Here is a 110,533-nt window from a genome sequence, read left to right as displayed (position 1 = left end):
GGGTGAGGGAGGGGGCGGGGGAGGCGGGCGGGCTGCTGACGGTCGCGGCCGTCCGCTGCCACGCGAGCTCCCGGGCCGCGTACGCGTCGAGGTCGGGGGACAGCACCTGGCGCACGCCCACCGCGATCTTGGTCATGGCGTTCCGGTCGAGCGGCGGGGCCTCGCCGGTCGGCCCGGTGGCGGACAGGACCAGCCGGATGCCGCGGCGGTCCAGCAGGTCCGCCTGGTAGACGGTCCGGCCGTGCTCGTCGGAGCGGGTCAGGCTCACGCCGCTGGCGTCCCCGCCGTCGATGGGGGCGCAGGCCAGGACGGCCGGGTCGTCGGCGCAGTCGTGGCTCCAGGCCAGGTCCTGCGCGGACGCGTCGGCCTGCTGCACGCGCACCTCGATCGTCCCGGCGTCCCCGCCGGAGACCCGGTGGAACCGGGCCAGGACGGAGAGGCCGGTCGAGCCGTCCGCGGCCGTGCCGGTGTCCTCCCAGCCGTCGAGGACCAGTTCGCGCGGGACGAACGGCAGCAGCCGGTCGAGCAGCACGGGCCGGTCCCGGACGGACTGCGAGGCGGTGGAGGCGGCGACGACGGCGGACGGGCCGGTGCCCGGGGCGGCGGCCGACACCGCGGGCGGGGCCGCGGCGGGGCGCAGCAGCAGCCCGCCGCCCACGGCCAGCGCGACGACGGCGGCGACCGCCCCGGTGAACGCGAGCCGCCGCCGCAGCCGGATGCTCCGCCCCTCGGCGGTGGCCCCGGCGACCAGCAGGCCGAGGTCGGGCACGCTGTCACCGACCGCCCGCACGAAGACGTCGTTCAGCTCCTGCTCGGGCATCGGGGGGTTTCTCGCTTTCTGGCGGTCGTCACGGTCGTCAGGGGCGTTGCGGGCACCACCGCGGCCACGGGCAGCGCGTCACGGCACCAGGCTGTCCAGGTGCGGGGCGAGCTGGCGGCGCAGCCTGGTCAGGGCCCGCAGGGCGCGGACCCGGACGGTGCCGGGGGAGAGCTGGAGCTCGGCGGCGGTCTCGTCGACGCTCCGGTCCTCCCAGTAGCGCAGCACGAGCACGGCCCGGTCCTTGGGCGGCAGTTCGGCGAGCGCGGCGAGCAGGGCGACCCGCAGCGCGGGGTCGTGGTCGGGGGCGGCCTGCTCGGAGAGGCCGTCGAGCACCGGCAGTTCGGTGCTGCGGCGCAGTCTGCGGTGCGAGAGGTAGCAGCGGACCAGCACGGTGCGGGCGTACGCGGTGGGGCTCTCGGCCTGCTTGACCCGGTGCCAGGAGGCGTAGATCCGGGCGAGGGCGGTCTGGGTGAGGTCCTCGGCGAGGTGCCAGTCGCCGCACAGCAGCAGGGCGGTGCGGAACAGCGCGGCGCCCCGGGTGTGCGCGAACTCCTCGAACTCGCGCCGCTCCTCGGCGGCCCTGCGTCGTCCCACCACCATCCGCGCGCCCCTGCCCTCGCCGGCCGTCCCGTACACGGGGACGGACGCCCCCGTACACAGGGACAGACGCGCGGGGCGGCCGGTTGCGTTACGCCCCGGTCGTGCTCCGGGGGCGGGGAGGTGCACCCTGGTGGGGAACCGCGGTGGGGCGAGCCGGTGGAGTGCGGGCGGACCCCATGCACTATGGTTTATCTCGACATCGAGATACATTCCGCGCTACGCTTTATCTTGACGTCAAGATACTTGCCGAGAGGCGCAGGCCTCCATCATCGGCTCGGTAAGCGACAGCAGGCAGGTTAGCTAAGGCTTACCTTATCACCGGGTGGACCAAGAAGGAGTCAGTCGTGTCCGCGAACAGCTTCGACGCCCGCAGCTCGCTGCAGGTGGGCGACGAGTCGTACGAGATCTTCAAGCTCTCCGCCGTCGAGGGTGCCGAGCGGCTGCCGTACAGCCTCAAGGTCCTGCTGGAGAACCTGCTCCGCACCGAGGACGGCGCCAACATCACCGCCGACCACATCCGCGCCCTCGGCGGCTGGGACCCGACGGCCGAGCCGTCCGAGGAGATCCAGTTCACCCCGGCGCGCGTGATCATGCAGGACTTCACCGGCGTGCCCTGCGTGGTCGACCTGGCCACCATGCGCGAGGCCGTGAAGGAGCTGGGCGGCGACCCGTCCAAGATCAACCCGCTGGCGCCGGCCGAGCTGGTCATCGACCACTCCGTCATCGCCGACAAGTTCGGCACCCCGGACGCCTTCGTCCAGAACGTCGAGATCGAGTACGGCCGCAACAAGGAGCGCTACCAGTTCCTGCGCTGGGGCCAGACCGCGTTCGACGAGTTCAAGGTCGTCCCGCCCGGCACCGGCATCGTCCACCAGGTCAACATCGAGCACCTGGCCCGCACCGTCATGGTCCGCAACGGCCAGGCGTACCCCGACACCTGCGTCGGCACCGACTCGCACACCACCATGGTCAACGGCCTGGGCGTGCTGGGCTGGGGCGTCGGCGGCATCGAGGCCGAGGCCGCGATGCTCGGCCAGCCGGTCTCGATGCTCATCCCGCGCGTGGTCGGCTTCAAGCTGAACGGCCAGCTCCCGGCCGGCACCACCGCCACCGACCTGGTGCTCACCATCACCGAGATGCTGCGCAAGCACGGCGTGGTCGGCAAGTTCGTCGAGTTCTACGGCGAGGGCGTCACCGCGATCCCGCTGGCGAACCGCGCCACCATCGGCAACATGTCGCCGGAGTTCGGCTCGACCTGCGCGATCTTCCCGATCGACGCCGAGACCATCAACTACCTCAAGCTCACCGGCCGCAGCGAGCAGCAGCTCGCCCTGGTCGAGGCGTACGCCAAGGAGCAGGGCCTCTGGCACGACCCGTCGGTCGAGCCGGTCTACTCCGAGTACCTGGAGCTGGACGTCTCCACCGTCGTCCCGTCGATCTCCGGCCCGAAGCGCCCGCAGGACCGCGTGGTCCTGGCCGAGGCCGCGCAGAAGTTCGCCGAGGCGCTGCCGACCTACTCGGCCGAGGCCTCGAAGCCGACCGCGGTGACCGCCCCCGACGGCTCGACCTACGAGATCGACAACGGCGCGGTCGTGATCGCCTCGATCACCTCCTGCACCAACACCTCCAACCCCTCCGTCATGCTGGGCGCCGCCCTGCTGGCGAAGAAGGCCGTGGAGAAGGGCCTGCGCGTCAAGCCCTGGGTCAAGACCACCCTGGCGCCCGGTTCCAAGGTCGTCATGGACTACTACGAGAAGGCCGGCCTGCTCCCGTACATGGAGAAGCTGGGCTTCAACCTGGTCGGCTACGGCTGCGTCACCTGCATCGGCAACTCGGGCCCGCTGCCCGAGGAGGTCTCCGCCGCGGTGAACGAGTCGGACCTCGCGGTCGTCTCGGTGCTCTCCGGCAACCGCAACTTCGAGGGCCGGATCAACCCGGACGTCAAGATGAACTACCTGGCCTCGCCGCCGCTGGTGGTCGCCTACGCCCTGGCCGGCAACATGAACGTCGACATCACCCGCGACGCCCTGGGCCAGGACGCGGACGGCAACGACGTCTTCCTCGCCGACATCTGGCCGTCGGAGCAGGAGGTGGCCGACACGGTCGCCGGCTCCATCGACGAGGCCATGTTCGACAAGGGCTACCAGGACGTCTTCGCCGGTGACCACCGCTGGCAGTCGCTCCCGGTCCCGACCGGCAACACCTTCGAGTGGGACGCGGAGTCGACCTACGTCCGCAAGCCCCCGTACTTCGAGGGCATGGCCACCACCCCGAGCCCGGTGACCGACATCTCCGGCGCCCGCGTGCTGGCCAAGCTGGGCGACTCGGTCACCACCGACCACATCTCCCCGGCCGGCAACATCAAGCCGGGCACCCCGGCGGCGCAGTACCTCACCGAGCACGGCGTGGAGAAGCGCGACTTCAACTCCTACGGCTCGCGCCGCGGCAACCACGAGGTCATGATCCGCGGCACCTTCGCCAACATCCGCCTGCGCAACCAGATCGCGCCGGGCACCGAGGGCGGCTACACCCGCGACTTCACCCGGTCCGCCGAGGGCGCCCCGGTGTCGTTCATCTACGACGCCTCGCAGAACTACCAGGCCGCGGGCACCCCGCTCGTCGTCCTGGCGGGCAAGGAGTACGGCTCCGGCTCGTCCCGCGACTGGGCGGCCAAGGGCACCGCGCTGCTCGGCGTCAAGGCCGTCATCGCCGAGTCCTACGAGCGCATCCACCGCTCCAACCTGATCGGCATGGGCGTCCTGCCGCTGCAGTTCCCGGCCGGCCAGAACGCCGACTCGCTGGGCCTGACCGGCGAGGAGACCTTCGAGTTCACCGGTGTCACCGAGCTGAACGAGGGCCGCACCCCGAAGACCGTCAAGGTCAAGGCCGTTGCCGCGGCGGGCGACACCGTCGAGTTCGACGCGGTGGTGCGCATCGACACCCCCGGCGAGGCGGACTACTACCGCAACGGCGGCATTCTGCAGTACGTGCTGCGCAGCCTGATCGGCTGAGCCCGGGAGCGCTGAGAAGGCCGCACCGCCCCGCGAGGGGCGGTGCGGCCTTTGCCGTTCCTTGGCACGGATCCTGCCGTTCCCCTTGTGCGGTCCCCGCCGAGTGGACTAAACCTCTCCACAGCACATGGTCCATACCAATTGACGCTGAATCGGAGAGATTCACGGAATGACCAGACGCAGCTCCGCCGCGCTCCTCGCCGCGGCCACGCTCGGCGCCCTGCTCGTCTCCCCGGCGGCCGCCCAGGCCCACGGGGACGACGACCGCGGGAGGAACCACCGGCTGGAGGGCCAGCGGGTCGGCTACTTCACCCAGTGGGGCATCTACAGCGGCTTCTCCGCCAAGAACGTCCAGACCAGTGGTCAGGCGGGCAAGCTGACCGTGATCAACTACGCCTTCGGCAACGTCTCCGCCGACGGCACCTGCTTCGAGGCCAACGCGGCCGGGGTGGGCGACGCCTGGGCCGACTATCAGCGCCCGGTCGGCGCCGAGGAGTCGGTGGACGGCGTGGCCGACACCGCCGACCAGGCGCTCAAGGGCAACTTCAACCAGATCCGCAAGCTCAAGGCGGAGAACCCGCAACTGCGCGCGGTGATCTCGCTGGGCGGCTGGAGCTGGTCCAAGTACTTCTCGGACGCGGCGCTCACCGACGCGTCGCGGAAGAAGTTCGTCTCCTCCTGCATCGACCTGTACCTCAAGGGCAACCTGCCGCAGCTGGGCTCCGCCGAGGGCGGCGCGGGCGCGGGCGCCGGGGTGTTCGACGGCATCGACGTCGACTGGGAGTACCCGGGCGGCGGCGGTGACGGCGGCAACGTGGTGCGGCCCGAGGACGGCAGGAACTACACCCTGCTGATGCAGGAGTTCCGCCGCCAGCTGGACGCGCTGTCCGGCAAGAGGGGCCCGCACTACCTGCTCACCGCGGCCGTCCCGGCGGGCGAGTCGAAGATCGACCAGATCGAGGTCAAGAAGGTCGCCAAGTCGGTGGACTGGCTGAACCTGATGACCTACGACCTGCACGGCCCGTGGGAGGCCCAGGGCCCGACCAACCACGACGCCAACCTGTACACCGACGGGGCGGACGCCTCCGGCCTGAAGCTCAGCGTCGACCGGGTGGTGCGGACCTACCTGGACCGCGGCCTGCCCGCGAAGAAGGCCGTGGTGGGCGTCCCGTTCTACGGCTACGGCTGGACGGGCGTGCCGGCCGGTCCGAAGGAGAACGGCCTGTACCAGTCCGCCACCGGCCTGGCCCGGGGCGGCAACCTGCCCTACAACCAGATCAAGGACCTGCCGGGCACGGTCTTCACCGACCGCGCGCACGGGGCGACCTGGAAGTACGACGGCACCGAGTTCTGGACGTACGACACCCCGGACCTGCTGACCCGCAAGGCCCGGTACGTCGAGGACAACCGCCTGGGCGGCGTGATGGCCTGGGCGCTCGACAACGACGACGCCCGGGGCACCCTGGTCGCGGCCCTGGACAAGGGCCTCCAGGGCCGCTGACCCCGCGTCAGGGGCGGCCCCGCGCGCGGCTTCGCGCACCGTGGTTCGACGACCGCGGTGCGCGAAGCTGCGCATTTTCATGCCCCGGTGAGCACGAACGCGCGAAATCGCCGCGCGAGCCCGGGCCGGAGGGGCAATTCGCAGGGTCCCTGCACATTGCACATGCTGCATCGCGGACAACGGTTCGACTGTCAGGTTTGTTATCAGACCCGCTGACTATTGCCGCTGGGTGAACAGTGGACTATACCTTTGCAGCATCATCACACCGCCTCTGACCGGCACCTTCGCCGCTGGGCACCTTTCGGGCTACGGGAGTTGACGCGTCGTCAGCTCCGGTCCACTTCTTCTGGAACTGAGGGGTTAGGGCACTCATGGGCTCTGCAACTGGGTACAACCGTCGCGACCTGTTCAAGCGCGCGGCCGCGATCACCGTCCTCGCGGCGGGCGGCACCTCGCTGCTCGCGGCCTGCGCCGGCGGTTCCGGCAGCAGCGACAACAAGTCGGGCGCCTCCCCGACGCTCGGCGGCGACAGCAAGAACCCGTTCGGCGTGAAGGCCAGCGACGCGCTGGACGTCGTGATCTTCAAGGGCGGCTACGGCGACGACTACGCCAAGGTCTTCGAGGACGCCTACAAGAAGGCGTACGCCGGTGCGAACGTCTCGCACCTCGGCACCCAGGAGATCAGCGGCAAGCTGCAGCCGCGCTTCAACGCCGGCAGCCCGCCGGACGTCTTCGACAACTCCGGCGCCCAGGCCATGAAGGCGGACGTCCTGGTCAGCGCCGACCAGCTGACCGACCTGACGGTGCTGCTGGACGCCCCGTACCTGGACGACCCGTCCAAGAAGATCCGCGACGTCCTGCTGCCCGGCACCATCGAGCAGGGCACCATCAACGGCAAGATGTACTCGCTGAACTACGTCTACACCGTGTTCGGCCTGTGGTACTCCGCCAAGCTCTTCAAGGACAAGGGCTGGGCCGTCCCGAAGACCTGGGACGAGTTCATCACCCTCTGCGGCACCATCAAGGCCGCGGGCATCGCCCCGTTCGCGCACCAGGGCAAGTACCCCTACTACGCGAACTACATCATCTTCAGCCTGATCGCCAAGCAGGGCGGCCAGGAGCTGGTCAAGAAGATCAACGCCTGTGACGCGTCGGCCTGGGACGACCCGGCGGTGCTGGCCGGCGTCACCGCGTTCAACAAGATCATGGAGGGCGACTTCCTCCTCCCCGGCACCAACGGCATGACCCACACCGAGTCGCAGACCGCCTGGTGCCAGGGCAAGGCCGCCTTCATCCCGTCCGGCTCCTGGCTGGAGAACGAGATGCTGGACTCCACCCCGGCCGACTTCGACATGGCCTTCCTGCCGGTCCCGTCGCTGCCCGGCGACAAGCTGGCCGCCACCGCCCTGTGGGCCGGCGCCGGCGAGCCCTTCATGGTGCCGAGCAAGGCCAAGAACAAGGCCGGCGGCCTCGAGTTCCTGCGCATGATGCTGACCAAGGACGGCTCCTCCAAGTTCGTGGCCACCGCGAACTCGCTGACCGTCCTGAAGGACGGCGTCAACGCCGACGTCCAGCTCAAGCCGGGCACCAAGTCCTCGGCCGTGGCGGTCAAGGCGGCCGGCGACGTCACCTTCAGCTTCAGCTTCCAGGACCTGCAGACCGCGTTCGACGCCGAGGTCGAGAACGCCACCAACGAGCTGGTCAACAAGCGGATCAGCCCGGCGGAGTGGGTCGCCCGCGGCAAGGCCGCGACCGCCAAGAAGGTCTGACCCCCCGGTAGGCCGACGGCCTGACACCGCAAGGCCGGGGTCCGCGCGCGGACCCCGGCCGTTCCACGCGACACCGCAGTTCCAGGCCTGTCTGACCACAGGCTGTCGGCGGACAGGAGCAGCTCCCATGCGACACCGTAAAACACCGTTCATCTTCGGGTTCCTCGTGGTGCCCGTCGCGCTGTACATCCTTCTGGTCATCTGGCCCTACCTGCAGACCTTCGGTTACTCGCTGACCGACTGGTCCGGTGCCTCGTCCGAGATGAACTTCATCGGACTGGACAACTACACCAAGCTGTTCCAGGACAGCGCCTTCCTCGGCGCGCTGCAGCACAACCTGCTGCTGCTGATCGTGCTGCCGCTGGCCACCATCCTGCTGGCGCTGTTCTTCGCCTTCATGCTCAACGTGGGCGGCAAGAGCGGCACCGGCGGCGTGCAGGGCGTGCGCGGCTCGGCCTTCTACAAGGTCGTCTTCTTCTTCCCGCAGGTGCTCTCGGTGGCGATCCTGTCGGTGCTCTTCCAGGGCGTGTACCGGACCGACAAGGGCGGCCTGCTCAACGGCGTCCTGATCGCGCTCGGCATCGTCGACGAGCAGCACCCCTGGGACTTCGCGTCCAACCCGACCTTCGGCCTGTGGTGCATCATGGGCGTGATCGTCTGGTCCGGCGTCGGCTTCTACCTGGTGCTGTTCTCGGCCGCCATGCAGAGCATCCCGAAGGACATCTACGAGGCCGCCATGCTGGACGGCGCCAAGCGCGGCACCACCTTCTTCAAGATCACGCTGCCGCTGCTCTGGGAGAGCATCCAGACCGCCTGGGTCTACCTCGCGATCGCCGCGATGGACGCCTTCGCCCTGGTCTCCACGATGACCCCCGGCGCGTACTACGGCGGTGGCCCGGACCACCACAGCGAGATCATGGCGACCTTGCTGATGCGCAACTTCATCACCTTCGGCAAGGCCGGTTACGCCTGCGCCATGGGTGTGGTGATCTTCTTCATCACCCTGGTCCTGTCCGTCGTCTCGCTCCGGGTCACCCGGCGCGAGAAGATCGAGTTCTGAGGTTCCCGGCATGAGCACCAACACCGACGCGACCACCGGCATCCCGGCCCAGCGCAACGGCGGGAACGACGAGCCGCGCAAGCCCGTCAAGGAGCAGCGCTTCGCCGACGGCGGGGGAGTCCTCAACGTCTTCTCGCACGGCTTCCTGGCCCTGTGGGCGGTCCTGATCATCGGCCCGCTGATCTGGATCATCCTCGGCTCGTTCAAGAACAACGCCGAGATCGGCGACAGCGCCTGGAGCTGGCCCTCGCACTGGGGCTTCGACGCCTTCACCCGCGCCTGGAACAAGGGCATCGGCGACTTCTTCGTCAGCACCGTGATCGTGCTGGCGGGTTCGCTCACGCTGACCATGCTGCTCGGCTCGATGGCCGCCTACGTGCTGGCCCGGTACGAGTTCCGCGGCAACCGGGTCATCTACTACTTCTTCGTGGCCGGCGCGATGTTCCCGGTCTACCTGGCGCTCGTCCCGCTGTTCTTCATGATGAAGAACCTCGGCACCGTCATCCCCTGGCTCGGGCTGAACCAGTACGCCGGCCTGATCCTGGTCTACACGGCCTACTCGCTGCCGTTCACCGTGTTCTTCCTGCACTCGTTCTTCCGGTCGCTGCCCAGCGCCGTCCACGAGGCCGCGATGATCGACGGCTGCTCGCACACCCGGGCGTTCTTCCAGGTCATGGTGCCGATGGCGAAGTCCGGCCTGATCAGCGTGTTCATCTTCAACGTGCTCGGCCAGTGGAACCAGTACCTGCTGCCGCTGACCCTGATGCAGCAGCAGAGCAGCAGCGACCCGGACCGCTCGATGCTGGCCCAGGGCCTGATGAACCTGGCCCAGCAGTCCGGCTACGCCAGCGACTTCCCCGGCCTGTTCGCCGGCATGACGATCGCGATGCTGCCGGTGCTGGTGGTGTACCTGTCCTTCCAGCGCCAGGTGCAGGCGGGTCTGACCTCGGCCACCCTGAAGTAGCCGCAGTACCCTCGTACGTGGGGCAACTCCCTCTCCAGAGGAGGGAGTTGCCCCACAGCGCGTTACCGGGCGTCGCACTCCTGGGCCCGCAGCGCCCGGGCCAGGTCGTCCCGGCACTCCAGCACCAGCCGGCGCAGCGCCGGGGCGGCGTCCGGGTGGGCGGCCAGCCAGGCGTCGGTGGCGGCCAGGGTGTCCGGGGTGGTCCGGTACCGCGGGAAGAAGCCGCCGACGATCCGCATCGCGATCTCGATCGAGCGCTCCGCCCAGACCGACTCCAGCACCTCGAAGTACGGCGCGGCGTAGGCGGCGGTCAGCTCCCGCTGGCCGGGCTGGTTGAAGCCCGCGATCTGGGCCTCCACCAGGGCGTTGGGCAGTTCGTCGGAGTCGACCACCGCGGTCCAGGCGGCGGCCTTGGCGCCCGGGGTGGGCAGCGCGGCCAGGCACTGGGTCTGCTGGCGGCGGCCGCTGGCGGTGTTGTCGCGGGCCAGTTCGGCGGCCAGCTCCTCGGCGGTGGCCGCCCCGTGCGCGGCGAGCGCCAGCCAGAACGTCCAGCGCAGCTCCTGGTCGACGTCCAGGCCGTCGATCCGGCCGGTGCCGTCGAGCAGTCCGCGCAGCAGCTGCAGGTGGTCGGCGCGCTCGGCGGTGTCGGCCAGGAACCGGGCCCAGGCGAGCTGGTGGTCGCTGCCGGGGGCGGCCAGCGACAGCTCGCGCAGCGCGCACTCGGCGAGCGCGGTGCCGTACCCGTCGCGGTGCGCCGGGTCGGCGTACACCGCCAGCGCGGTGGCGGCCTGCTGGTGCAGCGACTGCAGCACGCCGATGTCGGACTCCCGGCCGGCGAAGCGCAGCACCAGGTCGAGGTAGTCGCGGGTCGGCATCAGGCCGTCCCGGGTGAGGTTCCACACCGCGGACCAGGCCAGCGCCCGGGCCAGGCTCGGGGCGGCGGTGGCGGTGGCGGCGGTGGTGGCGGTGGTGCCGTCCGCGGCCGGGGCGTCGGTGAGGTCGCCGAGGCCGGTGCGCAGGGTCTCCAGCGAGTGCTCGTCGAAGCGGACCTTGCAGTACGTCAGGTCGTCGTCGTTGAGCAGCACCAGCGCGGGCAGCGGCCGCCCGACCGCGGCGGCGACCGCGGTGCGCTCCCCGGCGACGTCCAGCTCGTAGCGGTCGGTGCGCCGCAGCGCGCCGTCCGCGTCCCGGTCGTACAGGCCGACCGCGATCCGGTGCGGGCGCAGCGGCGCGCCGTCCTGGCGGACCGCCAGTTCGGTGATCCGGCCCTCGGCGTCGCAGGTCACCTCGGGGGTCAGGGTGTTGACGCCGGAGGTCTGCAGCCAGGCGGCGGACCAGGCGCGCAGGTCGCGGCCGCCGGTCTCCTCCAGGGCGTCCAGCAGGTCGTCCAGGACGGTGTTCCCGAAGGCGTGCTTCTTGAAGTAGGCGCGGGCGCCCCGGAAGAAGGCCTCCGGGCCGACGTAGGCGACCAGCTGCTTGAGGACGGAGGCGCCCTTGGCGTAGGTGATGCCGTCGAAGTTGAGCTTGGCGTCCTCCAGGTCGCGGATGTCCGCGGTGATCGGGTGGGTGGTGGGGAACTGGTCCTGCCGGTACGCCCAGGCCTTGCGGCGGTTGGCGAAGGTGATCCAGGCGGAGCGGTACCTCGTGCCCGCGCCGATCTGCGCGTAGGAGCCCATGAAGTCGGCGAAGGACTCCTTCAGCCACAGGTCGTCCCACCACTTCATGGTGACCAGGTCGCCGAACCACATGTGGGCCATCTCGTGCAGGATCACGTTGGCCCGGGACTCGTACGCGGCCTCGGTGACCTTCGAGCGGAAGACGAACTCCTCGCGGAAGGTCACGCAGCCCGGGTTCTCCATCGCGCCGATGTTGTACTCGGGGACGAAGCACTGGTCGTACTTGCCGAACGGGTACGGGTAGTCGAACTCCTGGTGGAAGTAGTCCAGGCCCTGCTTGGTGACGGTGAGGATCTCGTCGGCGTCGAAGTGCGCGGCCAGCGAGCGGCGGCAGGTGGCGGCCAGCGGGATCTCCAGCACCGTGCCGTCGGGCAGTTCGCGCGCGTAGTGGTCGCGCACCACGTGGTACGGGCCGGCCACCACGGCGGTCAGGTAGGTGGAGATCGGCCGGGTCGGGGCGAACTCCCAGGTCCGGGACGCCCCTTCGTCGGTGATCCGCTCGTGCACCGCGTTGGCGTACACGTCCCAGGCGGCGGGGGCGGTCACGGTGAAGGTGAACGGGGCCTTCAGGTCGGGCTGTTCGAAGTTGGCGAAGACCCGGCGGGCGTCGGCCGGCTCGTAGTGGGTGTACAGGTAGGTCTCGCCGTCGGCCGGGTCGACGAAGCGGTGCAGGCCCTCGCCGGTGCGGCTGTACGCGCACTCGGCGACCACGGTCAGCTCGTTGTGCGCGGCCAGCACCGGCAGCGTCACCCGGGTGCCGTCGAACACCTCGGCCACGTCCAGCGCGAGGCCGTTCAGCTCGACCGAGACCACCTCGGGGGCCAGCAGGTCGGCGAAGCCGGTCGCGCCCGGCTCGGCGCAGTCGAAGGAGATCCGGGTGGTGGAACGGAAGGTGGGCCGGCCGGGGTCGGCCGCCGCACTGACGTCCAGGTGCACGCGGTAGCTCTCCACCCGGATGGTCGCGGCCCGGTCGCGGGCCTCCTCACGGCTCAGGTTCTTGCCCGGCACGTCGGTACTCCTCTGTACGGAACACACGGTTTCGGAGTGTTCATGGCACTCCGTCGGGGGCATCCTTTCACGCCCGCCCACCTGTGCCATTGCACTGGCGGAGGAATCATCGCGGCCGGGCCGGAGTTGCACCCTCCCGGGGGGAACCCCGCCCGCAACCGACCCGCCGACCCGAAGGGCGCCGTCAGTGACGACCGCAGACTCCCGCAAGATCGCCGACTTCTGGTTCGACCCGATCTGCCCCTGGGCCTGGATGACCTCCCGGTGGATGCTGGAGGTCGAGAAGCTCCGCCCGGTGGACACCCGCTGGCACGTGATGAGCCTGTCCGTCCTCAACGAGAACCGGGACGACCTGCCCGAGCGCTACCGCGAACTGCTGGCCGCCGGCTGGGGCCCGGTCCGGGTCCTGATCGCCGCCGCCCAGGCCCACGGCGACAAGGTGCTCGGCCCGCTCTACACCGAGCTCGGCACCCGCTTCCACAACCAGGGCCTGCCCAACACCCGGGAGACGGTCGTCGCCGCGCTGCGCGCCGCCGGCCTGCCCGAGGAACTGGCCGACGCCGCCGACACCGACGCGTACGACGACGCGCTGCGCGCCTCGCACGCCGAGGGCATCGGCCTGGTCGGCGAGGACGTCGGCACCCCGGTGATCGCCGTCGACGGCCCGGACGGCGACCGCGTCGCCTTCTTCGGCCCGGTCGTCACGCCCACCCCGCGCGGCGAGGCCGCCGCCCGCCTCTGGGACGGCACCGTCCTGGTCGCCTCCACCCCCGGCTTCTACGAGATCAAGCGCACCCGCACCGCGGGCCCGTCCTTCGAGTAGCCGGGCCGGCCGGAGCCCCGCACCCCCACCGGGGGCGCGGGGCTCCGCCGCGTCAGGCGTCAGGCGCCGGGCTCCGCCGCGTCAGGCGTCAGGCGCCGGGCGCCAGGCGTCAGGCGTCAGGGGCGGCCGCCCGGCGGCCGCGCAGTGCGCCCACCGCGGCCAGCGCCAGGGTCAGCCCCGCCGTGAAGTAGAGCTGCACGCGGTTGGCGGAGTCCAGCGTCATCAGCACCAGCACCGCCAGGATCGCGGCCAGCGCCAGGTAGGTCAGGTACGGGAACGCCCACATCCGGACGGGCAGTCGGGCCGTCGACAGGTGCCGCCGCATCCGCAGCTGGGCGACGCAGATGAACCCCCAGACCACCAGCACCGCCGCGCCCACCATGTTCAGCAGCCAGGAGAACACCGTCTCCGGCCACCAGTAGGACAGCAGCACCGCCAGGAACCCGAACCCGCAGGAGGCCAGCACCGCGCGCCGCGGCACCCCGCCGGAGATCCGGGACAGCCCGCCCGGGCCGTGGCCGCGGGCGACCAGCGAGTGCGCCATCCGCGAGGCGCCGTAGATGTTGGCGTTCATCGCGGACAGCAGCGCGATCAGCACCACCACGTTCATCAGATCCGCGGCGCCCGGGATGCCCAGCGCGTCCAGCACGGCGACGTACGGGCCGGGCTTGACCACCTCCGGGTCGTCCCACGGGACGAGGGTGACGATCACCGCCATCGAGCCGACGTAGAACAGCGCGATCCGCCACATCGCGGTGCGCACCGCGACCGCCACGCTGCGCCGCGGGTCCTCGGACTCGGCGGCGGCGATGGTGACGGTCTCCAGGCCGCCGTACGCGAAGACCGAGGCGAGCAGGCCGGTGATCAGGCCGCTCGCCCCGTTCGGGAGGAAGCCGCCGTGGCCGGTCAGGTTGCTCAGCCCCGGGGCGGGGGTGCCGGGCAGCAGCCCGCAGACCGCCAGCACGCCGATCACCAGGAAGGCGCTGATGGCCAGCACCTTGACCGCGGCGAACCAGAACTCGAACTCGCCGAAGTTGCGGACGGCGGCCAGGTTGGTCAGGCAGAAGAAGGCCATGAAGAGCGCGACCCAGGCCCAGGACGGCACGGCGGGCAGCCAGCCGGAGACGATCCCGGCGGCACCGATCGCCTCCACCGCGACGCCCACGCACAGCAGCACCCAGAACAGCCAGCCGACGGTGAACCCGGCCCACCGGCCGACCTCCCGGTCCGCGTGCACCGAGAAGGAGCCGGAGGCGGGGCGGGCCGCGGACATCTCGCCGAGCATCCGCATCACCAGCATCACCAGCAGCCCGGAGGCGGCGAAGGCCAGCACCACGGCCGGCCCGGCCGCGGCGATCCCGGCGCCCGAGCCGACGAACAGCCCGGCGCCGATCACGCCGCCGAGCGCGATCATCGACAGGTGGCGCTGCTTGAGCCCGTGGGACAGGCCCGCGTCCTCGGCAGCCGACTCCCGGGCGGGTGCGGTCTCGGGGGTGGGGGTGCGGGGCATGCGGCGGTTCCAGACTGTTCGACTGATTGGTCAGGTTCAAGGGGGTCTGTCCACTATTCGACAAGGGATGTGGACCTCCCAAGCGGTACCGCCATCCGGACGGGACGGTGACGCACCGTGTCCGTGCGGCTGCCCGTCGTGCGGATGAGGGCCCGGTCACAGGCCGGACCCGACAAGCCGGGACGGTCGGCTTTTGTCACGGCCGACGCGGCGCGAAGCACCTGACAGCGCATAGGTTCACAGGTGATCACCCGCACCGAGCCCAGGGAGCAGCCATGGCCATCGCCGCGCCGACACCGTCCACCGCCGTCCTCGCCGACCTGCTGCCGCAGGCCTCCACCCGGTTCGGTGCCCGCGCCCGCGACCTGGCCCTGGTGGTCGGCGGTGCCGCGCTGACCGGCCTGGCCGCCCAGCTCTCGGTGCCCGTCCCCGGCTCCCCGGTGCCGGTGACCGGGCAGACCTTCGCCGCGCTGCTGGTCGGCACCGCGCTCGGCGCCCGCCGCGGCGCCGCCGCCCTCGGCCTCTACCTGGCGGCCGGGACGGCGGGCCTGCCCTGGTTCGCCCAGGGCACCTCGGGCGCGGGCCTGGCCACCCTCGGCTACGTGATCGGCTTCGTGGTCGCCGCCGCGCTGACCGGCGCCCTGGCCCGCCGCGGCGCCGACCGCAGCCCGCTGGCGACCGCCGGGGCGATGGCGCTCGGCAGCCTGGCCATCTACGCCGTCGGCGTCCCCTACCTGGCCTTCGCCCTGGACGTCCCGCTCGCGAAGGCCGCCGACCTCGGCCTGTACCCGTACCTGGTCGGCGACGCGCTCAAGATGGCGCTCGCGATGGGCGCCCTGCCGCTCACCTGGAAGCTGCTCGGCCGCCGCTGACGCAGCGTCACCGCCGCCGGGCCCGCGCCCCTGTCGGGGAGCGGGCCCGGCGGCATGTCACACTCGTGGTCATGCGCGTCTACCTGGGCTCCGACCACGCCGGATACGAACTGAAGAACCACCTCGTCGAGTGGCTGAAGGGGGCCGGGCACGAGCCGGTCGACTGCGGCCCGCACATCTACGACGCCGAGGACGACTACCCGCCGTTCTGCCTCCGGGCGGCCGAGCGCACCGCCGCCGACCCCGAGGCGCTGGGCGTGGTGATCGGCGGCTCCGGCAACGGCGAGGCGATCGCCGCCAACAAGGTCAAGGGCGTCCGGGCGGCCCTCGCCTGGAGCGAGCAGACCGCGGCCCTCGGCCGCGAGCACAACAACGCCAACGTGATCTCGATCGGCGGCCGGATGCACACCGTCGAGGAGTCCACCAAGTTCGTCGAGATCTTCCTCAACACCCCCTACAGCGGCGAGCCGCGGCACACCCGCCGGATCGAGATGCTGTCCGAGTACGAGACCACCGGCGAGCTCCCGCCGATCCCGGCCCACCACCCCCAGGGCTGAGCCGCCGCGGGGGGACGCCCGCCCGGGCGTCCCCTCCGCAGCCGCCCGCGGAACCCGTGCGGCAGCCGGGGCTCCAGCCCCGAGCGGAACGCCGCCGAGGCCGGCTCCAGCGCCCCCGGCCGCAGCTCCTGCACCAGGCCCGCCGCGGCCGGCGCCGCCAGCGCCGCCAGTGAACCGCCGCCCAGGTACACCGAGTCCAACTCGCGGACGTCCAGCGCCAGTTCGGCCGCCTCCCCGGTCCGCACGCAGGAGGCCGGGCCGCCCGGCGCCGCCGTCAGCCGCCACCGCCCGGCGTTCCACGGGCAGAACGCGTCGGTCACCTCCCGCACCGCGTCCACCGCCGCCGCGCACCCGCGCGCCGCCAGCGCCGCCGGCAGGTCCACCCGAAGCGGCCGTAGACCACCGGCCCGGAGGCGGTCGGCACCGCCAGCGGCTCCCCGGCCGCCCGTACGTCGTCCAACTGGCGGCGCACCAGCGCGGTCAGCGCGCCCCGCCGCCGGTCGGTCGGCAGCACGCCCGCCCCGACCACCCCCGCCGCGGGCAGCACCGCACCGCCCGGCCCCGCCGCGGGCAGCGCCGCACCGCCCGGCCCCGCCGGCCGGAAGTCGAACGACCCGCCCCCGCCCACCATCCGGCCGCCCGACCAGACCGCCGGCGAACGCTCCACGCCGATCAGCCGCCGCCACAACTCCCGTTCCGCGGAGGGATCCTGGTCGCCGCCGAAGGCCACCTCCAGGTTCCGGTGCCAGGTCTCCCGCTCCTCGGCGCGCAGCGGTCGGACGGTCAGCTCCGGGTGTCGAACCGTCATGCCGCCCGCCCACCACCGGCCCCCGCGCCGGGCGAACCGACCACCGCCCCCGCCCTGACGCGTCCCGGGCGGCCGAAACCCGGCATCCGCTGCACCCGGTGCCACCCGGCCCGTCGACGCGGGCACCGGTGGTGGATAAGGTCGGTCCCCATGGCCGGCAGCGCGCGTCCCAGTGCGACGGGCCGGGACGGCCGACCGTCCCGCGAACCCGTGACGGCCCGGCTGCGCGCGGCGCTGTACCGGGCCCGGCGCAGGCTGCGCCGCACCGGCGTCGACTACTTCCGCGGCGACGGCGCCGACTGGTGGGCGTTCGCCGCGCTCGCCCTGGCCGTCCCGCTGCTGGTGCTGCTCAACGTCCTCGTCCCCGACTGGGCCCCGCCCACCGCCCTGGTCCTGCCGGTCCTGGCGGGCGCCATGCTGCTGCGCCCCGGCACCCTGGTGCTGCTGTACGCCGTCGCGGCGGCCGGCCTGGTCACCGAGTCCGTGGTGCACACGGGGGAGCGGGTGGCCAGCGAGCGCCCCGAGGCCTACACCCACGGCGTCACCCCCGGCGCCGCCCTGGTGGTCGGCGCGGTCGGCGTCGCCGGGCTGCTGGTCGCCCAGTTCCGCCGCCGGATCGGGGTGCCCTGGCGCGGCGGCTCCACCATGCTGTTCGACCTGCGCGAGCGGATCCGGGTGCAGGGCCGCGTCCCGCGGCTGCCCGACGGCTGGCACACCGACACCGCGCTGCGCCCGGCCGGCGGCCAGTCCTTCTCCGGCGACTTCATGGTCGCCGCCCGCACCGGCCCGGGCGGCCGGGTGCTGGAGGTCGTCCTCGCCGACGTCTCCGGCAAGGGCATGGACGCGGGCAGCCGCGCCCTGCTGCTCTCCGGCGCCTTCGGCGGGCTGCTCGGCTCGCTGCCCGCCCACGACTTCCTCCCCGCCGCCAACGGCTACCTGCTGCGCCAGGACTGGGCCGAGGGCTTCGCCACCGCCGTCCACCTGGTCCTCGACCTGGACAGCGGCGAGTACGAACTCCTCTCCGCCGGGCACCTCCCCGGCATGCACCGGCTCGCCGGGGCCGGGCACTGGGAGGTCAAGGAGGCCGAGGGCCCGCTGCTCGGCGTCTACGACGGCGCCAAGTTCGAAGGCGTGCGCGGTACTTTGGGCCCCGGCGACGTCCTGATGCTGTGCACCGACGGCATGGTGGAGATCCCCGGCCGGGACTTGGGCGAGGGCATGGACCGGCTGATGGGCGAGGCCGACCGGCTGGTCGCCACCACCCCGGTGGCCGGGCGCTCCGGGGCCGCGGTCCGGCTGATCGACAGCGTGGCCAAGCACGTCAACGACGACCGCGCCGTGCTGCTGGTCTGGCGCCGCTGAGCGCCGCTGAGCACGGCTGCGCGCGGCTGACCGCCGCCGGCCGCGCCGTCCGGTGCGGAGGAACGGTGGGCACGAGGTGCCCGCGGAGTGTCAAACCCGGACGTTGATCTTCGGCCAATTCCACTGGCATACCCGGCCGGTGGGCGGATGCCCGGCCTGCCTGCCGCTTTGCCGCCGCGACCGCGGCCGACCGCCTCCCGCCGACGGCCCGTCAGAACCCGTCGGCTATCGTCACGGTCGGCGAAAATCAGCCCTGCCGCACGGGTTGGGGCCCCGGGGGACGGGGCAAGTCCTTTACGCACTCCGCACGAGCGACCACACTGAGTCCGGATGGAGTGGTGGGGACACGGGGGGCACGGGCCGGTTTCCGCCTGGAACCGTCGCCGGTTCCGACCCGAATCCCCGCCACGAATCGAGGAAGTGAGTCCCGGTGGCCTTCTCCGTCTCCGCCCTGGTCCTGTTCGGCATCATCGTCGCCATCTTCATCCGCAACAAGCAGTTGAAGCCCGGCCACGCCGTCATGGCCGCCCTGTTCGGCTTCATGCTCAACCAGTCGAACATGGCCGCCCCGATCAGCCAGTTCCTCGAGTCCGTCTCCAAGGCCATCTCCGGCATCGCGGGCTGACCGACCGACCCCGAGGAACACCCTCCGGCGGACGGAAGCCACGCCCCCGCCGTCCAGAAGTCCCGACCACGGGTGACCAGGGTCACCCGATCCGTCACGCCAGGTCAGCGCCCGGGCGCGCACGGTCGCCGAAGTCGCCGACCGTACGCCGTTCGTGGGCGCACTGTCATGATCCCGTACGCACAGCGCAGCCCGGCGGCGGCGCAGCGTGACCTGGCGGACCGTCAGCCCCCTCCCGAGCTCGGGGACGGGGCCTACCGGCGCTTGCCAGCTCCGCGAGCCGTGGGTTTTGCTTCCTCCGCAGCCCGGACATCGGCCGGGTGGGCCACCGAGCGGAACGCCTAGTCCTGCCGCCGTCCGGTGCCGACCAGAACACCACGCCACGGCAGGAGCGGGGGAACCACAGGTAGTACGCCGGACCCGGCACGCACGGGACCGGCTCGGGGTGAAGCCGCGGAGAACGCGGCCGGGCAACTCTCGCCCGAACCCGACAGCTCACCTCGCAGGCGTCGGAGAGGAACAGCTTCATGTCCGCTCAGGGCAAGCACCGCAAGCCGCGCCTGGCCACCGTCGCCCGCATCGCCGTCGCCGCCGGAGTCGTCGGCGCCGCCGTCGGTCTCCCGGTCAGCGCCGCCTCCGCGCACGGCACCACCGACCACCAGGACGGCGGCCGCCAGTGGGCCCACGTCTCGGTCGACGCCACCCCGGTCGCCGACACCACCACCGACACCGCCGAGCAGGCCGCCGCGCAGACCTACAAGGTCGCGTCCGGCGACACCCTCTCCAAGATCGCCACCGCGAAGAACGTGGACGGCGGCTGGGAGAAGCTCTACCAGGACAACCGCTCGGTCATCGGCGGCAACCCGAACCTGATCTACCCGGGCCAGCAGCTGACCGTCAACGGCCGGGCCGCCGCGACGACCCCGTCCTCCTCGGACGCCGCGGCCACCACCGCGGCCCCGAAGGCCTCGACCGGGACGAGCAGCACCGGCACCGCGAAGACCCAGGCCCAGAAGACCCAGACGCAGAAGTCGACCACCTCGTCGTCCTCCTCGTCCTCGTCCGCCGCGAAGTCGTCGACCGCGAAGTCGTCGACCGCGACCACCTCCACCTCGGGCAGCAGCTCCTCCTCGGCGAGCTCCTCCTCCGGCTACGTCGCCCCCGCGCCGGGCAGCGTCACCACCGGTTACAAGGTGGCGGGCTCCAACTGGTCCAGCGGCTACCACACCGGCATCGACTTCCCGGTCGCCACCGGCACCAGCCTGAAGGCCGTCGCCAACGGCACCGTGGTCTCGGCCGGCAACGGCGGCGCCTACGGCAACCAGGTCGTCATCAAGCTCGCCGACGGCAAGTACGCCCAGTACGCGCACCTGTCCTCGATCTCCGTCTCGGCCGGCCAGTCCGTGACCGCGGGCCAGCAGATCGGCCTCTCCGGTGCCACCGGCAACGTGACCGGCCCGCACCTGCACTTCGAGATCCGCACCACCCCGGACTACGGCTCCGACATCGACCCGGTCGCCTACCTGGCGGCCCACGGCGTCAACGTCTGACCCCCGGCACCACCCCGAAGGCCCCGCGATCCGCTGCGCGGGGCCTTCGGGCTTCTTCCGGGGGCGGGGCCTCCGGGGGGCCTCCGGGTCCTCCGGGAACGACGAGGGCCCCGACCGCACCGCGGTCGGGGCCCTCTCGTGGAGCGGGTGACGAGAATCGAACTCGCGTGACCAGTTTGGAAGACTGGGGCTCTACCATTGAGCTACACCCGCAACGCAACGTCCGCCGCCACCCAGTGGGTGGTGCGGACTGGGCCAGCGTACCTGGTCGGGTCGGTGGATTGCACACTCCTTCGCCGTTGTCGGCTCGCCGATATCGCCCCGGCCGGGGGCGGGTCGACGTGTACTCTTCTGCTCGGCACCACGGGGTGTGGCGCAGGTTGGTAGCGCGTCCGCTTTGGGAGCGGAAGGCCGTCGGTTCGAATCCGGTCACCCCGACCGTGTGCGGCAGGGTCTCGTCAGCGGGCGGGGCCCTGTTGTCGTTGCCCGCTCCACCGCGCTCCACCGCGCCCCCCGGGGCCCCGGCCGCCGCCTCCCGCCCGCACCCCGGTGCCGGGCACAGTCGCTTTCGTGGTACCGGTAGGATGGACCGCTGGCGGTAGTACGGACAGCAATGCAGCCCCAACCGCCTATCGCCCTGACCGCAAGCCCCCTAGGAGACCCAACCGTGAAGAGCGCCGTCGAGACTCTGAACCCCACTCGGGTTCGACTCACCGTCGAGGTGCCCTTCGAGGAGCTCAAGCCCAGCCTCGACGCGGCGTACAAGAAGATCAACCAGCAGGTCACCGTTCCGGGCTTCCGCAAGGGCAAGATCCCGAACAAGGTGATCGACCAGCGCTTCGGTCGTGGCGCGGTGCTGGAGGAGGCCGTCAACGACGCGCTTCCGCGCTTCTACACGCAGGCCGTCGACGAGGGCCAGATCGACGTGCTGGGCCAGCCCGACATCACCGAGATCGAGGGTGTCGAGAACCTGGCCGACGGCGGGGACCTCAAGTTCACCGCCGAGGTCGACGTGCGCCCCGAGGTCACCCTGCCCGACTTCACCGAGATCGCGGTCGTGGTCGACCCGATCGAGGTCAACGACGAGGACGTCGAGAAGTCCCTGGAGCAGCTGCGCGAGCGCTTCGCCTCCGTCAAGGACGTCGAGCGCGCCGCCACCGAGAGCGACATCGTCGTGATCGACCTGGAGGCCAAGGTCGACGGTGAGGTCCCGGAGGACGGCACCGCCACCGGCGTGAGCTACGAGATCGGCTCCGGCCGCCTGCTGGACGGCATCGACGAGGCCGTGGTCGGCCTGTCGGCCGGCGAGTCCAAGACCTTCACCACCACCCTCAAGGGTGGCACCCAGGTCGGCAAGGACTCCGAGGTCACCGTCACGGTGACCACCGTCCAGGAGAAGGAACTCCCCGAGCTGGACGACGAGTTCGCGCAGCTGGCGAGCGAGTTCGACACCCTGGAGGAGCTCCGCGCCGACTCCGTCAAGCGCCTGGAGCGCATGAAGGAGTTCGACCAGGCCACCCAGGCCCAGGAGAAGGTCCTCGACGAGCTGCTCGCGCGCGTCGAGATGGAGTACCCGGAGAAGCTGCTCGCGGACGAGATCGGCACCCGCAAGCACAACCTGGAGCACCACCAGCTGGAGCCGATGGGCCTGACCCTCGACACCTACCTCGCCTCCCAGGACAAGTCCCGCGAGGACTACGAGAAGGAGACCGAGGAGCAGGCGAAGAAGGGCATCAAGACCCAGTTCGTGCTGGACCAGATCGTCAAGAACGAGGAGCTGGGCGTCAACCAGGAGGAGCTGACCGAGCACCTCATCCGCCGCGCCGCCGGCTCCGGCCTGACCCCGGACCAGTTCGCCCAGCAGGTCGTCCAGGGCGGCCAGGTGCAGCTGCTGGTCGGCGAGGTCGCCCGCGGCAAGGCGCTGGCCCTGGTGGTCGAGGCCGCCAAGGTGACCGACACCAACGGCGAGACCGTCTCCTTCGAGGACGAGGAGGAGGAGACCACCGAGGCCGCCGAGGCTGCCGCGGAGGAGACCTCCGAGGAGTCCGCCGAGGCCTGAGCCTCGTGACCCGCCGGTCCACCGGCGGGTATCGGAACCGGGAACGGGCCCGGACACCGCACGGTGTCCGGGCCCGTTCGCCTGTCCGGCACCGGTGGTGCGCGCCCGTGCCGCCCACCCTGCGCTCACAGCGAACAGTTCTGCGTGGGGGATTCAGCGGCGGGGCCTGCGCGTTAGGGTCGGTGAACAGCGACACACACAGATCGACTGAGCAGGTGGCTAAGTGACGTTCCCGCAGATGCAGATGCCTGGCCCGATGGCACCGCACGCCGCCGGCGGCGACGTGGGCGGCGGCCTGGGCGACCAGGTCTACAACCGGCTGCTCAACGAGCGGATCATCTTCCTCGGCCAGCAGGTCGACGACGACATCGCCAACCGGATCACCGCCCAGCTGCTGCTGCTCGCGGCCGACCCGGAGAAGGACATCTTCCTCTACATCAATTCCCCGGGCGGGTCCATCTCGGCGGGCATGGCGATCTACGACACCATGCAGTACATCAAGAACGACGTGGTGACCATCGCGATGGGCATGGCGGCGTCGATGGGCCAGTTCCTGCTGACCGCGGGCGCCAAGGGCAAGCGCTTCTCGCTGCCGAACGCCAACATCCTGATGCACCAGCCCTCCGCGGGCCTCGGCGGCTCCGCCACCGACATCCGGATCCAGGCCGAGCAGCTGCTGCGCACCAAGAAGCGGATGTCGGACCTCATCGCCTTCCACAGCGGCCAGTCCTTCGACCAGATCACCGCGGACTCCGACCGCGACCGCTGGTTCACGCCGGAGGAGGCCAAGGCGTACGGCCTGATCGACGAGATCATGCACAGCGCCGCGGACGTACCGGGCGGCGGCGGCACCGGTGCCGCGCTGGCCGGCTGAACGGCATCGGAACCCAGACCGCACGCTTCGGAGGACCAGAAACCATGAACATCCCCAGCCTGTCCGGTGCCAAGGCCCGCCTGGAGGACATGCGCGCCGAGGGCCGCTACATCGTCCCGCGGTTCGTCGAGCGCACCTCGCAGGGCATCCGCGAGTACGACCCGTACGCCAAGCTGTTCGAGGAGCGCATCATCTTCCTCGGCTCGCAGGTGGACGACGTCTCGGCGAACGACATCATGGCGCAGCTGATCTGCCTGGAGTCGATGGACCCGGACCGGGACATCTCGCTCTACATCAACTCGCCCGGCGGCTCGTTCACCGCGCTGACCGCGATCTACGACACCATGCAGTTCGTGAAGCCGGACATCCAGACGGTCTGCATGGGCCAGGCCGCCTCGGCCGCCGCGGTGATCCTGGCCGCGGGCACCCCCGGCAAGCGCCTCGCGCTGCCGAACGCCCGGGTGCTGATCCACCAGCCGTACACCGAGACCGGCCGCGGCCAGGTGTCGGACCTGGAGATCCAGGCCAGGGAGATCTTCCGGATGCGCGAGCAGCTGGAGACCATGCTGGCCAAGCACTCCAGCCAGGACGTCGAGAAGGTCCGCGAGGACATCGAGCGCGACAAGATCCTCACCGCCGAGGAGTCGCTGGCGTACGGGCTGATCGACCAGATCGTCTCGACCCGGAAGAACTCGTACACCGACTGACCCGCCGCCCCGGGGTGGTGCGTACGTGACGTACGCACCACCCCGGGGCGTTCCGGTCCGGGCGTCCGTCCCGCACAATGGGCAGTCGGGTCCATGCGCCCGCGACGGCATCTGTTCGGTATCAATTCGCCCAGGGCGTAGGGCAGAGCGGTCGAAGTCGGCGGAAACAGCGGCTCGGCAGAGTACCGTCGGATACCAGACCGACCGCCGACGGCGAAGCCGGTCTCACAGCACCAGGCCCCGACCCCCGCGGGGCCCCTGGCGAAGGGGAAGCACCTCGTGGCACGCATCGGAGACGGTGGCGACCTGCTCAAGTGCTCGTTCTGCGGCAAGTCGCAGAAGCAGGTGAAGAAGCTGATCGCCGGGCCAGGCGTGTACATCTGCGACGAGTGCATCGACCTGTGCAACGAGATCATCGAGGAGGAGCTCGCCGAGAGCTCCGAGGTGCGCTTCGAGGAGCTCCCGAAGCCCCGCGAGATCTACGAGTTCCTGGACCAGTACGTGGTCGGCCAGGACCTCGCCAAGAAGGCGCTGTCGGTCGCGGTCTACAACCACTACAAGCGCGTCCAGGCCGGTGAGGCCGGGCGCAGCGGCAGCGGTCGGGACGACGCGATCGAGCTGGCCAAGTCCAACATCCTGCTGCTGGGCCCGACCGGCTCCGGCAAGACGCTGCTGGCGCAGACCCTGGCCCGGATGCTGAACGTGCCGTTCGCGATCGCGGACGCCACGGCGCTGACCGAGGCCGGCTACGTCGGCGAGGACGTCGAGAACATCCTGCTGAAGCTGATCCAGGCGGCCGACTACGACGTCAAGAAGGCCGAGACCGGGATCATCTACATCGACGAGATCGACAAGGTCGCCCGCAAGAGCGAGAACCCGTCGATCACCCGGGACGTCTCCGGCGAGGGCGTGCAGCAGGCGCTGCTGAAGATCCTGGAGGGCACCACCGCCTCGGTGCCGCCGCAGGGGGGCCGCAAGCACCCGCACCAGGAGTTCATCCAGATCGACACCACCAACGTGCTGTTCATCGTCGGCGGCGCGTTCGCGGGCCTGGAGCGGATCATCGAGGGCCGGGCCGGCGCCAAGGGCATCGGCTTCGGCGCGACCATCCGCTCCAAGCGCGAGGTCGACTCGGCGGACCACTTCCGCCAGGTGATGCCGGAGGACCTGGTGAAGTTCGGGATGATCCCGGAGTTCATCGGCCGCCTCCCCGTCATCACCAGCGTGCACAACCTGGACCGCGAGGCGCTGCTGCAGATCCTCACCGAGCCGAAGAACGCGCTGGTGAAGCAGTACCGCAAGCTGTTCGAACTCGACGGCGTGGAGCTGGAGTTCACCCGGGACGCGCTGGAGGCGATCGCCGACCAGGCGATCCTGCGCGGCACCGGCGCGCGCGGCCTGCGGGCCATCATGGAGGAGGTGCTGATGTCCGTGATGTACGAGGTCCCGTCCCGGCAGGACGTCGCCCGCGTGGTGGTCACCGGGGACGTCGTCTCCAAGCACGCCATCCCGACCCTCGTCCCGCGCGACATGATCAAGCGCGAGCGCCGGGACAAGAGCGCCTGAGGCCGCCGCCGCCCGGCGCCCGACGCAGCAGGGCCCCGCACCGTCCGACGGTGCGGGGCCCTGCGCGTTGCGTGGTGCGGTCTTCGCCCGAACTGCCTCGCGGCGAGCGTTACTTGACGACCTCGGCGAGCTGGCGCAGCTCGCGCGCGTCGGCGGCGACCTTCTCCAGGGTGACGCCGTCCGTGGAACCCTCCAGCACGAGCATCACGGTGGAGTTGTCGGCCCAGAGGCAGAAGGCGGTCTGCTCCTCGCCGGAGCCCTCGCCGTCGGTGGCGCAGTCCATCTTGCCGCCGAGCGGGCCCGGGTCCATCGACTTGCGCGGGCCGGTGCTGCCCATGTCCTTGAACTCGGCGTCCAACTGGGCCTGCGGGTCGGCGATCTTGGCGTAGTAGCCGCCGGTCTGGACGTACCGGTCGTCCGAGCTGTAGATGGCGGCGACCACGCCGTCCGGCTTCTTGCCGCCGCTGGTGGCGGCGTTCCGCCGGATCGAGTCGGCCATCTTCTGGGCGTCGTCCGTGTTGTCCCCGCTCTCCAGGCCCTGGAAGGTGGCGGGCATGACCAGCTTGTACTTGCCGGTCTTCGAGATGGTGTCGTAGGCGAAGTAGCCGATCACGCCGACGCCGGCCAGGATCACCGCGACCACGATCGACAGCGTGACCCACAGGCCCTTGCGGGACTTCCGCGGCGGAGCCGGGTAGCCGGGGAAGCCGCCGGCCGGGTAGCCCTGCTGCGGCGGCACCGCGCCGCCGCCCCAGGCCTGCTGGGGAGGCTGCGGCGGCTGCTGCTGCGGGTAGCCGTATCCGGGCTGCGGGGCAGCGGCGCCCTGCGGGGGTATGGGGGCACCGGGGGCCGGCGGCGGCCCGAAACCGGGCTGCGGCGGGCCGAACTGGTTGTCGGACACGGCTGGGGCTCCGTTCGCGCGTGAAGGTCGTGCGTGCTGGGGTCTACTTGGCGACGGTGGAGGCGTCGCGCAGCTGGCGGGTCAGCGCGGCCACCTCGCTGACCGAGAGCTGCTTGCCCTCGGGGTCGAGGTTGGTGCTGCTGACCGTGCCGATCGTGGAGTGGGTCGCGAAGATGCACACCGGAACGGTCTGCTCGGAGCCCGGCTGGTCGGAGCCGAGGAGGCCGCAGCTCAGCTTGCTGCCCGCGTCCTTCGGGTCCTTGGCGTCGACGGCGGACAGCTTCTGCTTCCAGACCGCCTTGCCGTCCTCGCTGTCGTCCTCGGAGCCGTTCATCGCCTCGTCGAGCTTGCCGGCCACGATGTCGATCGCCTTGCCGGGGTCCTGGACGGTGCCCCAACTGCCGCCGAAGCTGGCCAGGTTGGTGGTGCTCTTCTGGTAGGTGACGCTCAGCGAGCCCTCGAAGGTGCCCACGGCCTCCAGGCCGTTCAGCTGGCCCTTCTCGTTGGACGACTTCTTGGTGTAGCCCGCCACGCTCTCCTGCGCCGCGAGCTTGTACTTGCCCACGGTGTCGGAGCCGGAGTCGCCGCCCTTCAGGCCCCACCAGAGGCCGCCGCCGATCGCGGCCAGCGCCACGACCACGACCAGGGCGATGACCCCGCCCTTGCCCTTGGACGGCGCGGGCGGCGGGTAGCCGCCGTAGCCGGGCTGCTGGGGCGCGCCGCCCCACTGCTGCTGCGGGGGCATCGGGGGCTGGCCGTAGCCGGGCTGCGGGACCGGGGGCTGCTGGGGGTAGCCGTACCCGGGCTGCGGCTGTGGCTGCGGGGCACCGTAGGCGGGCGGCTGCGGGGCGCCGTACGCGGGCGGCTGGCCGTACCCGGGCTGCGGCGGGGGCGCCCCGTAAGGCTGCTGCGGCTGCCCCTGCGGATACTGCTGCGGTCCCTGCCCCTGGCCGTACATCAGTCGTCAGTCTCCCCCGCCGCTTACGAGTTCCGCGGCCATCTGGTCGGTCGAGTGGTCGAGTACGCGGCACGCTATCGTACGGCCCCCCCACCACGCCCGAGTGGTCCGGACACAATCGGTTCGTAACCGCGGTCCGGCCTTCCGTAAACTGTTCGTCGTGACCGACACGACGAACCAGCGCCCCGCGAACTCTCACCCCGGGGACGACGCAGCCACCCTCCCGACGACCTACGCCCCGGCCGAGGTAGAGGGCGAGCTGTACGAGCGCTGGGTGGAGCGCGGTTACTTCACGGCCGACGCGAAGAGCGAGAAGCCGGCGTACACCATCGTCATTCCGCCGCCGAACGTCACGGGCGCCCTGCACCTGGGCCACGCCTTCCAGCACACGCTGATGGACGCGCTGACCCGCCGCAAGCGGATGCTCGGCTTCGAGGCGCTCTGGCTCCCGGGCATGGACCACGCGGGCATCGCCACCCAGAACAAGGTGGAGCAGCAGCTCGCCGAGTCCGGCCTGTCCCGGCACGACCTGGGCCGGGAGGCCTTCGTCGACAAGGTCTGGGAGTGGAAGGAGAACTACGGCGGCCGGATCCTGGGCCAGATGCGCCGCCTCGGCGACGGCGTCGACTGGTCCCGCGAGCGCTTCACCATGGACGAGGGCCTCTCCCAGGCCGTCCAGACCATCTTCAAGAAGCTCTTCGACGACGGCCTGATCTACCGCGCCGAGCGCATCATCAACTGGTGCCCGCGCTGCCTGACCGCGCTGTCCGACATCGAGGTCGAGCACGAGGACGTCCCCGGCGAGCTGGTCTCGATCCGCTACGGCGACATCGAGGACGGGGAGCGAAGCGATTCGAGCGAGGGTGGTGGTGGGCGACGGGCGGGCGACTCGATCGTGGTGGCCACCACCCGCGCCGAGACCCTGCTGGGCGACACCGCGATCGCCGTCCACCCGTCCGACGAGCGCTACGCGCACCTGGTCGGCCGCACGGTCAAGCTGCCGCTGACCGACCGCGAGATCCCGGTCGTCGCGGACGAGCACGTCGACCCGGAGTTCGGCACCGGCGCCGTCAAGGTGACGCCCGCGCACGACCCGAACGACTTCGCCATCGGCCAGCGCCACGACCTGCCGAGCCTGACGGTGATGGACGAGCGCGGCGTGATCACCGTGCATGGCCCGTTCCTCGGCCTGGACCGGCACGACGCCCGTGCCGCGGTGGTCGGCGCCCTGCGCGAGCAGGGGCGGATCGTCGCGGAGAAGCGCCCCTACGACCACGCGGTCGGCCACTGCTCGCGCTGCCACACCGTGGTCGAGCCGCGGCTGTCGCTGCAGTGGTGGGTCAAGGTCGCCCCGCTGGCGCAGGCCGCGGGCGACGCGGTCCGCGACGGCCGGGTCGAGATCCACCCGAAGGAGCTGGAGCGCCGCTACTTCGACTGGGTCGACAACATGTACGACTGGTGCATCTCGCGCCAGCTCTGGTGGGGCCACCGCATCCCGGTCTGGTACGGCCCGGACGGCGAGGTCGTCTGCGTCGGCCCGGACGAGCAGCCCCCCACCGGCGAGGGCTGGGTCCAGGACCCGGACGTGCTGGACACCTGGTTCTCCTCCGGCCTGTGGCCGTTCTCCACCCTCGGCTGGCCGGAGAAGACCCCGGACCTGGAGAAGTTCTACCCGACCGACGTGCTGCTGACCGGCCACGACATCATCTTCTTCTGGGTCGCCCGGATGATGATGTTCGGCCTGTACGCGATGGACGGCGAGATCCCGTTCAAGACCATCGCGCTGACCGGCCTGGTCCGCGACCAGTTCGGCAAGAAGATGTCGAAGTCCTCCGGCACCGCCGTCGACCCGCTGGACTGGATGGACGCCTACGGCGCCGACGCCGTCCGCTTCACCCTGGCCCGCGGCGCCAACCCCGGCGCCGACGTGCCGATCGGCGAGGACTGGGTCAAGGGCGCGCGGAACTTCTGCAACAAGATCTGGAACGCCACCCGCTTCGCCCTGATGAACGGCGCCACCGTCCAGGGCCCGCTGCCCGCGCCGGAGGAGCTCACCGCCGCGGACCGCTGGATCCTGTCCCGGCTGAACACCACCGTCGCCGAAGTCGACGCGCTGTACGAGGACTTCGAGTTCGCCAAGGTCTCCGACGCGCTGTTCCACTTCGCCTGGGACGAGGTCTTCGACTGGTACGTCGAGCTCTCCAAGACCACGCTGGGCAAGGGCGGCGCGCAGGCCGACCACGCCCGCCGCGTCCTCGGCGAGGTGCTGGACGTGACGCTGCGCCTGCTGCACCCGATCGTCCCGTTCGTCACCGACGCGCTGTGGACGACGCTCACCGGCGCCGAGTCGGTGGTCGTCGCCGAGTGGCCGAAGGACTCCGGCTACCGGGACGCCGACGCCGAGGCGGAGATCGCCCAGCTGCAGCAACTGGTCACCGAGATCCGCCGGTTCCGCAACGACCAGAACCTGCGCGACACCCAGAAGGTCCCGGCCCGGCTGGCGCTGGCCGGCCACCGGCTGGAGGTGCACGAGGCGGCGATCCGCTCGCTGCTGCGCCTGACGCAGCCGGAGGAGGGCTTCCACGCCACCGCCTCGCTCCCGGTGGCCGGTACGACGGTCGAGCTCGACCTGTCCGGCACCATCGACGTCCCGGCCGAACGCAAGCGCCTGCAGAAGGACTTGGCGGCGGCCGAGAAGGAGAAGGCGCAGGCCACCGGCAAGCTCGGCAACGAGGCCTTCCTGGCCAAGGCGCCGGACGAGGTGGTCGCCAAGATCCGCACCCGGCTGACGGCCGCCGAGGCCGACATCGAGCGGATCACCGCCCAGCTCGCGGCGCTGCCGCAGGGCTGACCGCACGTCAGGAAGGGCCGTCGCTCCCCCGGGGCGGCGGCCCTCCGCCTTTTCCCGGGTTGTTCCCGGCGGTCTGTCAATTCCCTTGCCCGCGCGTCGCGGTGAGGCCGGAACACCCCCTATTCGGCGTCATTCCCGGGCAATTGGCGTTCCGCGTCAATTGGAATGCATTGCGCCGACCATCCCCGCGCGTTCAGCGACCTTTGCACTTCCGGTGTGTACGGTGGGCGACGTTCCCATTCGGGCGGGGCACGAACGGAGGGTGCGCGCATGATGGCGACCGGGGAGTTGGTCGACGAACTTCCGGACGAACTTCCGAGGGAAGAAGTGGAGGCGGCCAAGGCCAGGGCGGCGACGCTGCTGCTGGCATTCCGGCACGGAAACCAGGTCGCCTTCGACACCGAGCTGGACCGGCTGCTGGCCGAGCACGCCGAGCGCGAAGTGGCCACCCTGCTGGTGTGGATCGCCGCCGAGGCGGTCCGCAAGGCCTACGCCCCCGAGGTCGCCGACCGGGTGCTGCGCGGCCTGGCCCGGCGCGCCCCGCACGACACCGCCCAGGTGCCGGTGGACGAGGAGGCGGCCGGTGCCGCCCTGCTGCTGGAGGCCGTCGCGGTGGGCGACGTGGACCGGGTGCGCACCCTGGTGGCGGGGACGCCCGACACCACCTACCTGCTGGGCGGCCTGGTGCAGGCGGTGGCGATGATGCTGCCGCTGCTGCCCGAGGGCGAGGCCGAGGAGGTCGCCGCCGAACTGCGCCGCCGGCACGCCGGCCGGCTGCCGACGCCCCGCGGCACGTACTGACGGATCGTCACTGCGCGCCCCGGGGCGGGGGAGCCCCCGCCCCGGGGCGCGCAGCGCCGGGTCACGGCATCGCGTGCAGGTGCGCGCCGATGGTGTTGGCGATCTGGTTGCCCGCAGTGGCGTCCCAGTTGGTGGACCAGGTCATCGCGCCGCCGATGGCCGGCCAGGTCTGGCCCGGCTTGAAGGAGCCGCAGTTGGTGCCGTAGGCCAGGCAGTCCAGCGCGTTGTTCACGACCGACGGGCTGACGTACCCGCCGCCCGCCGCGCTGGTGGAGGCCGGGACGCCCAGGCCCACCTGGTCGGCGCGCAGGCCGCCCTGGAGCTGGATGCAGGCCAGGCCGGTGAGGAAGTTCTCGGTGCCCTGCGAGTACACGCCGCCGTCGCAGCCGAGCATCGCCCCGCTGTTGTAGTACTGCATGTTGACGATGGTCAGGATGTCCTTGGTGGCCAGCGCCAGCTTGAAGTACTCGCCGCCGGTGGACTGCATCCCGATGGTCTCCGGCGCCATGGTCAGCACGAAGCCCGCCCCGACCTTGGCCTGCAGGGCGTGCAGCGCCTGCGACATGTAGGTCGCGTTGACGCCGTTCTCCAGGTCGATGTCGATGCCGTCGAAGCCGTACTGCTGGATCAGGGCGTACGCCGAGTTGGCGAAGTTGGTCGCGGCGGTGGAGTTGGACACCGAGACGGTGCCGTTCTGCCCGCCGACCGAGATGACGACCTTCTTGCCGGCCGCCCGCTTGGCCGCGATGTCGGCCTTGAACTGGGCCTCGGTGTAGCCGCCGAGCTTGGCGGAGAGCGTCGGGTCCAGGGTGAAGCTGATCCCGCCCTGGGTGCTGGTGGCGTCCGCGAAGGCCACCGCGATGATGTCGTACGCGGCCGGGACGTCACTGATCCGCTGCGGGGTGGCGCCGTTGTAGAAGTCCTGCCAGTAGCCGGTCAGCAGGTGCTTGCGGGGCGGCGGCGCGGTCGGGCTGACCGAGGTCGACGGGGACGGCGACGGGCTGCTCGACGCCGTCTGGCTCGGCGTCGGGTCGACGATGACCGTCCCGGACGGCGTGGGGCTGGTGCCGCTGCCCGGGCCGACCAGCGAGACCTTGTCCACGGTGAACGGGGTCTGCCCGTACCAGCCGTGGAACCACACCGACACCGAGGTGGTGGACGCGCCGGTGGTGAAGGTGGAGGTCAGGTTGTTCCAGCCGGAGTTCGAGCTCCAGACGGACGGGTCGGTGCCGCCGGTCCCGGTGACGCCCGCGAACACGTAGCTGCCCTGCACGGTGGCGGTCAGGGTGTACGTCGAGTTCGGCAGCACGGTGACGGTCTGGCTGCAGTTGGCGTAGTCCGTGCCGGCCGGGGAGCCCTGCAGGTCCCAGCCGGTGGCGGCGTTGTTCACCGCGGTGACGGTGGGGCCGCAGGTCCACGGGCTGATGTGGTTGCCGGCCGAGAAGTCGCCGTTGGCGACCACGTTCACGGTGGGGGCGACGTCGGCGGTGGCCGTGCCGGAGCCGGCCAGGACCATGCCTGCCAGGCCGGTGCCGGCCGCCAGCAGGCCGGCGAGCAGGGCCCGTCCGGTGCGCGGGCGGTGGTGCGGTCGTGGCTGTGGTGCACGCATGCCATCTCCATGTGGGGGAGTGTCGATGGGGGTGCGGTGCGGGGAGCTTCGCGCGGGGAGCGGGTGGGAGCGACTACACGGTGGAGTAGACCAATTCCGGTGTCAAGAGGGCCTGCGCACCGGGGCGCCCGTCCGGGCCGGGCGCACGGAGTCCTTAGACTGGCGGGGTGAGCGACAAGGCCGAGCCCAACCCCTACACCGTCCGTCCCGCCGACGCCGGTGGCACCGACCCCGAACTGCGCGCCGTCGAGGCCGAGCTGGCCACCCGCTGGCCGGAGAACAAGCTGGAGCCCTCGCTGGTGCGGATCGAGGCGCTGATGGACATCCTCGGCCAGCCGCAGCGCTCCTACCCCTCCATCCACATCACCGGCACCAACGGCAAGACCTCCACCGCCCGGATGGTCGAGCAGCTGCTCGGCGCCTTCGAACTGCGCACCGGCCGCTACACCTCCCCGCACGTGGAGTCCGTCACCGAGCGGATCAGCCTGGACGGCGCGCCGATCACCCCCGAGAAGTTCGTCGAGACCTACCGGGACGTCGAGCCCTACGTGCGGATGGTGGACGCCGCCCAGCCGATCGCGATGTCCTTCTTCGAGGTGCTCACCGGCATGGCCTACGCCGCCTTCGCCGACGCCCCGGTGGACGTCGCGGTGGTCGAGGTCGGCATGGGCGGCACCTGGGACGCCACCAACGTGATCGACGCCCAGGTCGCCGTGATCACCCCGATCGGGCTGGACCACACCGACAAGCTGGGGGAGACCACCGGCGAGATCGCGGTCGAGAAGTCCGGCATCGTCAAGCCCGGCGCCCTCGCCGTCGTCGCCCAGCAGAAGCTGGACGCCGCCGAGCAGATCCTGCGCCGCGCCGTCGAGGTGGACGCCACGGTGGCCCGCGAGGGCATGGAGTTCGGCGTGCTGCGCCGCGAGGTCGCGGTCGGCGGCCAGCTGGTCACCCTGCGCGGCCTCGGCGGCCACGAGTACCAGGACCTCTTCCTCCCGCTGCACGGCGACCACCAGGCGCAGAACGCCGCGCTGGCGCTGGCCGCCGTCGAGGCCTTCTTCGGCATCGGCCAGGGCGGCGGCGAGCACCTGGACGAGGAGAAGGTCCGGCAGGCGCTGTTCGGCGTCTCCTCCCCGGGCCGGCTGGAGGTCGTCCGGCGCAGCCCCACCGTCATCCTGGACGCCGCGCACAACCCGCACGGCGCGCAGGCCGCCGTCGCCGCGATCGGCGAGGCCTTCGGCTTCACCAAGCTGGTCGGCGTGATCGCCACCAGCGGCGACAAGGACGTCACCGGCCTGCTGGAGGTGTTCGAGCCGATCCTCGCCGAGGTCGTGATCACCCAGAACTCCACCCACCGCGCGATGCCGGCCGACCGGCTCGCCGCCCTCGCCGTCGAGGTCTTCGGCGAGGACCGGGTGCAGGTCGAGCCGCGCCTGGACGACGCGATCGACGCCGCCGTCACCCTGGCCGAGGAGGAGGACCTCGGCGGCGCCGGCGTCCTGGTCACCGGCTCCGTCATCACGGTGGGCGAGGCGCGCCTGCTGTTCGGAAGGAAGTAACCGCCGATGCGCACCCTGTGCTCCTCCACGCTGATCGGCGAGGCCATGCTGATCATGTTCGCCGGCCTGGTCGCGATGAAGCTCACCGACGTCGGCACCGGCACCATCTGGGCGGTCAGCGCGGCGGCGATCGCCCTGTGCGTGCTGCTCTGCGGCGTGATCACCCGCCCCGGGGCGGTGCAGGTCGGCTGGGCGCTGCAGGCGGCGGTGCTGGCCAGCGGCCTGGTGCTGCCGACCATGTACGCCTTCGGCGTCGTCTTCGGCGGCCTGTGGTGGTGCTCGGTCCACTACGGCCGCAAGATCGACGTGCTCAAGGCCCAGCGGGCGGCCGCCGAGGCCGAGGCCGCGCCGGTCGCCGCCTGACCGGCCCGGTGGGCGGTCTCCGGCAGCCTCCGGTGGCCCCCGGGTGGCCTGGTCAACGGCCCGGCCACCCGTCCGGGGTAGTGTCAGGGGCACAGTCAGGCCCGACCGACACCACCCGAGGAGCCGCCCCGTGTCCCAGCGCACTCTCGTCCTGCTCAAGCCCGACGCCGTCAAGCGCGGCCTGGCCGGCGAGATCATCAGCCGGATCGAGCGCAAGGCCGGCTGGCGGTTCGCTGCGATGGAGCTCCGCACCTTCGACCGCGCCACCCTGGAGCAGCACTACGCCGAGCACGTCGGCCGCGACTTCTACGAGCCGCTGCTGGGCTTCATGACCTCCGGCCCGTCGATCGCGCTGATCGTCGAGGGCGAGAACGTCGTCCCCGGCATCCGCGCGCTGGCCGGTGCGACCGACCCGCTGGCAGCCGGCGCGGGCACCATCCGCGGCGACTACGCGACCATCACCCGGGAGAACCTGATCCACGCCTCGGACTCCCCGGAGTCGGCCGAGCGCGAGATCAAGATCTTCTTCCCGGCCCACGCGTGAGGATCCTGTAGGGATCCGGTGCCCCGCGTCCGCACCGGGCGCGGGGTGCCCCCGTGCGGGGAACGTCCAGCTCAGGGGCCGGATGGCGGGTCGGGTTGCTCCCTCTGGGCGTTAATCGTCAAATCACGGAACCCTACCCTCCGACACGGCGTCCCAATGCCAGGAGAAGCCGATTCGCCCCCGGAGAATGGGCGGCACGCCGTACCCGCCGCCCGCGCTGACCGGCGTGACTACGATGGACCCAACTCACGGGCACGGAGCGGCTGCTCAGCCGCCGTCAGCCCTGCCGCGGGCCCGTACGGCCGGCCCGCTCCCCGCCCTTGATCCGAACTCGGGAAGGCTCACGACATCCCATGGCGAACAACCTGTCGTTTCTCGGCCGGGACCTGGCGATCGACCTAGGCACCGCGAACACGCTGGTGTACGTCCGGGGCAAGGGCATCGTGCTGAACGAGCCGTCGGTGGTGGCCGTCAACACCAACACCGGCGGGATCCTCGCGGTCGGCGCCGAGGCGAAGAAGATGATCGGCCGCACCCCCGGCAACATCGTCGCGATCCGCCCGCTCAAGGACGGCGTGATCGCCGACTTCGAGATCACCGAGCGGATGCTGCGGTACTTCATCATGAAGATCCACCGCCGCCGCTACCTGGTCCGCCCGCGGGTCGTGGTCTGCGTCCCCTCCGGCATCACCGGCGTCGAGCGCCGCGCCGTGGTCGAGGCCAGCATGCAGGCCGGCGCCCGCCAGGTGCACATCATCGAGGAGCCGATGGCCGCGGCGATCGGCTCCGGCCTGCCGGTGCACGAGCCCACCGGCAACATGGTCGTCGACATCGGCGGCGGCACCACCGAGGTGGCGGTGATCTCGCTCGGCGGGATCGTCACCGCCCAGTCGCTGCGGGTGGCGGGCGACGAGCTGGACAGCGCGATCGTCCAGCACATCAAGAAGGAGTACAGCCTGCTGCTGGGCGAGCGCTCCGCCGAGCAGATCAAGATGTCGATCGGCTCCGCGTTCGGCCTGGAGGGCGAGAAGGACGAGCACGCCGAGATCCGCGGCCGCGACCTGGTCTCCGGCCTGCCGAAGACCGTGGTGATCTCGGCCGCCGAGGTCCGCGAGGCCATCGACGAGCCGGTGAACTCGATCATCGACTCGGTGAAGACCACCCTGGACCAGTGCCCGCCCGAGCTCGCGGGCGACGTGATGGACCGCGGCATCGTGCTGACCGGCGGCGGCGCCCTGCTGCGCGGCCTGGACGAGCGGCTGCGCCGGGAGACCGGCATGCCGGTGCACATCGCGGAGAACCCGCTGGACTCGGTGGCGCTGGGGGCGGGCAAGTGCGTCGAGGAGTTCGAGGCACTCCAGCAGGTACTGGACGCCCAGCCGCGTCGTTGAGCAAGGCAATTCGAACTACACACCGAGCCGGGCTGAAGAGCACCCGGCACGAAGGGGCGGCGGCGGCACCGTGAGGGACACCCGACAGAGTCGACTAATGCTGGTCCTGCTGGTCCTGGTGGCCTTCGCACTGATCACCGTGGACATCAAGGGCGGCGACGACTCACCGCTCGGCGGTGCCCGCCGGGCCGCCGCCTCCGCGCTCGGCCCGGTGGAGGACGCCGCGGCCGGCGCGGTCGACCCGGTGGCCGGCTACATCCGGGCGATCCGCGACGCGGGCACCCACCAGGAGCGGCTCGACCAGATCACCCGCGAGAACACCGAGCTGCGCCAGAAGCTCGCCTCCTCCGACGCCGCGTCCGGGCGCACCAAGCAGCTCGACGACATGCTGCGCACGGCCGGCTCCGGCGGCTACACCGTCAAGGCCGCCCAGGTCATCGCGATCGGCGCGGCCCAGGGCTTCTCCTGGACGATCACCATCGACGCGGGCAGCGACGACGGCCTGACCCGGGACATGACGGTCATCGACGGCCAGGGCCTGGTCGGCCGGATCACCACCGTCGCGCCCACCACCGCCACCGTGCTGCTCGCCTCCGACCCCGGCTTCACCGCCGGGGTCCGGCTGGAGGGCAGCGGCGAGATCGGCTTCGCGGCCGGCCAGGGCGCCTCGCCGATGCGGATCGAGCTGCTGAACGGCCGGGCCCAGGTGAAGGCAGGCGACCGGCTGGTCACCTTCGGCTCGCAGAGCGGCCGCCCGTTCGTGCCCGGCGTGCCGGTCGGCACCGTCAAGGAGGTGCAGGCCACCCCCGGCCAGCTCACCAAGACCATCCTGGTCGAGCCGTACGTGCAGTTCACCCGGCTCGACCTGGTCGGCGTGGTGGTCGTCCCGCCGCGCACCGACCCGCGCGACGCGGTGCTGCCGCCGGTGCCCGCCGCGTCCGCCGGTGCCGCGGGCAACCCGCAGGCGCCGATCGCCGCCGTACCGCCGACCACCGGGGGGAACTGATGCCGCGCGTGAACCGGATCCTGCTGTCCGCCGTCCTGCTGGTGCTGGCCCTGGTGATCCAGGTCAGCATCCTCGGCCGGCTCCAACTGCCCGGCGCCACCCCGGACCTGCTGATGCTGGTGGTGGTCGGCCTGGCCCTGGTGTACGGCCCGATGGGCGGCTGCACCGTCGGCTTCTGCGCCGGCCTGCTGGCCGACGTCGCCCCGCCGTCCGACCACGCGATCGGCCGGTACGCGCTGGTGCTGTGCATCGTCGGCTACGGCGCCGGGCTGCTCAAGCCGGAGGGCGGCCGGCAGCGCTCGGCGCTGTCCGCGCTGGGCGTGGTGGCGGTCGCCGCGGTGGTCTCCACCCTGCTGTACGCGATGGTCGGCGCCCTGGTCGGCGACACCGCGGCCCGGCACGTCGGCCTGACCGGCCTGGTGTTCAGCGCCCTGCTGTACGACGTGCTGCTGGCCCCGTTCACGGTGCCGCTGGTGATGCTGCTGGCCCGCCGCTTCGACGGCGACCGGGCGGTCAACGAGACGGTGCGCGGCGCGGACGGCGGCTCCGGCCTCGGCGCGCTGGCCCGCTACCGCACCACCCGCGAGCCCTCCGCCACCCCCTACAAGAAGAAGCGCGCGCTCGGCCTCGCCAAGCGCCCCTGAACCGGGACGGAGTCCGCGCACGTGAGCAACATCCCCGAGACCGGCCGGACCCGCCGGGTGACGATCCGGCTGGTCGTCCTCCAGGTGCTGGTCCTGTCGCTGCTGGCCACCCTCGGCGGGCGGCTGTGGTACCTGCAGATCCGCAACGGCAAGGAGTTCAGCGAGAAGGCCCAGGGCAACCACGTCCGCGAGGTGGTGGAGCCCGCCGTCCGCGGCGAGATCCTGGACGCCTCCGGCCGGATCCTGGCCGGCAACGAGACCAAGCTGGTGGTGTCGGTCTCCCGCACCGCGCTGCTGCAGCAGAAGGACAAGGGCAAGGCGGTGCTGACCCGGCTCGCCGACGTCCTGGGCGTCCCGGCCGACGAGGTCAGGAACAAGGTCCGGCTGTGCGACGCCAAGACGCCGCAGCCGTGCTGGAACGGCTCCCCGTACCAGCCGATCCCGGTCACCCAGCAGGCCACCACCCAGCAGGCGATGCAGATAATGGAGCGCCGCGAGGACTTCCCCGGCGTCACCGCCCAGCCCACCGCGCTGCGCCGCTACACCAACGCGGAGGGCGCCAGCGCCGCCCAGATCCTCGGCTACCTCTCGCCGGTCACCGACGAGGAGGTCACCAAGACCGCCGACAAGGCCGGCCGCGAGCGCCGCCTGCCCTCCGACCAGATCGGCCGGGCCGGCCTGGAGTCGGTCTACGACGACGACCTGCGCGGCACCACCGGCGTCGACCGGCTGGAGGTCGACAACCTCGGCCGGGTGATCGGCAGCGCGGGCAACACCCCCGCGCAGTCCGGCAACAACCTGGTCACCTCGATCGACGCCCGGGTGCAGAAGGTGGTCGAGGACCAGCTGGCCCAGGCCATGGCCGACGCCCGCAAGGTCTACGACAAGGAGACCAGCCGCAACTACATCGCCGACTCCGGCGCGGCCGTCGTGATGGACGTGCACACCGGCCGGATCGTCGCGATGGCCAGCGCCCCCACCTACGACCCCAACCTGTGGGTCGGCGGCATCTCCGCCAAGGACTACGAGTCGCTGAACAGCAAGGACTCCAACTACCCGCTGATCAACCGGGCCATACAGGGTCAGTCCGCCCCCGGCTCCACCTTCAAGGTGATCTCCACCACCGCCGCCGTGCAGGCCGGCTACGACCTCAACGGGCGCTACCCGTGCCCGAAGTCGCTGGTCATCGGCGGCCGCGAGTTCAAGAACTTCGAGAGCGAGCAGTTCGGCGACATCACCCTGGAGAAGGCCCTGGAGGTGTCCTGCGACACCGTGTTCTACGGCCTCGCCTACGACCAGTGGATGAAGGACGGCGGCCTCAAGCCCAAGAAGGACGCCCCCGACTGGTTCTTCCGGACCGCCCACGAGTTCGGCCTCGGCGCCAAGACCGGCGTCGACCTGCCCGGCGAGGTGGCCGGCCGGGTCCCCGACCGGCAGTGGAAGCAGGCGTACTACGACGCCATGAAGGACTCCTGGTGCGCCCAGGCCGCCAAGGGCGGCCACGAGTACGACGACGAGATCGCCCGCGAGAACTGCGCCGACGGCAACCAGATGCGCGCCGGTGACATGGTCAACTTCGCGATCGGCCAGGGCGACACCCTGGTCACCCCGCTGCAGATGGCCCGGATCTACTCGGCGCTCGCCAACGGCGGCACGCTCTACCGGCCGACCATCGGCAAGGCGGTCGTCAGCCCCGACGGCACCCTGGTGCGCGACATCGCCCCGCACGAGGACGGCAAGATCCCCGCCCAGGGCAAGCTGCTGGAGTACATCGACCAGGCCACCGCGGGCGTCATCACCTCCGGCACCGCCGCCTGGAAGTTCACCGGCGCGGGCTGGCCGCAGGGCAAGATCGAGCTGCACGCCAAGACCGGCACCGCCGAGGTCATGGGCAAGCAGACCACCTCCTGGCTGACCACCTACAGCAACGACTACGCGGTGGTCATGACCATCAGCCAGGGCGGCACCGGCTCCGGCGGCTCCGGCGACTCGGTGCGCCGGATCTACCAGGCGCTGTACGGCGTCGACGACAAGGGCACCATCGACAACGGCAAGGCGCTGCTGCCCAAGCCGCAGGCCGAACTGCCCAAGTTCAACCCGGACGGCACCGCGATCGTCCCCACCACCTTCAGCTACGAGCCCGGCGCGACCTTCCTGGACCCGGCCCGCCCGTTCCAGGCCGACCAGCCCGCGGGCGTCCTGCTGGCCGCCGTCGAACCCACCCGCGGCGGCGGGTACGGAAGGAGCCGGGCATGACCTCGTACGACTCCTACCGCTCCGTCCGGCTCGCCCCCCGGCGCTCCTCGCTGGCCCGGGCGCTGGCCAAGGACTCCCCGCTGCGGCGGCTCGACTGGATCATGATCCTGGCGGCGCTGGCGCTGTCCCTGATCGGCTCGCTGCTGGTCTGGTCCGCCACCCGCGGCCGGGACTCGCTGACCCACGGCGACCCGCAGTACTTCCTGTACCGGCACCTGACCAACCTGGTGATCGGCATCGGCCTGTGCATCGCGGTGATCCTGCTCGGCACCCGGCGGCTGCGCACCGCGGTGCCGTTCGTCTACGCGGCCGTGATCCTGCTGCTGTTCGCGGTGCTCAGCCCGCTCGGCTCGACCATCAACGGCGCGCACTCCTGGATCCAGTTCGGCGGCGGCTTCTCCCTCCAGCCCGCCGAGTTCGCCAAGCTGGCGATCGTGCTGGGCATGGCCGTGGTGCTCTCCTCCCGGGTCGACACCGGCGAGCGGGAGTTCCCGCCGACCCGCAGCGTGCTGCAGTCGCTCGCGGTGGCGGGCTTCCCGATGGCCGTGGTCATGCTGATGCCCGACCTCGGCTCGGTGATGGTCATGGTGGTCACCATGCTCGGCGTGCTGACGGCCTCCGGCGCCGCCAACCGCTGGGTGGTCGGCCTGCTGGCGGGCGGCACCGCCGGGGCGCTGGCGATCTGGAAGCTCGGCGTCCTCAGCCAGTACCAGATCGACCGCTTCGCGGCCTTCGCCAACCCGGCCCTCGACCCGGCCGGCGTCGGCTACAACACCGCCCAGGCCCGGATCGCGATCGGCTCCGGCGGCCTGACCGGCATGGGCCTGTTCCACGGCACCCAGACCACCGGCCAGTTCGTCCCCGAGCAGCAGACCGACTTCGTGTTCAGCGTCGCGGGCGAGGAACTCGGCTTCGCGGGCGCCCTGCTGATGATCGGCCTGCTCGGCGTCATCCTGTGGCGCGCCTGCCGGATAGCGCGCCAGGCCACCGACCTGTACGGGACGATCCTGGCGGCCGGCGCGGTCACCTGGTTCGCCTTCCAGGCCTTCGAGAACATCGGCATGAACCTCGGCATCATGCCGGTCGCGGGCATCCCGCTGCCGTTCGTCTCCTACGGCGGCTCCTCGATGTTCGCGGTCTGGATCGCGATCGGCCTGCTGCAGTCGGTGCGCTCCCAGCGGCCGATAGGGATCTAGGCCCTGTTCGGCCACCGGCGTGGAAACAGTGACCCTCGGGGCTCGGCTACCCTGAAGGGTCACTGCTTTTTCTGCCGTAAAGGTCCTTGCGCATGACTGTCGAATCGGTCTTCCCACGCCTGGAGGCCCTCCTCCCGCACGTCCAGAAGCCGATCCAGTACGTCGGTGGCGAGCTCAACTCGACCGTCAAGGACTGGGACTCCTGCGACGTGCGCTGGGCGCTGATGTACCCGGACGCCTACGAGGTCGGCCTGCCCAACCAGGGCACCATGATCCTCTACGAGGTGCTGAACGAGCGCGAGGGCGTCCTCGCCGAGCGCAGCTACAGCGTCTGGCCGGACCTGGAAGCGCTGATGCGCGAGCACGGCGTCCCGCAGTTCACGGTCGACGCGCACCGCCCGATCAAGGCGTTCGACGTGTTCGGCCTGTCGTTCTCCACCGAGCTCGGCTACACCAACATGCTGACCGCGCTCGACCTGGCCGGCATCCCGCTGAACGCCGCCGACCGCACCGTGGACGACCCGGTCGTCCTCGCGGGCGGCCACGCCGCGTTCAACCCCGAGCCGATCGCCGACTTCATCGACGCCGCCGTGATCGGCGACGGCGAGCAGGCCGTCCTCGACATCACCGACATCGTCCGGGCCTGGAAGGCCGAGGGCCGCCCCGGCGGGCGCGACGAGCTGCTGCTGCGCCTGGCGAGGACCGGCGGGGTGTACATCCCGCGGTTCTACGACGTCGAGTACCTGGCCGACGGCCGGATCGGGCGCGTCGTCCCGAACCGCCCCGGCGTGCCGTGGCGGGTCTCCAAGCACACCGTGATGGACCTCGACGAGTGGCCCTACCCGAAGCAGCCGCTCGTCCCGCTCGCCGAGACCGTGCACGAGCGGATGTCGGTGGAGATCTTCCGCGGCTGCACCCGCGGCTGCCGCTTCTGCCAGGCCGGCATGATCACGCGCCCCGTGCGGGAGCGAAGCATCACCGGCATCGGCGAGATGGTGGAGAAGGGCCTGAAGGCCACCGGCTTCGAGGAGGTCGGCCTGCTCTCGCTGTCCTCCGCGGACCACTCCGAGATCGCCGACATCACCAAGGGCCTGGCCGACCGCTACGCCGAGGACAAGGTCGGCCTCTCGCTGCCCTCCACCCGGGTCGACGCCTTCAACATCGACCTGGCCAACGAGCTGTCCCGCAACGGCCGCCGCTCCGGCCTCACCTTCGCCCCCGAGGGCGGCTCGGAGCGGATCCGCAAGGTCATCAACAAGATGGTGTCCGAGGAGGACCTCATCAACACGGTGGCCGCCGCGTACGGCAACGGCTGGCGCCAGGTGAAGCTGTACTTCATGTGCGGCCTGCCCACCGAGACCGACGAGGACGTCCTCCAGATCGGCACCATGGCGAAGAACGTCATCGCCAAGGGCCGCGAGGTCACCGGCACCAACGACGTCCGCTGCACCGTCTCGATCGGCGGCTTCGTCCCCAAGCCGCACACCCCCTTCCAGTGGGCCCCGCAGCTGTCCGCCGAGGCCACCGACGAGCGGCTCACCAAGCTGCGCGACTCCATCCGCGGCGACCGCAAGTTCGGCAAGAACATCGGCTTCCGCTACCACGACGGCAAGCCCGGCATCATCGAGGGCCTGCTCTCCCGCGGCGACCGCCGGATCGGCGCCGTCATCCGGGCCGTCTACGAGGACGGCGGCCGCTTCGACGGCTGGCGCGAGCACTTCTCGTACGACCGCTGGATCGCCTCCGCCGAGCAGGGCCTGGCCGGCACCGGCGTCGACGTCGACTGGTACACCACCCGCGAGCGCTCCTACGAGGAGGTGCTGCCCTGGGACCACCTGGACAGCGGCCTCGACAAGGACTGGCTCTGGGAGGACTGGCAGGACGCGCTGGAGGAGGTCGAGGTCGAGGACTGCCGCTGGACCCCGTGCTTCGACTGCGGCGTCTGCCCGCAGATGGACACCCACATCCAGGTCGGCCCGACCGGCAAGAAGCTGCTCCCGCTGACGGTCGTCAACAGCTGACGCGCCCTCGCCCCGGGCCCCCGCCACGACCCCGTGGCGGGGGCCCTTTGCCTGGGTATTACCATCGGCCGAACGGCCTACGGGGAGTGACGATGGTTCAGCAGCAGGGGCAGCCGCAGCAGGGCGGGGGGTGTCTGGTCGCGGTGGTGCGGCCGGTGGTGGTGGCGGTCGTGGTGCCGTTGCGGCTGCTGTGGGAGCTGGTGGTGCTGATCGGGCGCGGCGTCGGCTGGGTGGTCGACAAGGTGCTGCTGTGGCCGCTGCGGATGCTGTGGAACTGGGTGCTGTGGCCGGTCCTCCACTGGCTGGTGGTCGTTCCGGTGGGGTGGCTGTGGCGGTGGCTGGTGGTGGTGCCGCTGACCTGGCTGTGGGAGTGGGTGCTGCTGCCGGTCCTGAAGGCGCTGTGGAACTACGTGCTGGCCCCGATCGGGCGCGGGACGGTGTACCTGGCCGTCGGGTTCGGCAAGGTGGTCGCCTGGTTGGCGTACTACCTGGTCGCGGTGCCGGTCCGGGCCTTCTGGCGGTGGGTGGTGGTGCCGGTCGGCAAGGCCTTCTACTACGGGCTGTGGCGGCCGGTGCTGTTCCCGGTGCTGCGCGCGCTGTGGCTGGCGTTCGTCTGGGCCTGGCGGCTCGGCGGGCGGATCTGGCGCTTCACCGTGGTCGCCCCGTGCCGCTGGGTGCGCCGCAGCGTCTGGTGGCCCGTCAAGGCGGAGGTCCGCCGGGTGGCCCGGGAGGTACGGCGGACACTGTTCGGCTGACGCACCGCGTACCCTAGGTGAGGACAAGGTCCGGCCGGAGCCGCACGCGGTGCGAGGCCGGACGGGGACAACTGACGAAGGACTGAGCCCCCTGGCACGCCGCACGCCCGACGGTCCGCCGCCCGCGCCGACGGTGCAGCGCATCCGTCTCCGCTACACCAAGCGCGGCCGTCTGCGCTTCACCAGCCACCGGGACTTCCAGCGGGCGTTCGAGCGCGCGCTCCGCCGCTCGGCCGTCCCGATGGCCTACTCCGCGGGTTTCACCCCGCACCCCAAGGTCTCCTACGCCAACGCGGCCCCGACCGGCACCGCCAGCGAGGCCGAGTACCTGGAGATCGGCCTCGCCGAGCGCCGCGACCCGGAGGCGCTGCGCCGCCAGCTGGACGAGTCGCTGCCCCCCGGCCTGGACGTCACCGAGGCCGTCGAGGTCGCCACGAGCAACTTCGTGGAGCGCCTGGAGGCCTCCGAGTGGCTGCTGCGCCTGCCCGGCGTGGCGCCCGCCGAGGCCGAGAAGGCCGCCGCCGTCTTCCTGGCCGCCGAGGCGGTCGAGGTCCAGCGGATGACCAAGAACGGCCTGCGCACCTCCGACGCGCGCGCCGCCGTCGCCGCCATCGGGCTCGCCCCGGCGGACACCGCCCTGGTCGGGATCGGTGACAACACGGGCACGGACGGTGCGGACGATGTTCGGACGGGTGCTCCCTGTGCGATACTGCGGCTGGTAGTACGACACGCCACACCCGCCGTACGACCCGACGACGTATTGTCCGGTCTCCGTTCGACGGCCGACCTGGCGCCGCCGGTCCCCGCAGAGGTGACCAGGCTGGCGCAGGGGCCGCTCGACGAGCAGACCGGCACGGTGACCGACCCGCTGGCGCTCGACCGCGCCGCGGCCGAGGTCGGCCGGTAGGCCGCCCCGCCGCGCGCAACCGCCGTCCGCCGAGTGGGCGGGAGCGCAGGCACGGAGAGAACTCCGGGCCTGCGGCTCCCCGGCCCCCGCGGCTCCCCAGGGGAGCGAGCGTCGTCGCGCGCAGGCCCGGCCACCCCTCGGCCAGGCCCTTGAAAACTGAGAAGACTGGTCAGACCAGAAGACTTTTCGCCTCCCCGCGCCCCGCGGATGGCGAGCGAGACTACGAGCCCCTGTGCGGCCTCGCGTCCGCACGACGGCACCGTGGGAGCCGGACCGCCCGAAGTGGCCTCCGGCTGGTGAATGCGGTGGAGCGTCGTGCCCGGATGCGGAGCCCGGGGGCCTGACGGGAGACACACCCGCATGCTCGAAAACACCGAACCGCAGCCCGCTGCGGCCGACAACAACGACAACGCCGCCGACGGCACCGCCGCGGCCCCGCCGCGGCGCCGCCGCCGGGCGGTCTCCCGCCCGGCCGGCTCCCCGCAGGGCGCCGCGGGCGAGGGCACCGAGACCGTGGTCGCGGCCGCGCCCGCCGAGACGGCCGCTCCGGCGGCCGAGGCCGCCGAGGCCGTCGAAGCGGCGCCCGAGAAGCCGGTCCGCGCCCGGCGCACCCGCAAGCGCGTCGAAGCCCCCGCCGGGGCGCCCGAGGCCGTCGTGGAGGAGCCCGCGGTCGAGGCCGAGCCGGTCGTGGAGGCGGAGCCGGTGGCCGAGGAGAAGCCCGTCCGGGCGCGGCGGACCCGCAAGCGTGCGTCCGCCCCCGTGCAGACGCCCGCGGTCGTCGAGGAGCCGGAGGCCGAGGCCGAGCCCGAGGCCGTCGTGGAGGAGCCCGCGGTCGAGGCCGAGCCGGTCGCGGAGGCGGAGCCGGTGGCCGAGGAGAAGCCCGTCCGGGCGCGGCGGACCCGCAAGCGTGCGTCCGCCCCCGTGCAGTCGCCCGCGGTCGTCGAGGAGCCCGAGGTCGAGGCCGAGCCCGAGGCCGTCGTGGAGGAGCCCGCGGTCGAGGCCGTCGTGGAGCCCGAGCCGGTCGTCGAGGCCGAGCCGCCGCGCGCCCGTCGGCGGGCCGTCCGCCCGTCCACCGCGATCTTCCAGGCGCCGGTGTTCCAGGAGCCCGAGCCCTACACCGCGCCCGCGCCCGCCGCCGCCAAGGCCCCCGCCGCCAAGGCTCCCGCTGCCAAGGCCGCCGAGCCGGTCGCCGCGGTCGAGGCCGAGGCCGAGCCGGTCCCCGGCGACGAGGAGTTCGAGTACAGCGGCGTCGGCCGCCGCCGCCGGGTCCGCACCGCGGTGCGCGTCCAGCAGTCGGCCAAGCCGGCCAAGCCCGCCAAGGCCGCCCAGCAGCCCGCCAAGGCCGCGGCCCCGGCCGCGCCGGTCGAGGCGCCCGCCGAGGTCGAGGCGCCCGCCGCGGGCCCCGAGCAGGACGCCGAGTGGGAGGACGACCGTCCGTCCCGCCGCCGCCGTCGCGGTGGCCGTCGCCGCCGCCGCGGTGAGGCCGAGGACGCGCCCGAGGCGGTCGAGGCCGAGAGCGCCGAGGACGAGGACGCCGCCCAGGAGGGCTCCGGCGCCGAGGACGACCACGACGAGGCCGAGGACGACGCCGAGGACGACCTGGCCGCGGGCCTGTCTTCCTCGCGTCGCCGTCGCCGTCGCCGCCGCCGCAGCGGCGAGGGCGGCACCGAGCAGGCCGAGACCACCGAGGACGGCGTGCGCACCGTGGTGAAGGTGCGCGAGCCGCGCCGCCGCTCCGCCGAGCCCGCGTTCGACCCGGACGAGGTGCAGTCGATCAAGGGCTCCACCCGCCTGGAGGCCAAGAAGCAGCGCCGCCGCGAGGGCCGCGAGCTGGGCCGCCGCCGCGTCCCGATCATCACCGAGGCCGAGTTCCTGGCCCGCCGCGAGTCCGTCGAACGGGTCATGGTCGTCCGCCAGAACGGCGCCCGCACCCAGATCGGCGTGATCGAGGACGGCGTGCTGGTCGAGCACTACGTCAACAAGGAGCAGGCGACCTCGTACGTCGGCAACGTGTACCTGGGCAAGGTGCAGAACGTGCTGCCGTCGATGGAGGCCGCGTTCGTCGACATCGGCAAGGGCCGCAACGCCGTGCTGTACGCGGGCGAGGTCAACTTCGGCGCGCTCGGCGGCCACGGCGGCCCGCGCCGGATCGAGTCGGTGCTGAAGTCCGGCCAGTCCGTGCTGGTGCAGGTCTCCAAGGACCCGATCGGCCACAAGGGCGCCCGCCTGACCAGCCAGATCTCGCTGCCCGGCCGCTACCTGGTGTACGTGCCCGAGGGCTCGATGACCGGCATCTCCCGCAAGCTGCCGGAGAACGAGCGGGCCCGCCTCAAGCAGATCCTCAAGAAGATCGTCCCGGACGACGCGGGCGTGATCGTCCGCACCGCCGCCGAGGGCGCCTCCGAGGAGGAGCTCACCCGCGACGTCCAGCGCCTCCAGCAGCAGTGGGAGGAGATCCAGAAGAAGGCCGCCACGGGCAACGCCCCGGCGCTGCTGTACGGCGAGCCCGACATGACCGTCCGGGTGGTCCGCGACATCTTCAACGAGGACTTCACCAAGGTCATCGTCAGCGGTGCCGAGGCCTGGAACACCATCCACGACTACGTCTCCAACGTCGCCCCCGACCTCACCGAGCGCCTGCAGAAGTGGACCTCGGACGTCGACGTGTTCGCCACCTACCGGATCGACGAGCAGCTGATGAAGGCGCTGGACCGCAAGGTCTGGCTGCCCTCCGGCGGCTCGCTGGTGATCGACCGGACCGAGGCGATGGTCGTCATCGACGTCAACACCGGCAAGTTCGTCGGCCAGGGCGGCAACCTGGAAGAGACCGTCACCCGCAACAACATCGAGGCGGCCGAGGAGATCGTCCGCCAGCTGCGGCTGCGCGACCTCGGCGGCATCATCGTGATCGACTTCATCGACATGGTGCTGGAGTCCAACCGCGACCTGGTGCTGCGCCGCCTGCTGGAGTGCCTGGGCCGCGACCGCACCAAGCACCAGGTGGCCGAGGTCACCTCGCTCGGCCTGGTCCAGATGACCCGCAAGCGGGTCGGCCAGGGCCTGCTGGAGTCCTTCTCCGAGCCCTGCGTGCACTGCAACGGCCGCGGCGTGATCGTCCACATGGACCAGCCCGGCCACGGCCACGGCAACGGCCACGGTTCGCACGCCGCGGCTGCGGCCGGTGCGGGCGAGGGCGGCGGCAAGCGCCGTCGCCGGGGCCGCGGCGGGGCCGGGAACGCCGAGGCGGACGCGGTCGAGGGCACCACCGGGGCGATCGGTTCCGTGGAGCCCGACGAGGTGGAGGAGGCCGTCGAGGCGGCCGAGGTCGCGCTCGACGTCGTCGAGGAGCTGGAGCCGGTCGAGGCCTTCGCCGAGGCCGAGGTCGTCGAGCCGGTGGCCGAGGCCGTGGCCGAGGAGAAGCCGAGCCTGGTGGAGATCCCGGCGACCGCGCCCGCGGCCGGTGGCCGCCCCCGGCGCCGCGCCGTGCGCCGGGCCACCGCCCCGGCCGGGACGTCCGGCGAGGCCGAGATCGTCGTCCTGCAGGCCCGTGCCGAGGCCGCGATGGAGGCCGCGCTGAGCGCCGCCGCCGAGAAGTCGGCCGCGGAGGCCGCGGAGGCTGCGGAAGCGGCGGAGGCCACCGAGGTCGCCCGGACCGCCGCCGAGGTGACGGCCGAGGCCGTCGCCGCGGTGGAGCCCGAGGCCGAGGTCGTCGTCGAGGTCGACACCGAGCAGCCCGCCGAGGCCCCGGCCGAGGAGGCCGCGCCGAAGAAGCGCGCCGCCCGGAAGACCGCGACCAAGACCGCGGCGAAGAAGACCACGGCGGCCAAGAAGACCGCGGCGAAGAAGACCACCACCACCGCCGCGGCCGCCAAGAAGACCACCGCCCGCAAGACCGCCACCAAGCGGACCGGCGCGGCGGCCAAGAAGGCTGCGGCCGCCGAGGGTGACGGCGCCGCGGAGTGAGCCCGAGGGGGCCGGGAGCACCGCTGCGGTGGCGCTCCCGGCCCCCGCGCACGTCCCGGTTTGTCTTCGGATGGACTGGTCCGTATTCTTGACCATCGGCGTGTTGACGCCGCGCTCCAGAGCACCTCACCTCCCGGGTGGACGCCGGTTCCGGCGTTCGACGGGGGAGGCCGCTTGTGTCCATACCCAGGCGGCTGGCATCCGGAGTTCCGACCGAGTTAGGAAAGTAGGTACCGCATGTACGCGATCGTTCGCGCCGGCGGCCGCCAGCACAAGGTTGCCGTGGGCGACGTGCTGGAGATCGACCGTATCGACGCCAAGCCGGGTGACTCGGTCGAGCTCTCGACCATCCTCGTCGTCGACGGTGAGTCCGTCACCTCCGACCCGTGGGTGCTCGGCGGCGTGAAGGCCCACGCCGAGGTCGTCGACCACACCAAGGGCGACAAGATCGTCATCCTGCGCTACAAGAACAAGACCGGCTACCGCCGTCGTCAGGGCCACCGCCAGAAGCACACCGCGGTGCGCATCACCAGCATCGACTCGGTCAGCAAGTAACAACTTCCTGCGGTCTTCCTAGAAAGGGGATAGCCAGATGGCACACAAGAAGGGTGCGAGTTCCACTCGCAACGGCCGTGACTCGAACGCTCAGCGCCTCGGCGTGAAGCGCTTCGGCGGCCAGGTCGTCTCCGCCGGCGAGATCATCGTCCGCCAGCGCGGCACCCACTTCCACCCGGGCGCCAACGTGGGCCGTGGTGGCGACGACACCCTGTTCGCGCTGACCGCCGGTGCCGTGGAGTTCGGCAACCGTCGCGGCCGCAAGGTCGTCAACATCGTGGCCGTCGAGGCCTGAGTCCGTACAGACTCGCTGTGAAGGGTGGGCCGGGATGATCCGGGCCCACCCTTCCGCTTTACCGCAGGACAACCTCATTACTTCGCACGGGAGGCACCCCTCATGACCACCTTCGTGGACCGCGTCGAACTGCACGTCGCCGCGGGTAACGGAGGCCACGGCTGCGCCTCCGTGCACCGGGAGAAGTTCAAGCCGCTCGGCGGCCCCGACGGGGGCAACGGCGGCGAGGGCGGCTCGGTCATCCTGGTCGTCGACTCGCAGGTCACCACCCTGCTCGAGTACCACCACTCGCCCAAGCGCAAGGCCACCAACGGCAAGCCCGGCGCGGGCGGCCACCGCACCGGCGCGGTGGGCCCGGACATCGTGCTGCCGGTGCCGGACGGCACCGTCGTCCTGGACCGCAAGGGGAACGTGCTGGCCGACCTGGTCGGCCACGGCACCAGCTTCGTCGCCGCCCAGGGCGGCCGCGGCGGCCTCGGCAACGCGGCGCTGTCCTCCGCCCGCCGCAAGGCGCCCGGCTTCGCGCTGCTCGGCGAGCCCGGCGAGGCCCGCGACATCGTGATGGAGCTGAAGTCCGTCGCCGACGTCGCGCTGGTCGGCTACCCGAGCGCCGGCAAGTCCTCGCTGATCTCGGTGCTCTCCGCCGCGAAGCCGAAGATCGCCGACTACCCCTTCACCACCCTCGTCCCCAACCTCGGCGTGGTGACCGCGGGCGAGACCGTCTACACGATCGCCGACGTGCCCGGCCTGATCCCCGGCGCCAGCCAGGGCCGCGGCCTCGGCCTGGAGTTCCTGCGGCACGTCGAGCGCTGCGAGGTGCTGGTGCACGTGCTGGACTGCGCCACCCTGGAGCCGGGCCGCGACCCGCTCACCGACCTGGAGACCATCGAGGACGAACTCGCCCAGTACGGCGGCCTGGAGGACCGGCCGCGGCTGGTCGCCCTCAACAAGATCGACGTCCCGGACGGCCAGGACATCGCCGACCTGACCCGCGCCTCGCTGGAGGAGCGCGGCTACCGGGTGTTCGAGGTCTCCGCGCTCGCCCACAAGGGCCTGCGCGAACTCTCCTTCGCGCTGGCCGAGATCGTCTCCGCCGCGCGCGCCGCCAAGCCCGTCGAGGAGAGCACCCGCATCGTCATCCGGCCCACCGCCGTGGACGACGCCGGCTTCACCATCGAGGAGGAGGACGGCGCCTACCGGATCCGCGGCGGCAAGCCCGAACGCTGGGTCCGCCAGACCGACTTCGCCAACGACGAGGCCGTCGGCTACCTCGCCGACCGGCTCGCCCGGCTCGGCGTCGAGCAGGAGCTCTGGAAGATCGGCGCCAAGGAGGGCGACACCGTCATCATCGGCCCCGACGAGGACGCCGTGGTCTTCGACTGGGAGCCCACCATGGCCGCCGGTGCGGAGATGCTCGGCCGCCGCGGCGAGGACCACCGGATGGAGACCCAGCGCCCCGCGGTGGACCGCCGCCGCGAGCGCCAGCGCGGCCGCGACACCGCGGAGCAGGAGTACCTGGACTTCGAGGCGCTCTCCTCCGGCCGCGAGGAGCTCGACCAGTAGGGCGGGGCGGCGGAGCCCGGCAGCACGGGGGCGCTTCCGGGCGTGTTCCGGTGCGGCAGGGGCGCGGACTTCACCGTCCGCGCCCCTGTTCGCGCTTTCCGGACCGGTGACGTCTCACGCCTCGTCGCGATTTCGTGACCCGCAAGCGCGCTCGCTAGATTGCGGACGTACACAGGCTGCGTCGGAAGGTCGGGCTGATGGTGGATCAGTTGCTCCGCGAGGAAGTCGTCTCGGCGCGGCGGATCGTGGTGAAGGTCGGCTCCTCCTCGCTGACCACCGCCGCCGGGGGCCTGGACGCGGACCGGGTGGACGCGCTGGTGGACGCGCTGGCCAAGCTGCGGACCCGCCCGGACGCGCCGGAGGTCGTGCTGGTCTCCTCCGGCGCCATCGCGGCCGGCCTGGCCCCGCTCGGACTGGCCAAGCGCCCCAAGGACCTGGCCCGGCAGCAGGCCGCCGCCAGCGTCGGCCAGGGGCTGCTGGTCGCCCGGTACACCGCCTCCTTCGCGCGCTACGGGGTGCGGGTCGGCCAGGTGCTGCTGACCGCCGAGGACGCCAGCCGCCGCGCCCACTACCGCAACGCGTACCGGACGCTGGACCAGCTGCTGACCATGGGCGCGATGCCGATCGTCAACGAGAACGACACCGTCGCCACCGCCGAGATCAAGTTCGGCGACAACGACCGGCTGGCCGCGCTGGTGGCGCACCTGGTGCGGGCCGACCTGCTGGTGCTGCTCTCCGACGTGGACGGCCTGTACGACGGCGACCCCGCCAAGCCCGGCAGCAGCCGGATCGAGGTGGTGCACGGCCCCGAGGACCTGGCGGGCGTGGAGATCGGCAGCGCCGGGAAGGCGGGCGTCGGCACCGGCGGCATGGTCACCAAGGTCGAGGCGGCCCGGATCGCCACCGGTGCGGGCATCCCGGTGGTGCTGACCGCGGCGAGCCAGGCCGCCGACGCCCTGGCCGGCCGCCCCACCGGCACGCTGTTCCAGCGCACCGGCAGCCGCTCCGCCGACCGGCTGCTCTGGCTGGAGCACGCCTCCTCGCCGCGCGGCACGCTCACCCTGGACGACGGGGCGGTGGCGGCCGTCGTGCACGGCGGCAAGTCGCTGCTGCCCGCCGGGGTGACCCGGGTCGAAGGGGAGTTCGCCGCGGGCGATCCGGTCGACCTTCTTGGCGAAAACGGTCACATCGTCGCCCGCGGACTGGTCAACTTTGATGCGAGGGAGTTGCCCCGTCTGCTCGGCCGGTCCACCCGAGAACTGGCCCAGGAGCTCGGCGCCGCGTACGAACGCGAGGTCGTCCACCGCGACGACCTGGTCGTGCTGCGCGGCTGAGCACGGGCGGCGGGGCCGGTACGGGGGGTGGGAGCAGCGGGCCGGGGGGTCCGCGCGACACGCTGAATGGGAGGCCGCCGGTGGTTCGCAGGCGGGAGGAAGCGCTGCCGGGGCAGAGGTCCGAGCGGCGGCTCACCAGCATCGAGGGCGGCCGGGGCGTCGAGCAGCGGGCTCCGCGGGAGGCCGACCGGGACGTCGACCTGAGTGCCGAGCGGGGTGCCGAGCAGAGCGCTGACCGGAGTGCCGAGCGGAGCGCCGAGCGGAGCGCCGACCGGGAGGTCGACCCGAGTGCCGCGCCGGACACCGGGCAGGCCGGGCAGGAGGAGCGGGGCCCCGTGCGGGAGCAGGCCCGGATGTGGCACGTGGTGCTGAGCGTGGCCGGGGCGGCGACACCGCTGCCCGAGCTGCGGACGGCACTGGAGAAGCTGGCGCACGACCACTCGTTCTTCCTGACCGCCCGCTACGCCGCCGACCACGCCGAGGTCCGCTACTGGGAGGAGGCGCGGGACCTGCACGACGCGGCGGCGATCGCGCTGCGGCTGTGGGGCGAGCACAAGGCCAGCGCCAAGCTCCCGGCCTGGGAGATCGTCGGCCTGGAGGTGGTGGACCGCCCGACGTACCACAAGCGGGTCGCGGAGGGTTTCGGGGACCCGCCGCCGCAGCTCGGCGGGGTGCACCCGTACTGAGGCGGGGCCGGTCGGTCCCGTTCGCGCCCGGCCCCGCGTGGGCCCGCCCGGTCGGGCCCGGCTCCGCGTGGGCGCGCCCGGTTGCGGTCGGCCGCGCCCGGCCGCGTTCGGTCGCGTTCCGCGGGGGACGTCTCAGCGGGCGAAATGCGCGGCGGGGCGGGGGCGCCGGCTCGCTAGGCTTGGCCGCATGAGCGACCTCACCGCCACCGCCGACAGCCCCGTCCTCGCCGCCGCGCGCCGCGCCCGGGAGGCGGCCGCCGTCCTGGCGCCAGTGCCGCGCTCGGCGAAGGACGCCGCGCTGCTGGCGATCGCGGACGCGCTGGTCGAGCGGTCCGCCGAGATCACCGCCGCCAACGCGGAGGACGTGGAGCGGTCCCGGGCGGCCGGCACCGCCGAGTCGGTGATCGACCGGCTGACGCTCACCGCGGAGCGGATCGCCGCGATCGCCTCCGACGTCCGCAGCGTGGTCGGCCTGCCCGACCCGGTGGGCGAGGTGGTCCGCGGCTACACCCTGCCCAACGGCCTCGACGTGCGCCAGGTGCGCGTCCCGCTGGGCGTGGTCGGCATCATCTACGAGGCCCGGCCGAACGTCACGGTGGACGCCGCGGCGCTCTGCCTGAAGTCCGGCAACGCGGTGCTGCTGCGCGGCTCGGGCTCCGCGTACCGCTCCAACACCGCGCTGGTGGAGGTGCTGCGCGCCGCGGTGGCCGGTGCGGGCCTGCCGGCCGACGTGATCCAGCTGGTGCCGGGCGAGGGCCGCGAGTCGGTGCAGGAGCTGATGCGCGCCCGCGGCCTGGTCGACGTGCTGATCCCGCGCGGCGGCGCCTCGCTGATCCGCACCGTCGTCGAGGGCTCCACCGTCCCGGTGATCGAGACCGGCACCGGCAACTGCCACGTGTACGTGGACGCGCAGGCCGACCTGGCGATGGCCGTCGGCGTGCTGCTGAACTCCAAGGCCCAGCGGGTCAGCGTCTGCAACTCCGCCGAGACGCTGCTGGTCCACCAGGACGTCGCGGACGCCTTCCTGCCGCTCGCGCTGGCCGCGCTGGCCGACGCCGGGGTCACCGTGCACGGCGACGACGCGGTGCTCAAGGCCGCCGAGGGCACCGGGGTGACGGCCGTCCCGGCGACCGAGGAGGACTGGGGGACGGAGTACCTCTCGCTGGACCTGGCGGCCGCCGTGGTGCCCTCGCTGGAGGCCGCGGTCGAGCACATCCGCCGCTACTCCTCGGGCCACACCGAGGCGATCGTCACCGGCTCGCAGCCCGCCGCCCGCCGCTTCACCCAGCTCGTCGACTCCACCACGGTGGCCGTCAACGCCTCCACCCGGTTCACCGACGGCGGCGAGTTCGGCTTCGGCGCGGAGATCGGCATCTCCACCCAGAAGCTGCACGCCCGCGGCCCGATGGGCCTGCCCGAGCTGACCAGCACCAAGTACATCGTCACCGGCGACGGGCACGTCCGCGGCGAGGCCCGGCAGACCGTCGGCGGCTGACCCGGGGCCCCGGGCTCCGGGCCCGGTGGTGCGCGGGCTCGGTGGTGCGCGGGCCCGTGGTGCGCGGGCTCGGTGATGCGTGTGCCTGGTGGTGCGCGGGCCCGGTGGTGCGCGCGGCCGAATGCCGTAGCCCGTCCGGACCCGATCGGCGAGACCCACAGACAAACGCCCCGGCCGGTAATACATTGAATCCGTGGCTGAGGATGTGGGGGGCTCGCCGTACTCCGACGGCGCCGACCACGGTGGTGCGGACGACGAGTTCGCCACCGTGGTCTTCGACGAGAGCTTCGTCCGCTCCGCCGCCGTGCACGAGCCGAGCGCCCGGGAGCGGCAACTCGCCGCCGCCGAGGCCCGGCTGGAGCCGGAACAGGCGGGGGCGACCCGGAGCTACGAGTTCACCGAGTCCGTGGAGTTGGCGGAGTCCGCGGAGTTCGCGGAGTCCGCTGCCGGGGGCGAGGCGCTGCCGCTGGAGCTGCGCCCGCTGCCCGGGGGCCTGGACGAGGACCGCTTCTACCCCGACCCGTGGTCGGGCTGCGACCGGCAGGAACGGCGCACCCGCCGCTCCCGGGTCCGCGCCTTCGACCCGCTGCGCGGCGGCACGGTCGCCCAGCAGCGCTGGCACCGGCCGGTGGCCTGGGTGCTGGCGCTGGTGATGGGCGTCGGCCTGGTCGCGCTGTCGGTCGCCGCGGTCTACCGGGGCGTCGGCGGGGTCGCGCAGGAGACGCCGACCCGGCCGAGCAGCGGCAGCAGCCAGAGCGGCAGCAGCGGTCAGGGCGGCGGGAGCGACCAGGGCGGCGGCAGCCCGGCCGCGGCGCCCGGGCAGCCGTCCGCGGCGGCGGCCGTCCCCGTCGGCTGACGGATCCCGGCCGTCCCCCGCCCACCCCGGCCGTCGGTGACGTACCGTCGCGCGCTCGTTACCCGCGTGCCCTCGTCGCGGGCGGCCAGCGAGTCTACCCTGGTGTCATGGGTGACCCGCGCGAGCCTCCTGGGGGCACGCCCGAGGGTGGTTCCAACGATGACGAGTTCCGGTCCGTCGTCTTCGACGAATCGTTCGTCCGAGCTGCCCGGATCCAGGAGCTGTCCGCGCAGGAGCGGCTGTCCGGCGCCCTCGGACGGGCCACCCGGCCGCGCGGCTGGGGCTGGCTGGGGATGCCCCGGCAGGCCATCGCCCTGCTGCTGGTGGTCGCGCTGGCGTTCGCCGCCGCCGTCTACTTCGGGATCAGCTCCCCGCGCGGCGAGGTCGCGCCGCCCAGCGGCACCCAGCTGACCGTCAGCCTCACCCCGCTCGCCCCCGCCGGGACGGTCACCGCGACCGCCGACCACGCGAACCCGTTCGCCGGGCTGCCCCCCGGGTACGCGGACGGCCCGGCCGGGCTCGGGCTGCCGACCGCTACCGCCACCGCCCACTTCACCGGCTCCCAGGTGCAGCGGGCCCTGGACTCCGTCCAGCACTACCTGGTGGCCTCCGAGCTGGCCCCGGCCACCCTGGCCGCCAACGAGACCGAACAGGTCCGCGCCCTGGTCACGGCCGGGGAACTCGCGCAGTACGACGACAGCACCAACTCGCCCCGCGACGACCAGCACCACGCCGCCACCGGCTGGATGGTGCGCTTCGACCCCGGGCAGATCGCCCTCGCCGCCGACACCGTCAAGGCCGCCGGCACCGTCCGCATCGGCGAGCTCAACGGCGACACCCTGGAGATCACCACCGACCACACCCTGGTGTACGCGCTGCGCCCGGCCGGCACCACCAGCGACCCGTCGGTCACCCTGTACGCGGTGCGCCGGGCGGTGCGCATCCAGATCGACCGCACCGACCTCGACATCGGCCGGCTGCGGGTGGTCGACGCCGCCGTGCAGGCCGGGCCCAGCTCCTGCGCGGCCGGGCAGAGCGCCTACCTGCAGCCGCTGCTGGCCACCGCGGCGGGCGTCCGCCCGAGCACCCCGCCCGCCGTGGACCCGGCCGACCACGCGCGGCCGGCCTGGCAGTCCTGCGGGGTGCTGGGGCCGATCACCGGCTGATCCCGGAGCGGCCGGAGCGGCTGCTGCTGCGGGCCCGGTTGCGCGGGCGGCCGAGCTTGCGGGGGCGGGGGCGGGTGCGGGCGGTTGCTCAGCCCTGCGAGTCGCTGCCCTCCTGGTCGCCGCCACCGCTGCCGTTGCCGCGGCCCGCGCCGGTGAAGGTGTCGCGGAGCTTGCCGCCGACCGTGCCGACGCCGTTGCCCAGGTCGCGCAGCAGGCCCATCAGCGGGTCCTTGCTGTCCTTCATCGACTGCGAGTACGACTCGGCGGCGGCCTTCCACTGCGCGCTGACCGAGGCCTCCGGGTCGTCGCCGCGGCGCGGGTACGCCCCGGCCATGATCGAGCGGTACTCCTCGCTCTCCGCCCACTTCTTCAGCTTGGCCACCCGCACCACCGCGAACGGGTGCGACTGCGGCAGCACCTGGAGCAGCTTCAGCACGCTGTCGCGCAGGTCGCCCGCCTTGTCGTACTCGGCGGCCTGCTCCAGGAACGCGTCCACGTTCATCTCGGCCATGTGCGCGCCGCCGGCCAGCTTCATCAGCGACCGCATCGACGCCTGCAGGTCCTGCCCCGCCAGCAGACCGGCCCGGTCGCTGGACAGCTCCGCCTTGCGGAACCACTCCTTGAGCGCGGTGATCAGCGCCATGATCGCCAGGTTGCCCAGCGGTATCCAGGCGACCCGGGTCGCCAGGTTGGTGAGGATCAGCAGCATGGTCTGGTAGACGGCGTGCCCCGACATCGCGTGACCGACCTCGTGGCCGATCACCGCGCGCAGCTCCTCCTCGTCCATCAGCTCGACCAGGCCGGTGGTGACCACGATCACCGGGGTGTCCATGCCGATGCAGTACGCGTTGACCTTCGGGTCCTGGGAGACGTACAGGTCCGGGACCTTGTCCAGGTCCAGGACGTACGCGGCGTCCCGCACCATGTCGTACAGCTCCGGGAACTGGCGCTCCGAGGTCTTGACCGCGGTGGCCAGGAACATCAGGCGCACGCTGCGCTCCGACACCAGGCCGGCCAGCTTCTTCAGGACGTCGTCGAAGCCGCTGAGCTTGCGCATCGCCACCAGGCCGGAACGGTCCGCCGGGTGCTCCCAGGCCCGGGTGGAGATCTCCGGGAAGCGCTGGCGGCGGCTCGGCGCGGAACCCTTGGTCATGTCGGTCATTGAGTACCTCTCCTGGATCGACGCCGGCACCGGCTCCCTGGCCGGCCCCCGCTGCTTTCCACTTCAACGTCGGTGTGTCCGTACTCGTCCCCGCGGTCACGCTACGCCGTCCGCACCCCGGTCGGGGAGACCCGGGTGCCCCTCGCGGACGCCCCACCGACACCCGGGGGCCGCGGGGTCGGGGCGGCCGTAAACGGGACTACGCTGGCTCTGCCGTACCGAACAAGGAGCCCGTGATGTCCACTGCCGCCCTGGTCCAGCTCGCCGGACCGATCTCCAACGAGAACGGCCCCGGTCTGTTCCTGCGGTTCATCCTGATCGCCTCCTTCGTCGGGGTCGGCCTGATGGTGTGGGCGCTGGCCAGGGCCGGCCGCGACGGCGCCAAGCGCGACGCGGCGCGCGAAGCCGCCAGCGGGGCCGAGCGGGCCGGGACGGCCGGGCGCACCGCCGACGACCTGGGCTGAACCGGGCCGCGGCCCGGGCGCCGAACGCCTCGGGGCGCGCCGGGAGCGGGCTCGGGTCGCGCCGATCGGGTCGAACCGGGAGCGGGCTCGGGCTGGGTGCGGGCTGGGTGTGCTTTCGGGCCGGGACCGCGTCGACGGCTCATGGGTGGTCAGACGCGGTGGGCCGCCGCGCGGTTGCGTCTCGGGCCCCCGTACGATGAGCGCGCGGGCCGCACGGTCCGTGACCGCCTGGTCCTCACACCGAGCCGAGAAGGTCCCGCCGATCATGAGCTCTGCTGCCCTGCCCGTCATCGCCCGCCTCGCCGAGGAGGGGGGCGGCAACCACGACAGCCTCAACCCCCTGCTGACGGGCGGCTCGGCGCTGTTCATCCTGCTGCTCCTGCTGTTCATCACCACCCGCTTCAACCGCGACCGCTGAGCCGCGGCCGGTAGCCGGTAGCCGGTCCTTCGCGCCGCTGCCCCGTCCGCCGCGCACCGCGGCCCCCGGGGTGGCGGAGCGCGGTGCGGCCGGGCAGCGCCGTGGTGCGGCCGGGAAGCGCCCGTGGTGCGGCCGGGAAGCGCCCGTGGTGCGGCCGGGGAGCGCCGACGGGCGGAATCCCCCGGTACATCCGGGTCGCGTAAGGTGTGGCGCCATGAGAGAGCAGGTCGAGACCTCCGGGACGAACGTGGCGCCGGGCACCTCCGCGCCGGGCACCCCGGCGCCGGACGCCACCCCGACACCGGACGGCGGTGCGCGCAGGCGACGGCTGGGCGTGATGGGCGGCACCTTCGACCCCATCCACCACGGGCACCTGGTCGCCGCGAGCGAGGTGGCGAGCGCCTTCCAACTGGACGAGGTGGTCTTCGTCCCCACCGGGCAGCCCTGGCAGAAGTCCGACCGGCAGGTCTCGTCGGCCGAGGACCGCTACCTGATGACGGTGATCGCCACCGCCGAGAACCCGCAGTTCTCGGTCAGCCGGATCGACGTCGACCGCGACGGCCCCACCTACACCGTCGACACCCTGCGCGAGCTCCGCAGCCTCCACCCCGACGCCGAACTCTTCTTCATCACCGGTGCCGACGCCCTCGCCCAGATCATCTCCTGGCGCTCCTCCGAGGAACTCTTCGACCTCGCGCACTTCATCGGCTGCACCCGGCCGGGCCATACTCTCTCCGACACCGGCCTGCCGGTCGGCGGGGTCTCGCTGGTCGAGGTGCCCGCACTCGCCATCTCCTCCACCGACTGCCGGATGCGCGTCGCCAAGGGCGAACCCATCTGGTACCTGGTGCCGGACGGCGTGGTCCGATACATCCACAAGCGGGCGCTGTACGCGTCGGCCCGGCCTTGATGCCCCCGGGAGGGACGACGTGACCGGAACGTCCGACGACCAGAACTGGTTCGGCCAGCAACCCCAGTCCCAGCCCCGGCGGCCGCAGCAGCCCCAGCACCCCCAGCAGCAGCCGCAGTCCGGCTACCACGAGCAGCAGCAGGGGTACGCGCAGCAGCAGGGGTACGAGGGGTACGACGACTACGAGCAGCCGCAACAGGGTTACGGCCAGCAGCCCGCGTACGGGCAGGGCGGTCAGTACGACCAGTACGGCTCCCCGTACCAGCAGCAGCCCGGGGCGTACCCGCAGGACCCCTACGGCGGCGGGCAGCAGGCCGCGGCGCCCGGGTACCCGGCGCAGGGCTACGAGCAGGGCGGCTACCGGCAGGGCGGGTACGAGCAGTCCGGCTACGAGCAGTCCGGCTACGAGCAGGGCGGCTACGAGCAGGGCGGGTACGAGCCGCAGGGGTTCGAACAGCGCGGCTACGAGGGGCAGTTCGGCGGGCAGACGGGTGGGGAGGCGTACGGGCAGCAGCCGTACGACGCCTACTACGGGCAGCAGCAGCCCGCGCAGGGGCTGCACCCGCAGGGGGCGGCGCCGTCCCCGGTGGCGGCTCCCGGGCAGGTGCCTGGGCAGGCGGCGGGGCGTTCGGCGCCTCCGGTGAGCCCGGTGGCCGTCCCGGGTGCGGGTGCGGGTGCGGGTGCGGGTGCTGCGGTGGTGCCGCCGCGGACGCGTCCGGGTGCGGGCACGGGTGCGGCTGCGGGGGCCGCGTCGGTGGGGGGCGCGGCGGAGGAGCCGTCCGAGCTGGTCGGCGGGCGGGGGGCGGCCGCGGCGGCCCGGGCGAAGGCCAAGGGCGGCGACTCGTACACCACGGGCGAGTTCAGCTTCGTCGACGAGCAGACGGAGGAGTCCGAGGACGCGATCGACTGGCTGAAGTTCGCCGAGTCGCGCAGCGAGGTGCGGGCCGAGCGGCGGCGGCGGCTGCGCAACCGGCTGGTCTCGCTGCTGGTGGCGGCGGTGGTGCTGGCGGCCGGCGGGACGGGCTACCTGTGGTGGACCGGGAAGTTCGGCGGCGGTGACGACGCGTCCGCGGCGGTCGGCGGGCGGTACGTGAACGTGGTCCACCTCCGCGACCCGGAGGGCGAGGTCACCACGGCCCTGCTGGTCGACGACGAGGGCGGGAAGAAGGCGACCGTGCTGCTGCTGCCGGACAACCTGCAGCTGCCCAGCAACGGGGACTCCTCCAGCACCACGGTCGGCGAGTCCCTGGACGAGATCGGCGCCTTCGCCACCCGCGAGGGCCTGTCCGCGGTGCTCGGCGCCAAGGTGGCCGGCACCTGGCGGCTGGACACCCCGTACCTGCTGCTGCTGGTCTCCCAGCTCGGCGGCATCAGGGTGGACACCAACGCCGAGGTGCGCGAGGACAACAAGCCGAACGGCAAGGTGCTCGCCGCGGCGGGCAAGGACGTCCTGCTGAACGGGCACGCCGCCGTCGCCTACGCGACCCTGCAGGCGCCCGGTGAGGGCCGGGACGCCCAGCTCGCCCGCTTCGGGCAGGTGCTGGCCGCGGTGATCAGCACCATGCCGACCACCATGGCCGACGCCACCGACGACGTGCACCGGATGAACTCGGTCGCCGACCCGTCGCTCCCGGAGAGCGCACTGGCCGGCGTGCTGGTCAACCTGGCCAAGCAGGCGAAGGCGGGGCACCTGTCCACCGCCAAGCTCACCGCCAAGGCCGACGGCACGCTGGACGACGCCACGGCGGGCGTGCAGGTGAAGGAGATCCTCGGCGGCACCATCGGCAGTGCCAAGGGCACCGGCGGTTCCACCCGCGTCGCCATGGTCAACGCCTCCGGCAGCGACGTCTCGGGGACGGGCGCGCAGGCCGCGGTCATCAACGCGGGCATGGACGTGCTGCCCTCCAGCGCGAAGGGGCCCGAGCAGGCGACCTCCGAGATCCGCTACACCGACGACGCCATGCGGCCCGCGGCCCTCACCCTCGCCACCAGCATGAACCTGCCGGACTCGGTGGTGAAGAAGGCCACCGAGGCGCAGAACGCGGACCTCGTCCTGGTGGTCGGCAAGGACTACCAGCCGTTGGCGCAGAAGACGCAGTGAGGACGACTCGGAGCAGGGCCCGGTAGAAGGCCCGGCGGGGGTCCGGCAGGACCCGGCAGGACCCAGCAGGGCGCCGCGAAGGCGCGGTCGGAGCCCCCGGACGGAAAACGCTCGGGGGCTCCGTCGCGTTCATGAGATCCTGGGAGGGTATCCCCACAGCCGATCCGGAAGAGCATCGTGACCGTCACCGACCGAAGCCAGGAACTGATCACCGTCGCCGCGCAGGCGGCGGCCGACAAGCTGGCGCACGACATCATCGCCTTCGACGTCAGCGAGGTGCTGTCGATCACCGACGCCTTCCTGATCGCCTCCGCCGCCAACGACCGCCAGGTGCGGGCGATCGCGGAGGAGATCGAGGACCAACTGCGCGAGAAGCTCGACGTGAAGCCGGTGCGCCGGGAGGGCGAGCGCGAGGGCCGTTGGATCCTGCTCGACTACCTGGACATCGTGGTGCACGTCCAGCACTCCGAGGAGCGCTCCTTCTACTCGCTCGACCGCCTGTGGAAGGACTGCCCCGAGCTGCCGATCCCGGAGGACGCGCTGGCCACCCGCAACCGGCCGGAGAACGCCGTCACCGACGCGGCCGGCAACGCCGTCTCCGGGGGCGACCTCTGAGCCGGGTCGGGGCCTGGCCGCGCATCGTCCTCTGGCGGCACGGCCAGACCTCCTGGAACCTCGAAGCGCGGTTCCAGGGCACGACGGACATCGAGCTCACCGACCAGGGCGTCTTCCAGGCCCAGCGGGCGGCTCGACTGCTCGCCGGGCTCCGGCCCGACCTGCTGGTCTCCTCCGACCTGCAGCGGGCTCGGCGCACCGCCGCCGAGCTCGCCGCGCTCACCGGCCTCGAAGCGCACCACCACGAGGGCCTGCGGGAGGCGTACGCGGGGGAGTGGCAGGGGCTCACCAAGACCGAGATCCAGGCCCGCTACCCGGAGCAGTTCGAGGCGTGGTCGAAGGGCGAGCAGGTGCGGCGCGGCGGCGGCGAGCTGGCCACCGAGGTGGCCGACCGGGCCGTCCCGGTGGTGCTGGACGCGGTGGACAAGCTGCCGGAGGGCGGCACCCTGGTGGTGGTCAGCCACGGCGGCACCATCCGCACCATGATCGGTCGGATGCTGGGCCTGGAGCCGGAGCTGTGGGAGCGCTTCGGCGGTCTCTCCAACTGCTGCTGGTCGGTGCTCGGCCAGGACTCGCGCGGGTGGCGGCTGCTGGAGCACAACGCGGGCACGCTGCCGCAGCCGGTCATCGGCGACGAGACCTGAGGCGGGCCCGCGGCGAGACCTGACGGCCGAACGACCCGGATTTCACAGTTCCGGCTCTGACCAGCTAGAGTCTTCCTCGTTCGCAGCGAGGAACGCAGACGGGAAACCGGGGGCGGGAGTCGCGGAACTGCGGGGCTATAGCTCAGTTGGTAGAGCGATTGCATGGCATGCAATAGGTCAGGAGTTCGATTCTCCTTAGCTCCACTCCGCACCGGTGGTCCGTGAGTGGTCGTCAGTGTCGCGGGGCTATAGCTCAGTTGGTAGAGCGATTGCATGGCATGCAATAGGTCAGGAGTTCGATTCTCCTTAGCTCCACAGCAGTTCCGCGAGGCCGTTACCCGAAGAGGGTGGCGGCCTTCGGTGTTTTCGGGTGTTCTCGCGGACGCTCCGCGGACGGGCCCGGGATCCTGCCCGGGATCCTGCCCGGTCGGCGGGATCGGGGTCTCGTTCGGGCGGGTGCGGGGTTCCGCCGGCCCGCGCGGTCCGCGGCGGCTCGGGGTCCTGCGGGGCCTCGGAACGGATTAGGGCAGGGGGCGCCGACCGTGTACAGTTGGCGATGTCGCCGAGGGAAACCGCAGGTGACAGCAGTAACAGCATGGGGCTATAGCTCAGTTGGTAGAGCGATTGCATGGCATGCAATAGGTCAGGAGTTCGATTCTCCTTAGCTCCACAGCAGTCCGGAGGCCGTCCCGCGAGGGGCGGCCTCCGGTCGTTCACCGGACTTCCCTGCCGAGCGGAGGGCGGGGCCGCTACCGTCGTGCCATGGCCGACCTGGTGCGAAAACGGAACGACGAACTCGCCCGGATACTCCACCAGCTCGGCTGGAGCCCGGAGCGGCTGGCCCGCGAGGTGAACGCGGTGCTCCCGGGCGGCATGGCGATCAGTTCCACCGCACCGTACAAGTGGCGCGACCGGGGCATGGTGCCGCGTTCGCCGCACGACCAGACCGTCTGCGAGGTGCTGGGCCGCAGCGTCGGCATCGCCGTCACCTACGAGCAGCTCTGGGGGCAGATGGGCTCCCGCCGGGGGGCGAAGATGCTCTCGCCCCGGCTACTGACCGACCCGTGGACCGCCGACACCGCGCAGACCGCGCTCCGCGAGGCGGGCGCCGACGGCGCCCCCGTCCGCCTGACCGACCTGTTCCGCGGCGACGAGCTGGAACAGGCGGCCCGGCACTGGGCCTCCCCGCCCCCGCCGGTCACCGGTGGCGAGGGGGCGCTGCGGATCGCCCCCGAGCAGCTGGCCGACCTGCGGCTGTCCTACGACTCCAAGCAGCGACTGGAACGCACCTACGGCGGTGGCCTGATCCTCGACCTCGCCAAGGCCGAACTCGCCATGGTGGGAAAGCTGTTGGAACTCGGCAGCTACGACGAACCGCTCGGCCGCGAACTGTACGGGGCGGCCAGCCGACTGGCCCGGCTGGTCGGCTGGGCCAACTACGACATGGGCAACGACGCCGCCGCGCAGCGGGCCTTCGTCGCCGCGCTGCGGGCCGCGCACGTCTCGGGCGACCCGCGGCTCGGCGTCGGCGTGGTGGGCTGCCTCGCCGTCCAGGCGACGTACAACTCCGGCGGGCGGGGGCTCGACCCGGTGGCGATGCTCTCCACCGCGCTGCGCGCCGCGGACGCCGTGCTGACGCCGCGCGAGCGGGCCCTGCAGTTGGGGCGGATCGCCCGGGCGCACGGCCGCAAGGGGGAGCAGATCAGCGCGGAGGCCGTCGCCGAGCGGGCGTTCCGGGAGTTGGAGGGCGTGGCGGGGCACGGGCAGGAGCGGGCCGATCTGGAGGGCATGGTCGGCGAGGGGTACCTGCTGCTCGGCGAGCACGGGCAGGCGCGCAGCCTGCTGCTGTCCTCGATCGACTCGCTCTCGGTGGAACGGGCCCGGGCCAAGGCGCTGTTGATGGTGCGCCTCGCCGATTCCTACCGCCGCACCGGCGAGCGGGCCGAGGCCGAACGGACCGCGGACCGGGCGCGGCTGCTCGCGGCGGGCATGCAGTCGGCCCGGGTGGCGCGGGCCCTGCGGGACTTCGATGCCGCGATGCGCGCGGAGGCGTAGCGCCGGGCCGGGCCGGGGGTTGACGTGGTGAGGCGAAAGGGGGTTGAGGGGGTGCGGTACCCTGAGCCCATGCGAACTGTGCGCCTGCTTCTTAGCCGGCCGCGCTGACCAGGACCGGCTCGAGGGCCGGAGTCGGCGTGGCGTCCCCTCCTGCGGAGGGGTTTTCTGCTTTCTACGGCCTGTTCGCTGACTGATGACGATGGAGCTTGAAGGACCATGAGCGAGACGACCCCCGCTTCCGGCGCGGCCGAAGCCGCCACCGAGCCTTTCCGCTACGGCGCCGCGCTGGCTGCCGAGATCGAGTCCCGCTGGCAGGACCTGTGGGAGAAGGAGGGGACGTTCAACGCCCCCAACCCGACCGGCCCGCTGGCCGACGGGACGTCCGTCGCCGCGAAGCCGCACAGCTTCATCATGGACATGTTCCCGTACCCGTCGGGCGCGGGCCTGCACGTGGGCCACCCGCTGGGCTACATCGCCACCGACGTGTACGCCCGCTACCAGCGGATGAACGGCCACAACGTACTGCACACCCTGGGCTACGACGCCTTCGGCCTGCCCGCCGAGCAGTACGCCGTCCAGCACGGCGTCCACCCGCGGGTGTCCACCGAGGACAACATCGCCAACATGCGCCAGCAGCTGCGCCGGCTGGGCCTGGGCCACGACTCGCGTCGCTCGATCTCCACGATCGACCCCGACTACTACCGCTGGACGCAGTGGATCTTCCTGCAGATCTTCGACTCCTGGTACGACGAGGCCGCGGCCAAGGCGCGTCCGATCGCCGAACTGGTCGCCCAGTTCGAGTCCGGCGAGCGCGAGGTGCCGGGCGGCCGCGCCTGGGCCGAGCTGTCCGGCGTCGAGCGCGACGAGGTGCTGGGCGAGTACCGGCTGGCGTACTCCAAGGAGGTGCCGGTCAACTGGTGCCCCGGTCTGGGCACCGTGCTGGCCAACGAGGAGGTCACCGCGGACGGCCGCTCCGAGCGCGGCAACTTCCCGGTGTTCAAGTCCAACCTGCGCCAGTGGATGATGCGGATCACCGCCTACGCGGACCGCCTGATCAGCGACCTGGACCTGCTGGACTGGCCCGAGGCGATCAAGCTGCAGCAGCGCAACTGGATCGGCCGCTCCGAGGGCGCCCGGGTCGACTTCACCGTCGGCGGCGACACCGTCACCGTCTTCACCACCCGCCCCGACACCCTGTTCGGCGCCACCTACATGGTCCTGGCGCCCGAGCACGCCCTGGTCGACTCCGTCGTCCCGGCCGAGTGGCCGGCCGGCACCCGTGACGAGTGGACCGGCGGCGCCGCCGACCCGGCCACCGCCGTCGCCGAGTACCGGGCGGCGGCCGCCGCCAAGTCCGACGTCGAGCGCCAGGCCGACGCCAAGGTCAAGACCGGTGTGTTCACCGGCGCCTACGCGACCAACCCGGTCAGCGGCGAGCAGATCCCGGTGTTCATCGCCGACTACGTGCTGATGGGCTACGGCACCGGCGCGATCATGGCCGTCCCGGCGCACGACAGCCGCGACTTCGCCTTCGCGCAGGCGTTCAACCTGCCGATGCGCTGCGTCGTCCGGCCCACCGACGGCCGCGGCGAGGACCCGCACACCTGGGACGACGCCTTCGACACCTACGACTCGGTGCTGGTCAACTCCGAGCGCGACGGCATCTCGCTGGACGGCCTGTCCGTGGTCGACGCCAAGGCCCGGATCACCGCCTGGCTGGCCGAGCAGGGCATCGGCGAGGGCACCGTCAACTACCGCCTGCGCGACTGGCTGTTCAGCCGCCAGCGGTACTGGGGCGAGCCCTTCCCGATCGTCTACGACGAGACCGGCGCGATGCACGCGCTGCCCGAGTCGATGCTGCCGGTCGAGGTCCCGGAGGTGGACGACTACTCGCCGCACACCTACGACCCCGACGACGCCGCGTCCTCCCCGAAGACCCCGCTGTCCCGCAACGAGGACTGGGTCAACGTCGAGCTGGACCTGGGCGACGGCGTCAAGAGCTACCGCCGCGAGACCAACACCATGCCCAACTGGGCGGGTTCCTGCTGGTACGAGCTGCGCTACGTCGACCCGGTCAACTCCACCTCGGTCGTCGACCCCGCCAACGAGTCCTACTGGATGGGCCCGACCGCGGAGAAGCCGGCCGGCGGTGTCGACCTGTACGTCGGCGGCGCCGAGCACGCCGTGCTGCACCTGCTGTACGCCCGCTTCTGGCACAAGGTGCTGCACGACCTGGGCCACGTCTCCTCGGTCGAGCCGTTCCACAAGCTGTTCAACCAGGGCATGATCACCGCGGACGTCTACCGCGACGCCCGCGGCTTCCCGGTGCCCGCGGCCGAGGTCGTGGACCCGGCGGGCAACGGCCAGTACTTCTGGCAGGGCGAGCCGGTCCGCCGCGAGGCGGGCAAGATGGGCAAGTCGCTGAAGAACGCGGTCGCCCCCGACGAGATCGCCGACGAGTACGGCGCGGACACGCTGCGCCTGTACGAGATGGCGATGGGCCCGCTGGACGTCTCCCGCCCCTGGGACACCCGGGCCGTGGTCGGCTCGTACCGCTTCCTGCAGCGGCTGTGGCGCAACATCGTCTCGGAGGTCACCGGCGAGCTGGTGGTCACCGAGGAGGAGCCGGACGAGGCGACGCTGCGCGCGCTGCACAAGACGATCGACGGCATCCGCGGCGACATGGCGGGCCTGCGGTTCAACACCGCCGTGGCCAAGGCCATCGAGCTGAACAACTTCCTGGTGAAGCGCGGCTCCACGCCGCGGTCGGTGGCCGAGCAGATCGTCCTGCTGGTCGCCCCGCTGGCGCCGCACATCGCCGAGGAGCTGTGGCGCCGCCTGGGCCACGAGCAGTCGCTGGCCTTCGCGGACTACCCGGTGGCCGATCCGGCGTACGTGGTCGACGAGACCGTGACCTGCGTCGTGCAGATCAAGGGGAAGGTGAAGGCCCGCCTGGAGGTCGCTCCGTCCATCTCGGACGCCGACCTGGAGGCGCTGGCCCTGGCCGACCCGACCGTGGTCGCGGCCATCGGCGACGCCCAGGTGCGCAAGGTCATCGCGCGCGCGCCGAAGCTGGTGAACATCGTCACCGGTTGACGGGACCCGGGCCGACGCGCTGTCGGCCGAGTGGGGCCGGTCGTTCCCGTCGAGGGGCGGCCGGCCCTTCGCCGTCTGCGGATGCGGCCGGGCCGACCGCCGGAGGAGTGCGAACAAGGTGGCTCCGTTCTTCGGTGAAAGCACCCGGGATCTCGGGGAGATCGCTTGGGGGACATCCCTGAGCTGTCCCTGATCTCGGGCAGGAGTGGTGCCCACGGCCTGCTGTCGACCGCCGCTCCGGGCTACGGTGGAGGTCCGACGGACAAGCGGACCGCAACAGGCGGTTCAGGGCCGGTCACGGGCGGAAGGTGGGCTCCCGATGGAAGCGCTCGGTGTGGTGGTGGCGCTGGTCGCGCTGTTCGGGGTCACGCTGCTGGTGATGGCCGTGGTCGGAATGGTGAAGGCGGCGAAGGCGGTGGCGGCCAAGGTCGACCGGCACAGCGCCAACGCCCAGCGGGCGGTGGAGAACGCCGCCCTGAAGGCGAAGAGCATCGCCAGGCCGGGAGAGCAGGGTCGGATCGCCGCGCTCCGGCTGTCCCTGCGCACCGCGCTCGACTCCACCCGCCAGGTCCTGCAGTCCGGCCTGCCGCAGGACGGCCAGCTCGGTGACGCCCTCCACCTGCTCACCCGCCTCGACGCGCACGCCGCGGAGCTCGACGCCGAACTCCGCATGCTGGAGCGCGAGCCGATGAGCAGCCGAGTCGCCGCCAAACTCCCCGAGCTGCGCGAGCGCGTCGAGCGGATCACCCACTCCGCGGACTCCCTGCGATGGGCCGCCCAGGACCGGATGCGCCGCTTCGCCGACGACGAGCTCGCCCGCCTCGGCAAGGAGTGCCAGGACGAAGCCGGAGCGCTGCGCCACTGGACCCCGGCCGAGCCCGCTGCCGAGGACCCCGCCGAGGGCACTGACTTCCAGAGGGGCTCCCAGGGGACGGCCGCCGCTTCCGTCGAGGAGCCCGCCGACCGCTGGAAGGGACTCGGAGCCGGTCGCCCGACCAGTGCCGAGGAACTGCTCGGGCTGGCCGCCGAGCCGCTCTCCCGCCTCGCCGACCGCCTCCGCAAGCCGAACCCGGCGGGACCCAACCGCCCCTGACCCCGCGTCACGAGGCGGTTGCTGTCCGTGCTCGGAGAAGTTACCCGACGCATTAGGGGGCAAACCATCGAACTTCGAGCGCTGTCCTCCCGGCCCGGCTGCGGGTAACCTCCGGCTCATGCCCGGCCACCTCGCACTTGTCACGGATTCCACCGCGTATCTGCCCCAGGAAGCGGTGGACCGGCACCGCATCCGCGTGGTGCCGCTCAGCGTCGCGGTCGGTGACGAGGTCTTCGCGGAAGGCGTCGAGATCTCCCCGAAGGACGTCGCCGAGGTCCTGCGTTCCAAGCAGCGGGTGACGACCTCCCGCCCCAGTCCCGAGACCTTCGCCGCCGCCTACCGGGCCGCCGCGGAGGCCGGTGCGCGGGGCATCGTCTCGATCCACCTGTCGGCCGAGCTCTCCGGTACGGCGGAGGCGGCCCGGCTGGCGGCCCCCACCGTGCCGATCCCGGTCCGGGTGGTCGACAGCCGGCTCGTCGGCATGGCACTGGGCAGCTGCGTCCTGGCCGCCGCCGAATCGGCCGAGGCGCTGGACGCGGCACGCCCCGGTGCGGGGGCCGTCGGAGCCGGGGGCGCCGTGGGCGCCGCCGTGGGCGGTGGCGACGGGACGGGCGCCGAGGCCACCGAGGCGGATCTCGACCTGGTGGTGGCCGCTGCGGAGAGCCGGGCCGCCGGCACCGCGGGCTTCTTCTACGTCGACACCCTGGAGCACCTGCGGCGAGGAGGGCGGATCGGGACCGCCCAGGCGCTGGTCGGCTCCGCGCTGGCGGTGAAGCCGCTGCTGCACCTGGCCGGTGGCCGGATCGAGCCGCTGGAGAAGGTCCGCACGGCCTCCCGGGCGATCGCCAGGCTGGAGGAGATCGCCGTCGAGCGCGCCGGACAGCAGCCGGTGGACATCACCGTCCACCACCTCGCCGCCGAACACCGGGCCGAACCGCTGGCGGAGCGGCTGCGGGGCCGTGTTCCCGGACTGGAAGGGCTCTACGTCAGTGAGGTCGGAGCCGTCATCGGTGCGCACGTCGGCCCCGGCCTGCTGGCCGTAGTGGTGTCTCCGATCATCGCATCGTCGCACTGACGCGGGCTGGAATCACCCGTTCGAGCGACAGGAGTTATCCACAACCCCGAGTTGTCCACAGGGGTGGACGCATTCTCCGACGGTCCGTCAGCGCCGTTCTACTGTCCTCGCCATGAGGACCATCACCGCCCCCCAGACCCGCCGACGCCAGGCCGCCGAGACCACCCGGGCCCGCCTCGGCCGACTCTTCCCGGCGGACCCGCTCGCCGGACCCGACGACCACCACCAGCTGCTCTCCGGAAGCGTCGCAGGACCGGCCCCGCGGCTGGAACACGGCATGGAGAGCGCCGTGGAGGAGGCCCCGGAGTACGACCCGGGAGGGCCACCGGAGAACGGGACCGGCGCCGCTGAGCCCGCTGAACCGATCGGACCCGAGTCGGCGGTTGCGTCCGTGCAGCCCGCCCCCGTTCCGGTGCCGGGGCCGTCGTCGCCGCGCATCCTCGCCACGTACGGAGCATCCGGATGCCCGGTGCGCCCGGAACCGACCGTCGACGACGCCGCCGACCTCGGTGTCGCGACCGGCAGCACAACCGCCCTCGGCCACGGCAGCGCCGACTCGTCACCGGAGCGGGACCCTCCCGCGGAGGCACCCGTCCTGGGCGGAGCCACCACACCGAAGCGCCCTACGACCCTCGACCTTCCGGACGGCGAATGGGCCGACACCCCGTCGGAGCCCGATCCGCCGCCCGGGCCCCGACCAGCCCCGACCCCTGTCGCCGTGCCGCACACCGCCCCGCCGAAACTCCCGTTGCGATTCCGCCTCCCCGCCGCATGCGCCCTCGACCGCCGGGCCGTGCTCGGCCTGACCGTCCTGCTCGTCCTCGCCACCGGCTACGCCGTCCAGCACTTCTGGCTGGCCAGGCCGCACCCCGTTGCCGTCCCGACCATCGCCATGGCGGAAACCGTCTCCGACCGGACCGAAGGAGGGGCCCCAGCACCCCCGTCGACCAGCCCGCCCCTGGTCATCGACATCGCCGGGAAAGTCCAGAGCCCCGGCCTGCGCACCCTCCCCGCGGGTTCGCGGGTCGCCGACGCCCTGGCCGCCGCGGGCGGACCGCTGCCCGGCGCCGACACCAGCCGCCTCAACCTCGCCCGTCCACTCACCGATGGAGAGCAGATCCTCGTGGGAACCGACCCCCTGCCTGGCGGCGTGGCCCAGGCCGGCCCCGCGGGCCCCACGGGCCCCGTGAGCCTCAACCACGCCGGGGCGGAGCAACTCGACTCGCTCCCTGGCGTGGGGCCCGCACTGGCCCAACGCATCCTGCAGTACCGCCTCACCCACGGCCCCTTCCAGTCACTCGACCAACTCCGCCACGTCCCGGGCATCGGCCCGCGGAAGTACGAAGACCTCAAGTCACTCCTGACCCTCTGACCCCCCGACCTCGCTGCCCTTCGGACCGGGCCGGGTCAGGCCGTGCTGTGCCGACCCGGCCCGGGCCACCGGGCCGAACCTTGCCGTGCCCGCCCCGCCGGGCCGTCCTGCCGCGGAGAAGGCGCCCCACCGCCCGATCCCGTGCTCTGTCCGGGCCTCACCTCCTGCACCGAGGCCGCCGTGAGAACACCGCCCTGCTGATCGGAGGCCACCCCTCTGCAACCAACCCCTGCCACTTCGCGCGATGCAATCAACCCCAGCGCCGTGCAAGCCCGTTGAGCCTCACCCGCTCCTTCTGCCGCCACCCGTACGACGCCGACCGCCGCCCACGCCGAAAGGAGGTGCCCGATGCCAGCCGCACCTGCCCGCACCCGCCAGCGGACCGACTACCGGCTGCTCCTTCCTGCCGCTACCGCGTGGGCGGTCACCGCCGCAGTCCTCGGCCTGGACCCGGACCGACAACCGGCACTGCTCGCGGTCGCCCTGGCGGCCGCGGCGGTTTCCCCCATCCTGCTCCGCACGAAAGGACCCCGCCGTTCGCTCCACCGCCTGACTGCCGCCGTCCTGCTGACCGCCGCCGCGGCAGCCACCACCACCGTCCTGCACACCGCCGACCTGCGCCGAGGCCCGCTGCCCGCACTGGCCCGTCCACCCCTCCTCCCGACCGCACCAGCACCGTCCACCCGGGCCGGGCCGCGGGACGGCGACCAGCGAGGCGCGGCGGACCCGGCCGAGGAGAGACCCGCCAACCCAGAGGTCGCCGTCCAGTTGACCGTCACGGGCGATCCGAAACAGCACGGCTCGCACACCCGGGGCAGTGCGCTGTCCCGTCCCACCCTCACCGTCGCCGCCCTCGTCACCCGAATCCGCACCGATCCCGTCCCCCGGGGCGGTCCCGCCCCGGCGTCCGTCGCCACCCGCACACCCGTCACCCTGCTGATCCGCTCCCAGGAGGACTACCCGTGGCAGCAGCTGATTCCTTCCACCGAACTGGAGCTGCGAGCAGAGGTCCTGCCGGAACAGCCGGAGACGGCAGGCGGAGCGGGACGGGGGCGCCGTACCGACAGCGCGGCGCTGCTGGTCCCGCAAGGGCCGCCGCGCGTGATCGCGCCACCGAACCTCCCGCAGCGTCTCGCGGCCCACCTCCGTGAAGGGCTCCGCGACGCCTGCGACCACCTGCCGCCGGACACCCGGGGGCTGCTCCCCGGACTGGTGGTGGGCGACGTCTCCAGACTGCCCGACGACCTGTCGGACGCGTTCCGGGCCACCGACCTCGGCCACCTGGTCGCGGTGAGCGGCGCCAACCTGGCGATCGTCCTGGCGGTCCTGGTCGGTGGCGCACCGAGCGAGCCCGACGCCCCCGCCCGCGGCGGCCTGGCCGGGCTGCTGGGCCTCTCGTTCCGGACCACGGCACTGCTCGGAACCGCACTGACGCTGGCGTTCGTCACCGTCTGCCGACCCGATCCGAGCGTGCTCAGAGCCGCCGCCACCGGGCTGATCGGACTGCTGGCCCTGGCCACCGGCCGACCGAGGAGGGGCGTTCCGGCGCTGTCCGGTGCGGTCCTGGTCCTGATCCTGGTCGACCCGCACCTGGCCCACTCGTACGGGTTCCTGTTCTCCGTGCTGGCCACCGCCGGGCTGCTGGTGCTCGGCCCGCGGTGGACGGCGGCGCTCCGGGCCCGTCGCTGGCCGCACCACCTGGCATCGGCGGTCGGTGCCACCGCGGCGGCACAGGCGTTCTGCTCGCCGGTGACCGTGCTGCTCGCGCCCCGGGTCAGCCTGGTCGGGGTGCCGTGCAACCTGCTGGCCGAGATCGCGGTCGCCCCCGCCACCCTGCTCGGGTTCGGTGCGCTCGCGATCGCACCCCTCTCGAAGGGAGCGGCGGAGTTCCTGACGGACCTCGCGGCGCTGCCGGTCGGCTGGCTCGCCACCGTCGCCCGGCACGGAGCGGAACTGCCGGGGGCCGAACTCGTCTGGCCCGCCGGGTTGTTCGGGTCGATCCTGCTGGTCGTGGTGATCGTCTCGCTGGCCTGGGCGGTACCGCCACTGCTGGTCGGCCGAAGGCTGCGGCGCCGCCGGACGAGGGCACTGGTCGCACTCGCGCTCGCCCTGCTGCTGCCGCTGGTGCTGCTGCGCCCGCCGGCCGTCGTCCGGTTGGCGACCGGCTGGCCCGCACCGGGCTGGCGGCTGGCGATGTGCGACATCGGACAGGGCGACATGACGGTGCTGCCGGTCGGGCCGGAGAGCGCCGTGGTGGTGGACGCCGGGCCGGACCCCAAGGCGGCCGACGCCTGCCTGCGGAGCCTCGGCGTGGCCCAGGTCCCCCTGTTGATCCTGACCCATTTCCACGCCGATCACGCGGAAGGCGTTCCAGGAGTGCTGCGTGGTCGGTCGATCGGAGCGATCGAGGTGACGAGTGCGGACGATTCGGAGGGGGAGCGGTCTTGGGTGCTCCGCTGGGCGGCAGCAGACGGCATCCCGGTGCAGCGCGCGCAGCGCGGTGAGCGGCGCACCGCCGGGGCGGAACTGGCCTGGGAAGTCCTGTGGCCGACCTCGCCCCCGGCAGCCGACGCCGAGGGGCCGAACAACTCCAGCATCGCGATCCTCGCGGTACTCGGCCCGCCCGCCGCCCCGCTGCGAGTCGCCCTGCTCGGTGACCTGGAACCCCCGGCCCAGGCCGCGGTGCTGGCACTCGGCGCACCGTCCCGGCCCCCCTCCCGGGCGCCGGAGGAAGGAACGAACGGGGGCGGCCCGACTCCCAGGGCAGGTGAGGAGGACGGGTCCGCAGCCTTGGCGGGGAGGGCCGCGGCTGCCGACCGGAGCACGGCCCGGAGCGGTCCGGGGCCGCCGGGGGTGGGGAGGGTGGACGTCCTCAAGGTGGCGCACCACGGATCGGCGAACCAGGACTGGGCGTTGATGGCCGCGCTCCGCCCGCGGCTGGCCCTGATCTCCTGCGGGGTGGGCAACCCGTACGGGCATCCCGCACCTCAGACCGTGGCCGGGCTGAAGGCGCTCGGGGCGACAGTGGTCCGGACCGACCGCTCGGGAGACATCGCGGTCCTCGGCGACGCACGGACCCTGGCCGTGGCGACGCACCCGCACCCGGGCCACGGCTGATCGGCAGGCCGGGTGGTGGCCACCAGCGCAGCGGGCGGCGGCCGCTTCGAGGCGGGCAGTCGGACGGCCTGTGCGCCCAGGGCGGCCCGGGCAGCTCAGGCGGCCCGGGCAGTTCGGGCGGTTCGGGCGGTTCGGGCGGGGGAGGGCTCGGGCCGGGGCGGGAACGCCCGCCCGAACGGGTGGGGCACCTCGTTCGGGCGGGACCAGCGGGGTGTCGTGAGTGGTCGGTTGATCGGACGGACGGACGGACGATCGGTCGGTCGGTTGGCGGGGCGAGCGTCAGCCCTGTTCTCGCCAGCCGTCCTGTTCGGCGACGAGCCGGTCGAGTTCGGTCAGCAACCGGGGGGTCCAGCCCTCGTCCTCGGGGGCCTCGACCACCACCAGCCACTGGGCGTCCTCGGCGTCGTCCTCCCCGGCGAGGGAGTCCCGGACCACCTCGACGTCGCCCAGTTCGGGCCAACGCGCGCTCAACTCCTCAGCAACCTCCTCCGCCGCATCGCGGTCGGGGAGGACGAGCAACTGACGGTCATTGTTCTCGATCACGCCATCATTCTCCTCAGCCCCAGGGCAGGCAGGGCATCGGCCCCGGCCCCGCGCCCCCCGGCCCCGGCCCCGCGCCCCCCGGCCCCGGGGCGCGGACACGGGTGCGGGAAAGGAGGAGGCGGCGGGAAGGGGAGTGGGAAGGGCCGTGGCGCGGTGGGCTGTCGTCGTGGCGTGCGATCCTGGTACGCGATGGCCAGGAAGAGTGCACCCGACGACCTGCTCGCCCCGCTGACCGTTGCGGTCGGCCAGGAGGAGCTGCTGCTCGACCGCGCGGTTGCCGAGGTGGTGGCCGCGGCGCGGGCGGCGGACCCGGAGACGGACGTCCGGGACCTCGCGCCGGGGGCCCTGCAGCCGGGCCAGTGGGCGGAGCTCACCACGCCCTCGCTCTTCGCCGAGCGGAAGGTCATCGTGGTCAGGGCCGCGCAGGACCTCTCGGCCGATTCGGTCAAGGAGCTCAAGGCGTACCTGGAGTCGCCCGCCGAGGAAGTGATCACGGTGCTGGTGCACGCGGGCGGTGCCAAGGGCAAGGGACTGCTGGACGCGGCGAAGAAGGCGGGCGCCCGGGAGGTCGCCTGCGCGAAGCTCACCAAGGCGAGCGAGAAACTGGCCTTCATCCGCAACGAGTTCCGCACGCTGGGGCGGGCCGCCACCCCCGAGGCCTGCCAGACGCTGCTGGACGCCCTGGGCAGCGACCTGCGGGAACTGTCCGCCGCGTGCAGCCAGTTGACGGCTGACGTCGAAGGCCCGATCGACGAGACGGCGGTCGCCACGTACTACAGCGGTCGCGCCGAGGCGACGGGATTCGAGGTGGCGGACCTCGCGGTGACCGGCCGGGCCGCCGAGGCCCTGGAGCGGCTGCGCTGGGCCCTGGCCGTCGGCCAGCCGCCGACCGGCATCACCTACGCGCTCGCCTCCGGCGTCCGCAGCATCGGCCGACTCGCCTCCGCGGGCCGCAACCTGCGGCCCGGTGACCTGGCGCGCGAACTCGGCATGCCGCCCTGGAAGGTCGACCGGGTGCGCCAGCAGATGCGCGGCTGGACCGGCGACGGAGTGGCCGCCGCACTGACCGCCGTCGCCGAGGCCGACGCCGCGGTGAAGGGCGGCTCCGACGACCCCGCGTACGCGCTCGAACGTGCTGTCGTTTCCGTGGCCCGCGCCTCCCGGGCCGGGTCCCGCCCCTACTAGCAGGATCCCCGGGGGCTTCGGGAGCGTTGCGCGCCGGAGCCGGTGGGGAGGCGGGGTGCCGGGCGGGGGAGTTCGCTGACCGGCCGTGGCGCGGAGGCCGGCGGTGCGCCGCCGACCGCTGCACGTTGTGTCCGCGGGCCCGGGGCGGAGGGGCCGGAACGCCGACTGCCCGCCCGGGGGCCGGGCGGGCAGTGGGGTGAGGGCCCGCGAGGGGTTCTCACCGTGGAGCTGGGGTACCGCACCCGCGTGGCGAACGCAGGCCGCGTGCGGTACGGGTCGTGCTGCTCGTCGGAGCTCCGGGTAGAGGGCCGGGTCTCCGGGAGCGGGTGGTCGGCGGTGGCGGGTAGAGGGCCGCGGGTTCACGTCGACCGGGTGGTGCCGGGGGCACCGGGTGCACGGCGGGGCCGTGCGGGAAGGAGCTGGATCAGGCGGCGGTGTTGACGCGCTTGGTGATCGCCGACTTCTTGTTGGCGGCCTGGTTCTTGTGGATGACGCCCTTGCTCACGGCCTTGTCGAGGGCCTTGGAGGCGGCGCGGGCGAGCTCGGTGGCCTTCTCGGTCTCACCGGCGGCAGCGGCCTCGCGGGCCTTGCGCAGGGCGGTCTTCAGCGAGGACTTGACGGCCTTGTTGCGCAGGCGCGCCTTCTCGTTGGTCTTGTTGCGCTTGATCTGGGACTTGATGTTCGCCACGAAAGAGCCTCAGTCTGTGTGAATCGTTGCTACGACGGGTTGCACCCCGGTCTCCGTTCGGACCTGCTGAGAGGGCATGCCGATGGCGGAGTGCAGCCGCCCACGCTACCAGGGCCGCCCGGGTCGGCCCAAACCGGACCGCCGGGGCCGGGGCGGACGGTCCGTCAGGCGGTGAGCAGCGGCTCGCCGTAGTGCTCGACGGTCGGGAACGGGTCGTAGAAGTGGTGCAGCAGTTCGCGCCAGCGCCCGTACTCGGGGGAGCGGCGGAAGCCCTCGGTGTGGTCCTCCAGGGTGTCCCAGCCGACCTGCAGCAGGAACCGGGAGGTGCTGCCCGCGTCCAGGCAGCGGCGCAGTTCGAGGGAGCGGAAGCCGCGCTGGGCGGCGATCAGCGGACGGGCCTCGGCGAAGGCCGCCAGGAAGGCCTCCTCCTGGCCGGGACGGACGTCGAGCAGGGCGCTTTCCAAGATCATGGGGTGATCCTCCCGCACGCCCGTCCGGGCGGGCAGGACCGGGGGGCCGTCCGGCATGGGAGGATGGGCAGAACCATATTGATCGGACCAGAAATCGGACCAAGGTGCCCGCGACCCCCAGCAACGTGCCAGAGCCCAGCCGTACTGACCCGGCGGTGATCCGCAACTTCTGCATCATCGCCCACATCGACCACGGCAAGTCGACGCTCGCCGACCGGATGCTGCAGATCACCGGCGTGGTGGACCCCCGGCAGATGCGCGCCCAGTACCTCGACCGGATGGACATCGAGCGCGAGCGCGGCATCACCATCAAGTCCCAGGCCGTCCGCCTCCCGTGGGCACCGCGGTCCGGTGAGCACGCGGGTACGACGCACATCCTCAACATGATCGACACCCCCGGCCACGTGGACTTCACGTACGAGGTGTCCCGCTCCCTCGCGGCCTGCGAGGGAACCGTCCTGGTGGTCGACGCCGCCCAGGGCATCGAGGCGCAGACCCTCGCCAACCTGTACCTGGCGCTGGAGAACGACCTCACGATCATCCCGGTGCTCAACAAGATCGACCTCCCGGCCGCCCAGCCGGAGAAGTACGCCGCCGAGATCGCGCACATCATCGGCTGCGACCCGGAGGACGTGCTGAAGGTCTCCGCGAAGACCGGCCTCGGCGTCGAGGACCTGCTCGACCACGTGGTCGAGAAGATCCCGGCCCCGGTCGGCGTCAAGGACGCCCCGGCCCGCGCGATGATCTTCGACTCGGTGTACGACGCCTACCGCGGCGTGGTCACCTACGTCCGCGTGGTCGACGGCCAGCTCACCAAGCGCGAGCGGATCGCCATGATGTCCACCGGCGCGACCCACGAGCTGCTGGAGATCGGCGTCATCTCGCCCGAGCCGAAGGTCGCCGACGGCCTCGGCGTCGGCGAGGTCGGCTACATCATCACCGGTGTGAAGGACGTCCGGCAGTCCAAGGTCGGCGACACCATCACCTCGCAGCACAAGGGCGCCACCGAGGCCCTCGGCGGCTACAAGGACCCGCGCCCGATGGTGTTCTCCGGCCTCTACCCGCTGGACGGCTCGGACTACCCGCTGCTGCGCGACGCCCTGGACAAGCTGCGGCTGAACGACGCCGCGCTGGTCTACGAGCCGGAGACCTCGGTCGCGCTCGGCTTCGGCTACCGCTGCGGCTTCCTCGGCCTGCTGCACCTGGAGATCATCCGGGAGCGCCTGGAGCGCGAGTTCAACCTCGACCTGATCTCCACCGCCCCGAACGTGATCTACCGGGTGATCATGGAGGACGGCACCGAGCACACCGTCACCAACCCGAGCGAGTTCCCCACCGGCAAGATCGCCGAGGTGTTCGAGCCGGTGGTGCGCGGCACCATCCTCGCCCCGAACGAGTTCGTCGGCGCGATCATGGAGCTCTGCCAGTCCCGCCGCGGCAACCTCCAGGGCATGGACTACCTCTCGGAGGACCGGGTCGAGCTGCGCTACACCCTGCCGCTCGCCGAGATCGTCTTCGACTTCTTCGACCAGCTGAAGTCCAAGACCCGCGGCTACGCCTCGCTCGACTACGAGCCCATCGGCGAGGAGTCCGCCAACCTGGTCAAGGTCGACATCCTGCTGCACGGCGACGCGGTGGACGCGTTCTCCGCGATCGTGCACAAGGACAAGGCCTACAACTACGGCGTGATGATGGCCGGCAAGCTGCAGAAGCTCATCCCGCGCCAGCAGTTCGAGGTGCCGATCCAGGCCGCGATCGGCTCCCGGGTGATCGCCCGCGAGACGGTCCGGGCGATCCGCAAGGACGTCCTCGCCAAGTGCTACGGCGGTGACATCTCGCGCAAGCGCAAGCTGCTGGAGAAGCAGAAGGAGGGCAAGAAGCGGATGAAGATGGTCGGCCGGGTGGAGGTCCCGCAGGAGGCCTTCATCGCCGCGCTGTCGACGGACGCGGAGGCCCCGAAGGAGAAGAAGTAGCTCCGGGCACGGGCGTACGACGGCGGGCCGGCACCCCCCCTGAACCGGGGCGGGGCGCCGGCCCGCCGCCGTTTCAGCGCAGCGACAGCGGCAGGCCCTTGACGATGCCCGCCTTGACCAGCCGCCCGGCCACGCCGGTCAGCACCCGGGGCCGCACCGAGTCGTCGCCGTGGATCAGCTGCACCAGCGCCTCGCCGCGCCCCAGGCTCAGGCACTGGGTGGCGTACCGGTACGAGAAGGGCTTGCCGGTGCGGCCAGTGAGCAGCTTGGCCAGGTAGCGGCCCTGCGGCGCCGCGGTGGCGCAGGCCATCCGCAGTTCGCCGATGCCGGGCACCTCGACGGCGGCGGCGTCGCCGACCACGTACACCTCGGGGTGCGAGCGCGAGCGCAGGTGGTCGTCGACCAGGGCGCGGCCGCGCGCGTTGACGGCCAGGCCGGAGTCGGCGGCCAGCGGGTGCGGCTCCATCGAGGCGGCCCACACCACCACCTCCGCCGGGACGTCCCCGTCCTCGCAGGTCAGCCCGTCCGCGCTGACGGCGGTGACCCGGCGGTGCTCGTCGACGCGCACCCCGAGGCGGCCGAGCACCGTCAGGACGTGCGCCCGGCCGCGCTCCGACAGCCAGCCGCCGACCTGCCCGGCCGCGACCAGCCGGACCCGCCGGGCCGGGTACGCCTCGGCCAGCTCGGTGGCCAGTTCGATGCCGGTCGCCCCGCCGCCGACCACGGCCAGCGTCCCCGTCCCGGGATCCCCGGCGAGCCGTCGACGCAGCTCCTCGGCGCGCTCCGCCGAGTACGCGTGCTCGGCCGCGCCCGGCACGCCGCCCCAGGCGGTGCGGCTGCCGAGCGCGTACACCAGGGTGTCGTACCCGATCCGCTCGCCGTCCTCGGTGCGCACCTCGCGGGCGGCCAGGTCGAGTTCGACCGCCCGGGTGGCCCGGTGGACGACCCGGCGCCCGCGCAGCACGTGGGCGATCTCGGGGCGGGCCACCCGGTGGCCGGCGGCGATCTCGTGCTGCCGGACGCGGTGGCCGAAGCGCTGCTCGGGGGCGACCAGGGTGACCCGGTCCGGTCCGCGGCCGATCCCGGCGGCGGCGGACAGCCCCGCGTAGCCCGCGCCGATCACCACGATGTGCTTGCCGGTCATCCCGTCCTCCTCCGTGAGGCCGCCGGTGGCGGTTCTGGAAGGGGGACGGGGCGGCCCGCCGGAGTGTGACCGTGATCCGGGTCACAGCTCCCGGAGGTGGCCGAGCTTCTCCGGGTTCACCATCACGTACGCGGCGGTGATCAGGCCGTTCTCGACGGTGAAGGCCATCACGCCGCCGACCGTGCCGGGCGCCGCGTACCAGACCGCGCCCGGTTCGCCGTTGACCACCGCGGGCAGCAGCGGGTGCTCGGCGTCGATCCAGCGGGTGGTGAGCTTGCGCAGCAGCCGGGAGACGTGGAGGGCGCCGAGCACCGGGCGGCGCACCGCGTTGACGATGCCGCCGCCGTCGGCGTGCCAGGCCACCTCGGGGTCGAGCAGCGACAGCAGCGCGGCCAGGTCGCCGCCGGTGGCCGCGGAGGTGAACGCCGCCACCACCCGGTGGTGCTCGGCCGGGTCGACCGGGCCGCGCCGGCCGCCGTCCCGGATCCGGCGGCGGGCCCGAGAGGCGAGCTGCCGGGTGGCCTCGGGGGAGCGCTCCAGGGCGGGGGCGATCTCGTCGAAGCCGACCGCGAACACGTCGTGCAGCACGAACGCGGCCCGCTCGGCCGGGGTCAGCTGCTCCATCACCGCCAGCATCGCCACCGACACCTGCTCGCCGAGTTCGGCCAGCTCGGCCGGTTCGGCGGGGGCGGCGGTGCCTGCGGCCGTCAGCACCGGCTCCGGCAGCCACTCGCCGACGTACGCCTCCCGGCGGGCCCGGGCCGAACCCAACTGGTCGTAGCAGAGCCGGGTGACCACCGTGGTCAGGTACGCGCGCGGGTCGGCGACGTCCGAGCGGTCGGCGGACTGCCAGCGCAGCCAGGCGTCCTGCAGCACGTCCTCGGCGTCGGCGACCGAGCCGAGCAGGCGGTAGGCGACCGCGCCCAGGTAGCGGCGCTCGGCCTGGAAGGCGGCGGCCGCGGCCGCCGCGGCCGCCGCGGTGTCGGCGGGGTCGACGGGGTCGGTGGTGGTGGGGTCGGCGGCGTTCTGATCGGGCACCCGGCCACGGTAGCGCGGCGAACGGCGGCCGCGGCGGCCGGTGCTGACCCCGGGTCGGGAACGGACCGGGGGAGGCCCGCCGCAGCGAACCTCCCCCGGTGCGTCCGACCGGCCCGTCGCGGCGTCAGTCGACCTCGGCCACCGCCTCGGCGAACTGGGCCCGGTACAGGCGGGCGTAGGCGCCGCCCGCGGCGATCAGTTCGTCGTGGTTGCCCTGCTCGACGATCGAGCCGTTCTCCATCACCAGGATCACGTCGGCGTCCCGGATGGTGGAGAGGCGGTGCGCGATCACGAAGCTGGTGCGGCCGGTGCGCAGTTCGGCCATCGCGCGCTGGATCAGCACCTCGGTGCGGGTGTCGACGGAGCTGGTGGCCTCGTCGAGGACCAGGATCGAGGGCTGGGCCAGGAAGGCCCGGGCGATGGTGATCAGCTGCTTCTCGCCCGCGCTGACCCCGGCGCCCTCGTCGTCCAGGACCGTGTCGTAGCCCTCGGGCAGGGTCCGGACGAAGCGGTCGACGTGCGCGGCCCGCGCGGCCGCGACGACCTGCTCGCGGGTGGCGCTCTCGGCGCCGTACGCGATGTTCTCGGCGATGGTGCCGCCGAACAGCCAGGTGTCCTGGAGGACCATGCCGATGCCGGAGCGCAGGTCCTCGCGGGACATCGCGGCGATGTCCACGCCGTCCAGGGTGATCCGGCCGCCGCTGACCTCGTAGAAGCGCATCAGCAGGTTGACCATGGTGGTCTTGCCCGCGCCGGTCGGGCCGACGATGGCCACCGTGTGGCCCGGCTCGACCTTCAGGGACAGGCCCTCGATGAGCGGCTTGTCGGGGTCGTAGCGGAAGGAGACGTCCTCGAACGCGACCCGGCCGTGGAGCTCGGCGGGACGCTCGGGGAACTGCGGCTCGGGGGACTGCTCCTCGGCGTCCAGCAGTTCGAAGACCCGCTCGGCGGAGGCCACGCCGGACTGCACCAGGTTGGCCATCGAGGCGACCTGGCTGAGCGGCTGGCTGAACTGCCGGGAGTACTGGATGAACGCCTGCACGTCGCCGATCGACAGCGCGCCGGAGGCCACCCGCAGGCCGCCGACCACCGCGACCAGCACGTAGTTGATGTTGCCGACCAGCATCATCGCGGGCTGGATGATGCCCGAGATGAACTGCGCCTTGAAGGATGCCTCGTAGAGCGCCTGGTTCTCCCGCTCGAAGAGCTCCGCGGCCTCCTTCTGGCGGCCGAAGACCTTGACCAGGCTGTGCCCGGTGAACATCTCCTCGATGTGCGCGTTCAGCTTGCCGGTGGAGCCCCACTGCTTGATGAACTGCGGTTGGGCGCGCTTGCCGACCTTGGTGGCGACGACCACCGAGACCGGCACCGAGACCAGCGCGATCACGGCCAGCAGCGGCGAGATCCAGAACATCATCGCCAGCACGCCGACGATGGTGAGCAGCGAGTTCACCACCTGGCCCATGGTCTGCTGCATGGACTGGTTGATGTTGTCGATGTCGTTGGTGACCCGGCTGAGCACCTCGCCGCGCGACTGGCGGTCGAAGTAGCTGAGCGGCAGCCGGGACAGCTTCGCCTCGACCTCCTCGCGCAGCCGGAACACCGTCCGGTTGATCGCCAGCGCGGCCAGCCGGCCCTGCACCACGCCGAACAGGACCGCGGCCAGGTAGATGCCGAGCACCCAGAGCAGGACGGTGCCGATGGCGTGGAAGTCCATGCCCTGGCCGGGCGTGAAGTCGATGGTGGAGAGCATCTCCGCGGCGTGGTCACCGCCCTTGGCGCGGGCGGCCGCGACGGCGGCCTCCTTGCTGGGCGCGCCCTCGGACTGCAGGCCCGTCCAGCCGGCCACGATCAGGTCGGTCGCCTTGCCGAGCACCCAGGGCCCGGCCACCTGGCAGCCGATGGAGAACGCGCCGAAGCCGAGCACGGTGAACAGCAGCTTGCGCTCGGGGCCGAGCAGGGCGAACAGGCGCTTCGCGGAGCCGCCGAAGTCCTTGGACTTCTCGGCGCCCTGCGCGCCCATGAACCGGCCGGGCCCGGGCCCGCCGCGGCGGGCGGCCGCCTCCTGCGAGGAGGACTTGGCCGCGGCCTCCGGCGGGGAGGACTTCGCGGCGGCGTCCGGCGACGGCGCCCCGGCCTTGGACAGGTCGGGCGCGCCGGGGGTCTCGGGAGACTCGGGGGTCTCGGGGCTGGTCACGCCGCCTCCTGCTCGGTGAGCTGGGAGAGCACGATCTCCCGGTACGTCGGGTTGTCGGCCATCAGCTCCTGGTGGGTGCCGGTGCCGACGACGGCGCCCTCGTCGAGGACGACGATCCGGTCGGCGTCGCGGATGGTGGAGACCCGCTGGGCGACGATCACCACGGTGGCGTCCCCGGTCTCCCGGGCGAGCGCGGCGCGCAGCCGGGCGTCGGTGGCGTAGTCGAGGGCGGAGAAGGAGTCGTCGAACAGGTAGATCTCGGGCTTGCGGACCAGCGCGCGGGCGATCGCCAGGCGCTGGCGCTGGCCGCCGGAGACGTTGGTGCCGCCCTGGGCGATCGGGGCCTCCAGGCCCTCGGGGAACTTCCGCACGAAGTCCGCGGCCTGGGCGGTCTCCAGGGCCTGCCAGAGCTCCTCGTCGGTGGCCTCCGGCTTGCCGTAGCGCAGGTTGGAGGCGACGGTGCCGGAGAACAGGTACGGCTTCTGCGGGACGAGCCCGATGATCTCGGACAGCTTCTGCGGGTCGAGTTCGCGCACGTCCACGCCGTCGATCAGCACCTCGCCGCCGGTGGCGTCGAACAGCCGGGGGACGAGGCCGAGCAGGGTGGTCTTGCCGGAGCCGGTGGAGCCGATGACGGCGGTGGTCCGCCCGGGCCGGGCGGACAGGTCGACGCCGCGCAGCACGGGGGCCTCGGCGCCGGGGTAGCGGAAGTCGACGCCGCGCAGCTCCAGGGAGCCGCGGGCGGGCAGTTCGGTGACCGGGTGCAGCGGGGGCACGACGCTGGACTCGGTGTCCAGCACCTCCTGGATGCGCTCGGCGCAGACCTCGGCGCGCGGCACCATCATGAACATGAAGGTGGCCATCATGACGCTCATCAGGATCTGCATCAGGTAGGAGAGGAACGCGGTGAGCGCGCCGATCTGCATGCCGCCGCTCTCGATGCGGTGCGCGCCGAACCAGAACACGGCGACGCTGGAGACGTTCACGACGCCCATCACGATCGGGAACATCAGCGACATCAGTCGGCCGACCCGCAGCGAGTAGTCGGCGAGCTCGCCGTTGGCGCCGGTGAAGCGGGCCTTCTCGTGGTCGTCCTTGACGAAGGCCCGGATGACCCGGATGCCGGTGATCTGCTCGCGCATGATCCGGTTGACCGCGTCGATCCGGGTCTGCATGCCGCGGAACTGCGGCCGCATCTTGGCGACCAGCACGGTGACCACCGCGCCCAGCACGGGGACCACGGCGAGCAGCAGGCCGGACAGCGGCACGTCCTGGTTGAGCGCCATGACGACGCCGCCGACGCACATGATCGGCGCGGCGACCATCAGCGTGAAGGTCATCAGGGCCAGCATCTGGACCTGCTGGACGTCGTTGGTGGTGCGGGTGATCAGCGAGGGCGCGCCGAACTGGTTGAGCTCGCGGGCGGAGAAGTCCTGGACCCGGGAGAACACCGCGCCGCGGATGTCCCGGCCGATGGCCATGGCGGTGCGCGCGCCGTAGTGGACCGCGCCGATCGAGCAGACGGCCTGGGCGAGCGACACGCCGACCATGACCGCGCCGACGCGCAGGATGTAGCCGGTGTCGCCCTTGAGCACGCCGTCGTCGATGATGTCCGCGTTCAGGGTCGGCAGGTAGAGCATGCCGATGGTGGACACCAGCTGCAGCAGCACCAGCAGGGTGATGTCCCGGGAGTAGGGGCCCAGGTGGGCCCGTAGGAGTCTGAAAAGCACCGTGACACTCTCGTCTGCGGAGGGGATGCGCGCATCCCAAATTCGGGTACTTGTGGGAAAGCTTCACGTCCGAACCGGTCCTGCACTGCCGACCTGGGGGTGTGCCAGCTCACGTCACCCCCTTACGGATCGGCTTCCCACCCCCTAGGCTGCTGCTGCCCTCTTGTTACTCACCGGTTAAGTCGATGGCCGGCCGCCCCCACGGCCGGCGTCCGTCCACTCTCGGTCCACCCGCCCCCGGAGGTCCTCGTTGAGTTCCGCGCAGTCCATGATCGAGCGGCGTCCGCCCTCCGTGGCGCACCTGTTGCTCAGCAGGGTAAAGGCCACGCCGAACGGCGAGGCCTACCGGTACCCGGTTCCGGTGGACGAGCAGGCCGCGGACAGCGCGCCGGGTGCCGAGCAGTGGCGCTCGCTGACCTGGGCGCAGGCGTTCCGGCGGATCTCCGCGGTGGCGGCCGGCCTGACGGCGCTGGGCGTCCGGGCCGAGGACCGGGTCGCGATCGCCTCCGCCACCCGGATCGAGTGGATCCTCGCCGACCTGGGCAACATGTGCGCCGGCGCGGCCACCACCACCGTCTACCCGAGCACCAACGCCGACGAGACCGCGTTCATCCTGGCGAACTCCGGTAGCCGCGCGCTGTTCGCCGAGGACGCGGGCCAGCTGCGCAAGGCCGCCGAGCGGAAGGACGCGCTGCCCGCCCTGGAGTGGGTGGTCCTGTTCGACGCCCCGGACGGCGAGCTGCCGCAGGCCGAGGGCCTGACCGTGCTGACCCTGGCCGAGCTGGAGGAGCGCGGCACCGCGTACCTGGCCGAGCACCCGGACGCGGTCGAGAAGGCCGTCGACTCGCTCGACAAGGAGCAGCTCGCCACCCTGATCTACACCTCCGGCACCACCGGCCGCCCCAAGGGCGTGCGCCTGGTGCACGACTGCTGGTCGTACGAGGCGGTGGCGCAGGAGGAGAGCGGGCTGCTGCGGGCGGACGACGTGCAGTTCATGTGGCTGCCGCTGTCGCACGTGTTCGGCAAGACGCTGATCTCCGGCCAGATCGCCACCGGCCACGTGATGGCGGTGGACGGCCGGGTGGACCGGATCATCCACAACCTGCCGGTGATCCGTCCGACCCTGATGGCCTCCGCGCCGCGGATCTTCGAGAAGGTCTACAACGGCATCGCGGGCAAGGCCCGGGCCGAGGGCGGCGCCAAGTACCGGATCTTCATGTGGGCGGCCAAGGTGGCCCGCGACTACGCGCAGACCGTCCAGGCCGCGCAGGTCGCCACCGGCCGGGAGAGCGCCCCGCTGGGCCTGCGGCTGCAGCACGCGCTGGCCGACAAGCTGGTGTACACCAAGATCCGGGCCGCGTTCGGCGGGCGGCTGCGCGGCGCGGTGTCGGGCAGCGCGGCGCTGGCGCCGGAGATCGGCTACTTCTTCAAGGGCGCGGGCGTCCCGGTGCTGGAGGGCTACGGCCTGACCGAGACCTCGGCCGGCTCCACGGTCAACCGGGCCGAGGACTTCCGGGTCGGCACCGTCGGCCTGCCGCTGCCCGGCACCGAGGTGCGGATCGGTGAGGACGGCGAGGTCCTGCTGCGCGGCCCGGGCGTCATGCGCGGCTACCACGAGATGCCCGAGCAGACCGCCGAGGTGCTGGAGCCGGACGGCTGGTTCCACACCGGCGACATCGGCGAGCTCGGCGAGGGCGGCTACCTGCGGATCACCGACCGCAAGAAGGACATGTTCAAGACCTCCGGCGGCAAGTACGTCGCGCCCAGCGAGGTGGAGGGCAAGTTCAAGGCGATCTGCCCGTTCGTCAGCAACGTCCTGGTGATCGGCAACGGCCGCAACTACTGCACCGCGCTGATCGGCCTGGACGAGGCGGTGCTGATGCCGTGGGCCGCCGAGCACGGCCTGGCCGGCAAGCCGTACGCCGAGGTGGTCGCCGACCCGGCGACCGTCGAGCTGGTCGACGGCTTCGTCCGGCGCCTCAACGGCGAGCTGCAGCGCTGGCAGACGATCAAGAAGTTCACGCTGCTCCCGCGCGACCTGGACATCGAGCACGGCGAGCTCACCCCGAGCCTGAAGATCAAGCGCCCGGTGGTCGAGCGGACGTACGCGGACGCGGTCGGCGCGATGTACGAGGGTGCCAACGAGGCCTGAGCCCCGCCCGCCCGGTGCGGCCTGCGGACCCCTTTCGGGTTTCGCGGGCCGCTACCGGACAATGGGCGCATGCCCTCCGCACTCCCCGACGGCGAACCCGTGCCGTCCGACGGCTCGCTGCCCGCCCACGCCCTGCACGGACTCGGCGAGCGGCCGTTCGGCTTCTACCTGCACGTGCCGTACTGCGCCAGCCGCTGCGGCTACTGCGACTTCAACACCTACACCGCCACCGAGCTGCGCTCCTCCGGCGCCGTCGCCTCGCAGGAGACGTACGCGGACAACGTGGTCGCCGAGATCCGGCAGGCCCGCCGCGTCCTCGGCGACACCGACCTGCCGGTCGAGACGGTCTTCCTCGGCGGCGGCACCCCGACCCTGCTGCCCGCCCGCGACCTGGTGCGGATGCTGGCCGCGCTGCGCGAGGAGTTCGGGCTCGCCCCCGGCGCCGAGGTCACCACCGAGGCCAACCCCGAGTCCGTCGACCCGGCGTACCTGGCCGAACTGCGCGAGGGCGGCTACAACCGGATCTCCTTCGGCATGCAGAGCGCCCGCCCGCACGTGCTCGCCCTGCTCGACCGCCACCACACCCCCGGCCGCCCCGAGGCCTGCGTCGCCGAGGCCCGCGCGGCCGGCTTCGAGCACGTCAACCTCGACCTGATCTACGGCACCCCCGGCGAGAGCGACCGGGACTGGCAGGCCTCGCTGGACGCCGCGATCGGCGCCGGACCGGACCACGTCTCCGCGTACTCGCTGATCGTCGAGGACGGCACCCGGCTGGCCGCCCGGGTCAAGCGCGGCGAACTCCCGATGATCGACGACGACGTGCACGCCGACCGCTACCTGATGGCCGAGACCGCGCTCGCCGCCGCCGGGTACCACTGGTACGAGGTCTCCAACTGGGCCACCACGCCCGAGGGCCGCTGCCGCCACAACGAGCTGTACTGGACCGGCGCCGACTGGTGGGGCGCCGGGCCGGGCGCGCACAGCCACGTCGGCGGCGTCCGCTGGTGGAACGCCAAGCACCCCGCCGCGTACGCGCAGGCGCTCGCCGAGGGCCGCACCCCCGCGCTCGGCCGCGAGGTGCTGGCCGACGAGGACCGCCGGGTCGAGCGCATCCTGCTGGAACTGCGCCTCGCCGAGGGCTGCCCGCTCGACCTGCTCACCGCCGACGGCCGCGCCGCCGCCGACCGGGCCCTCGCCGACGGCCTGCTGGAGCCCGTGCCGTACGCGGCGGGCCGGGCCGCGCTGACCCTGCGCGGGCGGCTGCTGGCGGACGGGGTGGTCCGCGACCTGGTCGACTGAACCGGCGGTGGCGGAGGCGGCGGCGGTGGGTGCAGGGGCGGGGCGGCGGTCAGTCGTCCGTTCCGCCCGGCAGGGTCACGAAGTCGATCAACTCCTCGACCCGGCCCAGCAGTTCCGGCTCCAGGTCCTTCCAGCCGTCGACCGCGGCGAGGATCCGCTTCCAGGCCGCGGGGGTGTCCACCGGCCAGCCCAGGCGGCGGCACACCCCCTCCTTCCACACCTCGCCGCGCGGCACCGCGGGCCAGGCGGCGATGCCCAGGGCGGCCGGTTTGACGGCCTGCCAGACGTCCACGTACGGGTGGCCGACGACCAGCACGTGGTCGCCGGTCACCCGCTCGGCGATCCGGTGCTCCTTGGTGCCGGGCAGCAGGTGGTCGACCAGCACGCCCAGGCGGCGGCCGGGGCCGGGGGCGAACGCGTCGACGATGGCGGGCAGGTCGTCCACGCCCTCCAGGTACTCCACCACCACGCCCTCGATCCGCAGGTCGTCGCCCCAGACCCGTTCGACCAGCTCGGCGTCGTGCCGCCCCTCGACGTAGATCCGCGACTCGCGGGCCACCCGGGCCCGCGCCCCCGGCACCGCCACCGAACCGGACGCCGTCCGCCCCGGGCCGCGCGCCGGGGCCGGGGCCGCCGCGGCGGGACGCACCAGCGTCACCACCCGCCCCTCCAGCAGGAACCCGCGCGGCACCAGCGGGAACACCCGGTGCTTGCCGAAGCGGTCCTCCAGCGTGACGGTGAACCCCTCGGCGGTCCGCTCGCAGCGCACCACCGCCCCGCAGAACCCGGTCGCCGCCTCCTCCACCACCAGGTCCCGCTCCGCCGCCACCTCGGGCGCGGGCTGCTGCCGCTTCCACGGCGGGGTCAGATCCGGCCCGTACTCCCTGCTCCGCATGGGCGGCAGTCTACGGACCCCGCCCCCGCCGGGCCGACGGCGCGTCAGGTCACGGGTCGGACGGACCCGCTGCGCGGACGGCGGCGGACGTGCGACAGTACGGCGCGATCATGGACGAGCGGAGGTGTGCCGTGCACGGGCAACGGCGGCAGTGGTGGGCGGCGGCGGTGGCCGCCGCGGTGGTGCTCGGCGGGGCCGGGTGCTCGGCGGGGCGCGGCGCGGCGGGGCCGGAGGCGCTGCGGGACGGGTTGCTGACCGCGGAGCGGCTGCCGGAGGGGTACGGGCTGTTCGGCGGCGGGGCGGACGGGACGGACGTCCCGGTGGTCGAGGACCCGGAGGAGGACGGCCCGGAGCCGCTGGCGTCGATGTCCTGCGGCGAGATCGACCTCGAGTCCTTCGTGACCACGCACGCCCCGCCGCTGGAGGTCGCCGCGGTGGGGGTGGCGCCCGGGAGGAAGGGCGGCCGGGACGGGGACGGGGACGCGGACGCGGACTGGTACGGCTGGGAGACGCTGGGCCGCTACCCGTCCGGCGGGGCCGCCGAGGTGCTCGCCGAGCTGTGGCGCACCGCCCGGCGCTGCGCCGTCAGCGCGGACACCTCCCCCGACGGCAGCAACCGGATCGAGCAGTCCGTCACCGCCGAGCCGTTCGGCACCGGCCTGCTGCTGACCGTCACCACCCGGGCCGGGTCCACCCGCGAGTCCCTGACCGACCGGGCCGCCGTGCTGCGCGACGGGGACGTGCTGCTGGTCGTGCAGGAGTTCGGCGGCGGGCAGGACGCCGCCGGGCTGCCGGGCCTCGTCGAGGCCGCCGTGGCCGCCTACCGGGACGCCGCCGGGGGGTGAGGGGCCGGGGGGTGAGGGGCCGGGCGGGGGCGCGGGCTCAGTCCGCGATGCCGGGCGCGCCCCAGACCGGGAACCAGCGCGACAGGTCCGGTTCGATCCGCAGGTCGTTGCGGAGCAGGTCGGAGACCTCGATCTCCAGCGGGTTGTTCCGCTTCTCCTGCCCGGCGACCTTGCACATCGGGTAGAAGGTGCCGCGCTTGTACAGGTAGACCAGCGCCAGCGAGCGGCCCTCGGCGTCCCGGAAGCCGACCAGCGAGCAGAGCAGCTGCGGCCCGAAGCCGTTCGCCTCCAGCTCGCTGTTGACCGCGTGCAGGTCGTTGACCAGGTCGGGCAGCTCGTCGGGGGTGTGCCGGGCCAGCAGCCAGGAGTACCCGTACGCGTCCCGGGAGGCCTCGACCGGGACGCCGCCGCGCCCGGTGTCCGCGTCCAGCAGCGCCCGGACCTGCTGCTGCACCTCGGTGAAGGCCGCGCCCTCGACCGCGGCGAAGCACACCGAGCCGAGGCCGGTCGGGGTGAACCCCTTGGCGGCCTGCAGGGTCAGCGCCGCCGACGGGACGCCGAACAGCTGGTCGAGGTCGGGCTTCACCGGCTTGCTCCGGCCGAACAGGGCGTCCAGGAATCCCACGTGCAGCGCTCCTCGCGTCGGGGGACGGGCTCAGCGCCCGAGTTCTTCGGAGACCTTCCGCAGCTGCGCCAGCCGCTGCTCCAGCGACGGGTGGGTGGACATCAGCTGCGAGGCCGCCTCCTTGGCGCTCAGCGCCGGGGCGAAGTAGAAGGCGTTGTACGGCTGGGCCTGCCGCAGGTCCTTGGTCGGGATGGCGGCGATCTGCCCGGACACCTTGGTCAGCGCCGAGGCCAGCGCGGCGGGCCGCCCGGTCAGCTGGGCGGCGGCCCGGTCGGCGGCCAGCTCGCGGTAGCGGGACAGCAGCCTGGTCAGCAGGAAGCTGATCGCGTACACCACCATCGAGGCCAGCGGGATCAGCACCATCGCGATCGCCGCGTTCTGGTCGTTGCTGTTGCGGTTGCCGCCCATCATCCCGCCGTACAGGGCGATCCTGGTCATCGCGCCGGCCAGCACGCCGAGGAACCCGGCCACCGTCATCACCGCGACGTCCCGGTGCGCGACGTGCGACAGCTCGTGGGCCAGCACGCCCTCCAGCTCCTCCGGCTCCAGGCGGCGCAGCAGGCCGGTGGTCACGCAGACCACCGCGTTCTGCGGGTTGCGGCCGGTGGCGAAGGCGTTGGGCATGTCGTTGTCGGCGACCGCGACCCGCGGCTTGGGCATGTCGGCCAGCGCGCAGAGCCGGTCCACCGCGCCGTGCAGCTGCGGGTACTGCTCGGGGGTGACCCGGTGGGCGCCCATCGCCCGCTCGGTGATCCTGTCGGAGAACCAGAACTGGGCGACGAACAGGCCGCCGGAGATCAGCACCACCAGCGGCCAGGCGCCGCGCAGCAGCACGATCAGCAGGCCGGTGAAGCCCACGTAGAGCAGGCCGATCAGGAACATGGTGGTGACCATCCGGCCGGTCAGGCCGCGGTCGGGGGTGAACCGGGAGTGCTGGGAAGCCGACATCGCTGCTCCTCCTCTGCCTCGCGCGGGCCGGGCCCGGCCGGCTCGCCCGGCTGCCCCGCTCGTCTTCGATGCTGCCACCGGGCGGCCCCGCGGGCACCATCCGAAACGGTGGGAATTCGGTGGGAAGGGGACACCTCCCGGGCGCGTCGCGGGTCTTCCGGACGAGGATCACGCGGGCGGACCGTTCCTGCCGTCAGGCCCGGGCCGTACACTGGCACGTACGGTTCTGGCACTCTGCCCAGCTGAGTGCCAGTCCGGAGCGGACACCGGAACAACGGACGACGACGGAGGTGCGTGCCCATGCCGGACGACGGCAAGCCCGACGGCCGACTCATCGACACGCGCCCGTCCGTCCGGCCGCTGGACGAGCGGCGGCTCGCGGTGCTCCGGGCGATCGTCCAGGACTACGTGGGCACCGAGGAGCCGGTCGGCTCCAAGGCCCTGGTGGAGCGCCACAACCTGGGCGTCTCCCCGGCGACCGTCCGCAACGACATGGCCGCGCTGGAGGAGGAGGGGTACATCCACCAGCCGCACACCAGTGCGGGCCGGATCCCCACCGACAAGGGCTACCGGCTGTTCGTCGACCGGCTCGCCGAGGTCAAGCCGATGACCGCCCCCGAGCGCCGGGCGATCCGGCACTTCCTGGAGGGCGCGGTCGACCTGGACGACGTGGTGGCCCGGACGGTGCGGCTGCTCGCCCAGCTGACCCGGCAGGTCGCGGTCGTCCAGTACCCCTCGCTGACCCGCTCCACCGTGCGGCACATCGAACTGGTGTCGCTCACCCCGACCAAGCTGATGCTGGTGCTGATCACCAACACCGGCCGGGTCGAGCAGCGGATGGTCGACTGCCCCGCGCCGGTCGGCGAGGCCCTGCTCGGCGACCTGCGGGCCAGGCTCAACGGCATGGCGGGCGGCTGTCGGCTGCCCGAGGTGCCGACCGTCCTGGAGGACCTGCCGGGCGGCTTCGAGCCCGCCGACCGGCCCGCCGTCAGCACCGTGCTGACGGTCCTGTTCGAGGCGCTGGCCGAACAGAACGAGGAGCGGATCATGCTGGCGGGCACCGCCAACCTGACCCGTTTCGGCCACGACTTCCCGCTCACCATCCGGCCGGTCCTGGAGGCCCTGGAGGAGCAGGTGGTGCTGTTGCGCCTGCTGGGTGAGACGGCGGACTCCGCGATGACGGTCCGGATCGGCCACGAGATCGCCTACGAGGGGCTCAATTCCACGTCGGTCGTCTCGGTCGGTTACGGTTCGGGCGACCAGAGCGTGGCAAAGCTGGGAGTGATCGGTCCGACCCGGATGGATTACCCGGGCACAATGGGGGCGGTGCGCGCGGTGGCACGGTACGTCGGCCAGATCCTGGACGAGTCGTAGCGGGGCGGCGCAGGCGCAGCGGAACGGCGCAACAGGCAGCGTGCCGTCGCAGGCACTTCTAGAGGCGGAACAAACCGGAGCATTTGGTGGCCACGGACTACTACGCGGTACTCGGCGTCCGACGCGACGCGGGGCAGGACGAGATCAAGAAGGCGTTCCGGCGCCTCGCCCGTGAACTGCACCCGGACGTCAACCCGGACCCGAAGACGCAGGAGCGGTTCAAGGAGATCAACGCCGCCTACGAGGTGCTCTCCGACCCGCAGAAGCGCCAGGTCTACGACCTCGGCGGGGACCCGCTCTCGCCGAACGGCGGCGGCGCGGGCGGCTTCGGCGCCGGGGCGGCCGGGTTCGGCTTCTCCGACATCATGGACGCCTTCTTCGGCGCCGCGACCGGCCAGCGCGGCCCGCGCTCGCGCACCCGTCGCGGCCAGGACGCCATGATCCGGCTGGAGATCACCCTGGAGGAGGCCGCGTTCGGCACCACCAAGGAGCTCCAGGTCGACACCGCCGTCACCTGCACCACCTGCAACGGCGAGGGCGCCGCCCCCGGCACCTCCGCGCAGACCTGCGACATGTGCCGCGGCAAGGGCGAGGTCTCCCAGGTCACCCGGTCCTTCCTGGGCCAGGTCATGACCTCCCGCCCCTGCCCGCAGTGCCAGGGCTTCGGCACCGTCGTCCCCACCCCCTGCCCCGAGTGCGCGGGCGACGGCCGGGTCCGCGCCCGCCGCACCCTCACCGTGAAGATCCCGGCCGGCGTCGACAACGGCACCCGGATCCAGCTGGCCGGCGAGGGCGAGGTCGGCCCCGGCGGCGGCCCCGCCGGCGACCTGTACGTCGAGATCGCCGAGACCAGCCACCCGACCTTCCAGCGGCGCGGCGACGACCTGCACTGCACCGTCACCATCCCGATGACCGCCGCGTCGCTCGGCACCCAGGTGCCGCTGCAGACCCTCGACGGCCTGGAGGAGGTCGACATCCGGCCCGGCACCCAGTCCGGCCAGTCGATCCCGCTGCACGGCCGCGGCATCACCCACCTGCGCGGCGGCGGCCGGGGCGACCTGATAGTGCACGTCGAGGTGCAGACGCCCACCAAGCTCGACCCCGAGCAGGAGGAGCTGCTGCGGCGGCTCGCCATGCTCCGCGGCGAGGAGCGTCCCTCCGGGCAGTTCGCGCCCGGCCAGCAGGGCCTGTTCTCCCGGCCGTTTTCTCCGATGGGCCCCGCTGAGAGGACCGCTGCACCGATGACCGCACCCGTGTTCGTCGTCGACGACCTGACGGGCGCCGCCCCCGGCACGACCGTCCGCCTCGACGGCCCCGAGGGCCGCCACGCCGTCGCCGTGAAACGCCTCGGGCCCGGCGAGGCCCTCACCCTCGCCGACGGCCGCGGCCGCGGCGCCGACGGCACCGTCGCCGCCCTGCACGGCAAGGACGCCCTCGACGTGCTGGTCGCCGCCGTCCGCGACGAACCCGGGCCCGCGCCCCGGATCACCGTCGTCCAGGCCCTCCCCAAGGGCGACCGCGGCGAACTCGCCGTCGAGACCATGACCGAGGCCGGGATCGACGCGATCGTCCCCTGGGCCGCCTCCCGCTGCATCACCCAGTGGAAGGGCGAGCGCGGCGCCAAGGCGCTCGCCAAGTGGCGGGCCGCCGCCCGCGAGGCGGGCAAGCAGTCGCGGCGCCTGCGGTTCCCGGAGGTCCGGGAGCCGGTCACCACCCGGCAGCTGCTGCCGCTGCTCGCCGCGGCGGACTTCGCGGCCGTCCTGCACGAGGAGGGGTCGCTGCCGCTGGCCACCGCGCCGCTCCCGGCCGCGGGCGAGATCGTCCTGGTCGTCGGGCCCGAGGGCGGCGTCTCCCCGGACGAGATCGCCGCCTTCGCCGAGGTCGGCGCCACCCCCCACCGCCTCGGCCCCTCCGTCCTGCGCACCTCCACGGCGGGCGTCGCGGCGGGCGCCCTCCTGCTGGGGCGCACCGGGCGCTGGGGGTAGCGGGAGGGCTGCCGCGCGTACGGCTTCGCGTTTCGGGCTTTCTGCTGACGGATCGCGGGCTCCGCGTCCTAGGCTGGCGGGATGACCGAATCTACGCGCGGCTACCTGCGCCACCCCCACCTGCACGGCGACGTCGTGGCGTTCGTCGCCGAGGACGACGTCTGGTTGGCGCCCCTGGAGGGCGGCCGGGCCTGGCGGGTGACGGCGGACCAGGCCCCGGTGGGCGCGGTGCGGTTCTCGCCGGACGGGCGGTCGCTGGCGTGGGCGTCGACCCGGGACGGGGCGCCGGAGGTGCACGTCGGGCCGGTGGAGGGCGGCGCGGCGCGGCGGCTGACGTACTGGGGGAGCCCGTTCACCGCGCTGGTGGGGTGGAGCGCGGACGGGCGGCCGCTGGCGATCACCACGGCGGGGCAGGAGACGATCCGGCGGACCTGGGCGTTCGCGGTGCCGCTCGACGGCGGGGAGCCGGAGCGGCTGCCGTACGGGCCGATCGGCGCGCTGGCGTTCGAGCCGGTGCCGGAGGGCGCCGCCGGCGGGCGGGTGCTGCTGGGAACGCACAACCGGGAGGCCGCGCACTGGAAGCGCTACCGGGGCGGCCGGGCCGGGAAGCTGTGGATCGGCGGGGCCGAGTTCGAGCGGCTGCACGCCGACCTGGACGGGCAGCTGGAGTGCCCGATGTGGGTCGGCGACCGGGTCGCGTTCCTGTCCGACCACGAGGGCGTCGGACGGCTGTACTCCAGCCTCCCGGACGGCTCGGACCTGCGGGCGCACGGCGCGGCGGAGGACGGGTTCTACGCCCGGCAGGCGTCCACCGACGGCCGCCGGGTGGTCTGGCAGAGCGCGGGCGGGCTGTGGCTGCTGGACGACCTGGACGGGGCCGAGCCGCGCCGCCTGGACGTCCGCCCGGCCGGGCCCCGGACCGGGCGCCGCCCGCACCCGACGTCCGCCGCCGGGCAGGTGGAGAGCGCCGCCCCGGACCGCACCGGCCGGGCCGCGGCCGTGGTGGTGCGCGGCACGGTGCACTGGGTCACCCACCGGGAGGGCCCGGCCCGGGTGCTGGACGAGACGCCCGGGGTGCGGGCCCGGCTGGCCCGGGCGGTGCCCGGCGAGGAGGGCGCGCAGGGCGCGGTGTGGGTGACCGACGCCGAGGGCGAGGACGCGCTGGAGCACGCCCCGGCGGTGCTGGGCGCGGAGCGGCGGCGGCTGGCGGCCGGACAGCTCGGGCGGGTACGCGGCCTGGCGGTCTCGCCGGACGGCAAGCAGCTCGCGGTGGCCTCGCACGACGGCCGGGTGCTGCTGGTGGCGCTCAGCGACGGCGCGGTGAACGAGCTGGCGCACAGCGGGGACGGCGAGGTGAGCGGGCTGGTGTTCAGCCCGGACTCGGCGTGGCTGGCCTGGTCGCAGCCGGTGCTGGGCCCGTGGTCGCTGCGCCAGGTGATGCTGGCCGACCTGACCTCGCGCACCGTCAGCGAGGCCACCCCGCAGCGCTTCCACGACTACTCGCCCGCCTTCACCGCGGACGGCAAGCACCTGGCGTTCCTCTCGGTGCGCACCTTCGACCCGGTGTACGACCAGCACGCCTTCGACCTGTCCTTCCCCGGCGGCACCCGCCCGTACCTGCTGACGCTGGCCGCCGACACCCCGTCGCCGTTCGGCCCGCAGCGCGGCGGGCGGCCGGTGGGCGGCGAGGAGGAGGACGCCAAGGACGGCGAGAAGGACGCCGCGGTGCCGGGCACCCGGGTCGACCTGGAGGGCCTCGCGGACCGGATCGTGCCGTTCCCGGTGGAGGCCGGGCGGTTCGGGGCGCTGCGCGCGGCGAAGGACGGGGTGCTGTGGACCAGGTTCCCGTTCGGCGGCGAACTCGGCGACAGCGCCGCCTCGTTGGACGAGGAACCGGCCCGCACCGCGCTGGAGCGGTTCGACCTGAAGAAGCGCCGGGCCGAGGAACTGCTCACCGGCGTCGACGCGTTCGCGGTCAGCGGCGACGGCGCCCGGGTCGCGGTGCTGGACGGCGGCTCGCTGCGGATCGTGCCCGCCGACCAGAAGGCCGGGGAGGACGACGAGGCCGAGGTCGGCCTGGACCGGGTCCGGGTCACCGTCGACCCGGCCGCCGAGTGGCGGCAGATGTTCGACGAGAACGGCCGCCTGATGCGCGACAACTTCTGGCGCGCCGACCTGAACGGCGTCGACTGGGCGGGCGTGCTGGAGCGCTACCGGCCGCTGGTGGAGCGGCTCGGCAGCCGCTCCGACCTGGTCGACCTGCTGTGGGAGACGGTCGGCGAGCTCGGCACCTCGCACGCGTACGTGCTGCCGCCCGGCCGCGGCACCGAGGCGGCCCGCCAGCAGGGTCTGCTCGGCGCGGACCTGGTGCGCGACGGCGAGGTGTGGCGGGTGGCCCGGGTGCTGCCCGGCGAGTCCTCCGACCCGCGGGCCCGCTCCCCGCTGGCCGCGCCCGGCGTGGCGGTCCGGCCCGGCGACGCGCTCCTGGCGGTCAACGGGCGGCCGGTCGACCCGGTGGCCGGTCCGGCCCCGCTGCTGGCGGGCACCGCCGACCAGCCGGTCGAGCTCACCGTCAGCGGCAGGGACGGCGGCGAGCGCCACCCCGTCGTGGTGCCGCTCGACGACGAGGAGGCGCTGCGCTACCACGACTGGGTCACCGGGCGGCGGGCCGCCGTCCGCGAGCTGTCCGGCGGGCGGCTCGGCTACCTGCACGTCCCCGACATGCAGAGCGCGGGCTGGGCGCAGCTCCACCGCGACCTGCGGTTCGAGATGTCCCTGGAGGGGCTCGTGCTCGACCTGCGGGAGAACCGCGGCGGCCACACCTCGCAGCTGATCGTCGAGAAGCTGGCCCGCCGGATCGTCGGCTGGAACCACGGCCGCGACCTCGCCCACCCCGACCCGTACCCCGGCGACGCCCCGCGCGGCCCGGTGGTCGCGCTGGCCAACGAGTTCTCCGGCTCGGACGGCGACATCGTCAACGCGGCGATCCAGGCCCTCGGCATCGGCCCGGTGGTCGGCACCCGCACCTGGGGCGGCGTCATCGGCATCGACAGCCGGTACGCGCTGGTCGACGGGATGCTGGTCACCCAGCCCAAGTACTCCTTCTGGCTGGAGGGCTACGGCTGGCAGCTGGAGAACCGCGGCGTCACCCCCGACGTGGAGGTCCCGATCGCCCCGCACGACTGGGCGGCCGGGCGCGACCCCCAGCTGGAGACCGCCGTCCGCCTCGCCCTGGACGCCCTGGACCGCACCCCCGCCAAGACCCCGCCCCCGCTGGACTGACCCCGTCCCGGGAAGGTGCGCCGACGAACGACCGGTCGCCCGCGGGGCGGCCGGTCGTTCGACGCGTCCTTCCGGCGCCGGGCGGTTACCGCTAGGGTGCACGCAGTGACGACCGGGGGGGGAGCGTTGGGAACACCGGATTTCAGCGTGGACCACGAGGCGCTGGAGGAGTGCGGCCGGAAGCTGGAGCGGGCCGGGGACGACCTGGAGTCGGCGGGCGGCGGGCTGGAGTGCCTGGGCGAGTTCACGGCCGCCCGGGTCGGCGACTACGGCGTGGCCGACGCGGCGGGCAACTTCTTCGCCTCCTGGCGGGACGAGCGGCTGCTCAACGTCGAGGCCCTGCACGAACTCGCCGACAAGGTGCGGCGCAGCGCCGCCAACTACCGCGACACCGACCACGCGGTGGCCGGATCGCTGACCCGGCAGTGGTGAACCGCCCGCGCCGGTCGGGGTGCCCGCGCCGGTCGGGGTGCCCGCACCGGTCGCTGCGCGGGCGCCGGCCGGGGTGCGGGCGCCGGAGGAAGCAACCCGCCACCGCGGAGGGGGAGTCGGCACGCCGATGAAGACGCACCGGGAACAGGTCGAGTCGCTCGACCGCGCCATCGCCGCCGCGCACGGGATGTGGGGCGCGGGCGACCTGAAGGAGGCCGTGGACGCGGCCGTCCGGCTCCCCGGGCCCGCGGGCAGCCCCGACGCGCTCGACAACCTGGGCCGGGCCTGCGTCGACGCCGCCGCCCGGGTCTCCGAGGTCTGGCTGGCGGTGGCCGGCGTCGGCTCCGGCGAACTCCCCGAGGCGTGGACCGGACGGGTCGGCGAGACCGCGGCCGAGGTGGTCAGGGCCTCCGCCGACGACCTGGACCGGATGGCCCGGGCCTACCAGCAGGCCGGGCGGCGGCTGCTCGAACTGTGCGACGTGCTCGACCGCGCCAGGGCCCGGCACGACGCGGCCCGCGGCCCGCTGTTCCACGCCTCCGGCCTGCTCGCCGACCTCACCACCTGGGAGGGCCTGCCCGACCCCGCCTCCTGGGACGACGACCGGATGCACGAGGCCAAGGCCGCCGCCCGGGAGGGCGTCGCCGCGATGCTCGACGCCGCGCAGCAGGCCGAGGAGGCCGGGCACCGCGCCGCCGCCGAACTCAACCGGCTCGCCGCCGGGGCCGAGGCCGCCCGGCTGCGGGCCCGGGGCCTGAGCGCCGCCGACCGCCTGACGCTCACCGGCACCACCGCCCTCGGCGACCTCAACCGCATCCTCGGCCCCGAGGACGCCGCCCGCGCGGGCCGGTCCCTGGACCGCCTCGGCCCCGCCGACCGGCAGCGGATGGACCGCCTGCTCGCCGACTCCGGCTCGCCCCAGGAGCGCGCCTACCTGCTGAAGGCGCTGGCCGCGGGCCACGGCGTCGACGAGGTCGCCGCCTTCGACCGGCAGATCCACGACCACGGCGCCGACCCGCACTGGCTGGGCGACCGGCTCAGCCCCGTCCGGCTCGACTCGGCCGCCCCCGCGGCCGGCATCGACCACCTCCGGCCGGTCGGCGAGCCGGGCGCCCGCTGGCAGCAGCCCGACGCCGCCCCCACCTGCGTGGCCGCCTCCACCGTCACCATGCGGGCGATGGCCGACCCGGTCTACGCCCTGCAGCTCACCACCGGCGGCCACCCCGGCGACCCGCGGTACGACAACCGGGACGCCTTCACGCAGCGGCTGACCGCCGAGCAGAACCGGGTCTACCGGGGCAGCCGGGAGTGGTACCAGGACCTGCCGCTGGTCGGGCGGGACGGCCTGAGCGACGGCCAGTCCCGGGACGTGATGAACGAGGAGGTCGGCGCGGTCACCGGCACCGAGTACCGCAACGTCGACCTCGGCGGCCAGGACGCCCGGCGCGACGTGCTGATCGACGTGGAGAAGGCCGTGGACGGGGGCCGGCCCGTCCCCGTGACCATCCGCGGCGGCGACCAGGGCCACCAACTGATGATCATCGGGCACAGCGGCGACCAGCTCCAGGTCTACAACCCGTGGGGCTACACCGTCTGGATCACCGAGGACGACTTCGTGCACGACCGCATGGGCAGCACCCTCGACCAGCCCTCCCCGATGGACACCGCCACCAGCGTCCGCCTACCGAAGTGAGCCGAGCACCCCGATGAACAGCCCCGCGCCCCCGCCCGGTCGGACGGACGCCGAACTCGCCGCCCTGGACGTGCCCGCGCTGCTGCGCTTCGGCCTGCCCGCGGACGGGCCGCACCGCCGGGCGCTGTTCGCCGACGGGGCGGTGGCCGCCGCGCTGCTGGCCGAACGGTGCGAGGTGCCCCCGTACGCCGTCTCCTACCTGTCCGAGGTGGTCCGGGCCGCCGGGCTCCGGGCCGCCGCCGGGCTGCCGGAGCCGCTGGTCGGCCCCGGCGCGGCGGAGCTCGCCGGGGAGTGGCTGGCCGGGGCCGCCGCGGTGCTGGACGCCGACGACGCGGCCGCCGGGGCCCTGGTGGCCGACTGGCTGGAGGCGGTCGCCGCGCTCCTCGAACTGCGCCGCACGGGCCGCCCGGGCCGCCCGGGCGGACCCGGGCGCCGCGGGTGAGCGCGGCGGGGGCGGTGCGGACCGTACGCCCGCGGGCGTCGCGGGCGCCGCGGGCGTCGCGGGCGCTGCGGGTGACCAGGGGGCGGGCCGCCTGGGCGGCGGTGCTGCTGGTGCTGGTGGTGCCGCTCTGGGGGGAGGGGCGGCGGACCAACCACGGCCGGGTGTTCCCCTCGGACGTCCGGGAGGTCACCGTCCGCCGCGGCCAGGTGTTCTCGCTGCACTGGAAGCTGGCCGTCCAACCGGGCACCGAGCACCGGACGGTGGGCCCCCCGCCCGACCCGGGGGTGGTGGTCCCCACCGGCACCGACCGGGTCCGCGGCAACCCGCGCTACCTGGGCGACGGCGGCGAGCTGTACCTGGTGTTCCGGGCGGTGGGCCGCGGCACCACCGAGCTGACGGTCGACAACTGCTGGGAGTCCTGCGGGGACTTCGACCGGGAGTACCGCGAACACCGGACCTACCGGATCGTGGTGCGCTGACCGCTGTAAGGTCGTGGCACCAGTGACGGAAACCCAGGAAGGAGCGCGGGAGATGGCCGGCGAGCCGCAGGCGGACTGCGTGTTCTGCAAGATCGTGTCGGGGGACATCCCGGCGACCGTGGTGCGCAGGACCGACCGGACGCTGACGTTCCGGGACATCAACCCGCAGGCGCCCACGCACCTGCTGGTCATCCCGCGGGTGCACCACCCCAACGCGGCCGAACTGGCCGCCGCCGAACCGGGGATCGCGGCCGAACTCCTCGTCGAGGCGGGCGCCGCGGCCGGGGACGACGGCCTGGAGTCGTACCGGCTGATCTTCAACACCGGTGCGGACGCCGGACAGACCGTGTTCCACGCGCACGTGCACGTGCTGGGCGGCGAGCCGCTCACCGAGGGGCTGGTCTGAGCGTTGTCGCAGCGTGAACTCGTCGTCCTCGGCACCGCCAGCCAGGTGCCGACCAGGCACCGCAACCACAACGGGTACCTGCTGCGCTGGGACGGCGAGGGGCTGCTGTTCGACCCCGGGGAGGGCACCCAGCGGCAGATGCTGCACGCGGGGGTGAGCGCCACCGGGATCAGCCGGATCGCGGTGACGCACTTCCACGGCGACCACTGCCTGGGCCTGCCCGGCATCGTCCAGCGGATCAACCTGGACCGGGTCCCGCACCCGGTCGACGCCTACTACCCGGCCTCCGGGCAGGAGTTCTTCGACCGGCTGCGGCACGCCAGCGCCTACCACGCCACCGCCGAGATCCGCGAGCGCCCGATCACCGCCGCGGGCCCGCTCGACGCCCCCGGCGCCCCGTTCGAGCTCGCCGCGGTGCGGCTCTCCCACCCGGTGGAGTCGTTCGGCTACCGGGTGACCGAACCGGACGGCTTCCGGCTGCGCCCCGAGAAGCTGCGCGAACTCGGCCTGCGGGGCCCCGCGGTGGGCGTGCTGCAGCGCGAGGGCCGGATCGAGCTGGACGGGCGGACGGTCACCGCCGAGCAGGTCGGGGAGGTCCGGCCCGGCCAGCGGTTCGCCTTCGTGATGGACACCAGGCTCTGCGACGGGGTGCACGAACTCGCCGAGGGCGCCGACCTGCTGGTGATCGAGGCGACCTTCCTCGACCGGGACGCGGCGCTCGCCGAGGAGCACGGCCACCTGACCGCCGCCCAGGCCGCGCGGGTCGCCGCCCGGGCCGGGGTGCGCACCCTGGTGCTCACGCACTTCTCGCAGCGCTACCCCGACCTCGCCGAGCACCTCGCGGAGGCCCGCAGGCACTTCGACGGCACGGTCACGGTCGCCGAGGACCTGGCCAGGATCCCCGTCCCGCCGCGCCGCTGACCGCCGTTGACCGCCACCGACCGCCGCCGCACCCGCAGCCCGGGCCGCAGCCGGGCCGCCGTCCGGCCCGCCGTTCCGCCCGGACGTGCGGAAAACCGCTCGCACATCCGGGCGGGAGACCCCACCATCGAAGCCGCCGCGCCGCTCCGGCGGACACCCGCGCGGCGTACCCTGGTGACCCGGAGAGCCCGAGCCACACGACACGACGGATTGGGATGAGGCAGGCCGCAGCGCCGACCCATGACTGACACACCGCAGACCCGCACCGACGGACAGCGGCGCCCCGACGAGGCGTCCACCAGCACCCGGATCGTCATTCCGGAGAAGCACCCGATGGTCACCCTGCTGGGTGCGGCCGACTCGCTCCTGCGAGTGATCGAGGAAGGCTTCCCGGGAGCCGACATCCACGTCCGCGGAAACGAGGTGACGGCCACCGGCACGCCCGCCGACGTCGCGCTCGTCAAGCAGCTCTTCACCGAGATGATGCTGGTGCTGCGCACCGGCCAACCCCTGACGGAGGACGCCGTGGAGCGCTCCATCAGCATGCTCAGGAGCGCCGCCGAGGACCCGGCCCACCCGGCCCCGTCCGAGGTGTTCACGGCGAACATCCTGTCCAACCGGGGCCGCACCATCCGCCCCAAGACGCTCAACCAGCAGCGCTACGTCGAGGCGATCGACAAGCACACCATCGTCTTCGGCCTCGGCCCGGCCGGCACCGGCAAGACCTACCTGGCGATGGCCAAGGCCGTGCAGGCGCTGCAGGCCAAGGAGGTCAACCGGATCATCCTGACCCGGCCGGCCGTCGAGGCGGGGGAGCGGCTGGGCTTCCTGCCCGGCACCCTCTACGAGAAGATCGACCCGTACCTGCGCCCGCTCTACGACGCGCTGCACGACATGATGGACCCCGACTCGATCCCGCGGCTGATGGCGGCCGGGACGATCGAGGTGGCCCCGCTCGCGTACATGCGCGGCCGCACCCTGAACGACGCCTTCATCATCCTCGACGAGGCGCAGAACACCTCGCCCGAGCAGATGAAGATGTTCCTGACCCGCCTGGGCTTCAACTCCCGGGTGGTCGTGACCGGCGACACCAGCCAGATCGACCTGCCGGGCGGCACCCGCTCCGGCCTCAAGGTGGTCCAGGAGATCCTCGCCGACGTGCCCGACATCCACTTCTCGGTGCTGACCAGCACCGACGTGGTGCGGCACAAGCTGGTCGGCCGCATCGTGGATGCGTACGAACGCTGGGACGCCCGGCAGGAGGCCGAGGAGTCCGGCGACCGCAAACCCGTCCAACGGCGGGGCGCCCGGGCGCCCCGGCAGTCCCATCGCACCGAAAGCTGAGTACTGAGCCCTCCATGTCGATCGACATCGCCAACGAGTCCGGGTGGGACGTCGACGAGGAGTCCATCCTCGACGTCGCCCGCTACGCCCTCGACAAGATGCGGATCCATCCGCAGTCCGAGCTCTCCGTGATCCTCTACGACAGCGAGTCGATGGCGGAGCTGCACGTCCAGTGGATGGACCTGCCAGGACCGACCGACGTGATGTCCTTCCCGATGGACGAGCTGCGTCCGGGCAAGGAGGGCGAGGACCTGCCGGAGGGCCTGCTCGGCGACATCGTGCTCTGCCCCGAGGTGGCGAAGCAGCAGGGCCTGGCCGCCCCCACCGAGCACTCGATGGACGAGGAGCTGCAGCTGCTCACCGTCCACGGGGTGCTGCACGTGCTCGGCTACGACCACGAGGAGCCCGACGAGGAGCGCGAGATGTTCGCCCTCCAGAAGCGGATCCTGGACGACTGGCGGGCCGGCCGCGGCCTGTCCGGCCTGTCGCCCGCGCCGACCGTCCACTGAGGGCCGGCCCGCTGTGAGTGGTGAGAGTACGAGCTTCCTGATCGGCGCGCTGCTGCTGGTCGGCCTCGGCTGGCTGGCGGCGTGCGCCGAGGCGGGCATCTCCCGGATGTCCCGCTTCCGGGCCGAGGAGGCGGTCCGCTCCGGGCGGCGCGGCTCCGACCGGCTGCTGACCCTGGCCTCCGACAACATCCGCTACCTCAACCTGGCGACGCTGATCCGGGTCGCCAGCGAGATGGGCGCCGCGGTGCTGGTCACCGTGGTGTGCGTGCGCAGCTTCCAGCAGACCTGGCAGGCCGTGCTGGTGGCGTTCGGCGTGATGGTGCTGGTGTCCTTCGTCGCGGTCGGGGTCTCCCCGCGCACGATCGGCCGCCAGCACCCGCTGAGCACCGTCACCGCCGCGTCCTACGTGCTGCTGCCGCTGGCCCGGATCCTCGGGCCGATCCCGCGCCTGCTGATCCTGCTGGGCAACGCGCTGACGCCCGGCAAGGGCTACAAGGAGGGCCCGTTCGCCTCCGAGGCCGAACTGCGGGCCCTGGTCGACCTCGCCGAGAAGGACGACCTGATCGAGGACGAGGAGCGCCGGATGGTGCACTCGGTCTTCGAGCTGGGCGACACCATCGTCCGCGAGGTGATGGTGCCGCGCACCGACCTGGTGATGATCGAGCGGCACAAGACCGTCCGGCAGACCCTGACCCTGGCGCTGCGCTCCGGCTTCTCGCGGATCCCGGTGGTCGGCGACAACGAGGACGACGTGGTCGGCATCGTCTACCTCAAGGACCTGGTGCGCCGCACCCACATCAACCGGGACGCCGAGTCCGACCAGGTCGACTCGGTGATGCGCCCCGCCGTGTTCGTCCCCGACTCCAAGCCCGCCGCGGACCTGCTGCGCGAGATGCAGCAGATGCGCTCGCACGTCGCCATCGTCATCGACGAGTACGGCGGCACCGCCGGGCTGGTCACCATCGAGGACATCCTGGAGGAGATCGTCGGCGAGATCACCGACGAGTACGACCGGGAGATCGCCCCCGTCGAGGACCTCGGCGACGGCTCCTACCGGATCACCGCCAGGCTCACCGTGGAGGACCTCGGCGAGCTGTTCGGGATCGAGCTGGACGACGAGGACGTGGAGACCGTCGGCGGGCTGCTGGCCAAGTGCCTGGGCCGGGTGCCGATCCCCGGCTCCTCCTGCGAGGTGCCGGTGCCGGAGGGCAGCGGCCTGGCCGCGATCGGCCTGACCGCGGAGAGCTCGGCGGGCCGGCGCAACCGGATCGGCACCGTGGTGGCCACCCCGGTGCGGACCGCCGCCCGGGAGGACGAGGAGCCGGCCGAGGAGGCCGCCTCCTAGCGCCCGGGCCGGCCCGGCGGGCAGCCCCGGGCGTGGCCGTCCGCGCGCTGTTCGGACGGGCCTGGACGGCCCTGGACGGGCCCTTGGACGGGCTGTCCCAATCGGTGGTGCCGGTTGGGACGGTTCGGCCCGGGGCCCGTTTGCGGTGCCGCCCCGGGCGTGCGCACCGTGGAAGACATGGCACATCTACTGCGCGCGGAGTACGGCCCGAGCGGGCCGGCCGGCGGGGTGGCCAGGTGGCACGTGGTCCGTGCCGTCGACCCCTCGCACGGCATGTGCGGCGCCGAGATCGCCTCGGACGCCGAGAGCAGGCCGGAGGAGGCCTGGGGCACCGGGCTGCACTGCTGCCAGCAGTGCGGGTCGCTGTACCTCCACGAAGTGCCGTTCCTCCGGTCCGACCACGCGGGGAGGACCTGATGAGACTGCACGACGAACTCCCGGTCGACCACCGGCTCGGCACGGTCTACCGCTACGGCGCGGGCCTGTGCGGGCTGTTCCTGGTGGTGTTCGGCATCCTCGGCCTGACCGGGGCCCACCCGGGCTTCCTGGACACCTCCGGCAAGGAGGTGATCGGCCTGTCCAGCAACGGGGCGCTGAGCGTGCTGTCGCTGGTGGCCGGCGGGATCCTGATCCTGGGCGCCGTGATCGGCGGCAACACCGCCTCCAACATCAACATGGTCATGGGCGTGCTGTTCGTGCTGGCCGGCTTCGTCGGCCTGATGGTGCTGGACTCCAGCGCCAACCGGCTCGCCTTCCACATCTCCAACGTCATCTTCAGCTTCGTGTTCGGCTTCGTGGTGCTGACCTTCGGTATGTACGGCCGGGTCAGCAGCCACCTGCCGCACGACAACCCGTACTGGAAGGAACGGCACTCCGGCGGCAACACCCGCCCGGACGGCCCGCCCGCCCTGGTGAAGGTGCTCCGCCCGGGTCCGCCCGACCCGTCCGGGCACTGACCCGGAAGGCATTGATCACTTCGTCGTAGAGTAGGACCGCCCAGGCCCGACGGACCGTCAGATCCGTCGGGCCGCAGTCTGCTTGGAGGGGGAACGACGATGACGGAACGCACGCTCGGAGCGCTGGTCAGCTCGCCGGTCGGGTTCGGGGCGATGGTGCTCTCGCCCGGCATGTACGGCGAGACCGACGAGCAGCGCGGGCAGGACGCGCTGCGGGCCGCGATCGACGCCGGGGCCCGGATGATCGACACCGCGGACGGCTACGGCGCCGACGGGCACAACGAGCAACTGGTCGGCCGGGCCGTCCGGGAGCGCCGGGACGAGGTGGTGCTCGCCACCAAGTTCGGCTTCCGGGTGCCGGAGGGCGCCGAGGCGCACCGCTTCCCGGTGCACTTCGCGTTCGGCGAGCTGGCGGTGAACTGCGAGCCCAAGCACGTGCGCGGCTACGCGGAGCAGTCGCTGCGCAACCTCGGCACCGACGTGATCGACCTGTACTACCCGCACTTCCCGGACCCGCAGGTGCCCTTCGAGGACACCGTCGGCGCGGTCGCCGAACTGGTCGCCGACGGGCTGGTCCGGCACCTGGGCGTCTCCAACGTGACGGCCGCGCAGCTGCGGGCCGCGCACGCGGTGCACCCGGTGGCGGCGGTGCAGACCCAGTGGTCGATGTGGCAGCCGGTCGACCCGGAACTGCTGGCGGCCGCCCGCGAACTGGGCATCGGCGTGGTCGCCTGGAGCCCGCTCGGCGGCGGCTTCCTGACCGGCACCGTGCAGCAGCTCGGCGAGGGCGACTTCCGGCAGCACCAGGCCCGCTTCTCCGCCGAGAACCTGGCCGCCAACAACGACCGGTACGCCCCGCTGCGCGCCATCGCCGCCGAACTCGGCGTCACCCCCGGCCAGTTGGCGCTGGCCTGGCTGCTGTACCAGGACGACCACGTGGTGCCGATCCCGGGCAGCCGGACCCCGGCGCACATCGCGGAGAACCAGGCCGCGGCCGACCTGGTGCTGGACGCCGCGACGCTGGGCCGGATCGACGCGGCGCTCGCCGAGTTCGCGCCCGCGGGCGAGGGGGCGCTGCTCAAGGGCTGAGCGGGGCCGTGCGCGGGCACCCGGCCTGGGCTGCCGGGGCCCCCGCCGGGTCGGCCCGGGTGTGCGGCCGGATCGGCCGGGGTGTCCGGCCGGGTCGGCCCGGGCGAGCGGCCTCACTATGCTCGGGGCCATGACCGAGATTTCCGAGCTGGACCCCGAGGACAAGAAGATCATCACGCTGGCCCGCTCGGCCCGCGCCCGCAACGGCGTGGCCGAGGGGGCCGCGGTCCGGGACGAGACCGGGCGGACGTACGTGGCCGGGACGGTGGCCCTGGAGTCGCTGGAGCTGACCGCGCTGCAGACCGCGGTGGCGATGGCGGTGGCGAGCGGGGCGAAGGGCCTGGAGGCGGCCGCGGTGGTGTCCGAGGCGGACGCCCCGGCGGCGGGTGACCTGGCCGCCGTGCGGGACCTGGGCGGGGCCGGGACGCCGGTGCTGCTGGCCGGGCCGGACGGGGTGCTGAAGCTGGCCGCCGCGGCGGAGTGAGGCCGTCGTCCGCTCTTCCGCCGGGCCTCTCGGGTGCGATAATCGCACCGGCCGGGGTCGGTCCCGGCGGGGGAGGGGACATGGGCGTCGCGGCGTTCTTCTGCGGACTGCTGCTCTGCGTCATGGGTTTCGGGCGCTGGCACGAGACCGGATCCCCCTGGTGGCTGGCCGGAACCCTGGTCCTGCTGGCGCTCGTCGTGGTCGGCGCGATCACCGGCGGCGGCGGGAAGAAGACCGGCTGACCGCCCAATGACCGGGGCGGCCCCCGCGATCGGCGACAATGGGTGCCATGAATGCCCCTTCCTCCCCGTACCGCTCCGGGTTCGCGTGTTTCGTCGGCCGTCCCAACGCGGGCAAGTCGACCCTGACCAACGCCCTGGTCGGGACGAAGGTCGCGATCACCTCCGACCGCCCGCAGACCACCCGGCACACCGTGCGCGGCATCGTGCACCGCCCCGACTCCCAGCTCGTGCTGGTGGACACCCCCGGGCTGCACAAGCCGCGCACCCTGCTCGGCGAGCGGCTCAACGACCTGGTCCGC

90 protein-coding genes, 5 tRNA genes, 2 pseudogenes and 1 riboswitch (1 of these 98 running past the window's edge) are annotated in these 110,533 nt (G+C 72.8%); of the genes and pseudogenes, 77 read left to right on the top strand and 20 right to left on the bottom strand.

The window, feature by feature from the left end; all coding sequences use genetic code 11:
- Together OO57_RS00975 and OO57_RS00970 are read right to left on the bottom strand one after the other, a co-directional pair.
- Positions 1 to 820 (bottom strand): hypothetical protein (locus OO57_RS00975; protein WP_033250252.1); only part of this gene is annotated, 820 nt, incomplete at its 3' end.
- A gap of 78 nt (positions 821 to 898) precedes the next feature.
- Complete coding sequence (locus OO57_RS00970; protein ID WP_051776290.1) at positions 899 to 1,420, bottom strand: SigE family RNA polymerase sigma factor; 522 nt, start codon at positions 1,418 to 1,420, stop codon at positions 899 to 901.
- 344 nt (positions 1,421 to 1,764) lie between these two features.
- Between OO57_RS00970 and acnA the strand changes: the two genes are divergently transcribed.
- From acnA to OO57_RS00945, 5 genes are all read left to right on the top strand, one after another.
- Positions 1,765 to 4,431: an aconitate hydratase AcnA gene (gene acnA / locus OO57_RS00965; RefSeq protein WP_033250251.1), complete on the top strand. Its 2,667-nt coding sequence runs from the start codon at positions 1,765 to 1,767 to the stop codon at positions 4,429 to 4,431.
- A 169-nt stretch (positions 4,432 to 4,600) separates the two neighbouring features.
- The gene (locus OO57_RS00960) at positions 4,601 to 5,932 is read left to right on the top strand and encodes a glycoside hydrolase family 18 protein (protein WP_033250250.1); all 1,332 of its coding nucleotides are present in this window, start codon (positions 4,601 to 4,603) and stop codon (positions 5,930 to 5,932) included.
- A gap of 371 nt (positions 5,933 to 6,303) precedes the next feature.
- The gene (gene ngcE / locus OO57_RS00955; RefSeq protein ID WP_033250249.1) at positions 6,304 to 7,701 is read left to right on the top strand and encodes an N-acetylglucosamine/diacetylchitobiose ABC transporter substrate-binding protein; all 1,398 of its coding nucleotides are present in this window, start codon (positions 6,304 to 6,306) and stop codon (positions 7,699 to 7,701) included.
- A gap of 127 nt (positions 7,702 to 7,828) precedes the next feature.
- Positions 7,829 to 8,761 (top strand): carbohydrate ABC transporter permease, encoded by a 933-nt coding sequence (locus OO57_RS00950; protein WP_033250248.1) that lies wholly within the window; start codon positions 7,829 to 7,831, stop codon positions 8,759 to 8,761.
- Positions 8,762 to 8,771: 10 nt separating this feature from the next.
- A complete protein-coding gene (locus OO57_RS00945) occupies positions 8,772 to 9,725 on the top strand; it encodes a carbohydrate ABC transporter permease (protein ID WP_033250247.1) in 954 nt (317 codons plus the stop codon).
- 62 nt (positions 9,726 to 9,787) lie between these two features.
- On the opposite strand, the gene pepN is transcribed toward OO57_RS00945, so the two are convergent.
- Positions 9,788 to 12,409, bottom strand: a complete 2,622-nt coding sequence (gene pepN / locus OO57_RS00940) for an aminopeptidase N (protein ID WP_033250246.1) — start codon at positions 12,407 to 12,409, stop codon at positions 9,788 to 9,790.
- A 187-nt stretch (positions 12,410 to 12,596) separates the two neighbouring features.
- Here pepN and OO57_RS00935 point away from each other — a divergent pair, with 187 nt between their 5' ends.
- A complete protein-coding gene (locus tag OO57_RS00935; RefSeq protein WP_033250245.1) occupies positions 12,597 to 13,232 on the top strand; it encodes a DSBA oxidoreductase in 636 nt (211 codons plus the stop codon).
- 109 nt (positions 13,233 to 13,341) lie between these two features.
- Here the strand turns inward: OO57_RS00935 and OO57_RS00930 are convergent, their stop codons facing one another.
- On the bottom strand, positions 13,342 to 14,742 hold the full coding sequence (locus tag OO57_RS00930) for an amino acid permease (RefSeq protein WP_033250244.1): 1,401 nt from the start codon (positions 14,740 to 14,742) through the stop codon (positions 13,342 to 13,344).
- A 275-nt stretch (positions 14,743 to 15,017) separates the two neighbouring features.
- On the opposite strand from OO57_RS00930, the gene OO57_RS00925 reads away from it, so the two are divergent.
- Both OO57_RS00925 and OO57_RS00920 read left to right on the top strand, forming a co-directional pair.
- A complete protein-coding gene (locus OO57_RS00925; RefSeq protein WP_033250243.1) occupies positions 15,018 to 15,614 on the top strand; it encodes a biotin transporter BioY in 597 nt (198 codons plus the stop codon).
- 71 nt (positions 15,615 to 15,685) lie between these two features.
- A complete protein-coding gene (locus OO57_RS00920; RefSeq protein WP_033250242.1) occupies positions 15,686 to 16,171 on the top strand; it encodes a ribose-5-phosphate isomerase in 486 nt (161 codons plus the stop codon).
- Positions 16,172 to 16,221: 50 nt separating this feature from the next.
- Here OO57_RS00920 and OO57_RS40550 read toward each other — a convergent pair.
- Positions 16,222 to 16,979 (bottom strand): annotated as a pseudogene (locus OO57_RS40550) (GNAT family N-acetyltransferase); the annotation flags it as partial.
- Positions 16,980 to 17,129: 150 nt separating this feature from the next.
- Between OO57_RS40550 and OO57_RS00905 the strand changes: the two are divergent.
- The 3 genes from OO57_RS00905 (at position 17,130) to OO57_RS00895 (ending at position 20,516) form a co-directional block, all read left to right on the top strand.
- On the top strand, positions 17,130 to 18,341 hold the full coding sequence (locus tag OO57_RS00905; protein ID WP_234337173.1) for a PP2C family protein-serine/threonine phosphatase: 1,212 nt from the start codon (positions 17,130 to 17,132) through the stop codon (positions 18,339 to 18,341).
- 430 nt (positions 18,342 to 18,771) lie between these two features.
- The gene (locus OO57_RS42080) at positions 18,772 to 18,966 is read left to right on the top strand and encodes a hypothetical protein (protein WP_033250239.1); all 195 of its coding nucleotides are present in this window, start codon (positions 18,772 to 18,774) and stop codon (positions 18,964 to 18,966) included.
- Positions 18,967 to 19,334: 368 nt separating this feature from the next.
- Positions 19,335 to 19,488: riboswitch (cyclic di-AMP (ydaO/yuaA leader) on the top strand.
- 5 nt (positions 19,489 to 19,493) lie between these two features.
- Positions 19,494 to 20,516 carry a M23 family metallopeptidase gene (locus tag OO57_RS00895; protein WP_033250238.1) on the top strand — a complete coding sequence of 341 codons (1,023 nt, stop codon included), beginning with the start codon at positions 19,494 to 19,496 and terminating at the stop codon, positions 20,514 to 20,516.
- A gap of 139 nt (positions 20,517 to 20,655) precedes the next feature.
- On the opposite strand, the gene OO57_RS00890 is transcribed toward OO57_RS00895, so the two are convergent.
- Positions 20,656 to 20,729, bottom strand: a tRNA-Gly gene (locus tag OO57_RS00890).
- A 151-nt stretch (positions 20,730 to 20,880) separates the two neighbouring features.
- Here OO57_RS00890 and OO57_RS00885 point away from each other — a divergent pair.
- From OO57_RS00885 to clpX, 5 genes are all read left to right on the top strand, one after another.
- Positions 20,881 to 20,954: transfer RNA gene (locus OO57_RS00885), tRNA-Pro, on the top strand.
- A gap of 229 nt (positions 20,955 to 21,183) precedes the next feature.
- Positions 21,184 to 22,575, top strand: a complete 1,392-nt coding sequence (tig, locus tag OO57_RS00880) for a trigger factor (protein WP_033250237.1) — start codon at positions 21,184 to 21,186, stop codon at positions 22,573 to 22,575.
- A gap of 244 nt (positions 22,576 to 22,819) precedes the next feature.
- Positions 22,820 to 23,449: an ATP-dependent Clp protease proteolytic subunit gene (locus OO57_RS00875; RefSeq protein ID WP_033250293.1), complete on the top strand. Its 630-nt coding sequence runs from the start codon at positions 22,820 to 22,822 to the stop codon at positions 23,447 to 23,449.
- 44 nt (positions 23,450 to 23,493) lie between these two features.
- Positions 23,494 to 24,156, top strand: coding sequence for an ATP-dependent Clp protease proteolytic subunit (locus OO57_RS00870; RefSeq protein WP_033250236.1), 663 nt, complete (start codon positions 23,494 to 23,496; stop codon positions 24,154 to 24,156).
- A gap of 279 nt (positions 24,157 to 24,435) precedes the next feature.
- Entirely contained in the window at positions 24,436 to 25,722 is a 1,287-nt protein-coding gene (gene clpX / locus OO57_RS00865) for an ATP-dependent Clp protease ATP-binding subunit ClpX (protein ID WP_033250235.1), read from the top strand.
- 109 nt (positions 25,723 to 25,831) lie between these two features.
- Here the strand turns inward: clpX and OO57_RS39020 are convergent, their stop codons facing one another.
- Both OO57_RS39020 and OO57_RS00855 read right to left on the bottom strand, forming a co-directional pair.
- Positions 25,832 to 26,623 carry a hypothetical protein gene (locus OO57_RS39020; RefSeq protein WP_051776287.1) on the bottom strand — a complete coding sequence of 264 codons (792 nt, stop codon included), beginning with the start codon at positions 26,621 to 26,623 and terminating at the stop codon, positions 25,832 to 25,834.
- 43 nt (positions 26,624 to 26,666) lie between these two features.
- Positions 26,667 to 27,581, bottom strand: a complete 915-nt coding sequence (locus tag OO57_RS00855; protein WP_033250234.1) for a hypothetical protein — start codon at positions 27,579 to 27,581, stop codon at positions 26,667 to 26,669.
- A gap of 160 nt (positions 27,582 to 27,741) precedes the next feature.
- Here OO57_RS00855 and OO57_RS00850 point away from each other — a divergent pair, with 160 nt between their 5' ends.
- Together OO57_RS00850 and OO57_RS00845 are read left to right on the top strand one after the other, a co-directional pair.
- A complete protein-coding gene (locus OO57_RS00850) occupies positions 27,742 to 30,432 on the top strand; it encodes a valine--tRNA ligase (protein ID WP_033250233.1) in 2,691 nt (896 codons plus the stop codon).
- Between the two features lie 270 nt (positions 30,433 to 30,702).
- Positions 30,703 to 31,233: a hypothetical protein gene (locus OO57_RS00845; RefSeq protein ID WP_033250232.1), complete on the top strand. Its 531-nt coding sequence runs from the start codon at positions 30,703 to 30,705 to the stop codon at positions 31,231 to 31,233.
- Positions 31,234 to 31,294: 61 nt separating this feature from the next.
- On the opposite strand, the gene OO57_RS00840 is transcribed toward OO57_RS00845, so the two are convergent.
- On the bottom strand, positions 31,295 to 32,842 hold the full coding sequence (locus OO57_RS00840; protein WP_033250231.1) for a chitinase: 1,548 nt from the start codon (positions 32,840 to 32,842) through the stop codon (positions 31,295 to 31,297).
- A gap of 167 nt (positions 32,843 to 33,009) precedes the next feature.
- Here OO57_RS00840 and folC point away from each other — a divergent pair, with 167 nt between their 5' ends.
- From folC to OO57_RS00740, 20 genes are all read left to right on the top strand, one after another.
- Positions 33,010 to 34,401 (top strand): bifunctional tetrahydrofolate synthase/dihydrofolate synthase, encoded by a 1,392-nt coding sequence (gene folC / locus OO57_RS00835; RefSeq protein ID WP_033250230.1) that lies wholly within the window; start codon positions 33,010 to 33,012, stop codon positions 34,399 to 34,401.
- 6 nt (positions 34,402 to 34,407) lie between these two features.
- On the top strand, positions 34,408 to 34,764 hold the full coding sequence (locus OO57_RS00830) for a DUF4233 domain-containing protein (protein WP_033250229.1): 357 nt from the start codon (positions 34,408 to 34,410) through the stop codon (positions 34,762 to 34,764).
- A 130-nt stretch (positions 34,765 to 34,894) separates the two neighbouring features.
- On the top strand, positions 34,895 to 35,308 hold the full coding sequence (ndk, locus tag OO57_RS00825; protein WP_033250228.1) for a nucleoside-diphosphate kinase: 414 nt from the start codon (positions 34,895 to 34,897) through the stop codon (positions 35,306 to 35,308).
- Between the two features lie 365 nt (positions 35,309 to 35,673).
- Positions 35,674 to 36,699, top strand: coding sequence for a rod shape-determining protein (locus OO57_RS00820; RefSeq protein WP_030458241.1), 1,026 nt, complete (start codon positions 35,674 to 35,676; stop codon positions 36,697 to 36,699).
- A gap of 70 nt (positions 36,700 to 36,769) precedes the next feature.
- Positions 36,770 to 37,705 (top strand): rod shape-determining protein MreC, encoded by a 936-nt coding sequence (gene mreC, locus OO57_RS00815; RefSeq protein ID WP_033250227.1) that lies wholly within the window; start codon positions 36,770 to 36,772, stop codon positions 37,703 to 37,705.
- Complete coding sequence (gene mreD / locus OO57_RS00810; RefSeq protein WP_033250226.1) at positions 37,705 to 38,349, top strand: rod shape-determining protein MreD; 645 nt, start codon at positions 37,705 to 37,707, stop codon at positions 38,347 to 38,349. Before mreC ends, mreD begins: the two co-directional genes overlap by 1 nt.
- 21 nt (positions 38,350 to 38,370) lie before the next feature.
- A complete protein-coding gene (gene mrdA / locus OO57_RS00805) occupies positions 38,371 to 40,605 on the top strand; it encodes a penicillin-binding protein 2 (protein WP_033250225.1) in 2,235 nt (744 codons plus the stop codon).
- A complete protein-coding gene (gene rodA / locus OO57_RS00800) occupies positions 40,602 to 41,801 on the top strand; it encodes a rod shape-determining protein RodA (protein ID WP_033250224.1) in 1,200 nt (399 codons plus the stop codon). Before mrdA ends, rodA begins: the two co-directional genes overlap by 4 nt.
- Before the next feature lie 92 nt (positions 41,802 to 41,893).
- Positions 41,894 to 43,822, top strand: a complete 1,929-nt coding sequence (locus OO57_RS00795; protein ID WP_033250223.1) for a TIGR03960 family B12-binding radical SAM protein — start codon at positions 41,894 to 41,896, stop codon at positions 43,820 to 43,822.
- Positions 43,823 to 43,914: 92 nt separating this feature from the next.
- Positions 43,915 to 44,577, top strand: a complete 663-nt coding sequence (locus tag OO57_RS00790) for a hypothetical protein (protein WP_199811184.1) — start codon at positions 43,915 to 43,917, stop codon at positions 44,575 to 44,577.
- 133 nt (positions 44,578 to 44,710) lie between these two features.
- Positions 44,711 to 45,484, top strand: a complete 774-nt coding sequence (locus OO57_RS00785) for a TIGR03936 family radical SAM-associated protein (RefSeq protein WP_033250222.1) — start codon at positions 44,711 to 44,713, stop codon at positions 45,482 to 45,484.
- A gap of 360 nt (positions 45,485 to 45,844) precedes the next feature.
- Complete coding sequence (locus tag OO57_RS00780) at positions 45,845 to 49,447, top strand: Rne/Rng family ribonuclease (protein ID WP_033250221.1); 3,603 nt, start codon at positions 45,845 to 45,847, stop codon at positions 49,445 to 49,447.
- 237 nt (positions 49,448 to 49,684) lie between these two features.
- Positions 49,685 to 50,002: a 50S ribosomal protein L21 gene (gene rplU, locus OO57_RS00775; protein ID WP_033250220.1), complete on the top strand. Its 318-nt coding sequence runs from the start codon at positions 49,685 to 49,687 to the stop codon at positions 50,000 to 50,002.
- Positions 50,003 to 50,039: 37 nt separating this feature from the next.
- Positions 50,040 to 50,297, top strand: coding sequence for a 50S ribosomal protein L27 (gene rpmA, locus OO57_RS00770; protein ID WP_030906548.1), 258 nt, complete (start codon positions 50,040 to 50,042; stop codon positions 50,295 to 50,297).
- A 102-nt stretch (positions 50,298 to 50,399) separates the two neighbouring features.
- Positions 50,400 to 51,860 carry a GTPase ObgE gene (gene obgE / locus OO57_RS00765; RefSeq protein ID WP_033250219.1) on the top strand — a complete coding sequence of 487 codons (1,461 nt, stop codon included), beginning with the start codon at positions 50,400 to 50,402 and terminating at the stop codon, positions 51,858 to 51,860.
- Between the two features lie 197 nt (positions 51,861 to 52,057).
- A complete protein-coding gene (proB, locus tag OO57_RS00760) occupies positions 52,058 to 53,194 on the top strand; it encodes a glutamate 5-kinase (RefSeq protein WP_033250218.1) in 1,137 nt (378 codons plus the stop codon).
- 80 nt (positions 53,195 to 53,274) lie between these two features.
- Positions 53,275 to 53,880, top strand: a complete 606-nt coding sequence (locus tag OO57_RS38290; RefSeq protein ID WP_234337172.1) for a hypothetical protein — start codon at positions 53,275 to 53,277, stop codon at positions 53,878 to 53,880.
- A gap of 187 nt (positions 53,881 to 54,067) precedes the next feature.
- Positions 54,068 to 55,375 (top strand): glutamate-5-semialdehyde dehydrogenase, encoded by a 1,308-nt coding sequence (locus OO57_RS00750; protein ID WP_033250217.1) that lies wholly within the window; start codon positions 54,068 to 54,070, stop codon positions 55,373 to 55,375.
- Between the two features lie 193 nt (positions 55,376 to 55,568).
- Entirely contained in the window at positions 55,569 to 56,231 is a 663-nt protein-coding gene (locus OO57_RS00745; RefSeq protein ID WP_051776285.1) for a hypothetical protein, read from the top strand.
- A 107-nt stretch (positions 56,232 to 56,338) separates the two neighbouring features.
- Positions 56,339 to 57,397, top strand: a complete 1,059-nt coding sequence (locus OO57_RS00740; protein ID WP_033250216.1) for a hypothetical protein — start codon at positions 56,339 to 56,341, stop codon at positions 57,395 to 57,397.
- A gap of 88 nt (positions 57,398 to 57,485) precedes the next feature.
- Here the strand turns inward: OO57_RS00740 and OO57_RS00735 are convergent, their stop codons facing one another.
- Positions 57,486 to 58,559 carry a M48 family metallopeptidase gene (locus tag OO57_RS00735; RefSeq protein ID WP_033250215.1) on the bottom strand — a complete coding sequence of 358 codons (1,074 nt, stop codon included), beginning with the start codon at positions 58,557 to 58,559 and terminating at the stop codon, positions 57,486 to 57,488.
- Positions 58,560 to 58,795: 236 nt separating this feature from the next.
- Between OO57_RS00735 and OO57_RS00730 the strand changes: the two genes are divergently transcribed.
- The 15 genes from OO57_RS00730 (at position 58,796) to OO57_RS00665 (ending at position 75,519) form a co-directional block, all read left to right on the top strand.
- Positions 58,796 to 59,023: a hypothetical protein gene (locus OO57_RS00730; protein WP_051776284.1), complete on the top strand. Its 228-nt coding sequence runs from the start codon at positions 58,796 to 58,798 to the stop codon at positions 59,021 to 59,023.
- A gap of 265 nt (positions 59,024 to 59,288) precedes the next feature.
- A complete protein-coding gene (locus tag OO57_RS44515; protein ID WP_199811183.1) occupies positions 59,289 to 59,441 on the top strand; it encodes a hypothetical protein in 153 nt (50 codons plus the stop codon).
- Positions 59,442 to 59,655: 214 nt separating this feature from the next.
- The gene (nadD, locus tag OO57_RS00725) at positions 59,656 to 60,351 is read left to right on the top strand and encodes a nicotinate-nucleotide adenylyltransferase (RefSeq protein ID WP_033250214.1); all 696 of its coding nucleotides are present in this window, start codon (positions 59,656 to 59,658) and stop codon (positions 60,349 to 60,351) included.
- A 19-nt stretch (positions 60,352 to 60,370) separates the two neighbouring features.
- A complete protein-coding gene (locus OO57_RS38285) occupies positions 60,371 to 62,452 on the top strand; it encodes a LytR C-terminal domain-containing protein (protein ID WP_051776283.1) in 2,082 nt (693 codons plus the stop codon).
- A 177-nt stretch (positions 62,453 to 62,629) separates the two neighbouring features.
- Positions 62,630 to 63,067: a ribosome silencing factor gene (gene rsfS / locus OO57_RS00715; RefSeq protein WP_033250213.1), complete on the top strand. Its 438-nt coding sequence runs from the start codon at positions 62,630 to 62,632 to the stop codon at positions 63,065 to 63,067.
- Entirely contained in the window at positions 63,064 to 63,711 is a 648-nt protein-coding gene (locus OO57_RS00710; protein WP_033250287.1) for a histidine phosphatase family protein, read from the top strand. The genes rsfS and OO57_RS00710 overlap by 4 nt, the downstream gene beginning before the upstream one ends.
- A 131-nt stretch (positions 63,712 to 63,842) precedes the next feature.
- Positions 63,843 to 63,915: transfer RNA gene (locus OO57_RS00705), tRNA-Ala, on the top strand.
- 38 nt (positions 63,916 to 63,953) lie between these two features.
- Positions 63,954 to 64,026 (top strand) — tRNA-Ala (locus OO57_RS00700).
- Between the two features lie 282 nt (positions 64,027 to 64,308).
- A tRNA-Ala gene (locus OO57_RS00695) sits at positions 64,309 to 64,381 on the top strand.
- A 92-nt stretch (positions 64,382 to 64,473) separates the two neighbouring features.
- Positions 64,474 to 65,766, top strand: a complete 1,293-nt coding sequence (locus OO57_RS00690) for a hypothetical protein (RefSeq protein WP_033250212.1) — start codon at positions 64,474 to 64,476, stop codon at positions 65,764 to 65,766.
- A gap of 216 nt (positions 65,767 to 65,982) precedes the next feature.
- On the top strand, positions 65,983 to 68,862 hold the full coding sequence (leuS, locus tag OO57_RS00685; RefSeq protein ID WP_033250211.1) for a leucine--tRNA ligase: 2,880 nt from the start codon (positions 65,983 to 65,985) through the stop codon (positions 68,860 to 68,862).
- Between the two features lie 319 nt (positions 68,863 to 69,181).
- Positions 69,182 to 69,955: a hypothetical protein gene (locus tag OO57_RS00680; protein WP_033250210.1), complete on the top strand. Its 774-nt coding sequence runs from the start codon at positions 69,182 to 69,184 to the stop codon at positions 69,953 to 69,955.
- A gap of 118 nt (positions 69,956 to 70,073) precedes the next feature.
- Positions 70,074 to 71,030 carry a DegV family protein gene (locus tag OO57_RS00675; protein ID WP_033250209.1) on the top strand — a complete coding sequence of 319 codons (957 nt, stop codon included), beginning with the start codon at positions 70,074 to 70,076 and terminating at the stop codon, positions 71,028 to 71,030.
- Positions 71,031 to 71,142: 112 nt separating this feature from the next.
- Positions 71,143 to 72,402, top strand: a complete 1,260-nt coding sequence (locus tag OO57_RS40540) for a ComEA family DNA-binding protein (RefSeq protein ID WP_234337171.1) — start codon at positions 71,143 to 71,145, stop codon at positions 72,400 to 72,402.
- 348 nt (positions 72,403 to 72,750) lie between these two features.
- Positions 72,751 to 75,519, top strand: a complete 2,769-nt coding sequence (locus tag OO57_RS00665; protein ID WP_051776282.1) for a ComEC/Rec2 family competence protein — start codon at positions 72,751 to 72,753, stop codon at positions 75,517 to 75,519.
- A gap of 279 nt (positions 75,520 to 75,798) precedes the next feature.
- Here the strand turns inward: OO57_RS00665 and OO57_RS00660 are convergent, their stop codons facing one another.
- The gene (locus OO57_RS00660; protein WP_051776281.1) at positions 75,799 to 76,062 is read right to left on the bottom strand and encodes a hypothetical protein; all 264 of its coding nucleotides are present in this window, start codon (positions 76,060 to 76,062) and stop codon (positions 75,799 to 75,801) included.
- Positions 76,063 to 76,251: 189 nt separating this feature from the next.
- Here OO57_RS00660 and holA point away from each other — a divergent pair, with 189 nt between their 5' ends.
- Positions 76,252 to 77,247 carry a DNA polymerase III subunit delta gene (gene holA / locus OO57_RS00655; protein WP_033250208.1) on the top strand — a complete coding sequence of 332 codons (996 nt, stop codon included), beginning with the start codon at positions 76,252 to 76,254 and terminating at the stop codon, positions 77,245 to 77,247.
- 424 nt (positions 77,248 to 77,671) lie between these two features.
- Here the strand turns inward: holA and rpsT are convergent, their stop codons facing one another.
- Both rpsT and OO57_RS00645 read right to left on the bottom strand, forming a co-directional pair.
- Complete coding sequence (rpsT, locus tag OO57_RS00650) at positions 77,672 to 77,935, bottom strand: 30S ribosomal protein S20 (RefSeq protein WP_033250207.1); 264 nt, start codon at positions 77,933 to 77,935, stop codon at positions 77,672 to 77,674.
- Between the two features lie 164 nt (positions 77,936 to 78,099).
- Positions 78,100 to 78,405 (bottom strand): antibiotic biosynthesis monooxygenase family protein, encoded by a 306-nt coding sequence (locus tag OO57_RS00645; protein ID WP_033250206.1) that lies wholly within the window; start codon positions 78,403 to 78,405, stop codon positions 78,100 to 78,102.
- Between the two features lie 104 nt (positions 78,406 to 78,509).
- On the opposite strand from OO57_RS00645, the gene lepA reads away from it, so the two are divergent.
- Positions 78,510 to 80,378, top strand: coding sequence for a translation elongation factor 4 (gene lepA, locus OO57_RS00640; RefSeq protein WP_081973375.1), 1,869 nt, complete (start codon positions 78,510 to 78,512; stop codon positions 80,376 to 80,378).
- 73 nt (positions 80,379 to 80,451) lie between these two features.
- On the opposite strand, the gene OO57_RS00635 is transcribed toward lepA, so the two are convergent.
- The 4 genes from OO57_RS00635 to OO57_RS00620 all read right to left on the bottom strand — a co-directional run bounded on the left by OO57_RS00635 (position 80,452) and on the right by OO57_RS00620 (position 86,487).
- On the bottom strand, positions 80,452 to 81,522 hold the full coding sequence (locus OO57_RS00635; RefSeq protein WP_033250205.1) for an NAD(P)/FAD-dependent oxidoreductase: 1,071 nt from the start codon (positions 81,520 to 81,522) through the stop codon (positions 80,452 to 80,454).
- Between the two features lie 81 nt (positions 81,523 to 81,603).
- The gene (sigJ, locus tag OO57_RS00630; RefSeq protein WP_033250204.1) at positions 81,604 to 82,560 is read right to left on the bottom strand and encodes an RNA polymerase sigma factor SigJ; all 957 of its coding nucleotides are present in this window, start codon (positions 82,558 to 82,560) and stop codon (positions 81,604 to 81,606) included.
- A 124-nt stretch (positions 82,561 to 82,684) separates the two neighbouring features.
- Entirely contained in the window at positions 82,685 to 84,583 is a 1,899-nt protein-coding gene (locus OO57_RS00625; RefSeq protein ID WP_051776300.1) for an ABC transporter ATP-binding protein, read from the bottom strand.
- A gap of 170 nt (positions 84,584 to 84,753) precedes the next feature.
- Positions 84,754 to 86,487: an ABC transporter ATP-binding protein gene (locus tag OO57_RS00620; protein ID WP_158714991.1), complete on the bottom strand. Its 1,734-nt coding sequence runs from the start codon at positions 86,485 to 86,487 to the stop codon at positions 84,754 to 84,756.
- A gap of 250 nt (positions 86,488 to 86,737) precedes the next feature.
- Here OO57_RS00620 and OO57_RS00615 point away from each other — a divergent pair, with 250 nt between their 5' ends.
- Positions 86,738 to 88,639: an AMP-dependent synthetase/ligase gene (locus OO57_RS00615; RefSeq protein ID WP_033250202.1), complete on the top strand. Its 1,902-nt coding sequence runs from the start codon at positions 86,738 to 86,740 to the stop codon at positions 88,637 to 88,639.
- Between the two features lie 69 nt (positions 88,640 to 88,708).
- The gene (gene hemW, locus OO57_RS00610; RefSeq protein WP_033250201.1) at positions 88,709 to 89,938 is read left to right on the top strand and encodes a radical SAM family heme chaperone HemW; all 1,230 of its coding nucleotides are present in this window, start codon (positions 88,709 to 88,711) and stop codon (positions 89,936 to 89,938) included.
- A 49-nt stretch (positions 89,939 to 89,987) separates the two neighbouring features.
- On the opposite strand, the gene OO57_RS00605 is transcribed toward hemW, so the two are convergent.
- Positions 89,988 to 90,833: a DUF3097 domain-containing protein gene (locus OO57_RS00605; RefSeq protein ID WP_033250200.1), complete on the bottom strand. Its 846-nt coding sequence runs from the start codon at positions 90,831 to 90,833 to the stop codon at positions 89,988 to 89,990.
- Between the two features lie 131 nt (positions 90,834 to 90,964).
- On the opposite strand from OO57_RS00605, the gene OO57_RS43430 reads away from it, so the two are divergent.
- The gene (locus tag OO57_RS43430; protein ID WP_033250199.1) at positions 90,965 to 91,678 is read left to right on the top strand and encodes a hypothetical protein; all 714 of its coding nucleotides are present in this window, start codon (positions 90,965 to 90,967) and stop codon (positions 91,676 to 91,678) included.
- A gap of 37 nt (positions 91,679 to 91,715) precedes the next feature.
- On the opposite strand, the gene pspAB is transcribed toward OO57_RS43430, so the two are convergent.
- Entirely contained in the window at positions 91,716 to 92,303 is a 588-nt protein-coding gene (gene pspAB, locus OO57_RS00595; RefSeq protein WP_033250198.1) for a PspA-associated protein PspAB, read from the bottom strand.
- A 30-nt stretch (positions 92,304 to 92,333) separates the two neighbouring features.
- Complete coding sequence (gene htpX, locus OO57_RS00590; protein ID WP_033250197.1) at positions 92,334 to 93,251, bottom strand: zinc metalloprotease HtpX; 918 nt, start codon at positions 93,249 to 93,251, stop codon at positions 92,334 to 92,336.
- 300 nt (positions 93,252 to 93,551) lie between these two features.
- Between htpX and hrcA the strand changes: the two genes are divergently transcribed.
- From hrcA to era, 19 genes and pseudogenes are all read left to right on the top strand, one after another.
- Entirely contained in the window at positions 93,552 to 94,625 is a 1,074-nt protein-coding gene (gene hrcA / locus OO57_RS00585; protein ID WP_051776280.1) for a heat-inducible transcriptional repressor HrcA, read from the top strand.
- An 86-nt stretch (positions 94,626 to 94,711) separates the two neighbouring features.
- A pseudogene (dnaJ, locus tag OO57_RS44510) lies at positions 94,712 to 95,824 on the top strand (molecular chaperone DnaJ); the annotation flags it as partial.
- A 42-nt stretch (positions 95,825 to 95,866) separates the two neighbouring features.
- On the top strand, positions 95,867 to 96,610 hold the full coding sequence (locus OO57_RS44505) for a 16S rRNA (uracil(1498)-N(3))-methyltransferase (RefSeq protein WP_199811185.1): 744 nt from the start codon (positions 95,867 to 95,869) through the stop codon (positions 96,608 to 96,610).
- Between the two features lie 81 nt (positions 96,611 to 96,691).
- Positions 96,692 to 99,892: a S41 family peptidase gene (locus tag OO57_RS00575; protein WP_033250196.1), complete on the top strand. Its 3,201-nt coding sequence runs from the start codon at positions 96,692 to 96,694 to the stop codon at positions 99,890 to 99,892.
- Between the two features lie 147 nt (positions 99,893 to 100,039).
- Positions 100,040 to 100,324: a WXG100 family type VII secretion target gene (locus tag OO57_RS00570; RefSeq protein ID WP_033250195.1), complete on the top strand. Its 285-nt coding sequence runs from the start codon at positions 100,040 to 100,042 to the stop codon at positions 100,322 to 100,324.
- A gap of 127 nt (positions 100,325 to 100,451) precedes the next feature.
- Positions 100,452 to 102,017 (top strand): hypothetical protein, encoded by a 1,566-nt coding sequence (locus tag OO57_RS43425; protein WP_033250194.1) that lies wholly within the window; start codon positions 100,452 to 100,454, stop codon positions 102,015 to 102,017.
- A 13-nt stretch (positions 102,018 to 102,030) separates the two neighbouring features.
- On the top strand, positions 102,031 to 102,459 hold the full coding sequence (locus OO57_RS00560) for a hypothetical protein (protein WP_033250193.1): 429 nt from the start codon (positions 102,031 to 102,033) through the stop codon (positions 102,457 to 102,459).
- Positions 102,460 to 102,530: 71 nt separating this feature from the next.
- Positions 102,531 to 102,938: a hypothetical protein gene (locus OO57_RS00555; RefSeq protein ID WP_158714990.1), complete on the top strand. Its 408-nt coding sequence runs from the start codon at positions 102,531 to 102,533 to the stop codon at positions 102,936 to 102,938.
- A gap of 52 nt (positions 102,939 to 102,990) precedes the next feature.
- Entirely contained in the window at positions 102,991 to 103,344 is a 354-nt protein-coding gene (locus OO57_RS00550; protein WP_033250191.1) for a histidine triad nucleotide-binding protein, read from the top strand.
- A gap of 3 nt (positions 103,345 to 103,347) precedes the next feature.
- Positions 103,348 to 104,265, top strand: a complete 918-nt coding sequence (locus tag OO57_RS00545; RefSeq protein WP_033250190.1) for a ribonuclease Z — start codon at positions 103,348 to 103,350, stop codon at positions 104,263 to 104,265.
- A 240-nt stretch (positions 104,266 to 104,505) separates the two neighbouring features.
- Entirely contained in the window at positions 104,506 to 105,609 is a 1,104-nt protein-coding gene (locus OO57_RS00540; RefSeq protein WP_033250189.1) for a PhoH family protein, read from the top strand.
- Between the two features lie 14 nt (positions 105,610 to 105,623).
- Positions 105,624 to 106,118: an rRNA maturation RNase YbeY gene (gene ybeY / locus OO57_RS00535; RefSeq protein WP_033250188.1), complete on the top strand. Its 495-nt coding sequence runs from the start codon at positions 105,624 to 105,626 to the stop codon at positions 106,116 to 106,118.
- A gap of 13 nt (positions 106,119 to 106,131) precedes the next feature.
- Positions 106,132 to 107,463, top strand: a complete 1,332-nt coding sequence (locus OO57_RS00530; RefSeq protein WP_051776279.1) for a hemolysin family protein — start codon at positions 106,132 to 106,134, stop codon at positions 107,461 to 107,463.
- 177 nt (positions 107,464 to 107,640) lie between these two features.
- Positions 107,641 to 107,880 (top strand): hypothetical protein, encoded by a 240-nt coding sequence (locus OO57_RS00525; RefSeq protein ID WP_033250278.1) that lies wholly within the window; start codon positions 107,641 to 107,643, stop codon positions 107,878 to 107,880.
- Positions 107,880 to 108,419 (top strand): DUF4383 domain-containing protein, encoded by a 540-nt coding sequence (locus OO57_RS00520; RefSeq protein ID WP_051776277.1) that lies wholly within the window; start codon positions 107,880 to 107,882, stop codon positions 108,417 to 108,419. The genes OO57_RS00525 and OO57_RS00520 overlap by 1 nt, the downstream gene beginning before the upstream one ends.
- Before the next feature lie 99 nt (positions 108,420 to 108,518).
- Positions 108,519 to 109,508 (top strand): aldo/keto reductase, encoded by a 990-nt coding sequence (locus tag OO57_RS00515; RefSeq protein WP_033250187.1) that lies wholly within the window; start codon positions 108,519 to 108,521, stop codon positions 109,506 to 109,508.
- A 130-nt stretch (positions 109,509 to 109,638) separates the two neighbouring features.
- Positions 109,639 to 109,992, top strand: a complete 354-nt coding sequence (locus OO57_RS00510; RefSeq protein ID WP_033250276.1) for a cytidine deaminase — start codon at positions 109,639 to 109,641, stop codon at positions 109,990 to 109,992.
- An 80-nt stretch (positions 109,993 to 110,072) separates the two neighbouring features.
- On the top strand, positions 110,073 to 110,234 hold the full coding sequence (locus OO57_RS43420) for a hypothetical protein (RefSeq protein ID WP_158714989.1): 162 nt from the start codon (positions 110,073 to 110,075) through the stop codon (positions 110,232 to 110,234).
- Positions 110,235 to 110,281: 47 nt separating this feature from the next.
- A protein-coding gene (gene era / locus OO57_RS00505; RefSeq protein ID WP_081973380.1) for a GTPase Era crosses the window boundary here: on the top strand, positions 110,282 to 110,533 show its start. The gene runs 678 nt beyond the window's last position; only the first 252 of its 930 coding nucleotides appear in the window; it begins with the start codon at positions 110,282 to 110,284; the stop codon falls past the right edge of the window.

The sequence above is a fragment of the Kitasatospora phosalacinea genome (assembly GCF_000717185.1).
Taxonomy (GTDB): Bacteria; Actinomycetota; Actinomycetes; order Streptomycetales; family Streptomycetaceae; genus Kitasatospora; species Kitasatospora phosalacinea_A.
The sequence above is the reverse complement of the archived record's forward strand: the minus strand, read 5'-3'. Positions and strand labels throughout refer to the sequence as shown.

Bases quoted from the DNA above. Each gene is read 5' to 3' on its own strand.
- OO57_RS00560 (WP_033250193.1), top strand. From the start codon at position 102,031: ATGAACAGCCCCGCGCCCCCGCCCGGTCGGACGGACGCCGAACTCGCC.
- OO57_RS00575 (WP_033250196.1), top strand. From the start codon at position 96,692: ATGACCGAATCTACGCGCGGCTACCTGCGCCACCCCCACCTGCACGGC.
- OO57_RS00925 (WP_033250243.1), top strand. From the start codon at position 15,018: ATGGCCATCGCCGCGCCGACACCGTCCACCGCCGTCCTCGCCGACCTG.
- mreD (WP_033250226.1), top strand. From the start codon at position 37,705: ATGCCGCGCGTGAACCGGATCCTGCTGTCCGCCGTCCTGCTGGTGCTG.
- ybeY (WP_033250188.1), top strand. From the start codon at position 105,624: ATGTCGATCGACATCGCCAACGAGTCCGGGTGGGACGTCGACGAGGAG.
- OO57_RS00675 (WP_033250209.1), top strand. From the start codon at position 70,074: ATGCCCGGCCACCTCGCACTTGTCACGGATTCCACCGCGTATCTGCCC.
- obgE (WP_033250219.1), top strand. From the start codon at position 50,400: ATGACCACCTTCGTGGACCGCGTCGAACTGCACGTCGCCGCGGGTAAC.
- leuS (WP_033250211.1), top strand. From the start codon at position 65,983: ATGAGCGAGACGACCCCCGCTTCCGGCGCGGCCGAAGCCGCCACCGAG.
- OO57_RS00950 (WP_033250248.1), top strand. From the start codon at position 7,829: ATGCGACACCGTAAAACACCGTTCATCTTCGGGTTCCTCGTGGTGCCC.
- proB (WP_033250218.1), top strand. From the start codon at position 52,058: ATGGTGGATCAGTTGCTCCGCGAGGAAGTCGTCTCGGCGCGGCGGATC.
- OO57_RS00960 (WP_033250250.1), top strand. From the start codon at position 4,601: ATGACCAGACGCAGCTCCGCCGCGCTCCTCGCCGCGGCCACGCTCGGC.
- hrcA (WP_051776280.1), top strand. From the start codon at position 93,552: ATGCCGGACGACGGCAAGCCCGACGGCCGACTCATCGACACGCGCCCG.
- ngcE (WP_033250249.1), top strand. From the start codon at position 6,304: ATGGGCTCTGCAACTGGGTACAACCGTCGCGACCTGTTCAAGCGCGCG.
- OO57_RS00895 (WP_033250238.1), top strand. From the start codon at position 19,494: ATGTCCGCTCAGGGCAAGCACCGCAAGCCGCGCCTGGCCACCGTCGCC.
- OO57_RS00635 (WP_033250205.1), bottom strand. From the start codon at position 81,522: ATGACCGGCAAGCACATCGTGGTGATCGGCGCGGGCTACGCGGGGCTG.
- OO57_RS00870 (WP_033250236.1), top strand. From the start codon at position 23,494: ATGAACATCCCCAGCCTGTCCGGTGCCAAGGCCCGCCTGGAGGACATG.
- OO57_RS00905 (WP_234337173.1), top strand. From the start codon at position 17,130: ATGGCCGGCAGCGCGCGTCCCAGTGCGACGGGCCGGGACGGCCGACCG.
- OO57_RS00540 (WP_033250189.1), top strand. From the start codon at position 104,506: ATGACTGACACACCGCAGACCCGCACCGACGGACAGCGGCGCCCCGAC.
- OO57_RS00525 (WP_033250278.1), top strand. From the start codon at position 107,641: ATGGCACATCTACTGCGCGCGGAGTACGGCCCGAGCGGGCCGGCCGGC.
- OO57_RS00625 (WP_051776300.1), bottom strand. From the start codon at position 84,583: ATGGGCGCGCAGGGCGCCGAGAAGTCCAAGGACTTCGGCGGCTCCGCG.
- OO57_RS00945 (WP_033250247.1), top strand. From the start codon at position 8,772: ATGAGCACCAACACCGACGCGACCACCGGCATCCCGGCCCAGCGCAAC.
- holA (WP_033250208.1), top strand. From the start codon at position 76,252: ATGGCCAGGAAGAGTGCACCCGACGACCTGCTCGCCCCGCTGACCGTT.
- OO57_RS00605 (WP_033250200.1), bottom strand. From the start codon at position 90,833: ATGCGGAGCAGGGAGTACGGGCCGGATCTGACCCCGCCGTGGAAGCGG.
- OO57_RS00830 (WP_033250229.1), top strand. From the start codon at position 34,408: ATGCGCACCCTGTGCTCCTCCACGCTGATCGGCGAGGCCATGCTGATC.
- OO57_RS00680 (WP_033250210.1), top strand. From the start codon at position 69,182: ATGGAAGCGCTCGGTGTGGTGGTGGCGCTGGTCGCGCTGTTCGGGGTC.
- OO57_RS00930 (WP_033250244.1), bottom strand. From the start codon at position 14,742: ATGCCCCGCACCCCCACCCCCGAGACCGCACCCGCCCGGGAGTCGGCT.
- rodA (WP_033250224.1), top strand. From the start codon at position 40,602: ATGACCTCGTACGACTCCTACCGCTCCGTCCGGCTCGCCCCCCGGCGC.
- OO57_RS00645 (WP_033250206.1), bottom strand. From the start codon at position 78,405: ATGATCTTGGAAAGCGCCCTGCTCGACGTCCGTCCCGGCCAGGAGGAG.
- OO57_RS00750 (WP_033250217.1), top strand. From the start codon at position 54,068: ATGAGCGACCTCACCGCCACCGCCGACAGCCCCGTCCTCGCCGCCGCG.
- OO57_RS00875 (WP_033250293.1), top strand. From the start codon at position 22,820: ATGCCTGGCCCGATGGCACCGCACGCCGCCGGCGGCGACGTGGGCGGC.
- OO57_RS40540 (WP_234337171.1), top strand. From the start codon at position 71,143: ATGAGGACCATCACCGCCCCCCAGACCCGCCGACGCCAGGCCGCCGAG.
- OO57_RS44515 (WP_199811183.1), top strand. From the start codon at position 59,289: ATGAGCTCTGCTGCCCTGCCCGTCATCGCCCGCCTCGCCGAGGAGGGG.
- OO57_RS00795 (WP_033250223.1), top strand. From the start codon at position 41,894: ATGACTGTCGAATCGGTCTTCCCACGCCTGGAGGCCCTCCTCCCGCAC.
- OO57_RS00520 (WP_051776277.1), top strand. From the start codon at position 107,880: ATGAGACTGCACGACGAACTCCCGGTCGACCACCGGCTCGGCACGGTC.
- rplU (WP_033250220.1), top strand. From the start codon at position 49,685: ATGTACGCGATCGTTCGCGCCGGCGGCCGCCAGCACAAGGTTGCCGTG.
- OO57_RS00855 (WP_033250234.1), bottom strand. From the start codon at position 27,581: ATGTACGGCCAGGGGCAGGGACCGCAGCAGTATCCGCAGGGGCAGCCG.
- OO57_RS00780 (WP_033250221.1), top strand. From the start codon at position 45,845: ATGCTCGAAAACACCGAACCGCAGCCCGCTGCGGCCGACAACAACGAC.
- OO57_RS43425 (WP_033250194.1), top strand. From the start codon at position 100,452: ATGAAGACGCACCGGGAACAGGTCGAGTCGCTCGACCGCGCCATCGCC.
- OO57_RS00740 (WP_033250216.1), top strand. From the start codon at position 56,339: ATGGGTGACCCGCGCGAGCCTCCTGGGGGCACGCCCGAGGGTGGTTCC.
- OO57_RS00970 (WP_051776290.1), bottom strand. From the start codon at position 1,420: ATGGTGGTGGGACGACGCAGGGCCGCCGAGGAGCGGCGCGAGTTCGAG.
- hemW (WP_033250201.1), top strand. From the start codon at position 88,709: ATGCCCTCCGCACTCCCCGACGGCGAACCCGTGCCGTCCGACGGCTCG.
- OO57_RS00690 (WP_033250212.1), top strand. From the start codon at position 64,474: ATGGCCGACCTGGTGCGAAAACGGAACGACGAACTCGCCCGGATACTC.
- OO57_RS00665 (WP_051776282.1), top strand. From the start codon at position 72,751: ATGCCAGCCGCACCTGCCCGCACCCGCCAGCGGACCGACTACCGGCTG.
- OO57_RS00515 (WP_033250187.1), top strand. From the start codon at position 108,519: ATGACGGAACGCACGCTCGGAGCGCTGGTCAGCTCGCCGGTCGGGTTC.
- OO57_RS44505 (WP_199811185.1), top strand. From the start codon at position 95,867: ATGACCGCACCCGTGTTCGTCGTCGACGACCTGACGGGCGCCGCCCCC.
- OO57_RS00730 (WP_051776284.1), top strand. From the start codon at position 58,796: ATGTCCACTGCCGCCCTGGTCCAGCTCGCCGGACCGATCTCCAACGAG.
- OO57_RS00845 (WP_033250232.1), top strand. From the start codon at position 30,703: ATGATGGCGACCGGGGAGTTGGTCGACGAACTTCCGGACGAACTTCCG.
- OO57_RS00550 (WP_033250191.1), top strand. From the start codon at position 102,991: ATGGCCGGCGAGCCGCAGGCGGACTGCGTGTTCTGCAAGATCGTGTCG.
- OO57_RS00510 (WP_033250276.1), top strand. From the start codon at position 109,639: ATGACCGAGATTTCCGAGCTGGACCCCGAGGACAAGAAGATCATCACG.
- OO57_RS43420 (WP_158714989.1), top strand. From the start codon at position 110,073: ATGGGCGTCGCGGCGTTCTTCTGCGGACTGCTGCTCTGCGTCATGGGT.
- OO57_RS00790 (WP_199811184.1), top strand. From the start codon at position 43,915: ATGGTTCAGCAGCAGGGGCAGCCGCAGCAGGGCGGGGGGTGTCTGGTC.
- nadD (WP_033250214.1), top strand. From the start codon at position 59,656: ATGAGAGAGCAGGTCGAGACCTCCGGGACGAACGTGGCGCCGGGCACC.
- rpmA (WP_030906548.1), top strand. From the start codon at position 50,040: ATGGCACACAAGAAGGGTGCGAGTTCCACTCGCAACGGCCGTGACTCG.
- OO57_RS00735 (WP_033250215.1), bottom strand. From the start codon at position 58,559: ATGACCGACATGACCAAGGGTTCCGCGCCGAGCCGCCGCCAGCGCTTC.
- htpX (WP_033250197.1), bottom strand. From the start codon at position 93,251: ATGTCGGCTTCCCAGCACTCCCGGTTCACCCCCGACCGCGGCCTGACC.
- OO57_RS00840 (WP_033250231.1), bottom strand. From the start codon at position 32,842: ATGCGTGCACCACAGCCACGACCGCACCACCGCCCGCGCACCGGACGG.
- OO57_RS00920 (WP_033250242.1), top strand. From the start codon at position 15,686: ATGCGCGTCTACCTGGGCTCCGACCACGCCGGATACGAACTGAAGAAC.